Annotated in this window: 107 protein-coding genes, 1 riboswitch and 1 other annotated feature (1 of these 109 running past the window's edge); of the genes, 20 read left to right on the forward strand and 87 right to left on the reverse strand. The window is 58.5% G+C overall.

Features of this window, described 5'->3' with window-relative positions; translation table 11 throughout:
• Positions 1 to 4: 4 nt before the first annotated feature.
• The 4 genes from KDN35_RS04895 to polA are packed head-to-tail and all read right to left on the reverse strand — an operon-like array spanning position 5 to position 4,715.
• On the reverse strand, positions 5 to 568 hold the full coding sequence (locus KDN35_RS04895; protein WP_212132262.1) for a lytic transglycosylase domain-containing protein: 564 nt from the start codon (positions 566 to 568) through the stop codon (positions 5 to 7).
• Positions 565 to 1,167, reverse strand: a complete 603-nt coding sequence (gene coaE / locus KDN35_RS04900; RefSeq protein WP_171565720.1) for a dephospho-CoA kinase — start codon at positions 1,165 to 1,167, stop codon at positions 565 to 567. The genes KDN35_RS04895 and coaE overlap by 4 nt, the downstream gene beginning before the upstream one ends.
• Positions 1,164 to 2,024, reverse strand: coding sequence for a DNA-formamidopyrimidine glycosylase (mutM, locus tag KDN35_RS04905; protein WP_171565721.1), 861 nt, complete (start codon positions 2,022 to 2,024; stop codon positions 1,164 to 1,166). The genes coaE and mutM overlap by 4 nt, the downstream gene beginning before the upstream one ends.
• Positions 2,025 to 2,063: 39 nt before the next feature.
• Positions 2,064 to 4,715 (reverse strand): DNA polymerase I, encoded by a 2,652-nt coding sequence (polA, locus tag KDN35_RS04910; RefSeq protein ID WP_212132331.1) that lies wholly within the window; start codon positions 4,713 to 4,715, stop codon positions 2,064 to 2,066.
• Between the two features lie 153 nt (positions 4,716 to 4,868).
• On the opposite strand from polA, the gene KDN35_RS04915 reads away from it, so the two are divergent.
• Entirely contained in the window at positions 4,869 to 5,654 is a 786-nt protein-coding gene (locus KDN35_RS04915; protein ID WP_212132264.1) for a divergent polysaccharide deacetylase family protein, read from the forward strand.
• Here KDN35_RS04915 and KDN35_RS04920 read toward each other — a convergent pair.
• The gene (locus tag KDN35_RS04920) at positions 5,644 to 5,799 is read right to left on the reverse strand and encodes a hypothetical protein (protein WP_171565723.1); all 156 of its coding nucleotides are present in this window, start codon (positions 5,797 to 5,799) and stop codon (positions 5,644 to 5,646) included. The genes KDN35_RS04915 and KDN35_RS04920 overlap by 11 nt on opposite strands.
• Positions 5,800 to 5,898: 99 nt before the next feature.
• Here KDN35_RS04920 and KDN35_RS04925 point away from each other — a divergent pair, with 99 nt between their 5' ends.
• Positions 5,899 to 6,840: a DMT family transporter gene (locus KDN35_RS04925; protein WP_171565724.1), complete on the forward strand. Its 942-nt coding sequence runs from the start codon at positions 5,899 to 5,901 to the stop codon at positions 6,838 to 6,840.
• 134 nt (positions 6,841 to 6,974) lie between these two features.
• On the opposite strand, the gene KDN35_RS04930 is transcribed toward KDN35_RS04925, so the two are convergent.
• From KDN35_RS04930 to citZ, 12 genes are all read right to left on the reverse strand, one after another.
• Positions 6,975 to 8,552, reverse strand: coding sequence for a DHA2 family efflux MFS transporter permease subunit (locus KDN35_RS04930; RefSeq protein ID WP_212132266.1), 1,578 nt, complete (start codon positions 8,550 to 8,552; stop codon positions 6,975 to 6,977).
• Positions 8,553 to 8,566: 14 nt separating this feature from the next.
• Positions 8,567 to 9,784 carry an efflux RND transporter periplasmic adaptor subunit gene (locus KDN35_RS04935; protein WP_212132268.1) on the reverse strand — a complete coding sequence of 406 codons (1,218 nt, stop codon included), beginning with the start codon at positions 9,782 to 9,784 and terminating at the stop codon, positions 8,567 to 8,569.
• Positions 9,785 to 10,444 carry an HlyD family secretion protein gene (locus KDN35_RS04940; RefSeq protein WP_171565727.1) on the reverse strand — a complete coding sequence of 220 codons (660 nt, stop codon included), beginning with the start codon at positions 10,442 to 10,444 and terminating at the stop codon, positions 9,785 to 9,787.
• A gap of 9 nt (positions 10,445 to 10,453) precedes the next feature.
• Positions 10,454 to 10,879 (reverse strand): MarR family winged helix-turn-helix transcriptional regulator, encoded by a 426-nt coding sequence (locus KDN35_RS04945; protein WP_212132270.1) that lies wholly within the window; start codon positions 10,877 to 10,879, stop codon positions 10,454 to 10,456.
• A gap of 525 nt (positions 10,880 to 11,404) precedes the next feature.
• The gene (locus tag KDN35_RS04950; protein ID WP_171565729.1) at positions 11,405 to 12,328 is read right to left on the reverse strand and encodes a VanW family protein; all 924 of its coding nucleotides are present in this window, start codon (positions 12,326 to 12,328) and stop codon (positions 11,405 to 11,407) included.
• A gap of 72 nt (positions 12,329 to 12,400) precedes the next feature.
• The gene (locus KDN35_RS04955; RefSeq protein WP_212132272.1) at positions 12,401 to 13,492 is read right to left on the reverse strand and encodes a PRK06851 family protein; all 1,092 of its coding nucleotides are present in this window, start codon (positions 13,490 to 13,492) and stop codon (positions 12,401 to 12,403) included.
• Positions 13,493 to 13,642: 150 nt separating this feature from the next.
• Entirely contained in the window at positions 13,643 to 14,299 is a 657-nt protein-coding gene (phoU, locus tag KDN35_RS04960; protein ID WP_212132274.1) for a phosphate signaling complex protein PhoU, read from the reverse strand.
• A 145-nt stretch (positions 14,300 to 14,444) separates the two neighbouring features.
• A complete protein-coding gene (pnpS, locus tag KDN35_RS04965) occupies positions 14,445 to 16,214 on the reverse strand; it encodes a two-component system histidine kinase PnpS (protein ID WP_171565731.1) in 1,770 nt (589 codons plus the stop codon).
• A gap of 15 nt (positions 16,215 to 16,229) precedes the next feature.
• Complete coding sequence (locus KDN35_RS04970; protein WP_171565732.1) at positions 16,230 to 16,925, reverse strand: response regulator transcription factor; 696 nt, start codon at positions 16,923 to 16,925, stop codon at positions 16,230 to 16,232.
• Positions 16,926 to 17,183: 258 nt separating this feature from the next.
• The gene (gene mdh / locus KDN35_RS04975) at positions 17,184 to 18,122 is read right to left on the reverse strand and encodes a malate dehydrogenase (RefSeq protein WP_171565733.1); all 939 of its coding nucleotides are present in this window, start codon (positions 18,120 to 18,122) and stop codon (positions 17,184 to 17,186) included.
• Positions 18,123 to 18,193: 71 nt separating this feature from the next.
• Positions 18,194 to 19,477, reverse strand: coding sequence for an NADP-dependent isocitrate dehydrogenase (icd, locus tag KDN35_RS04980; protein WP_171565734.1), 1,284 nt, complete (start codon positions 19,475 to 19,477; stop codon positions 18,194 to 18,196).
• A 146-nt stretch (positions 19,478 to 19,623) separates the two neighbouring features.
• A complete protein-coding gene (citZ, locus tag KDN35_RS04985) occupies positions 19,624 to 20,736 on the reverse strand; it encodes a citrate synthase (protein WP_212132276.1) in 1,113 nt (370 codons plus the stop codon).
• A gap of 354 nt (positions 20,737 to 21,090) precedes the next feature.
• Here citZ and ytvI point away from each other — a divergent pair, with 354 nt between their 5' ends.
• Positions 21,091 to 22,215: a sporulation integral membrane protein YtvI gene (gene ytvI, locus KDN35_RS04990; protein ID WP_171565736.1), complete on the forward strand. Its 1,125-nt coding sequence runs from the start codon at positions 21,091 to 21,093 to the stop codon at positions 22,213 to 22,215.
• A 44-nt stretch (positions 22,216 to 22,259) separates the two neighbouring features.
• Here ytvI and KDN35_RS04995 read toward each other — a convergent pair whose 3' ends face one another.
• The 12 genes from KDN35_RS04995 to KDN35_RS19845 all read right to left on the reverse strand — a co-directional run bounded on the left by KDN35_RS04995 (position 22,260) and on the right by KDN35_RS19845 (position 37,002).
• On the reverse strand, positions 22,260 to 22,658 hold the full coding sequence (locus tag KDN35_RS04995) for an FxsA family protein (RefSeq protein WP_371808889.1): 399 nt from the start codon (positions 22,656 to 22,658) through the stop codon (positions 22,260 to 22,262).
• A gap of 1 nt (position 22,659) precedes the next feature.
• Positions 22,660 to 23,091 (reverse strand): acyl-CoA thioesterase, encoded by a 432-nt coding sequence (locus KDN35_RS05000; protein ID WP_171565737.1) that lies wholly within the window; start codon positions 23,089 to 23,091, stop codon positions 22,660 to 22,662.
• Positions 23,092 to 23,243: 152 nt separating this feature from the next.
• Positions 23,244 to 25,499, reverse strand: coding sequence for a ribonucleoside-triphosphate reductase, adenosylcobalamin-dependent (gene nrdJ / locus KDN35_RS05005; RefSeq protein ID WP_212132277.1), 2,256 nt, complete (start codon positions 25,497 to 25,499; stop codon positions 23,244 to 23,246).
• 368 nt (positions 25,500 to 25,867) lie between these two features.
• Complete coding sequence (pyk, locus tag KDN35_RS05010; protein ID WP_212132278.1) at positions 25,868 to 27,622, reverse strand: pyruvate kinase; 1,755 nt, start codon at positions 27,620 to 27,622, stop codon at positions 25,868 to 25,870.
• A 42-nt stretch (positions 27,623 to 27,664) separates the two neighbouring features.
• Positions 27,665 to 28,624, reverse strand: coding sequence for a 6-phosphofructokinase (gene pfkA / locus KDN35_RS05015; RefSeq protein ID WP_171565740.1), 960 nt, complete (start codon positions 28,622 to 28,624; stop codon positions 27,665 to 27,667).
• Between the two features lie 247 nt (positions 28,625 to 28,871).
• A complete protein-coding gene (gene accA / locus KDN35_RS05020; protein ID WP_212132279.1) occupies positions 28,872 to 29,828 on the reverse strand; it encodes an acetyl-CoA carboxylase carboxyl transferase subunit alpha in 957 nt (318 codons plus the stop codon).
• A gap of 2 nt (positions 29,829 to 29,830) precedes the next feature.
• Positions 29,831 to 30,739 (reverse strand): acetyl-CoA carboxylase, carboxyltransferase subunit beta, encoded by a 909-nt coding sequence (gene accD, locus KDN35_RS05025; protein ID WP_171565742.1) that lies wholly within the window; start codon positions 30,737 to 30,739, stop codon positions 29,831 to 29,833.
• A gap of 21 nt (positions 30,740 to 30,760) precedes the next feature.
• Positions 30,761 to 30,943, reverse strand: coding sequence for a glutamate decarboxylase (locus KDN35_RS05030; protein ID WP_171565743.1), 183 nt, complete (start codon positions 30,941 to 30,943; stop codon positions 30,761 to 30,763).
• Between the two features lie 104 nt (positions 30,944 to 31,047).
• Complete coding sequence (locus KDN35_RS05035) at positions 31,048 to 31,719, reverse strand: FadR/GntR family transcriptional regulator (RefSeq protein WP_171565744.1); 672 nt, start codon at positions 31,717 to 31,719, stop codon at positions 31,048 to 31,050.
• 96 nt (positions 31,720 to 31,815) lie between these two features.
• Positions 31,816 to 33,060, reverse strand: coding sequence for an NADP-dependent malic enzyme (gene ystJ, locus KDN35_RS05040; protein WP_171565745.1), 1,245 nt, complete (start codon positions 33,058 to 33,060; stop codon positions 31,816 to 31,818).
• Between the two features lie 157 nt (positions 33,061 to 33,217).
• The gene (locus KDN35_RS05045) at positions 33,218 to 36,646 is read right to left on the reverse strand and encodes a DNA polymerase III subunit alpha (protein WP_212132280.1); all 3,429 of its coding nucleotides are present in this window, start codon (positions 36,644 to 36,646) and stop codon (positions 33,218 to 33,220) included.
• Between the two features lie 275 nt (positions 36,647 to 36,921).
• Complete coding sequence (locus KDN35_RS19845; protein ID WP_256379878.1) at positions 36,922 to 37,002, reverse strand: putative holin-like toxin; 81 nt, start codon at positions 37,000 to 37,002, stop codon at positions 36,922 to 36,924.
• A 176-nt stretch (positions 37,003 to 37,178) separates the two neighbouring features.
• Here KDN35_RS19845 and KDN35_RS05050 point away from each other — a divergent pair, with 176 nt between their 5' ends.
• A complete protein-coding gene (locus KDN35_RS05050; protein ID WP_171565747.1) occupies positions 37,179 to 37,490 on the forward strand; it encodes a YtpI family protein in 312 nt (103 codons plus the stop codon).
• A gap of 183 nt (positions 37,491 to 37,673) precedes the next feature.
• Here the strand turns inward: KDN35_RS05050 and KDN35_RS05055 are convergent, their stop codons facing one another.
• The 3 genes from KDN35_RS05055 to KDN35_RS05065 all read right to left on the reverse strand — a co-directional run bounded on the left by KDN35_RS05055 (position 37,674) and on the right by KDN35_RS05065 (position 41,459).
• A complete protein-coding gene (locus tag KDN35_RS05055; protein ID WP_212132281.1) occupies positions 37,674 to 38,285 on the reverse strand; it encodes a DUF2087 domain-containing protein in 612 nt (203 codons plus the stop codon).
• 417 nt (positions 38,286 to 38,702) lie between these two features.
• The gene (locus KDN35_RS05060) at positions 38,703 to 40,013 is read right to left on the reverse strand and encodes a DRTGG domain-containing protein (RefSeq protein WP_171565749.1); all 1,311 of its coding nucleotides are present in this window, start codon (positions 40,011 to 40,013) and stop codon (positions 38,703 to 38,705) included.
• A 288-nt stretch (positions 40,014 to 40,301) separates the two neighbouring features.
• Positions 40,302 to 41,459, reverse strand: coding sequence for a DUF445 domain-containing protein (locus tag KDN35_RS05065; protein WP_212132282.1), 1,158 nt, complete (start codon positions 41,457 to 41,459; stop codon positions 40,302 to 40,304).
• 70 nt (positions 41,460 to 41,529) lie between these two features.
• On the opposite strand from KDN35_RS05065, the gene KDN35_RS05070 reads away from it, so the two are divergent.
• The 5 genes from KDN35_RS05070 (at position 41,530) to KDN35_RS05090 (ending at position 47,725) form a co-directional block, all read left to right on the forward strand.
• Positions 41,530 to 42,963, forward strand: coding sequence for a YheC/YheD family endospore coat-associated protein (locus tag KDN35_RS05070; protein ID WP_249178933.1), 1,434 nt, complete (start codon positions 41,530 to 41,532; stop codon positions 42,961 to 42,963).
• A gap of 6 nt (positions 42,964 to 42,969) precedes the next feature.
• Positions 42,970 to 44,049 carry a YheC/YheD family endospore coat-associated protein gene (locus tag KDN35_RS05075; RefSeq protein ID WP_212132283.1) on the forward strand — a complete coding sequence of 360 codons (1,080 nt, stop codon included), beginning with the start codon at positions 42,970 to 42,972 and terminating at the stop codon, positions 44,047 to 44,049.
• 14 nt (positions 44,050 to 44,063) lie between these two features.
• Complete coding sequence (locus KDN35_RS05080; RefSeq protein ID WP_171565753.1) at positions 44,064 to 45,440, forward strand: YheC/YheD family endospore coat-associated protein; 1,377 nt, start codon at positions 44,064 to 44,066, stop codon at positions 45,438 to 45,440.
• 40 nt (positions 45,441 to 45,480) lie between these two features.
• The gene (locus tag KDN35_RS05085) at positions 45,481 to 46,800 is read left to right on the forward strand and encodes a YheC/YheD family endospore coat-associated protein (protein WP_171565754.1); all 1,320 of its coding nucleotides are present in this window, start codon (positions 45,481 to 45,483) and stop codon (positions 46,798 to 46,800) included.
• A gap of 160 nt (positions 46,801 to 46,960) precedes the next feature.
• A complete protein-coding gene (locus tag KDN35_RS05090) occupies positions 46,961 to 47,725 on the forward strand; it encodes a hypothetical protein (protein WP_212132284.1) in 765 nt (254 codons plus the stop codon).
• 102 nt (positions 47,726 to 47,827) lie between these two features.
• Here KDN35_RS05090 and KDN35_RS05095 read toward each other — a convergent pair whose 3' ends face one another.
• The 4 genes from KDN35_RS05095 to KDN35_RS05110 form a co-directional block, all read right to left on the reverse strand.
• Positions 47,828 to 48,376: a hypothetical protein gene (locus KDN35_RS05095; RefSeq protein ID WP_212132332.1), complete on the reverse strand. Its 549-nt coding sequence runs from the start codon at positions 48,374 to 48,376 to the stop codon at positions 47,828 to 47,830.
• An 88-nt stretch (positions 48,377 to 48,464) separates the two neighbouring features.
• On the reverse strand, positions 48,465 to 49,028 hold the full coding sequence (locus tag KDN35_RS05100; RefSeq protein WP_171565756.1) for a peroxiredoxin: 564 nt from the start codon (positions 49,026 to 49,028) through the stop codon (positions 48,465 to 48,467).
• Positions 49,029 to 49,063: 35 nt separating this feature from the next.
• A complete protein-coding gene (locus KDN35_RS05105) occupies positions 49,064 to 49,312 on the reverse strand; it encodes a glutaredoxin family protein (RefSeq protein ID WP_171565757.1) in 249 nt (82 codons plus the stop codon).
• A gap of 31 nt (positions 49,313 to 49,343) precedes the next feature.
• Positions 49,344 to 50,267, reverse strand: coding sequence for an NAD(P)/FAD-dependent oxidoreductase (locus KDN35_RS05110; RefSeq protein ID WP_212132285.1), 924 nt, complete (start codon positions 50,265 to 50,267; stop codon positions 49,344 to 49,346).
• A 209-nt stretch (positions 50,268 to 50,476) separates the two neighbouring features.
• On the opposite strand from KDN35_RS05110, the gene KDN35_RS05115 reads away from it, so the two are divergent.
• Both KDN35_RS05115 and KDN35_RS05120 read left to right on the forward strand, forming a co-directional pair.
• The gene (locus tag KDN35_RS05115) at positions 50,477 to 50,665 is read left to right on the forward strand and encodes a helix-turn-helix transcriptional regulator (protein WP_171565759.1); all 189 of its coding nucleotides are present in this window, start codon (positions 50,477 to 50,479) and stop codon (positions 50,663 to 50,665) included.
• A 14-nt stretch (positions 50,666 to 50,679) separates the two neighbouring features.
• Complete coding sequence (locus KDN35_RS05120; protein ID WP_171565760.1) at positions 50,680 to 51,075, forward strand: hypothetical protein; 396 nt, start codon at positions 50,680 to 50,682, stop codon at positions 51,073 to 51,075.
• A 71-nt stretch (positions 51,076 to 51,146) separates the two neighbouring features.
• Here the strand turns inward: KDN35_RS05120 and KDN35_RS05125 are convergent, their stop codons facing one another.
• From KDN35_RS05125 to KDN35_RS05170, 10 genes are all read right to left on the reverse strand, one after another.
• Complete coding sequence (locus tag KDN35_RS05125) at positions 51,147 to 53,051, reverse strand: beta-N-acetylhexosaminidase (protein ID WP_212132286.1); 1,905 nt, start codon at positions 53,049 to 53,051, stop codon at positions 51,147 to 51,149.
• Positions 53,052 to 53,082: 31 nt separating this feature from the next.
• Positions 53,083 to 55,125, reverse strand: coding sequence for an alginate lyase family protein (locus tag KDN35_RS05130; RefSeq protein ID WP_212132287.1), 2,043 nt, complete (start codon positions 55,123 to 55,125; stop codon positions 53,083 to 53,085).
• Positions 55,126 to 55,182: 57 nt separating this feature from the next.
• On the reverse strand, positions 55,183 to 55,974 hold the full coding sequence (locus KDN35_RS05135; RefSeq protein ID WP_212132288.1) for a sugar phosphate isomerase/epimerase family protein: 792 nt from the start codon (positions 55,972 to 55,974) through the stop codon (positions 55,183 to 55,185).
• Positions 55,971 to 56,969 (reverse strand): Gfo/Idh/MocA family protein, encoded by a 999-nt coding sequence (locus KDN35_RS05140; protein ID WP_212132289.1) that lies wholly within the window; start codon positions 56,967 to 56,969, stop codon positions 55,971 to 55,973. The genes KDN35_RS05135 and KDN35_RS05140 overlap by 4 nt, the downstream gene beginning before the upstream one ends.
• A gap of 40 nt (positions 56,970 to 57,009) precedes the next feature.
• Positions 57,010 to 57,834, reverse strand: a complete 825-nt coding sequence (locus KDN35_RS05145; protein ID WP_171565765.1) for a carbohydrate ABC transporter permease — start codon at positions 57,832 to 57,834, stop codon at positions 57,010 to 57,012.
• Between the two features lie 31 nt (positions 57,835 to 57,865).
• Positions 57,866 to 58,786 (reverse strand): carbohydrate ABC transporter permease, encoded by a 921-nt coding sequence (locus tag KDN35_RS05150; RefSeq protein ID WP_171565766.1) that lies wholly within the window; start codon positions 58,784 to 58,786, stop codon positions 57,866 to 57,868.
• 12 nt (positions 58,787 to 58,798) lie between these two features.
• The gene (locus KDN35_RS05155; RefSeq protein ID WP_212132290.1) at positions 58,799 to 60,133 is read right to left on the reverse strand and encodes an ABC transporter substrate-binding protein; all 1,335 of its coding nucleotides are present in this window, start codon (positions 60,131 to 60,133) and stop codon (positions 58,799 to 58,801) included.
• 196 nt (positions 60,134 to 60,329) lie between these two features.
• Entirely contained in the window at positions 60,330 to 61,679 is a 1,350-nt protein-coding gene (locus KDN35_RS05160; protein ID WP_171565768.1) for a helix-turn-helix domain-containing protein, read from the reverse strand.
• Positions 61,680 to 61,711: 32 nt separating this feature from the next.
• The gene (locus tag KDN35_RS05165) at positions 61,712 to 62,773 is read right to left on the reverse strand and encodes a dihydrodipicolinate synthase family protein (RefSeq protein ID WP_212132291.1); all 1,062 of its coding nucleotides are present in this window, start codon (positions 62,771 to 62,773) and stop codon (positions 61,712 to 61,714) included.
• Position 62,774: 1 nt separating this feature from the next.
• Positions 62,775 to 63,791, reverse strand: coding sequence for an NAD-dependent epimerase/dehydratase family protein (locus tag KDN35_RS05170; RefSeq protein ID WP_212132292.1), 1,017 nt, complete (start codon positions 63,789 to 63,791; stop codon positions 62,775 to 62,777).
• A gap of 319 nt (positions 63,792 to 64,110) precedes the next feature.
• Here KDN35_RS05170 and nhaC point away from each other — a divergent pair, with 319 nt between their 5' ends.
• Positions 64,111 to 65,457, forward strand: a complete 1,347-nt coding sequence (nhaC, locus tag KDN35_RS05175; protein WP_212132293.1) for a Na+/H+ antiporter NhaC — start codon at positions 64,111 to 64,113, stop codon at positions 65,455 to 65,457.
• Positions 65,458 to 65,461: 4 nt separating this feature from the next.
• Here the strand turns inward: nhaC and KDN35_RS05180 are convergent, their stop codons facing one another.
• From KDN35_RS05180 to KDN35_RS05220, 9 genes are all read right to left on the reverse strand, one after another.
• Positions 65,462 to 66,673 carry a sensor domain-containing diguanylate cyclase gene (locus KDN35_RS05180; RefSeq protein ID WP_212132294.1) on the reverse strand — a complete coding sequence of 404 codons (1,212 nt, stop codon included), beginning with the start codon at positions 66,671 to 66,673 and terminating at the stop codon, positions 65,462 to 65,464.
• 64 nt (positions 66,674 to 66,737) lie between these two features.
• Complete coding sequence (locus KDN35_RS05185; RefSeq protein WP_171565773.1) at positions 66,738 to 67,064, reverse strand: DUF3870 domain-containing protein; 327 nt, start codon at positions 67,062 to 67,064, stop codon at positions 66,738 to 66,740.
• A gap of 266 nt (positions 67,065 to 67,330) precedes the next feature.
• Positions 67,331 to 68,239, reverse strand: coding sequence for an N-acetylmuramic acid 6-phosphate etherase (gene murQ, locus KDN35_RS05190; RefSeq protein ID WP_171565774.1), 909 nt, complete (start codon positions 68,237 to 68,239; stop codon positions 67,331 to 67,333).
• Positions 68,220 to 69,209 carry an N-acetylglucosamine kinase gene (locus KDN35_RS05195; RefSeq protein ID WP_212132295.1) on the reverse strand — a complete coding sequence of 330 codons (990 nt, stop codon included), beginning with the start codon at positions 69,207 to 69,209 and terminating at the stop codon, positions 68,220 to 68,222. The genes murQ and KDN35_RS05195 overlap by 20 nt, the downstream gene beginning before the upstream one ends.
• Positions 69,196 to 70,020, reverse strand: coding sequence for a carbohydrate ABC transporter permease (locus KDN35_RS05200; protein ID WP_171565776.1), 825 nt, complete (start codon positions 70,018 to 70,020; stop codon positions 69,196 to 69,198). Before KDN35_RS05200 ends, KDN35_RS05195 begins: the two co-directional genes overlap by 14 nt.
• A 25-nt stretch (positions 70,021 to 70,045) precedes the next feature.
• Entirely contained in the window at positions 70,046 to 70,987 is a 942-nt protein-coding gene (locus KDN35_RS05205) for a carbohydrate ABC transporter permease (protein WP_212132296.1), read from the reverse strand.
• Between the two features lie 76 nt (positions 70,988 to 71,063).
• Entirely contained in the window at positions 71,064 to 72,356 is a 1,293-nt protein-coding gene (locus KDN35_RS05210; protein ID WP_212132297.1) for an ABC transporter substrate-binding protein, read from the reverse strand.
• A gap of 36 nt (positions 72,357 to 72,392) precedes the next feature.
• A complete protein-coding gene (locus KDN35_RS05215) occupies positions 72,393 to 73,436 on the reverse strand; it encodes a serine hydrolase domain-containing protein (protein WP_212132298.1) in 1,044 nt (347 codons plus the stop codon).
• A gap of 14 nt (positions 73,437 to 73,450) precedes the next feature.
• Positions 73,451 to 74,302: a MurR/RpiR family transcriptional regulator gene (locus KDN35_RS05220; protein ID WP_171565780.1), complete on the reverse strand. Its 852-nt coding sequence runs from the start codon at positions 74,300 to 74,302 to the stop codon at positions 73,451 to 73,453.
• 998 nt (positions 74,303 to 75,300) lie between these two features.
• Between KDN35_RS05220 and KDN35_RS05225 the strand changes: the two genes are divergently transcribed.
• Entirely contained in the window at positions 75,301 to 76,593 is a 1,293-nt protein-coding gene (locus KDN35_RS05225; protein WP_212132299.1) for an amidohydrolase, read from the forward strand.
• 124 nt (positions 76,594 to 76,717) lie between these two features.
• On the opposite strand, the gene KDN35_RS05230 is transcribed toward KDN35_RS05225, so the two are convergent.
• The 7 genes from KDN35_RS05230 to KDN35_RS05260 all read right to left on the reverse strand — a co-directional run bounded on the left by KDN35_RS05230 (position 76,718) and on the right by KDN35_RS05260 (position 82,327).
• On the reverse strand, positions 76,718 to 76,918 hold the full coding sequence (locus KDN35_RS05230; RefSeq protein WP_171565782.1) for a type II toxin-antitoxin system antitoxin: 201 nt from the start codon (positions 76,916 to 76,918) through the stop codon (positions 76,718 to 76,720).
• 21 nt (positions 76,919 to 76,939) lie between these two features.
• Positions 76,940 to 77,782 carry an SPFH domain-containing protein gene (locus tag KDN35_RS05235; protein ID WP_171565783.1) on the reverse strand — a complete coding sequence of 281 codons (843 nt, stop codon included), beginning with the start codon at positions 77,780 to 77,782 and terminating at the stop codon, positions 76,940 to 76,942.
• A gap of 240 nt (positions 77,783 to 78,022) precedes the next feature.
• Entirely contained in the window at positions 78,023 to 78,715 is a 693-nt protein-coding gene (locus KDN35_RS05240) for a metal-dependent hydrolase (protein ID WP_171565784.1), read from the reverse strand.
• A gap of 79 nt (positions 78,716 to 78,794) precedes the next feature.
• Entirely contained in the window at positions 78,795 to 80,270 is a 1,476-nt protein-coding gene (locus KDN35_RS05245) for a sodium:solute symporter family protein (protein ID WP_171565785.1), read from the reverse strand.
• Positions 80,267 to 80,467: a DUF3311 domain-containing protein gene (locus KDN35_RS05250; protein ID WP_171565786.1), complete on the reverse strand. Its 201-nt coding sequence runs from the start codon at positions 80,465 to 80,467 to the stop codon at positions 80,267 to 80,269. Before KDN35_RS05250 ends, KDN35_RS05245 begins: the two co-directional genes overlap by 4 nt.
• A 140-nt stretch (positions 80,468 to 80,607) precedes the next feature.
• A complete protein-coding gene (locus tag KDN35_RS05255; protein WP_171565787.1) occupies positions 80,608 to 81,786 on the reverse strand; it encodes a M20 family metallopeptidase in 1,179 nt (392 codons plus the stop codon).
• Positions 81,787 to 82,033: 247 nt separating this feature from the next.
• Positions 82,034 to 82,327 carry a DUF3139 domain-containing protein gene (locus tag KDN35_RS05260; RefSeq protein WP_171565788.1) on the reverse strand — a complete coding sequence of 98 codons (294 nt, stop codon included), beginning with the start codon at positions 82,325 to 82,327 and terminating at the stop codon, positions 82,034 to 82,036.
• 145 nt (positions 82,328 to 82,472) lie between these two features.
• Positions 82,473 to 82,746, forward strand: a binding site (T-box leader).
• A gap of 69 nt (positions 82,747 to 82,815) precedes the next feature.
• Here KDN35_RS05260 and trpS point away from each other — a divergent pair.
• Together trpS and KDN35_RS05270 are read left to right on the forward strand one after the other, a co-directional pair.
• A complete protein-coding gene (gene trpS, locus KDN35_RS05265; RefSeq protein WP_171565789.1) occupies positions 82,816 to 83,802 on the forward strand; it encodes a tryptophan--tRNA ligase in 987 nt (328 codons plus the stop codon).
• Positions 83,803 to 84,026: 224 nt separating this feature from the next.
• Positions 84,027 to 85,718: a hypothetical protein gene (locus KDN35_RS05270; protein WP_171565790.1), complete on the forward strand. Its 1,692-nt coding sequence runs from the start codon at positions 84,027 to 84,029 to the stop codon at positions 85,716 to 85,718.
• A gap of 208 nt (positions 85,719 to 85,926) precedes the next feature.
• Here KDN35_RS05270 and KDN35_RS05275 read toward each other — a convergent pair whose 3' ends face one another.
• From KDN35_RS05275 to KDN35_RS05290, 4 genes are all read right to left on the reverse strand, one after another.
• On the reverse strand, positions 85,927 to 86,436 hold the full coding sequence (locus KDN35_RS05275) for a Gmad2 immunoglobulin-like domain-containing protein (protein WP_249178934.1): 510 nt from the start codon (positions 86,434 to 86,436) through the stop codon (positions 85,927 to 85,929).
• A gap of 146 nt (positions 86,437 to 86,582) precedes the next feature.
• Positions 86,583 to 87,398 carry a (2Fe-2S)-binding protein gene (locus KDN35_RS05280; protein WP_212132300.1) on the reverse strand — a complete coding sequence of 272 codons (816 nt, stop codon included), beginning with the start codon at positions 87,396 to 87,398 and terminating at the stop codon, positions 86,583 to 86,585.
• Positions 87,399 to 87,689: 291 nt separating this feature from the next.
• Positions 87,690 to 88,208, reverse strand: coding sequence for a ferritin-like domain-containing protein (locus KDN35_RS05285; protein WP_311837793.1), 519 nt, complete (start codon positions 88,206 to 88,208; stop codon positions 87,690 to 87,692).
• A 172-nt stretch (positions 88,209 to 88,380) separates the two neighbouring features.
• Positions 88,381 to 89,679: an NCS2 family permease gene (locus KDN35_RS05290; protein WP_212132301.1), complete on the reverse strand. Its 1,299-nt coding sequence runs from the start codon at positions 89,677 to 89,679 to the stop codon at positions 88,381 to 88,383.
• 142 nt (positions 89,680 to 89,821) lie between these two features.
• On the opposite strand from KDN35_RS05290, the gene KDN35_RS05295 reads away from it, so the two are divergent.
• Positions 89,822 to 90,706, forward strand: coding sequence for a LysR family transcriptional regulator (locus KDN35_RS05295; protein ID WP_171565794.1), 885 nt, complete (start codon positions 89,822 to 89,824; stop codon positions 90,704 to 90,706).
• A 96-nt stretch (positions 90,707 to 90,802) separates the two neighbouring features.
• On the opposite strand, the gene KDN35_RS05300 is transcribed toward KDN35_RS05295, so the two are convergent.
• The 3 genes from KDN35_RS05300 to KDN35_RS05310 form a co-directional block, all read right to left on the reverse strand.
• The gene (locus KDN35_RS05300; protein ID WP_212132302.1) at positions 90,803 to 92,131 is read right to left on the reverse strand and encodes a GntP family permease; all 1,329 of its coding nucleotides are present in this window, start codon (positions 92,129 to 92,131) and stop codon (positions 90,803 to 90,805) included.
• A gap of 15 nt (positions 92,132 to 92,146) precedes the next feature.
• Positions 92,147 to 93,703, reverse strand: a complete 1,557-nt coding sequence (gntK, locus tag KDN35_RS05305; RefSeq protein WP_171565796.1) for a gluconokinase — start codon at positions 93,701 to 93,703, stop codon at positions 92,147 to 92,149.
• A gap of 159 nt (positions 93,704 to 93,862) precedes the next feature.
• Positions 93,863 to 94,732 (reverse strand): MurR/RpiR family transcriptional regulator, encoded by an 870-nt coding sequence (locus KDN35_RS05310; RefSeq protein WP_249178935.1) that lies wholly within the window; start codon positions 94,730 to 94,732, stop codon positions 93,863 to 93,865.
• A gap of 210 nt (positions 94,733 to 94,942) precedes the next feature.
• Between KDN35_RS05310 and gnd the strand changes: the two genes are divergently transcribed.
• Positions 94,943 to 95,839 carry a phosphogluconate dehydrogenase (NAD(+)-dependent, decarboxylating) gene (gnd, locus tag KDN35_RS05315; protein WP_171565798.1) on the forward strand — a complete coding sequence of 299 codons (897 nt, stop codon included), beginning with the start codon at positions 94,943 to 94,945 and terminating at the stop codon, positions 95,837 to 95,839.
• Positions 95,840 to 95,998: 159 nt separating this feature from the next.
• On the opposite strand, the gene KDN35_RS05320 is transcribed toward gnd, so the two are convergent.
• The 6 genes from KDN35_RS05320 to KDN35_RS05345 form a co-directional block, all read right to left on the reverse strand.
• Positions 95,999 to 96,442 carry a 2-thiouracil desulfurase family protein gene (locus KDN35_RS05320; RefSeq protein ID WP_212132334.1) on the reverse strand — a complete coding sequence of 148 codons (444 nt, stop codon included), beginning with the start codon at positions 96,440 to 96,442 and terminating at the stop codon, positions 95,999 to 96,001.
• 103 nt (positions 96,443 to 96,545) lie between these two features.
• Positions 96,546 to 97,481: a type I pantothenate kinase gene (coaA, locus tag KDN35_RS05325; RefSeq protein ID WP_171565799.1), complete on the reverse strand. Its 936-nt coding sequence runs from the start codon at positions 97,479 to 97,481 to the stop codon at positions 96,546 to 96,548.
• Positions 97,482 to 97,697: 216 nt separating this feature from the next.
• A complete protein-coding gene (locus KDN35_RS05330) occupies positions 97,698 to 98,168 on the reverse strand; it encodes a Dps family protein (protein ID WP_212132303.1) in 471 nt (156 codons plus the stop codon).
• Between the two features lie 167 nt (positions 98,169 to 98,335).
• The gene (locus KDN35_RS05335; RefSeq protein ID WP_212132304.1) at positions 98,336 to 99,268 is read right to left on the reverse strand and encodes a S66 peptidase family protein; all 933 of its coding nucleotides are present in this window, start codon (positions 99,266 to 99,268) and stop codon (positions 98,336 to 98,338) included.
• Positions 99,269 to 99,343: 75 nt separating this feature from the next.
• Positions 99,344 to 100,030 (reverse strand): response regulator, encoded by a 687-nt coding sequence (locus tag KDN35_RS05340; RefSeq protein WP_212132305.1) that lies wholly within the window; start codon positions 100,028 to 100,030, stop codon positions 99,344 to 99,346.
• Positions 100,031 to 101,590, reverse strand: coding sequence for an ATP-binding protein (locus KDN35_RS05345; RefSeq protein WP_212132306.1), 1,560 nt, complete (start codon positions 101,588 to 101,590; stop codon positions 100,031 to 100,033).
• A 127-nt stretch (positions 101,591 to 101,717) separates the two neighbouring features.
• On the opposite strand from KDN35_RS05345, the gene KDN35_RS05350 reads away from it, so the two are divergent.
• Entirely contained in the window at positions 101,718 to 102,767 is a 1,050-nt protein-coding gene (locus tag KDN35_RS05350; protein WP_171565804.1) for a DctP family TRAP transporter solute-binding subunit, read from the forward strand.
• A 143-nt stretch (positions 102,768 to 102,910) separates the two neighbouring features.
• Here the strand turns inward: KDN35_RS05350 and KDN35_RS05355 are convergent, their stop codons facing one another.
• Both KDN35_RS05355 and KDN35_RS05360 read right to left on the reverse strand, forming a co-directional pair.
• A complete protein-coding gene (locus KDN35_RS05355) occupies positions 102,911 to 103,291 on the reverse strand; it encodes an ArsR/SmtB family transcription factor (RefSeq protein WP_212132307.1) in 381 nt (126 codons plus the stop codon).
• 1 nt (position 103,292) lies between these two features.
• The gene (locus KDN35_RS05360) at positions 103,293 to 103,718 is read right to left on the reverse strand and encodes an SRPBCC family protein (protein ID WP_212132308.1); all 426 of its coding nucleotides are present in this window, start codon (positions 103,716 to 103,718) and stop codon (positions 103,293 to 103,295) included.
• 394 nt (positions 103,719 to 104,112) lie between these two features.
• Between KDN35_RS05360 and KDN35_RS05365 the strand changes: the two genes are divergently transcribed.
• Positions 104,113 to 105,180 (forward strand): anthranilate phosphoribosyltransferase, encoded by a 1,068-nt coding sequence (locus KDN35_RS05365; protein WP_212132309.1) that lies wholly within the window; start codon positions 104,113 to 104,115, stop codon positions 105,178 to 105,180.
• A gap of 213 nt (positions 105,181 to 105,393) precedes the next feature.
• Entirely contained in the window at positions 105,394 to 106,650 is a 1,257-nt protein-coding gene (locus KDN35_RS05370) for a dicarboxylate/amino acid:cation symporter (RefSeq protein ID WP_171565808.1), read from the forward strand.
• A gap of 386 nt (positions 106,651 to 107,036) precedes the next feature.
• Here KDN35_RS05370 and lplA read toward each other — a convergent pair whose 3' ends face one another.
• The 10 genes from lplA to KDN35_RS05420 all read right to left on the reverse strand — a co-directional run.
• Positions 107,037 to 108,023 (reverse strand): lipoate--protein ligase, encoded by a 987-nt coding sequence (gene lplA / locus KDN35_RS05375; RefSeq protein WP_212132310.1) that lies wholly within the window; start codon positions 108,021 to 108,023, stop codon positions 107,037 to 107,039.
• A gap of 245 nt (positions 108,024 to 108,268) precedes the next feature.
• Positions 108,269 to 108,583 (reverse strand): DMT family transporter, encoded by a 315-nt coding sequence (locus tag KDN35_RS05380; RefSeq protein WP_212132311.1) that lies wholly within the window; start codon positions 108,581 to 108,583, stop codon positions 108,269 to 108,271.
• Positions 108,583 to 108,933, reverse strand: a complete 351-nt coding sequence (locus KDN35_RS05385) for a DMT family transporter (protein WP_326838911.1) — start codon at positions 108,931 to 108,933, stop codon at positions 108,583 to 108,585. Before KDN35_RS05385 ends, KDN35_RS05380 begins: the two co-directional genes overlap by 1 nt.
• Positions 108,934 to 109,004: 71 nt before the next feature.
• Positions 109,005 to 109,104: riboswitch (guanidine-I (ykkC/yxkD leader) on the reverse strand.
• Positions 109,105 to 109,145: 41 nt separating this feature from the next.
• Positions 109,146 to 110,021 carry an HpcH/HpaI aldolase/citrate lyase family protein gene (locus tag KDN35_RS05390; protein ID WP_212132312.1) on the reverse strand — a complete coding sequence of 292 codons (876 nt, stop codon included), beginning with the start codon at positions 110,019 to 110,021 and terminating at the stop codon, positions 109,146 to 109,148.
• Positions 110,018 to 110,590, reverse strand: coding sequence for a Fe-S-containing hydro-lyase (locus KDN35_RS05395; protein WP_171565812.1), 573 nt, complete (start codon positions 110,588 to 110,590; stop codon positions 110,018 to 110,020). Before KDN35_RS05395 ends, KDN35_RS05390 begins: the two co-directional genes overlap by 4 nt.
• A gap of 39 nt (positions 110,591 to 110,629) precedes the next feature.
• A complete protein-coding gene (locus KDN35_RS05400; RefSeq protein ID WP_171565813.1) occupies positions 110,630 to 111,472 on the reverse strand; it encodes a fumarate hydratase in 843 nt (280 codons plus the stop codon).
• The gene (gene sdhB, locus KDN35_RS05405; protein ID WP_171565814.1) at positions 111,469 to 112,212 is read right to left on the reverse strand and encodes a succinate dehydrogenase iron-sulfur subunit; all 744 of its coding nucleotides are present in this window, start codon (positions 112,210 to 112,212) and stop codon (positions 111,469 to 111,471) included. The genes KDN35_RS05400 and sdhB overlap by 4 nt, the downstream gene beginning before the upstream one ends.
• A gap of 16 nt (positions 112,213 to 112,228) precedes the next feature.
• Positions 112,229 to 114,025: a succinate dehydrogenase flavoprotein subunit gene (gene sdhA, locus KDN35_RS05410; protein WP_171565815.1), complete on the reverse strand. Its 1,797-nt coding sequence runs from the start codon at positions 114,023 to 114,025 to the stop codon at positions 112,229 to 112,231.
• 16 nt (positions 114,026 to 114,041) lie between these two features.
• The gene (locus KDN35_RS05415; protein ID WP_212132313.1) at positions 114,042 to 114,659 is read right to left on the reverse strand and encodes a succinate dehydrogenase cytochrome b558 subunit; all 618 of its coding nucleotides are present in this window, start codon (positions 114,657 to 114,659) and stop codon (positions 114,042 to 114,044) included.
• A protein-coding gene (locus KDN35_RS05420) for an MmgE/PrpD family protein (protein ID WP_171565817.1) crosses the window boundary here: on the reverse strand, positions 114,656 to 115,343 show its 3' portion. 665 nt of this gene lie beyond the right edge of the window; the window shows 688 of its 1,353 coding nt (coding positions 666-1,353); its start codon lies off the right edge, out of view; it ends in the stop codon at positions 114,656 to 114,658. The genes KDN35_RS05415 and KDN35_RS05420 overlap by 4 nt, the downstream gene beginning before the upstream one ends.

Consider the following 115,343-nt stretch of genomic DNA (forward strand, 5'->3'; position numbering starts at 1 on the left):
GGCTTTACTGCATTTCTTTGGAATAGATGTTGCGGTATCGGTCGTGGTAGTAGAGCACCCGCTGTACGTACAGGCGCGTTTCGCTGAACGGGATGTCTCCGAGCGTATCTCGCTCTCCGTTCCACTGCTCGCGCGTGAGCCATGCGTTTACCTTGCCGGGACCGGCGTTATAGGCGGCAATGGTTTTGACCACGTCGCCCTGAAACCTCTGCTGCAAGTAGGACAGGTACCAGGTCCCGATGTGGATATTCATCTTGGGATCGTACAGGTAATCCTTTTGCTTTGGCTGAAAGCCCGCCTGTTCCACAATCCATTTGGCCGTGTCGGGCATGATCTGCATCAGCCCGATCGCTCCCTTTTTCGAGACGTTGTCCGGCTTGAAGCCGCTCTCCGAACGGATGATGGCCAAAATCAGGAAGGGGTCTACCTGGTAGCGACGGGACGCCTCCAGAATCTCGTTTTGATACTTGATCGGATACATCCACTTCCAGACCAAGGGGGAGTTGATCAGCAAAAAGACGCCCATCAGCACGATCAGGACGCCTGCGGCTCGCCTGCCTCGCTTCATCCCGACAGCTCCGTCTTCAATTCTGCCAGCAGGCGCTCCACCTGCCGTTCCGTCTCTTCCCGCGTCCCGGTGTTGTCGATCAGAAAATCGGCGAGCTGTTTTTTCTGCTCAATGGGCCACTGCGCCCTCAGCCGCTTGTGCGCCTGTTCCTCATCCAGCTCGTCCCGCTCCAACATCCGCGCCAACTGTACAGAGGCCGGCGCGTACACCACGACAATTTTATCCACCAGATGCTGCAACTTGCTCTCAAACAACAAGGGAATATCCATAAACACGATGTCAGCGCCGTTCCGTTCCGCTGCTTCCGCCTCTTCCCGCATCACCCGGCGGACTTCCGGGTGGACGATGGCGTTCAGCTTCTGCCGCTCCGCTTCGTCGGAAAAGACGATTTCCCCCAGCTTCTTGCGGTTGATCTGGCCGTCAGCCAGCAGGATGTCCCTGCCGAAGTGACGAACGATCGCCTCGTAGGCAGGTTTGCCTTTCTCCACAACTTCGCGGGCGATCTGGTCAGCGTCAATGACAGGAATGCCGCGCTCCCGCAGCATGGCCGTCACCGTACTTTTTCCCGTGGCGATGCCTCCTGTCAACCCTAGAATCATGCCCGTTTTCCTCCTCGTCTGATGGGCTTGCCAACTTTTTGACAGGCGGGACAGATGTGCGTCCCCCTGCCGCCGACCACGAACCGGACGATCTCCGTTCCACAGCGGGTACACGGCTGCCCTTTGCGTCCGTATACCAACAGCGACTGCTGAAACATGCCCATCTCGCCCTGGCCGTTGACGTACGACTTGATCGAACTGCCGCCCTGTGCCACCGCCTCTTTCAGCGTGGTAACGATGCTTTCGTGCAGCTTGGCCACCTGTTTGGCGGTCAGGCTGCCTGCCGGCAGTTCCGGGTGGATGCCTGCCCGAAAGAGGGATTCGTCCACATAAATATTCCCCAACCCGACAATACATTCCTGATTCAACAGCAGCGGCTTGATCTTGGTCGTCCGCCCCTTGAGCAGACGGCCCAGCACGTCCGGCGTAAAGCTGTCCTCCAGCGGTTCGACGCCCAGTTTGGCCAGCGGCCCTTCACTCGTTTCCATCCCAATCGGAAACAGATCCATCGTCCCGAACTGGCGAACATCCCGGTAGCGCAGTTCGGTGCCGTCGGTAAAATGGAAAATCACGTGCGTGTGCTTCTCCACCGGGTCCTCAGCCTGGTACAGGCCGTAGCGCCCCTCCATGCGCAGATGGGAGACGAGCACGTCCTTGTCCAGAAAAAACTGGATGAACTTGGCCCGCCGCTTGATCTCACGAATGGTCTGGCCGGCCAGCTGCGCCTTGAACGCTTCCACGTCGTCCGGGCGGCGCACAATCCGCGGCAGCGTCACGCTGACGCGTTCGATCGTCTTGCCCAACACGAGGGTGCGCAGGGTGCGGACGACCGTTTCCACCTCTGGCAGTTCCGGCATGGGTCTCCTCCTCTCGTTTCTCTCTTGATGCTGTCCCGGTTACTTCGCGTCGTACCAGGTGCGTCCGTAATGCACGTCCACTTTCAGCGGCACGTCCAACTTGAGCGCGTTTTCCATCACGTCCGGCACCAGCTTCTGCATGACGGCCAATTCCGCTTCCGGCACTTCGAAGACCAGTTCGTCGTGCACCTGCAGAAGCATCCGGCTCTTCAGGCCTTTTTCACGGATGCTCTCTTGCATCCGGATCATCGCCAGTTTGATGATGTCGGCGGCCGTTCCCTGGATCGGGGTGTTCATGGCCGTCCGCTCCGCAAACGAGCGCAAATTGAAATTGCTGCTCTTGATGTCCGGCAGGTAGCGGCGTCGGTGCAGGAGCGTGGTGACGTAGCCGTCCTGCTTCGCTTGCTTCACGATCTCTTCCATGTACCGTTTCACGCCGGAAAAGACGGCGAAGTAGCGTTCGATGAAGTCCGCTGCTTCCTTGCGCGTGATGTTCAGGTTTTGCGACAAGCCGTAGTCGCTGATCCCGTAGACGATGCCGAAGTTGACCGCCTTGGCCTGACGGCGCATCAGCGGCGTGACCTCCGCCTCGCTCACCCCAAACACGTCCATCGCCGTCCGCGTGTGAATGTCCATCCCCTTGCGGAAGGCGTCAATCAGGTTTTCATCCCCGGAGATGTGGGCGAGAACGCGCAGTTCGATCTGCGAGTAGTCGGCAGCCAGCATGTACCAACCTGCTTCGGAAGGAATGAACGCCTCGCGGATTTTCCGGCCTTCCTCCAGGCGGATGGGAATGTTTTGCAGGTTGGGCTCGGTGCTGGACAGGCGGCCGGTCGCCGTGGTGGCCTGGTTGAACCGCGTGTGAATCTTGCCCGTCTTGGCGTGAATCTCCTTGGTCAGCCCCTCGATGTACGTGGAGCGCAACTTGCCCAACTGGCGGAAGTGGAGAATTTCCCCGATGATCGGATGGTACGGCGCCAGCTTTTCCAATACGTCGGCACTGGTGGACGGGCCGGTCTTCGTCTTCTTCAGCACCGGCAGATCCAGTTTGTCGTACAGGATCTCCCCCAACTGCTTTGGCGAATTGATGTTGAACGGCGTCCCGGCCAGCTCGTGAATCTTTGCCGTCAACGTCTCCAACTGGCTGTCCAGCTCTTCGCCCATCTCCAACAGCCGCTCGCGGTTGATTTTGACTCCCTGCTTTTCCATCGCGGCCAGGACCAGACTGAGCGGCGCTTCCAGATCGGTGAGCAGTTCGTTCAGCTTGTGCTGCGCCAGCTCATCCCGCAGTTTTGGCACGCTCTGCCAGATCGCAGCCGCTTTGCGCGCCACGTGTTCGCTGAGGACGCTCGTCTCCGGCACCTGCCGCTTGGCTCCTTTGCCAAACACCTCATCGTCCGGCAGCACGCCTACCTCGGCGTACTGGGCCGCGACACCGTCGAGGGTGGGATTGCTCTCCGTCGCATTCAGCAGGTAGGAGGCCAGGTAGACGTCAAAGCCGATGCCGGCTGCCTCCATGCCGTGCCAGGACAGTCCCACCGTGTCCCGCTTGCCGTCAAACACCCATTTTTCCTTGGTGTCGTCGGCCAGCCATTCGCGAAATGCCTGCCACTCCACGGCCACGTCGTACGGCACGTAGAACGAGATGCCGTCTGCGGCCAGACCGAAGCCGAGGATCGGCGCATGGTGGTAGTTGTCTCCGTCCATCTCCACGTACAGCGCCATGGGCGACGTCAGTTTTTCGGCATAGCTGTCTGTTCTGCCGCCCTCCACTACCTCGAAGGAAAACGGCGCGCGCTCTTGTCCCGACTGGCCCCCATCTTTCGGGGCGGCCGTCTTTACTTTGGACAGCAGCGACTTGAACTCCATTTTTTTGAAAAACTCGGTGACAGCCGCCGCATCGTAGCCGGAATACACCGTCTGTTCCACGTCCAGATCGACGGGGGCGTCCCGCATGATGGTCGCCAGCGCCTTGCTCATCCTGGCCTGCTCCACGTTTTCACGCAGGTTTTCCTGCAGCTTTTTGCCGGAGATCCGGTCGATGTTCTCCAGCACCGCTTCCACCGATCCGTATTCGCGCAAAAGCTTCAGCGCAGTCTTTTCCCCCACGCCGGGCACGCCCGGGATGTTGTCCGAGGCATCGCCCATCAGCCCCTTCAGGTCGATGATCTGAAGCGGCTGCAACCCGTACTTGTCCGCGATCTCCTTGGGCGTATACAGCTCCATCTCACTTACGCCCTTGCGCGTCAACGCTACGGATACATTGTCGGAGACCAGCTGGAGCATGTCCTTGTCCCCGGTAATCACCGTCGTCTTCCAGCCCGATTCGTCCGCCCGCCGGGTGAGCGTCCCGATGATGTCATCCGCTTCGTATCCTTCCAGTTCAAAGCGCCGGATGGAAAATGCGTCCAGCAGCTCGCGAATCAGCGGAAACTGCTCCGACAGCTCCGGCGGCGTCTTGGCCCTGCCGCCCTTGTATTCGGCAAACTCGCTGTGGCGAAACACGACTTTGCCCGCGTCAAACGCGACCAGCATGTGCGTCGGCTGCATCTCTTCCAGCACCTTGAGCAGCATGGTGGTGAAGCCAAGCACCGCGTTGGTATGCAGTCCCGCCGACGTGGACAGCAGCGGGAGCGCGTAAAACGCCCGGTTGGCGATGCTGTTCCCGTCAATCAACACAAAGTGGCTCAACTCGTACGACTCCTCTCGTTCCATCACTATTCCTTCAGTTTACCACAGGGGCACACCCCTGGCAAAACAAGTCTCCATCAGCGGCAGGGCCTGCGGGTAAGCATTCCTCTGCTTGAACAAACTAGGAAAAAACAGCGGAAAGAAGGCGATCACATGCGCAAACGAACCTGGGGGGCAGCCCTGCTCGCCGCTTGTCTGTTCTCCTGCACGGCAGGGGCGCACGCCCTCGCTCCCGGTGCTACCCCGGCGAAAACGGCCGCCAAGAAAGTGGCAGTAGTCATTGACGACTTGGGAAACAACATGGCGGGCACGGACGACATTCTCAACCTGCCCGTTCCCCTGACGGTCGCGGTGATGCCGTTTTTGCCCAGCACCAAACGGGACGCGGAGCTGGCCCATCGAAAGGGACACGACGTGTTTGTCCACCTGCCGATGGAGCCGGTAAACGGAAAGCGTTCCTGGCTGGGACCCGGAGCGATCACCACTGACCTGAGCGACGAGGAGATTCGCGACCGCGTCCGCAAGGCGATTGACGATGTTCCGCACGCGATCGGTTTGAACAACCACATGGGCTCCAAGGCAACAGCCGACGAGCGCGTCATGCGGGCGGTGCTGAGCGTGTGCAAGGAACGCGGCATGATCTACCTGGACAGCAAAACGACCCATCGCAGTGTCGCAGCCAAAATTGCCAAGGAGCTGGGCGTGCCGTTTTTGGAAAACGAACTGTTTCTGGACTCCGTCTACACCGTCTCGCACATTACCCGCCAAATGGAAACGCTGTGCCAGCGCATGAAAGACCGCCCCGTCAATATCGCCATCGGCCATGTCGGGCCGCCCGGCAAGAAAACGGCCTCTGTTCTGCGCCAGTACATTCCGCGCATACAACAGGAGGCGGCGATTGTCACCGTCTCTGGGCTGTTGAACAGCGTTACGCCTTAGCCGTTTCCAACCGGCTGATCTCGTCGCTTGCGGCTGTTGGCCTCCGCTCATCGCCTTGCACCTCGCCGGTGAGCGGACGGTCTTCATCGCTTCCGGCGTTCTCCCAGGAGTTTGTTGGAGCGGCCAGGCGATCGGCAGGCCCCACGCTTTGTTCGTGGCCTCCCAATGTCTAGCGATTGTGAATGTTTCGATAGACCTGTAAAATAGAGAGCATGCGATCTCCTTAGGACAAGAAGGTGTAGGCATGAACACTCCAAACGAAAAACCCTGGATACCGCCCTATCTCGCCCTCTTTTTCGGCGTGGCGGCCGTCTCCACCTCGGCCATCTTTGTCAAGCTGTCCAGTGCGCCGGCGCCTGTAATCGCCACGTACCGGCTGGTATTTTCCGTGCTGCTGACGCTGCCGCTGCTGTTCTGGAACCGCGGTGCCATCGGCGAAATGGTGCGGATGCCGAGAAGGCAGTGGCTGCTCTGTCTCCTGTCGGGGGCCTTTTTGGCCAGCCACTTCCTGCTCTGGTTTGAATCGCTCAACTTTACGTCCGTCGCCAGCTCTACCGTGCTGGTCACGTTGCAGCCGCTGTTTGCCTTCGTCGGCGGGTATTTCTTCTTTGGCGAGCGAATCCGCCCCCTGGCCCTGACGGGAGGGTTGCTGGCCATCGCCGGCAGCTTCGTCATCGGCTGGGGAGACTTTCGCGTCGGCGGCATGGCGCTGTGGGGAGACTTTCTGGCGCTGATGGGCGCCGCCACCGTCACCGGCTACTGGCTGGTTGGCCAGTACGTGCGGCAGCACCTGTCCTCGTTTTCCTACACACTCGTCGTCTACACGATCACCAGCGTGCTGCTGGTGGCGTACGATCTGGTGCTGGGGTACCCGCTGGCCGGTTACCGGGCCGAGGACTGGGGCTGGTTTTTCTGCCTCGCCTTGTTTCCGACGCTGCTCGGCCACTCGATTTTCAACTGGGTGATCAAATGGCTAAACACCACGACGATCTCCATGGGGATTTTGGGGGAACCGGTCGGAACGGCGATTCTGGCGTACCTCATCCTGGGGGAAGGGGTTACCCTTTCGCAATGGGTCGGCGGCCTGATCATTCTCACCGGCATCTACCTGTTCATCCGCTGCAATACAGCCAAAGGAGTGGAGTCTGATGAAGCAACCGCCGCATCGTCGGAAAAGCTTGCGTGAATTCGTGAGCGGTCTTGGCATCTGGGCCAAAATCGGCTGGACCATCCTGCTCGGCTACATCGTCGGCCGGATCATCTACTGGCTCAGCAAACTGTTCTAAAGTGCGTCGAAAATCCAGCAAAAACAGCAGCCGCTCAGGCTGCTGCTTTTTGCTGCTCTTGTGCCGCCTCTTTCTTGGGCGGCTTTTTGTGCATAAAGAAAATAAACGGGATGGACAAAAAGATTGGAATGGCCGACACGAGCAGGGCGTCGGCAATCCCCCGAACGACTGCCTCCTTGGCAATCATCCCGGCCAAAACGGATGCGGCTCCTCCCTGGGCGGTCGCGGCGTCCACCCCCGCCTGCATGAACAGCCCGGTCAGACCCTGGAGCGCCTCGCTCGCCGTGGTGGACGTCACAGACACGCTGTCCGAAATCGCCGCGGCGTGAAAGGACTGGCGCGAGCTCATGATCGTCGTCAGGATGGCAATGCCAAACGAGCTCATCACCTGCCGGATCACGTTGGACAGGGAGGATGCCTTCCCGACGCTGGCGCGGGGAATGGCGTTCATCCCCGCCGTGGACAGCGTCTGCATGCACAGCCCGATGCCGATCCCGCGAATCGTCAGCACCGTATTCAACCAACCGTGCGGCGTGTCGGCGGTCAAGGTGTGCAATTCATAAGTGGTCACCCCCATGACCAGCATGCCCACCAGGCCGACGGGACCGATCCCGTACTTGTCAAACAGCTTGCCGCTGATCGGCATCATCAACGCCATGGCAATCGACTGCGGCATCAGCAGAAGCCCGGAGTCCACCGCCGACATGCCCTGAATGTTTTGCAGAAAGATCGGCATCATGAATATCCCGCCCATCATCCCCATCATGACAAAACTGGAGCTGATGACGCTTAACGTAAACACAGGGATTTTCAGCAGGCTGAAGTCTAGCAGGGGAGACTCCCTGCCCGTCTCCACCCAAACGAACAGCACCAGGCTGCTAATTGCGACAAACAGCAAACTGACGATGAAAAATGAGTCCCATCCTTCCGACTGGCCCTTGCTCAGCGCGAGCAGCAGCGTCCCGAAGCCGATGATGGAAAGAATCGCTCCCGGAAAGTCAAACTTCAACTCCGGCTTTTTCGGCGTTTCCTTCAACAGGGCGCTGCTCATCACCACGGCGAACACGCCAAACGGAACGCCCAGCAGGAACAGGAACTGCCAGTTGAGGTATTCGACAATGTACCCGCCCAGCGTTGGCCCGACCGCCGGCGCCACCATCGCGGCGATGCCAAACAGCCCCAGAGCCAGTCCCATCTTCTCCCGCGGGACAATCATGTAGATCATCGACATTCCGATCGGCATAATCATCCCGCCGCTCAAACCCTGGATGACGCGGAAGGCGATCAGGCTGGTGTCGTTCCATGCCAGCGCGCAGAGGACGGACGAAGCTGTAAATGCGATCAGTGAGAGCAAAAAGATCCGCTTGTACCCGTATTTGTCGCCCAGCAGGCCGCTCATCGGGATCATGACGGCGTTGGCCAGCATGTAACCGGTCAACACCCATTGGATCGTGTCCGTCGTGGAGCCAAACACGTTTACCAGCGTAGGCAGGGCGACGTTGATCAAACTGTTGTTCAAAATGGCGACGAAGGTGCCCATGAGAATGGCCAAAAGCGAAATCCACATCTCGCTTCCGCTGTTCCCATGGCGCTGTGCCGCTGCTTCCGCCATGATTCTCCCTCCCGTCAGTTGACGATCACTTTGCTGCCCTCGGCCAAATCGTCACCAGGATTCAGTACGAGCTGGTCGCCAGCGGCTACCCCTTTGGTCACTGCAACCCAATCGCCCTTGATTTCCCCGACAGTCACCTCTACTTGATGCACGATGTCGCGGTCCACTTTGTACACGAATTGCTTGTTCTCCTTGGTCACGACGGCCGAGGAGGGGATTTTCACTTCGCTGTCGGACGCCTGGTTTGGCAGGTACACCTCCGCCAGCATCCCTGCCCGCAGCGCGCCATCCTTGTTGTCCAAACGCACCTTGATCGGGAAAGAGCTGCTGTTGGTATCGGAGATCGGGCTGACGAACTCCACCGTACCCTTGAGCGTACGATTGTCCACTTTCACGTCAACTGCCGAACCGACTTTCACCTGGTTGATCTGCTCCTGGGGCACGCTGGCCTCTACTTTGACCTGATCCATCTGGACCAGCACCAGCAGCGGAACGCCCGGCTGGGCCATCTCGCCGGGATCGATGCTGCGGCGAGCCACGATGCCGGAGATCGGGGCGACAATCTTGGTATTTTCATAAGTGCTTTTGGCCAGTTGCAAACCGGATTGCAGACGTTTCACTTCTGCCTCCAGCGCGGCCACGGAATTGGCTGTCGGTCCCGCCTTGGCCAAATCGTATTGAGCCTTGGCCTGATCGTACCCCGTCCGCGCTTTTTCCAGCTCCAGCGTCACCTTTTCCAGATCGGCCTGGGAGATCGCGCCGGAATCGTACAACGCCTTCATCCGATTGTAGCTGCTCTCGGCTACCTCCAGCGCCGCTTTTGCCTGCTCCACGCCGCTCTCCAGACGCTGCAGCTCCTGGCTGCGCGCGCCGGCCTGGGTGTCGTGCAGACGCGCCTGGGCGCTGGCGATGGCGGCTTCCGCCTGTCTGATTTGCTCCAGGTAATCGTTCGCTTCCAACGAGACGAGCACGTCGCCCTTCTTCACGACCGAGCCTTCCTTCACGTGCACCTGCTCCACTTTCCCTGCCAGTTTGGAGACCACCTGAATTTCTTCTGCCGGTGCGATCTTTCCGCTTGCGATCGAGCCGGCCTGATTCGATTCCAGCTTCCACACTTTCACGACCGGCTGGCTTTCTTCCGGCCCGGCTGTCGTTTCACTGCAACCTGCGGCGAGCAGCGAACAGGCCGCCACAATAATCCCCACTTGTTTCCATTTCTTTGTCTTCATCACTTACATCCCCTTTACGTGCACTTTGATTTCCGCATTCAGACCAGGGGTCAGTTGGATTCCGGCGGCATTGTCAATCGCCACCTTTATCGGAATCCGCTGCGTCACTTTGGTAAAGTTGCCGCTGGTGTTAACGGACGGCAGCAGCGCAAAGGTGGAGTTGGTGGCTTGGCCGATTTCGGACAGGTGACCGGTCAGCTGTTTGCCCGGGTAAGCGTCCAGCGTGATGTCCACTTTCTGCCCCAGCTTGAGGCGGCCAAGCTCCGTCTCTTCCACATTGGCGGAAATGTACAGGTTATTCTCGTCCACCACCATGGCTACTGCCTGACCGGGAGAGACAACCTCTCCTTCCTTTGCCAGCGTCTTGATCACCGTGCCGGTAATGGGTGCCCGCAGCACCGCGTTTTCCAACAGGTTGGTCGTCAGATTGGTCGTATCCTGCTGTCCGACGATCTGATCCGCCACGACGACATCCCCCTCGTGAACCTTCAGCGACGTCAGCTTGCCGGAAATCCGCGGCATCACGCGGTAAATGTCACCGGCGACGCGGGCGTCCTGTGTGGTGACGTAGTGGCTCCCCTGATACCAGTAGTAGTAACCGATGCCGCCCCCTCCTGCTACCATCAGGAGCAGGATGATGTACAAGACAAGTTTTCGCTTCATGGTTTCTCCTCAACTTTCTCTTTCCAGTTTTTCGATCAGCGTCTCGAGTACATGGACGATTTGATCCATCTCCTCATCGGAAATGTCTTTGAACAACTTGTTGAAATACTCTTCGGAAAAGATCGGGATCTGATCGACCTTTTCCTTCACCTTGCCCGTGCCGCGAATCCAGACTACCCGCCGGTCCTTTTTGTCGCGGACGCGTTCAACCATTTGTTCCCGCTCCAGCCGGTCGATAATGCCCGAGACCGTGCTGTAGGACAGGTCGACCGCCTTGCTGATCTGACCGATCGTCTTGGGCTCGCATTGGATTTGCTTGAGCACCATCAATTGCGGCACAGTCAATCCGAATTTCGCCAATTCTTTGGTCGCGATAGTAGTCAGCGTTTTGTTAAGCCGCTTTAACAGATCTCTCACCAAGATCGGCTTGCTCATCATGTGCCTCCTTTCGTTCAGAATTATTTCGTACCCGAAATTTTAAACACGAAATATATATTACGCCTTTTTCAAATCCTTGACAATACGTTTTTCGTGCGCACAGCACATCCGACAAGCCGCCTCGGGCGCAGCGGCCCAAACAAAAACAGCACCTCGCAACGGGTGCTGTCCGGACTGAAGCCAATCGTTGAAGTTCCGCGAGGAAACGCTCCTCCATCGTTTCCAGGCCGGAAGGCCTGCACATTGATCAACCGAAGGTGAGAAAAAGGACATGGCATGGAGTGATGGGCCAAGCGAGCTCCTTTGACGACCTGCCCAGCGGAAAAACGAAAGACGTGGGGGATACAGGGGGCACAAGTCTCACTTCCTCGAACTACCCAGATGTTTGCCCCCTGCCCGCGTCGCGTTTTGAAGCGGACGCTGCCAACTTCTCTGCTGGTCGTCAAGAGAGCGAGCGGGCCCGATCACCCATGCGCCACGGACTTTGTCTACACGCTGACAGCACCTCGCAACGGGTGCTGTCTAGTCCGGAAGCTGCGGATCTGCCGGCGTTTCTTCCGGCATGTGATTGCGCACACTGGGCACATGCCTGGGTTCGTATTCGATTTCCGGGAATGAATGGATGGTAACCGTGATCTGTCCGTTTCCGGAATAGGCGCGAATCAGGATGGGATACGCGTACTTGTTCTGAAACACAAAATCAGGCCCGTTCCAGCTCACTGTGGCGTCCCGCCCGGGCGGGACGTACGCGACGTGGCGGCTGTGGGAGTATCGCTGCAAAATGTGCATGCCGGCGCGATCGACAGCGTTGTACAGGGTAGACGATACCTGACAGATACCCCCGCCGATCCCCTCGGACAGTTCTCCCCTGACAATAATTGGCGCTTCCAGATACCCCTTTTGCCGAGTGCGTGGGCCAACCACCTTGTTAAAGGAAAAGATTTCTCCGGGCAGGACGACGTAATTGTTGATCGCCTTGGCAGCCAGCATGATGTTATGAGAACGGTTTTTGTTTCGGGGATTGTAATAGGTGGAGTAGCCTCCGATGAACTTTTGCCGCACCTGGTTCAGCAGTTCGCGGTCCACCTTGGGCATCACCTCGCGGATGGCGGGCGTGATGCTTTTCGAACCGCTTCCGTAAAAGTAGTCGTAGACCTGTTCGGTAAACGCTTTTTCATGCAGCGCCCGTCCCCGCTTCTCGGGAACGATCCTGCCTGCTCCGTCAATCGTGGCGTTCACCGGTGCCTGGTACACCTGTTCCGCCACGCTTTTGATAACCCTCTCCAGCTTTGCTTCGTCCACCAGGGGAACTCCTGAAAACGGCAGCGTATAGTCGGCGCGGTCGAGTATGGCAATCGTCTCTTCTCCCCATTCGACCCGCAAAAAATCAGTCGCATCCAGCGGATTGGCCATCAAGAGCAGTGCCAACACAACAGGGAAACCCATCCGGACTGCTCACCTCCTCCGCATAGTATGAGCAGCCGAACGGGTTTCATGCGCACGGGCGGCAGCCGAACGTCAGGCCAGCCGCGCGGTCAGTTCACGCACAATGGACTGATGAACAGCCTCCACTTTATCACGGTCGGCCCCCTGTCCGTAGATGTCAGCCAGGCGATGGCGGCATATCTGCGCTTCGGCCAGGCTGGCGGTTCCCTTTTTCATCGCGGCGGCGTAGCGCCCCCTGATCTCGGCAAGTTGGTCGGCAAACACCTCGTCAGTGCCCGGCTCGATGGCCCGGGCGTACATGTCGATCACTTCGTCACTGCTTCGGTCGGGGAAGTACTCATGCGGCGCCGTGCTGTCAAAAATGGCGATGCTTTTTTCGGGCAGGATCACCATGTCCAGGCTGTTCGGGTCCAGTCCGCAGTGGTACACTTCGGCGTCGAAACCGCGCCGCTTTGCTTCCGCCACCAGTTTGTTCAGCATCGTCGACTTGCCGGAACCGGGTCGCCCTTTGATAAAGTAGCGTTTGCCGATGTCGGCGGTCAGATTGGCGATGTGATCAACCGGTCCGGACGGTGTGGCTGCGCCCAGATACATGTGCCGGATGCGGGCGTTCTTTGGCAGGGTTTCCTCTCCAAAAAACAGCTCCGTCACTTCTTCTGCGACGCGGTTGGCTTTTTCCCGATTCAGGCGAGAGATGTAGATTTCCTCCCACTCGTCGTGGATGGCAAGCGCCTGGGCAAAGGCTTCGTACGCTTCCTGCGTCTTTTGGTACAGCGCTTCGAACCAGGTCGCAATCAGATTCCTGCGGGGAGCCAGGCGATTTGTGTCAATCACAGCCTGCAAGTTGACATAGGACTCAATCAGCCCCGGCGCCCTCGGCTGAAGCACACGCGGATAGCTCCCATCCACCACGGCGGCCCGCAGATCAGAAAAAATCACTCCGTCAAAGGCGCCGTTGACAAACGGGGAATGAATCCACTCCACGCTGCCGGCGCGGGGGGCAAGTTCGTCACCAATCTGTTTGATCAATGTTGAAGCCAGGCCTTCCACTCCGCCAGTCAGGACAAACAGGCAGTCCATCTCCGCCAGGACGGAATCAAAAAAACAACGGTATCCTCTGGCCGTATTGCCGCCCGCGAATATATGTCGCTCCTTTGTATTCATTGACAACCCCTCCTGGATGTTGTGTGTCATGTCGGATCGGTTTATCCTATGCGATCATGAACCGATAGGCTTCTGCCCACGGCAAGAAAATGTGCGCCTTGCAGCCGTAAAAAAACCGGACAGCCCGCGGACTGCCCGGTATGATGGGCGTTACTTGTTCAGATCGGTCATCTTGCCGGTGTTGAGGTAAAAGATCCACTCGCAGATGTTGGTGACGTGGTCGGCGATCCGCTCCAGGTACTGGGCCACAAACAGCAGGTGAGTGCCCTGGTTGATGGACTGCTTGTTGCTGCTCATCACGTCGATCAGATCGCGGAAAATCGTCGAAAACAGCTTGTCGACGGCGTCGTCGCGAAGGGCAACTTCTCTGGCCGCTTCCTTGTCGCGGGTGATGTAGGCGTTCAGGCAGTCTCGCACCATGGCCTTGACGTGGTCTGCCATCAGCGGAATGTCGATCAGCGGCTTGACGTACGGCTCCACCATCAGCCGGCGCGTCGTCCTGGCGATGGCAACAGCGTGGTCGCCCATCCGCTCCAAATCGGTCACCAGCTTCAGCATCGTGCCCAAACGGCGCAGGTCGCTGCCCACCGGCTGCTGCAGCGCGATCAGGCGAAAGCAGCCGATTTCGATCTGATGCTCCAGTTCGTTGATCATCGTGTCATGCTCAATAACCTGTTGGGCCAAATCCGCGTCCCGTTCGACCAGACTTTTGATCGCCTTGTGGATGGCTTCCTCCACCAGCGTGCCCATGGACATCAGGCTGCGGTGCAGGACATCCAGTTGTTCCTCAAATGCGTGCCGTGCCATACCTTCCCCTCCATTCTGTACACCCAATGCTACAAGGGGATTGTATACAGGGAGTGAAGAGATTGTTAGCGTAGTGTAAAGTTGTAAAATATCAGCAAACAGCATGGCGGCCAAAAGAAAAAGCGAGAGCCCTTCGACTCTCGCGTTACGTTGATCCTTCTGACGGCAGCGTCACCGTAAACGTGGTTCCCTTTCCTTCCACGCTTTCCACGCTGATCTGGCCATGCAGGTTTTCCACCAGGTGCTTGACGATGGCAAGCCCCAGGCCGGTGCCGCCGGAATCCCGGCTGCGCGCCTTGTCCACGCGATAAAACCGTTCAAAGATGCGCGGGATGTCCTGCTCCGGGATGCCGATGCCGGTGTCCTCCACCTGAATCTGCACCTGCGCCCCCAGCTGTTTGACGCGCAGCGTGATAGAGCCGCCTTCCGGAGTATAGGCCAAGGCGTTGGACATGAGGTTGAGCACGATCTGCTGCAGGCAGTCCTTGTCCGTCGTCAGCCAGACCGCCGGCTCCGGGTCCGGCAGGGTGAGCGACAACCGCTTGCGGTTCACCTGCTCCTGCACGATTGCGGCCGTCGAGGCGATCAGCTCCTGCACATGGACCGGGGTCATCTGCAGTTGGATGCGCTTCTGCTCGATCTTGGAGAGGTCGAGAACATCGCGGATCATGCGGTACAGCCGCTCACTTTCGTCGTAGATGATTTGCAGGAAATTGCGGCAGGTTTCCTTATCCTGCATCGCGCCATCCAGGAGCGTCTCGGTAAACCCCTTGATGGACGTGATCGGCGTCCTGAGCTCGTGCGAGACATTGGCGACAAATTCACTGCGCATCTTCTCCAGGCGGCGAATCTCGGTGATGTCGTGCAGGACGACAACCACACCTTTTGCCTCTCCCTTGAAGTTGATGTACGGCGCAAAGCTCACGTCCAGGATGCGTTCCTGCGGGTAGTAGATGTGCACCTCCTGGCGGAACTTTTCCCCCGTGTCCAGGCAGCGGTCGATGTACTGGCTAAGCCCAAAACTTTTGCTCGCCTCAATGTGCAGCCGGCCGACGAGATCGTGTCCGGACGTGCCGAGCAGCTTCTCAACGGCCGGATTGACCAGCATGATCCGCCGCTCTTCGGAGATGAAGATCACCCCGCTGGTCATGTTGGTAAGCACGCCGGTGAGGCGTTGCTGATTTTCGGAGATTTCGTACATCTGCTGTTCCAGGCTGGAGGCCATGAAGTTGATGGCACCCGCCAATTGGCCGATCTCGTCATTGGACTTGATCCGCACCCGGCTTTCGTAGTGGCGCTGGGTAATATTGCGGGCCACCCGGGTAATTTCCTCAATCGGGCGAATGATGCTGTAGGAGATGCGCGAGACGACAATCGCCCCGACTACCAGCGTCACCAGTAGTCCCGTAAGCAGGCTGTACCACATGTTGTGGACGGTGTCGGTGATGTCTTTCATCGACATGGAGGAACGGACGGCCCCGATGGTCTTGTCTCCCTCTTTGACAGGCACGGCCACGTACATCATGTCGTAGCCCATCGTTTCGCTGTAGCGGCGGGAAATGCCAATGTCCCCGTTCAGCGCCGCGACATATTCCGGCCGGTCGGCGTGATTTTCCATCTCCTCCTTATGTGTGCTGTTGTCATAGAGCACCCTCCCCGTCCGGTCGATAATCGTAAGGCGCACCTCTTCCGGGGCTACCTGGCTCACACGGTCAGCCAGCATCTTCACGTCGGAAAAGACCTCGGGAGAGCGAACTACCTGGGCCACCAGTTTGGACTCCCGGGAAAGCAGTTCATGCAGCGTCTGCAGGTAGGATTGCTCCAACACCTTCGCAAAATAGGTTCCCATCAGCACAAGGACCAGCGAGATGAGTCCGAGAATGGTCATGGTCAGTTTGATGCGAAAGCGCGTCAAGGAAATGGCCTCCCGTCATCCTTCCAGTTTGTAACCCAACCCGCGCACCGTTTTGATGTAGCGGGGATTTTTCGTGTCGTCCTCCAACTTCTCGCGCAGATGGCTGACATGGACGTCGACAATGCGCGAGTCCCCGATGAAATCGTAGTTCCAGACCGCGTTCAGCAGTTGATCGCGGGTCAGCACGCGGCCGGGATGGCTGGCCAGGTAGTGGAGCAGTTCAAACTCCTTGGGCGTCAACTCCACCTTGTCGTCCCGCCGGTACACCTCGAATTTTTCCGGATAGATGCGGATCTCGCCAAACTGCAGCATCACTTCGTCCAGCGCCGCCGCCGATTCGTTCCCCGTCTGGACGCGTCGCATGATCGCCTTGACGCGGGCGATCACTTCCCGCGGGCTGAACGGCTTGGTCAGGTAATCGTCCGCTCCCAGTTCCAGGCCGAGAATTTTGTCCAGTTCGTCGTCCTTGGCGGTCAGCATCAGAATCGGCGTGTTGTTCCGCTCCTGCCTAAGCGTCTTGCACACATCCATGCCGTCCATTTTCGGCAGCATCAAGTCCAGTATGATAAAATCGGGCTGTTCACTTCTGATCACGTCCAACGCCTGTTTGCCGTCGTACGCGGTCACTACCTGAAACCCCGCTTTTTCCAGATTAAACTGCAGCAGCTTCACAATCGACACTTCGTCGTCTACAACCAAAATTTTGGTCACAAGCCAGTACCCCCCAGGTTTTTGCGTCCTTCTCTCGCTAGCTAGCTTTACCAAAACAACGAAAAAACTCAATTTTAGTCTGCCAGATGCCCAAACAGCTTTACAAGTTAATTTTCAGTAAAGAATAACCGCCTGGAGTTTGTCTGCAAAAAATAACCTGAGCCCGGTACAATACCGAGCTCAGGCATCTTGAGGGCTTGTTTACCTTCTGTCACTTGACAGGGGAATACCGGTTTGCCGGACGTACTGCTCACTTAGTTAGTTGAGCACGTTCATCACGTTGCGAACCGATTGGACAGATTTGTCGAGCGCCGCTTTTTCTTCTGGCGTCAGATCCAGCTCGATCACTTTTTCCAGGCCGTTTCCGCCCAGCAGGGTCGGTACGCCCAGATAGAGGTCGCTGTATCCGTATTCGCCTTCCAGGTAGGCGATCGCCGGCAGAATGCGCTTCTTGTCTTTCAGGATCGCTTCCGCCATTTGCACCAGGGAAGCGGCCGGCGCATAGTAAGCGGAGCCATTACCCAGCAGATTGACGATCTCGCCGCCGCCTTTGCGGGTGCGTTCCACGATGGCATCCAGACGATCTTTCGGGATCAGTTTTTCCAACGGTATGCCGCCTGCGTAGGAGTAGCGCACCAGCGGCACCATGTCATCCCCGTGACCGCCCAGCACAAATCCGGTTACGTCTTCTACGGAGACGTTCAGTTCCATCGCCACGAAAGTGCGGAAACGGGCGGTGTCCAGCACTCCGGATTGGCCGATGACCCGCTCCTTCGGGAACCCGGACGTTTTGAAGAAGGTGTAGGTCATCGCGTCTACCGGGTTGGACAGCACGATCACGATGGAGTTGGGCGCATAGGTTTTCACCTGTTCAGCCACGGAGCGCATGATGCCCGCGTTGGTGTTCACCAGGTCGTCGCGGGACATGCCCGGTTTACGCGCAATGCCTGCAGTGATGATCACGAGGTCGGCATCTTTGATGTCAGCGTAGTTGGCCGTACCGGTGATGTTGGCGTCAAAGCCCAGCACCGGCGAGGATTCCATCATGTCCAGCGCTTTCCCCTTGGTCGGGTTTTCCAGTTGCGGAATGTCAACCAGCACGATGTCTCCCAGTTCTTTTTGCGCCAGGATGAATGCCGTGGTAGCACCGGTAAAGCCGCTGCCGATGACAGCGATTTTTTTGCGTTGGAATGCCATATTGGTTCGCCTCCAATTATTTTGAAGTGCAAAAGCCGGTGATCGTCTCGCTTACATCTCTGTTGGATTGATTACATGTTTTTGATCAGGGCATCGGCAAACTCGGAGCATTTCAGCTCAGTTGCGCCTTCCATCAGACGAGCGAAGTCGTAGGTTACGGTCTTCGCGGAGATGGTTTTTTCCATGGAGGAAATGATCAGGTCTGCCGCTTCGTTCCAGCCCAGGTGACGCAGCATCATTTCGCCGGACAGGATGACGGAAGACGGGTTTACCTTGTCCAGACCTGCGTATTTCGGAGCAGTACCGTGGGTTGCCTCAAATACGGCATGGCCGGTCAGGTAGTTGATGTTGGCGCCAGGTGCGATACCGATGCCGCCCACTTGCGCTGCCAGTGCGTCGGAGATGTAGTCGCCGTTCAGGTTGAGTGTAGCCACGACATCGTACTCAGCCGGACGGGTCAGGATTTGCTGCAGGAACGCGTCGGCAATCACGTCTTTTACGATGATTTTGCCTGCTGCTTCTGCTTCTTTTTGCGCCTTGTCAGCGTCGCCGCCTTCCGCTTTGATGCGGTCGTATTGTGCCCAGGTGAACACTTTGTCGCCAAATTCGCGCTCAGCCAGTTCGTAGCCCCAGTTTTTGAACGCGCCTTCGGTGAACTTCATGATGTTGCCTTTGTGCACCAGCGTGACGGATTTGCGCTTGTTGGCCAGCGCGTAGTTGATTGCCGCGCGCACCAGACGTTCGGTCCCCTCTTTGGAAACCGGCTTGATGCCGATACCGGAGGTTTCCGGGAAGCGGATTTTTTTCACGCCCATTTCCTTTTGCAGGAATTCGATAACCTTTTTCACTTCCGGGGTGCCTTCCGCCCACTCGACACCGGCATAGATATCCTCGGTGTTTTCGCGGAAAATGACCATATCAGTCAATTCAGGATGTTTCACCGGAGACGGAACGCCTTGGAAGTAGCGAACCGGACGCACGCACGCGTACAGGTCCAGCTCCTGGCGCAGTGCCACGTTGATGGAGCGGATGCCGCCGCCGACCGGCGTGGTGAGCGGACCCTTGATTGCGATCAGGTATTCGCGAACAGCAGTCAGGGTATCCTCCGGCAACCACTCGCCGAATTGGTTGAACGCTTTTTCTCCTGCATATACCTCAAACCAGGCGATTTTCTTTTCGCCTTTGTACGCCTTTTCCACGGCCGCATCCAGTACGCGGACAGCCGCTTTCCAGATGTCGGGACCGGTACCGTCACCTTCGATGAACGGGATGATCGGGTTGTTGGGAACCACCAGTTTTCCGTTGTCTACCGTGATTTTTTCACCGGCAGCAGGCTGCGACAGGGTTTTAAACACAAGAATCCCTCCAGTGTGAAAAAGTAGTGAAAGATATTTCCAGACGTAGGAGAACTACCACGCGACGTGGTAGTTCTCAAGCTTGCGCTCAGGAGTGTCGCACCGCTTTGGCGGCCGCCTCCTCCACGCTCGGAAAAGCAAAGGTCTTAGCGCTGGTCGATCGGCACGTAATGCCGGTTGACCGGTCCGGTGTAGTCAGCGCGCGGACGGATCAGGCGGTTGTTTTCATACTGCTCCATGATGTGCGCGGTCCAACCGGACATGCGGCTGATGGCAAAGATCGGCGTGAACAGGTCGCTTTCCAGTCCGAGCGAGGTGTAAACAGACGCGGAGTAGAAATCGACGTTCGGCTTCAGGCCTTTTTCGCCGGTTACCATTTCTTCGATTTTGACGGACATCTCGTAGAGGTCGGAACGGCCCACTTGTGCCGTCAGCTCTTTGGACATTTGTTTCAGCCACTTGGCACGCGGGTCGCCGTCCTTGTACACGCGGTGTCCGAAGCCCATGATCTTTTCCTTGTTGTCCAGTTTTTTGCGGATGTAGGATTCCACGTTGTCGATGGTGCCAATTTCCGCCAGCATGGCTGCCACCGCTTCGTTTGCGCCGCCGTGGAGCGGCCCTTTCAGCGTGCCGATGGCAGAGACGATGCCGGAGTAGATGTCAGTCAGAGTTGCGACAGTGACGCGCGCGGAGAACGTAGACGCGTTGAACTCGTGATCTGCGTGCAGAATCAGCGCAACGTCAAATGCCTTCACGGCCGTCTCCGACGGTTCTTCCCCCGTCAACATGTACAGGAAGTTTTTCGCGATGCTGTAAGACGGATTGGGGGCAACCGGCTCCAGTCCCTTGCGGATTCGCGCAAACGCTGCCACCAGGGTAGGAGTTTGTGCCACCAGTCGAATCGACTTGCGGTAGTTGGCCTCCGGAGACATGTCCTGCGCCTCTTGGTCGTAGAGCGCTAGCGAAGAGACAGCTGTGCGCAACGCCGCCATGGGGTGTACGCCTTTCGGATAAGTGCGGATGCTGTCGATGACTTCTTTCGGCACCGCAGCATTTTCACCCAACTGCTTTTTCAAAGCCTCCAGCTGATCGCGCTTCGGTAGGGCTCCATGCCAGAGCAGGTATACGACTTCTTCAAAGGTAGCGTTTTCAGCGAGTTCGTCGATGTTGATGCCTCCGTAGCTGAGCACACCGTCGACGATGGAACAGATCGAAGATTGAGCGGCAACAACGCCTTCCAGTCCACGAGTAGCTGTCATGTAACTCTCTCCTTTTCCACTCTAAGCTATTATGAAGTTGTCAGGATGAAGTAGGGGCGGTTCTTTTTACTACCCCCCTCCGCTGTGAATGAAGTGCTGAGGTTCATCATTCGCTTTCTCGTCGGGCCGAAAGAGGAGGAGAGACCGGATGGCCTTGCAACTGCATGGCAATAAAAAGAATCCAACCGTAATTCGACACAATTATAAAAGATTATAGCGATTTTGTGAATGAAAAAAGTACAACTTGCCCGGAAAGCGCAAGGTCCAGCCAAAACTTGTCAGCCCCGGAAAGCATGCTGCATAATAGGTACATGGAAGTTCGCCGTCCCCTTGGGGCCAGAAAGGAGAACGCGTTTGAATCGGGAAAACTGGGTGGAACGCCTCTTTCAACTGCTTCGATTAATCTGGGTCTGTCTGCTCGTGTACGCGGGCTTCAAGCTGACCCAATTTGCATTACCCTTACTTTACCCATTTCTCATCTCGTTAGTCATCGCGCTGATCATCCACCGACCGGTCACCTATCTGACGAAAAAGGCTCGGATCCCCCGTTGGCTGTCGGTGACCGTCGCGCTGCTTCTGCTGATGGTGCTTACCGCCGGCGTCGTCACCCTGGTCGTCACCGAGACGGTCGTCGAGATCGGGGAACTGGCCAGACAGCTGCCCGGGTTTGCCAACGAGCTGGGCACGTACCTGCAGCGGACGATCTCCCAAGACTTCCTGATGGGGTTGTACAACCAGGTGCAATGGTTCTACGAGCAGCTAGACCCCAGTTACAAGGAAAAGATCGACAGCACCGTGGGCAAAGGGATCACCTCGATCACCCAGGCCGGTCAGCACCTGATCGTGCAGTTCCTGGAAGGGCTGAAAAACCTGCTCCTCTCGCTGCCGAACCTGGCGACTGTGCTGGTGATTTCGATCTTGGGCGCCTTCTTCATTGCCAAGGACTTCTTCCTCTGGGAAGCGCGCTTCCGCCGCCTTATGCCAAAGGGCGTAAACAAACGGCTGAATCAGATTTTCAAAGACCTGAAAGCCGCGCTGTTCGGCTTTGGCAAGGCGCAGCTGACGCTGATTTCGCTCACCGCCGCGATCGTGATTGTCGGCCTGTTGATCCTGCGCGTCGAATACGCCATCACCATCGGGCTGATCACCGGTCTGGTGGATCTGCTTCCGTATCTGGGCACAGGGACGGTCTTTATCCCCTGGATTGTCTATCTCTTTTTCAAAGGCAACTACAGCCTGGTGATCGGCTTGTCGATCCTCTACGCGATTGTGTTGATTTTCCGTCAGATCATCGAACCCAAGGTGGTGGCGGAAAACGTCGGTCTCGACCCACTGCTGACGCTGGTCGCCCTGTTCGTGGGCCTGAAACTGTTCGGCTTTCTCGGGCTGATCATCGGTCCCGTCTCACTTGTGCTGATCAATGCACTGGTGAAGGCGGACGTCTTTTCCGACATCTGGCGATACATCAAGGGCACGTAAAAAGGAGGCGCCATTCCTCCTTTTTTTCGTGTCTTGGCGCCGATTTACCTGCGGAAAAGGATGTGCACGCGGCCGCTGGAGATGAGCGACCAGAGCCAGCGCTTCAAGAGATGGCGCACGATTAACCGCGTGTAGGGGATGAGAAACAACAGCCCGAACAGGTCGGTGAAAAAGCCCGGCGCCAACAGCAGCACTCCACCCGCGAGAATGAGCGCGCCGTCGATCAGCGCTTCCGTCGGCATCTGGCCGCGCGAGAGCTGGAGCTGCAGCAGCCGAAGCACCTGCATGCCCTGCCGTTTGGCCAGCCAGGCGCCAACCAGTCCGGTCAGGATCACCAGCGCCACCGTGTTCCAGCCGCCAATCACTTTGCCTACCGCGATCAGACCCCACAGCTCAATCGCCGGCACGACGACAAACAAGACCACAAGGATGCGAAACAGCATGCTACGCTCCTCCTTCGTACTGAGCCAGGAGCCAGGCATAGACGTCCGGTTCCGCACGGGAGAGACGAATCGGTTTCATCGTCGGCGTCGTGAAGGCGTGCATCGTTTTGCCGGACACCAGCAGCGTCTCGTCCGGGATGCGGTACACCTCGTAGGCAAATGTCAGCCGCACCGGCGTCAGCTCTTCGATCCGCGTGCGTATTTCCACCCAGTCATCGTACCGCGCCGGCAGCTTGTACCGAAGCGTCGCCTCCGCGACCGGCAGCAGCACCCCTTTTTCCTCCAACTCGCGATAGGTTAGCCCCGAGTGGCGAAGAAACTCCGTCCGCCCCACTTCAAACCAGGTCAGATAGTTGGCGTGATAGACCACGCCCATCTGATCCGTTTCGCCGTACCTCACCTGCAGTCGGTGAGTATGTACAACCGCACTCAATGCAACCGCCCCTTTCTCCTGTTATTGTACCACAGTCCTGCGATAAAACCTGCTTTCCGCCGCCTCCTTTCCCTTGCGGACGGACAAAAAAACCGGCGAAGAACGAAGCAGTTCGTTTCTTCTCCGGTTTTGGTTGCTGTAATACGGGGGCGTTAGCGGATCGGGCACGCGCCGCCTTCGCACGATTCCGCCGTCACCAGGTCGGAATCGCCGCCGTTCTCAAACTGCTGCAGGATGGCCGGGTCAAACGGCTTCATCGACGCTTTCAGCGCTTCGTACTCCTCTTTGGTGCAGGCTTCGTACGGAGCAAGCTGGTACGTGCCCCCGTCGAGCTGCAGGAACGACACACCGACGAAGTTGTCCCAGTTGGAGTAGACGATCTCTTCCACCTCGCCCCACTCTTCCGGCCGAACCGTAATCGTGTTGGAGGAGTTGTGCTCCGTATACTCTTTCTGGAAGCGGAAATAGGTCTCAAACTGCCGTCTGGCGCTGACCTGTTCCTTGGTCTCCTTGGCTCCGGAAGCCACCGGAAAGTCGATCACCAGCGTACGGGCGTTGGCCATGCGCTCCTCGTGGGTGTCGCCCGGCGTGCCCACTTCCGGATGGACTCTCCAGCCCAACGCCTGAACCGCTTTTGCCAGCGGATCTTCGGCGTTGATCCGAATGCGGCGGATGTAGTACGGCGAGTGGGACCAGTGCAGACCGCTGGATACACCGCCGGCCACCTGGGAGAGCGTGCCCTCCGGCTTCACCGTGGTCACCAACAGCGGCGCGTTGACGCGCAGCTCGTATGCGTAGCGATTTGCTTCCTCACGCGCAGCTTTACCGAGCAGACGAAGCAGTTCCACCTCCTGCTCCTCGGTGTATCCGAGCGAAGCGATGGCGTCCTTTACTCCGGTCAGCGACGTGCCGAGCAGACGGTCACGCTGCTGCACCCTGTCCCAGTGAGGCAGTTCCAGCGTCACCAGCGTCATGCGCAGTCCGGCGCGGGCCGATCTGCGCTGCGCGTCCAACAGGCCGTCCAGATCCAGGTATTTGGAGCCATCCGGTCTTTCCTTGACGAACTGCACCAGATTGACGGTGGTCAGGTTGCACACGCCGTAGGAGTCGAGCAGAATTTCCGCACACGGGTTGAGCCCCTCCGCGTTAGGACGGCGCCGGTTGGCCTCTTCCAGGTTGATGAAGCCCGGCTCGCCTTCCATCTGCATCATCGTAAAGACGAGGTGCAAAAATTCCCGGCTCGGCTGTTTCGTGAAGGCAATGGAGTTGTTGGACATGCGGCGATGATCCAGTCCAAAGCGGCCGTCTCCCACCTTTTGAATCGTGTCAAACCAGGACGGCTTCCGATCGCCCAACAGTTCGCCCACCATGCGGTGATGAGCGAGCTGCTCTTCTGTCCAAAATCCGTTGATGCCGTATTTGGCAAACAGGCACTCATAGTCGTCATGGTCAAACAGGAAGATCTCCGCCGTACGGCGTACGCCCCCCACCACGACGTTGGCTCCGATCAAGTTGCCGATGTCGAGAATGTGGATCGGACGCACCTTTCCGTAGCCCTTCTCGTCGCTTTCAATTGGCTCCAGATACGGATCGATTTTGTTTTTCAGCACCTTGTCGATGCCCTCAAACATTTCGCGAAGCGGTTCGTGGCCGCTGGCCGTACCGCCGAAGCGCTTCAGCCGCTCCCCTTTGGGGCGGACGCTGTTGTAGGAGATTTTCACAGTATGGATGTGCTCATATTCCTTTTTCGTCAGGATGTCCAGGTAGAGGCGCAGCGACTCGACCCAGCCTTCCTTGCTGTCACCGACGTAGATTTTGGCAAAGCCGTTTTCCAGCACTTTCAGTTCGGAGCGCTCCAGCCGCTGGTGTTTGGGCAGGGGCTTGTACTCCGAGGAAAGCAGGGTAACATTGGTGCGGATCGGCGAGAGTCCTGCCGCCATCTCCTTCGTGCACTTGAAGCCGACGCCTGTTCCCACCAACAGCAGGTAGAACAGGTCGCACAGATCCTCCCAGGATTTGATGTTCAGGAATGAACAGTTGAAATTGGCCAGCGGATACAAATCAGCTACGCCGTTTTCCGCTCCGCCCACCCAGAGGGTGCGGCCGGACAGGAACTGTCTGAGATTGAACATGTTGTCAAACAGTCCTTCCGCTTCCTTCTCCAGTTCCTGCAGATCAGGGGTCAGCCCAATCTTTTGCAGATGCTGATAGGCCAGCTTGATATTGTAATCCACCGAACGGCGACAGGTTTCTTTCCAAGTCTCCCGTCTGCCTTTTTCCGGAAGAAAACGGGAATACGTCCGATAATAAACGAATTGTCCCAGTGCATTCATGTGCGGCGGGAAATCGGGGTAACGGTCCAGAAATTCATCCCGCAAAAAACGGGTTCTCGTCTCTGTAGCCAACATGTCGGTTCCTCCTTCAATACTATCATCTCTAGTTAACCCCTTTTCCCGCAAAAACTCAATAGTTTTTTCTATATGTTGTGTGCAATATTTTTCGACAACACAATATGTAGTGTTTTTGTGAAAAAAGGGACTTGACAAGGCTGTTCGCCTGCCGGGAGAAAACACGCTCACGAAGTCCTCATTTTAGCAGATTTTTTGTCGTTTTTCAGCCCCCCTCCTGCACTTAGCGTGCCCGAAAAGAAAACCGCCCTGTCCACCGTGCAGTATGGACAGGGCAGAACGATAAGGCATATCGAAAAAGCGGCATGACAAAACGAGGGGGACGCGTTCCATCCCCCTCCCAGATTCAGGGTATTTATAGCAATTCTTTACAGCACCCGGGCATGTCCAGTGTAAATGTGGCCGCGTTCGGAGTCGACTGTGACGATTTGACCGTCTTTCAGCAGTTCCGTAGCACGCGTGACGCCGACGATGACCGGGACGTTGAGGTTAAGCCCGACAATGGCGGCGTGAGAGGTGAGTCCGCCCTCTTCGGTAATGACCGCGCCCGCCTTTTCAAATGCGCCGATCATGTCCGATTCCGTTCCAATCGTCACGAGGATGCTGCCTTCCCGCATCTTCTCCAGCGCTTCCTTCGCCGAGCGTGCAACCACGACCCGGCCGGTCACCACCTTGCGCCCGATGCCTTGTCCCTTCGCCACAATGTCGCCGATGACGTGAATTTTCATCAGGTTGGTGGTGCCTACTTCACGCACCGGCACGCCCGCCGTGATGACCACGAGATCACCGTGGCGGACATACCCCGCCTCCAGCGACTGCTGCACGGACAGCTCCAGCATTTCGTCAGTCGTATTGGCCATTGGTCCAAGCACCGGGTAGACCCCGTTGACGAGCGCGAGACGGCGCACCACTTCAGCGTGCGGCGTAACTGCGACGATCGGCGCTTTGGGACGGTACTTGGAGACCATGCGCGCGGTATGACCGCTCTCCGTCGCCGTGATGATGGCCGCCGCATCCAGGTCGAGCGCGGCGTTGGCCACGGCCTGGCTGATCGCGTCTGTAATGGTCACCTGCTTTTGCACAGCCTGGTTGTACAAAATCTCCCGGTAATTCAGTTCCTGCTCCGCTCTGAGCGCAATCCGGTTCATCGTCTCCACCGACTCTACCGGATATTTGCCGGCTGCCGTTTCGCCGGAGAGCATGATCGCGTCCGTGCCGTCAAAGATGGCGTTGGCCACGTCGCTTGCCTCCGCCCGGGTGGGGCGAGGATTGCGCTGCATCGAGTCGAGCATCTGCGTCGCGGTGATGACCGGTTTGCCTAATTCGTTGCACTTCTTGATCAGTTTTTTCTGCACCAGCGGCACTTCCTCCGCCGGAATTTCCACGCCCAGGTCGCCGCGGGCCACCATCAGTCCGTCGGAAACGGCGAGAATTTCGTCTACGTTGTCCACGCCTTCCTCGTTCTCAATCTTGGCGATGATGTCAATGTGAACGCCGTGGCGTTCCAGAATTTCGCGAATCTCCAGGATGTCGGCGGCCTTGCGCACAAACGAGGCAGCGATAAAATCGACGCCCTGCCGGATGCCGAATTCGATATCCTGTGCATCCTTTTCCGTAATCCCCGGCAGGTTGATCTTGACGCCCGGCACGTTGACGCCCTTTTTGCTTTTCAGCGTGCCGCCGTTCTTGATGCGGCAGATGATCTCATGCCCCTCTACCGCTTCCACGGTCAGACCGATCAGCCCGTCGTCGATCAGGATCGTGTCGCCCTTCTTCACGTCGCGCGGCAGATCGGCATAGGTGATCGAGATGCGTTCCGCCGTGCCGGGCACGTCCTCTGTGGTCAGCACGATCGTCTGGCCCTCCTGCAGTTCCACTGCATCCACGGCCAGCGTGCCGGTGCGGATTTCCGGTCCCTTGGTATCCAGCAGGATGGCCACCTGCTTGCCCGTCTCCCGGGCCGCCTGCCGGATGTTGGCGATCCGGGCGGCATGCTCCTCGTGGGAACCGTGGGAAAAGTTGAGCCGGGCCACGTTCATGCCGGCGTGGATCAGTTTTTTCAGAGTCTCGACCGACTCGCTCGCCGGTCCGATGGTACATACGATTTTCGCCTTACGCAGCACTGTGCGTCCCTCCTATGAAACAAGCTGTCAATATACGCCGTACTAAATGGACAGCGTGCGCGCCAACTGATAGATGGACAAGTCGAGCTGGTGCTTTTGCGCCAACGCATCCTTGAAATCGACGTCGACGATCTGGTTGTTGCGGATGCCGACCATTCGGTCCCGCTTTCCTTCCAACAGCAGGTCAACGGCCGCCGCCCCCATGCGGCTGGCCAGCATGCGGTCAAACGCAGTCGGCGAACCGCCCCGCTGGATGTGGCCGAGCACGGTCACCCTGGTTTCCCAGCCGGTCCGCTGCTTGATTTCCTCTGCGTAGGTGGCAGCGCTGCCGACGCCTTCCGCCACGATGATGATCGAGTGCTTCTTGCCGCGGCGGTTTCCAGCGTGCAGCCGTTCGATGATGTCGTTCATGTCATGGTCTGCTTCCGGAATGATAATTGATTCCGCACCTGCCGCCAGACCGGCCCACAGCGCCAAATCTCCGGCGTCGCGCCCCATTACTTCGATGATGTAGGTGCGCTCGTGCGAAGTGGCGGTGTCGCGGATTTTGTCGATCGCTTCCACAATCGTATTGAGCGCGGTGTCAAATCCGATGGTGAAATCGGTACACGGAATGTCGTTGTCGATGGTGCCGGGCACGCCGATGGTGGGAATGCCTTTCTCCGTCAGCTTCTGCGCCCCGCGGAAGGAACCGTCGCCACCGATCACGATCAAACCTTCGATGCCGTGCTCGTGCAGTTGGCGTACCGCCTTCTCCTGTCCTGCCTCTGTTTTAAACTCTTCACTGCGGGCCGAAAAGAGGATGGTTCCTCCCCGATGGATAATGTCCCCGACTGACCCCAGCGTCATCTCCTGGATATGGCCGCGCATCAGCCCTTCGTACCCGTGGTACACTCCGTACATCTGCACGCCGTGATAGGCGGCACGTCGAACGGCGGCGCGAATCGCCGCGTTCATCCCCGGAGAATCTCCGCCACTGGTCAATACTGCGATTTTCTGCATGGAAACCACCTCTCCTGTCCTAAACAAAGGCCCAACGACCCTTCTTATCGTCATTAGCATGTCTTGAAACAGAAACAGTATGTGCCAAAGAGCCTTTGATACATGCTGTATCAGTTCCGGATTTATATCTGTTACACTCATTGCGGAATATGTGCCATACTTTTTGAATGATCTGACAAATTCCGCGTCCGAATACGATTTTAGCAGATTTTTCGCGCAGAAAAAAGCAAAAAACGCCTCCTCTGGATCAGAAGGAGGCGTAGGCACCAATCTGTTTAAACTTCTCGTAGCGATCCTGTATCAGTTGTTCCGGACTCAACCGGTCGAGCTGTTCCAGTCCTTCCAGCAGCTTCGCCTTGACCCGGCTGGCCTGCTGGACCACATCGCGGTGTGCCCCACCAAACGGCTCCTCGATGATCCCGTCGATCACACTCAGCTCCAGCAGGTCGGGCGCGGTAATCTTCATCGTTTCCGCCGCACGCATCGCCAGGCTGGCGTCCTTCCAGAGAATGGCCGCCGCCCCTTCTGGCGAAATGACCGAGTAGGTGGAGTTTTCCAGCATGTAGACGCGGTTGCCGACGCCGATCGCCAAGGCGCCGCCGCTGCCGCCCTCGCCGATCACGACGCAGATGATCGGTACGCGGAAGCCGGCCATCTCCCGCAGGTTGCGGGCAATCGCTTCACTCTGGCCGCGCTCCTCAGCCGCTTTGCCGGGATATGCCCCCGAGGTGTTGATAAAGCAGATGATCGGGCGGCCGAATTTGTCCGCCTGCTGCATGATCCGCAGCGCCTTGCGGTAGCCTTCGGGATGGGCCATGCCAAAGTTTCGGCTGATGTTTTCCTTGGTGTCTTTTCCTTTCTGGTGGCCGACCACTGTGACCGGACGGCCGTCCAGTTTGGCAATGCCGCCGACAATCGCCAGATCGTCGCCAAAACAGCGGTCACCGTGCACTTCCAGAAAATCTGTGAAAATATGATGAATGTAGTCCAAAGTCGTGGGCCGCTCGGGGTGGCGGGCGATCTGCACGCGCTGCCAAGGCGTCAGATTGCCGTAAATCTGCTCGGCCAGGTCCTTGGCCTTTTTCTCCAAACGAACAACTTCATCGGAAAAATCAATTCCTTTTTCCTCGGTAAACCTGCGCAGTTCCTTGATCTTTTCCTGCAGTTCCACCAGCGGCTTCTCAAAGGGAAGTTCGCCTGCCATTTCTACACTCCCTCCCGAATCGTGTGCAGCTCGACGATTTTTGCCAGCGTGGTCCGCATGTCCTTGCGATGCACCACCATGTCGAGCTGTCCGTGCTTCAGCAGGAATTCCGCCGTCTGAAAATCTTTCGGCAACTCCTGGCGAACCGTCTGCTCAATCACGCGACGGCCGGCAAACCCGATCATTGCGCCCGGTTCGGCGATGTTGTAGTCGCCGAGCGAGGCGAAGCTGGCGGTCACCCCGCCGTATGTCGGGTTGGTGAGCACGGAGATGAACAACAGCCGCTCCCGGTCCAGCCGGGCCAGCGCCGCGCTCGTCTTGGCCATCTGCATCAGGCTGAGCACGCCCTCCTGCATCCGCGCACCGCCGGACGCGGAGAAAAGGAGAAACGGCAGTCGCCGCTCCACGGCCCGCTCGATCGCCCGGGTGATCTTCTCGCCGACGACCGAGCCCATGCTGGCCATCCGAAAGCGGGAGTCCATCACGCCGATGACGATGCGGTTGCCTCCCAGCACGCCCTCGCCGGTGATGACCGCCTCGTTGAGATTGGTGTTTTTCATGTCTTGTTCCAGCTTCTCCAGATAACCGGGAAAGCCGAGCGGATTGGCGGTGATCAGGTCTGCGTCGAACTCCTCGGTCAGCTTCCCGTCATCCAGGAGCGACTGGATCCGCTCGGGAGCGGACATGGGGAAATGGTACTGGCAGCCTTTGCAGACGCGCAAATTTTTCTCCAGGTCCTTGGAGTAGTGGATGCTCCCGCAGTGCGGGCATTTATTCATCAGTCCCTCGGGAACTTCCTTTTCCTTGGGTCCCGTCACAGTGGCGCCGTCCGCGCCGGCGGGAACGCGCGCAATCGTCTCCGCAGGGACAGTCGCGAACTTTCGCTTCTTCCCGAACAGGTCTTTAAGCACAGTTACACCTCACCTTTCTGGTCAGTGAAGGATCGTGCCGAGTATTTCCTGGACTTCGTGAACTTCGCTTTCGGGCACGAGAATTTCGTACTGCTTGGAAACCTTCGCCTCGCGTACCTTGACCAGGAATCCTTCATCTGTCAATCGTTGCTGTATCCGTTCCGCTATTTTTGCGCTAGGAGCGATGTAGATGACCGTCCACATGCTGGCAACCTCCTTCAGCGTCCAAAACAGGTCTGCCTCATCATATCACAGCGCCAGCGCTCGTCGCAAATCAGCAGAGGGAACGGACTAGGCGGGACGCACGACTAGAGCTTGCTGTTTTCCAGGTGCTCGCGCATTCTCTCCACCGCCAGTGCTTCGTCTCCCTCGCGAATGGCTTCCATGATCCGACGGTGCTCCGCCAGCGCGGTGCGGGCCCGACCTTCGCGTCCCAGCGATTCGCTGCGGACGCTGTCGCTGTACTCGACGAGCGGTGCCCAGATGCGATGCAGAATGGAGTTGCGGCTGGAGCGGCAGATCACGCGGTGAAACTGGTAGTCTTCCTCGGTGGGAACCTCGCCGCGCTCCACGCGCTCCTCCGCCGCCGCCAAGATCCGCTCCATCTCGTCAAAGTGCTTGTCTGTGGCACGCCGGCAGGCCAACCGCACCGCTTCCAGCTCCAGAATTCGGCGCATTTCGATCAGGTCTTTTTTCGTCTTGTAGTCCCGCAGGATAAAGTAGCCGAGAATGTCAATCAGGCGGTTGTGTCGGTAGTGCTTCAAAAAGGTGCCTTCTCCCCGGCGGGTTTCAATCAGTCCCAGCAGTTCCAGGGCTCGAAGCGCCTCCCGGACGGAAGAACGGCCCGCTCCCAGTTGTTCGGACAGCTCCCGTTCGGACGGCAGCTTGTCGCCGGGGCGCAGGTTTTTTTCCCGAACAATTTCATGGATCTGCAGCAGAATGCCTTCGTACACTTTTCGTTCTTGCGCAGAACCGAGCACTTTTCACCCTCCTCATTGACTGTCTACGGCGAAGCACCCTCCTGACCGCGCACACGGTTGGGAGGGTGTTCTTCGTTGTTTCCCGTACGGCCGGGATTACGCCTTTTGCAGCGAGATGGCGGCCAGTTTTGCCGTTCTTTCCTTGACCTCTTCGGGATCGACGGTAATGCGGGCCACGCCGCTTTCCATCGCCGCCTTCGCCACCGCCGCTGCCACGTGGGGAGCGACGCGCGGGTCGAACGGTGCCGGAATCACCTTGTCAGCAGACAGCTCTTCCGGCGAGATCAGATTGGCGATGGCGTAAACCGCCGCTCGTTTCATCTCTTCGTTGATGTTGGTGGCGCGGGTATCCAGCGCACCGCGGAAGATGCCCGGGAACGCCAGGACGTTGTTCACCTGGTTGGGGAAGTCGGAACGGCCCGTGCCCACCACGGCAGCACCCGCCGCTTTTGCTTCGTCCGGCATGATTTCCGGAACCGGGTTGGCCATCGCAAAAATGATCGGATCGCGGTTCATCGACCGGACCATCTCCTGGGTAACGGCACCGGCCACGGATACGCCGATGAACACGTCGGCGCCCTTCATCGCTTCAGCCAGATCCCCTTGCTTTTTGCTGCGGTTCGTAATTTTCGCCATTTCTTCCTTGACCGGGTTCATGCCAAAGGTACGGCCTTCGTACACGATCCCCTTGGTGTCGCACATGATCACGTCTTTGACGCCCATGGACAGGAGCAGTTTGATGATGGCGATGCCTGCCGCTCCCGCCCCGTTGGTGACCACGCGGACATCCTCCAGCTTTTTGTTCACCACGCGCAGAGCGTTGATCAGACCGGCGGCGGTCACGATAGCCGTACCGTGCTGGTCGTCGTGGAAAATCGGGATGTTGGTTTCCTTTTTCAGGCGCTCCTCAATCTCAAAGCACGCAGGCGCGGCGATGTCCTCCAGGTTGACGCCGCCAAACGTCGGCTCCAGCAGTTTCACCGTCTCCACGATCTTGTCGACGTCAGTGGTGTTCAGGCAGATCGGGAAGGCGTCGACGCCGGCAAACGACTTGAACAGAACGGCTTTGCCTTCCATGACCGGCATGGCCGCTTCCGGACCGATGTTGCCCAGTCCGAGCACGGCGGTACCGTCACTGACCACGGCCACCAGGTTGGCTTTCATCGTGTAGTCGTATACTTTGGACACGTCGTCAAAGATTTCCTTGCACGGCTCTGCCACACCCGGCGAATACGCCAGGCTCAGGTCGCGGGCATTGCGCACCGGCACCTTGGTAACCGCTTCCAGTTTCCCTCTGTGCTTCCGGTGAAGTTCCAGTGCATCCTCTCGCAAATTGGACACAAGTACCACTCCATTTCATGTCTATCTGGTATCGCTCTGATTCACTTATCTATATCGAACCTAAGTGGTCAGACCACTTTTTTGGGTATGTCCCCATTATAACAAAACCCATTCTCCTGTAAAGCCGCCGAAAACGGCGAAAAAGGGAGGACTTGGTTCATCCTCCCCAGTTTACTGGCAATTCTTTTTGAATTACGCTGTCACTTCCCACAATTTCTCGCGCTTGCTCCAAAAAGGCAGCATCCACCTCTACGCGAATCGCGTCCGGCAGGCGGATTGTCTGCTTTTTTCCTTCGTAGTACAGGACGACGGGAATCGTTCCTTTTTTTTCGACAAACAAGCGCTGCAGCCGGTGCAGTGTCGAATCGCGCTCCTGTTCCGGCGTAATTTTGACAAACAGCACGGGCTCTGTCGACGGCCTGGGCAGTGCTTCAACATCCCACATGCGGGAGACCAGCAGCTTCACCGCATCGTCCTGATGATCCACCCGCGCTTCCACGACGACGATCCGCTCCCGCTTCAGCAGGTCGATGTATTTGGCGTACACCTTTGGAAAGACGACCATCTCCACCTGGGCGGTTTTGTCCTCCAGCGTGACGAAGGCCATCGGTTCCCCTTTCTTGGTCTGAATCCGCCGCTCTTCGACGATCATGCCCACCACTTTTACCGTCTGGTCTCGGGCGCACTCCGCCAGCGCAGAGACGGCGTGCACCTCCGGCCGGTTGAGCAGGTGGGCGAACTGGTCCAGCGGATGTCCGGACAGGTAGACACCAAGCAGTTCCCGCTCTTCTTTCAACTGCTGGCTGCGCGAAAACGGTGGCACATCGGGGTACTCGGACGGCAGGCGCACAGGCTCTGCTCCGTCTTCGCCGGCAAACAGGTTGAGCTGGTCGGCGTCCCGCTCCTGCCGCCTGCCCGTCGCTTTGCCCATCGCCTCGTCCAGCAGCACCATGAGCTGGCTGCGGTGACCGGGCAGCGAATCCAGCGCGCCGCACAGAATCAGCGATTCGACCACCCGCCGGTTGACCAGCCTGCCGTCCACCCGGGCGCAGAAGTCAAACAGGTCGCGGTACGGACGTTTGGCCCGCTCCTGCACGATCGACTCGATGGCGCCGTAGCCGACGTTTTTGACCGCCGCCAGTCCGAAGCGGATCGCCTCCTTTTCCACGGTAAAAAAGGCCTGACTCTCGTTTACGTCCGGGGGCAGCACGGTCAGCCGCAGCCGCCGCGCCTCTTCAGTGTACTCGGCGATGCGCGTCTGGCTGCCGATGGAAAGCGACAGCAGCGCGGCCATGAAGGCGAGCGGGTAGTTGGCCTTCAGGTAGGCCATCTGGTAGGCGATGATCGCGTAGGCGACCGAGTGCGCCTTGTTGAAACCGTAGTCGGCGAAGCGGACGATCAGGTCGTAGATTTCGTTGCCGAGCCGCTCCCCGTAGCCCTGTCTGACGCAGCCGGCGACGAACTTCTCCCGCTGCTCGGCCAACAGTTCCCGTTTCTTCTTGCCCACCGCCCGCCGCAATATGTCCGCCTCGCCCAGGCTGAACCCGGCCAGCTTGGAAGAGATCTGCATGATCTGCTCCTGGTAGATCATGAAGCCGTGCGTTTCTTTCAGGATCGGCTCCAGATCGGGGTGGGCGTAGTGCACCTGGGTTTCGCCGTGCTTGGCCCGGATGTACTGCGGGATAATCTCCATCGGCCCCGGCCGGTAAAGGGCGAGCACGGCGACAATGTCGGCCAGGCTGGTCGGCTTCAGCTCGCGCAGCACGCTGCGGAACCCCGCCGATTCCAGTTGAAAGATCCCCGTCGTCTCGCCGCGGCTGAGCATCCGGAAGGTCTTGGCGTCGTCGGGGGGAATCCGCTCCAGGTCGAGGTCGATCCCCTGTTCTCGCAGATGGCGCAGCGTTTCCTGAATGATCGTCAGGTTGCGCAGGCCGAGAAAATCCATCTTTAACAGACCGATCTCTTCCAGCGCTTCCATCGGATACTGGGTCAAAGCCAAGCCTTCGCTGCCGGTCTGCAGCGGCACGTACTCGGTCAGCGGCTCCGGTGCGATCACTACGCCGGCCGCGTGCGTGGAAGCGTGGCGGGGCAGCCCCTCGACGCCCCTGGCCGCTTCGATCAACTGCTTCGCCTGGCCGTTCGTCTCGCACAGCTTGCCCAACTCTGGATTGAGCTGGAACGCCTTGTCGATGGTCATGCCGGGAGACTGCGGGATCATTTTGGCCACCCGGTCCACCAGGCCAAGCGACAGCCCCAGTGCCCGCCCCGCATCGCGGACAGCAGCCCGTGCCGCCATCGTGCCAAACGTGATGATCTGCGCCACCCGGTCATGACCGTACTTGTCGGCCACGTAACGGATCACCTCGTCCCGCCGCTCAACGGAAAAATCAATGTCGATGTCCGGCATCGTCACCCGCTCCGGGTTGAGAAACCGTTCAAACAGCAGGCTGAAGCGAAGCGGATCAACATTGGTGATCTTCAGCGCATAGGCCACCAGGCTGCCTGCCGCCGAACCGCGTCCCGGCCCGGTCGGAATGCCCTGCTCATGGGCGTGGCGCATGAAGTCCCAGACGATCAGAAAGTAATCGGTAAAACCGGTCCGCGTAATGATCGCCAGTTCGTGTTCCAACCGCTCGCGCACCTCGGGCGTGATCTCGCCGTAGCGCTCGCGGCAGCCTTGTTCGCACAGTTCGCGCAGGAAAGTTGTCGGTTCCTGTCCGGCAGGCAGGGGAAACCTGGGCAAAATGTGCTGGCCAAACGACAATTCCCACTGACAGCGTTCGGCGATGGCGGCCGTGTTGGACAGCGCTTGCGGCGCATAGGCAAACAGGCGGGCCATCTCGTCGCCGCTTTTCAGGTAGTACTCGTCGGTCTCGTAGCGGAATCGGTTCTCCTCGTCCACCGTCTTGCCCTCGCCAATTGCCAGCAAAATGTCATGCTGCCGGTGCTGTTCCCGGTAGACGTAGTGCACGTTGTTGGTGGCGACGAGCGGAATGCCCGTCTCCCGCCCCAGATGGAGCAGCCGCTGATTCAGCCTGCGCTCGATCTCCAACCCGTGATCCTGCAGTTCCAGGTAAAACCGGTCAGCGCCGAACACCTGCTGATACCAGAGCGCCGCCTGTCGGGCTCCCTCGCTGTCGCCGGCGAGCAGCAGCCGGGCCACCTCCCCCTCCCGGCAGGCGCTCAAAGCGATCAGCCCCTCGCTGTAGTGGGCCAGCGCCTCCTTGTTCAGCCGAGGGAGGATGAAGTGGCCCTCCGTGTTGGCCAGCGTTGCCAGCTTGAGCAGGTTGCGGTAGCCGCGATCGTTCTCCGCCAGCAGCACGAGATGGTACGGTGCGGGGGCATTGCGCACGCGATCCTGCAGGTTTCCTTCGATGACGTACGCCTCCATGCCGATAATCGGCTTGATGCCTACGTCCCGGCAGGCCTTGTAAAACGGCACGGCGCCGTACAGGTTGGCGTGATCGGTCATCGCCAGGGCCGGCATGCCCAGCTCCGCCGCCCGGCGCACCAGTTCCTCGATGCGGGCCGCGCCGTCGAGCAAACTGTATTCCGTGTGCACATGCAGATGGACAAAGGGGGTCATCGCGTTCCTTCCTCTCTTGTTCCGTCCCGTTGTCGTTTTCTTTCATTATACTTCATCCCGCCCCTGTCAGGGCAGGCGTGGGCTTTACAATCCCTTGCCGCATGGGTATAGTGAAGATAGGGATTCCCTTGCCAGCAACGGCCGTCGAACGGGAATCAAATGAAAGAGACCGAAGCGTTGCCGCGCTCCGGTCATCGCACAATAGACGTTGCCGCAAAGGGAACGGCCCGTTGGGAAGAGGAGTAGGTCGCGGAGCTGTCGGACTCACGCGCGGCCTACTTCTTTTTGTTCGTCAGGAGCATGACAACCAGGCTTCCAAACGCCAGCATCAGACTCAACGCTTGGTATACGGTCATCGCGTCACCCCCTTTCTTGCAGGGATGGAAGTGCCCCCTTTGCGAACTGATGTGCTATTGTACAAGAAAATTATACCACAAAACCATATGAGAACAAACATTCCCCTGTCCAGATTGCCCGCTTTCGCAAACTTTGGTAGGATAGTACCAGATCGCAGGAGAGGATGAATCCATGCATGTGGTTTGCGACCTATGTAACCGGAGTGCTGGCTTCCCTGGTGGCCAGCGTGTACTACAGCATTACCGCTCGTCAGCGTGGGATGCACCCGTTGGCGTCGCGCATGACCCTGGGCAAGATGAACATGTCGCTCGGCGTGTTGGTCACGCTGCTGGGACTCAATCAGTTGACGTTTGACCAGCTGGACGTGATCCGCGTCGTGATCGCCCTGGTGCTCCTGTTTGTCGGCGGTGTCAACCTGATTCTCGGCACACGCAACTTCCTCCGCTACCGCGCTGCGTGGCAGGCGGAACTGAAAAAAGGCTCGTAGCCGTCAGGGGCCGAGCCTGCCATGGGAACGTTTTTCCTCCGTTCCCATTCGTTTTTTCTGGCCAAAATCGCTGTTCCTGCGTATAATGAGCCTGTGTGACATTCTTGCTTCAGACAACCGAAGCGGCAGGTGCCGACGGTTGTCCTTTTTTTGTTTATGCTGCTTTTGCAGCCGCTCCGCTCTTCAGCGCAGGTCTTCCGCCTTGGCCCACATCTCCGGGGGATTCAACTCGTAGATGCCGTTCTCCCGGTACATATAGTGGTTCATCACAAATTCGCGCCGGATCGTGGCGTAATCGTCGTGGAAGCGGCGGATGTACTCGTTGATTTCCCGCTCCTCGTACTTTCGTCCCCGCTCCAGTCCCCGCACCATGTGTTCGAAGACGATCAGCTTTTTCTTTCGCTGCGTCGGGATGTGCTTCAGCCTGCCGTCCGCCGTGAAGAAATGGCGGATCACCTGCATTTTCTCCGCCGCCCACTTCTCGTCCGTTTCCTCCATCTCTGCCGCTCCTTCCGTTCCTTTCGCCTTGTCCAGCAGGGTCAGAAGCGCCTGCGATTTGCGCGTCAGATTGGTCTCGTGCAGGGTAAAGTAAATCGTGTTTTTTTCCCGCCGCTCATAGACGATCCCGGCCTCGCGCAGCTTTGCCATGTGGTGCGTGATGGTGGGCGGGGTGACGCCCAGCTTGCCGGCCAGCGCTTGGCCGTGCAGCGGACCGTTCGCCAGGAGCGCGACGATGCGCAGACGGGTCGGGTCTCCCAGCGCTTTGTAAAAGGTGACCAGCTTTTCCAGCTGCATGGAAACCCCCTCCTTCCGTTTCAATCGTGTATATCGTGTCCATTACATTAGATGATTGTCTAATCCTAAACATAAGCCGCTTTTTCTCCGCTGTCAATGCGGACCGCGAAACGTCCGGGCCGGTCAGCACGTATATACCAGTAAGAACTGGAAAGGTTCAATCGGCAAAGAAAGAAAAAAGGGAGGACAACCATGCGCGATCAATCCCCCTACCGAATCATTCTGTATATCGGTTATTTCCTGATTGGGATGCTCGGTTTTTTCGTTGCAGTCGGACTGCTCAACTTTTTTCTGTCTTCGTACAGATAACCTCACCAATTGACATTGTACAGGTCAGCAAGCCAAAAAGGCCGTCCGCGGCACTGCCGTCCGGACGACCTTTTTTGTGTGTAATTCCGTTTGCGTGATACCGATTGATTAGCGATCGATGATCTGCGCCGTTACCATCGCCTGTCCCACCTGCTGGTCGCCGTGGTACACGCAGACTTCCACCTTTCCGAAGCGGCGGCTGATGTCCATGAGGCGCGGCCGCACCTCGATCTGGCTCTCCATCTGCACCGGCTTCAAAAAGTAGACGGTGATGTTCTCCGGCACCATGTCCCCGCGCCGCTGCAGCCGCAGCAGGTTGCACGCCGCTTCCACCATGACGGTGGTCATGATGCCGCTGGCAATCGTCCCCAGGTGATTGGTCATCTGGGGTGTCACTTCCCCCTTGTAGACGAGCTGGTCTCCCTGCCGCTCCTCACGGAAGTGGGACATGATCAGGTTGGGGAACGTCTCGCTCATCTGCGGCTGCTTGGCCGTATACTGCAGCGCCTTCAGCACGTCGTTGCGGCTGAGCACGCCGACCAGTTTGCGGTAGTTGTCCACCACCGGCAGCAGTTCGATCCCCTCCCACACCATCAGATGCGCGGAGGAGGCCACGGAGACGCGCGGCGACGTGGTGATCGGATTTTTCGTCATCACCTTGTCGATCGTCGCTGTCTCCTCGTGGCCGATGATGTCTTTCGACGTGACGATCCCAATCAGCCGCATCTGCTCGTCGACGACGGGAAAACGGGTGTCCTGATACAATTCCGTATACTGGTGCCACTTGGCGACCGTGTCCGTCGGGAGCAGCACGGGCGTCTCCGCCAGCGGTTTGAGGATGTCTTCCACCATGACGATCTCTTTTTTGATCAGCCGATCGTAAATGGCCCGGTTGATCATGGAAGCGACGGTAAACGTGTCATAGCTGGACGAGATGATCGGCAAGGCCAGCTGGTCGGCCAACCGCTTTACCTCTTCACTGGTGTCAAAGCCGCCGGTAATCAGGACGGCCGCTCCCTGCTGCAGGGCGATTTTGTGCGCCTGATAGCGGTTCCCCACGATCAGCAGGCTGCCCGCGTCGATGTAGCGCATCATCGCCTCCAACTGCATGGCGCCGATGACGAACTTGTTCAATGTCTTGTGCAGCCCCTCGCGGCCGCCCACGACGTGACCGTCGACGATGTTGACCACTTCGGCGAACGTCAGCCGTTCAATGTTTTCCTTTTGCTTTTTCTCGATCCGCACCGTTCCGACGCGCTCGATCGTGCTGACGTAGCCCTGCGTTTCCGCTTCCTTGATCGCCCGGTAGGCGGTGCCTTCGCTTACATCCAGATCCTTGGCGATCTGGCGCACGGAGATCTTCGTACCGATCGGAAGACGGTCAATATATTGTAGAATTTGTTCGTGTTTGGTTGCCATCTGCTTGTACCCACCCTCCATCCTATGCTTCCACAGCGGTATCGTTGCCCCCGGCTCGCGCTGCAGCCGGGACCGGCCAACCCGGGATGTTCAGGTACTCTCCTGGGTTCACTATACCCGATGGCCGGGTAAAAAAAAAGAGTAGCTTTGCGGCTACTCCGGCAGAAAGTATATCATTAAGGGGGTTTTCATCGTGTCTTTATCTTACCCCGGGAATATTACAGAAAGATTACAACGGCTTTACAGTTTCGTTTCAGAGTACCATGGCCCAAAAAACAGGCCGCATCGCTATCTCCACAAGGCGGCCAACAGCCCCTGCACCAGTCCGATGACACCTCCCAGGATAAACCCGAGAATGGTGATCATGCGAAACTCCCGTCCGGAAATCCCCACGATCATCTCCTCGATCCGTTCGATCGGGAAGCCCTCCACCTGCCTGGTGACGATGTCGCGGACGGAGAGTTTGTGAAACAGCCGTTCCACATTGTGCTCCACTGTCTCCACCATCCAGCGCGCCAGCCGGGGAATCACCTGGTCCGCCACCGTCTGTCGCAGCGGGGAGAGCAGTTGGCAAAGCGGCTTGTCCAGAAGCCGGACGCCCTGCTCCTCCAGCTTGGCAAACAGGGCAGACGACCACGCTTCCACCTGCTGCGCTCCGATCCAGTCATACACGTCCCGCACGGTTTTGTCCAGCCATCTGTCTGCTTCCTGACGCAAAAAGCGGTTCAGCCGATTCACCAGTTCCGGATGGGCCAGCAGGTCGTCCAGGTAGGGAAGCAGTTTGCCGACGATTTTTTCCTCCGTCAGAAACATGCCGACCAAGCCGCCAAACATGCCTCCTCCGCCGAGCATTCCGCGCATCATCTGCTGCACCGTCTGCTGACCGTCGGGTGAGTGCAGATAGGCGCGAAAACGCTCCAGCAGGAGACGGCTGGCATCCTCCAGCGCCGTGTCGATCCGGGCCATGCCCTCTGCGGGGATCAGTTCGCGCAGCCGCTTCTGTTCATGATGATGAATCAGTTCGTTGACAAACGCCTGCCACCGTTGCTGAAGCGGACGGCGCACGCTCTCGCTTATCCCGCCGTCTTCGGCCAACAGCTCGGGAGCAGCAGCGTGCAGAAACTGGCGCAGGGTGCGGCCGTCCGCACACCATCTGTCGACCACGCCGGTCAGCCAGGTGTTCAACGTTTTCTCCATTCCGCTTTGAGCCAGCGCCCGTTTGATGCCCTCGGCGGTCAGCAGGTACTCTTCCACCAGCCGACCCATGTGGACGGCGATCTCATCCCGCCGGCGGGGAATCAATCCGGGTGTAAACGGCACCCGCCAGCCGCCGATCTGCCACGGTTTGTGCGGGCGAAACAGCATGCGGATCGCCAGCTCGTTTGTCATGCCGCCAATGGCGGAACCGACCGCCACGTTCATCAGCAACACTAACCACGCATTCATCTGGCCAAACGCCCTCTCTTCTCCTCAATGGAACCAAAGTATATGCCTGCTCATAAAATAGACTAACTTCATGTCTGATGGGAAGGGGATTGCCATGTCTTACGTTCCAACGGTTCTGCAATCGTACGATCCCAAGACGGACAACGATTTGTATCTGCCCCAAGCGTGTCTTCGCAAGTGGAAGCTGGACACGTCGACGCTTACTGTCCAGTTTGGCAGCAAGACTGCTTGCGCCCGCGTAACGGGCATGGAACGAAGCGGCCTCACCCTGATTCGCCCCTCACTGGCCCACACGCTGCATCTGCCTATGGGAGTTCCCCTGCTGGCACGTTATTACGCGAGCCAGCAGCGTCTTGTTTTTGGCCCCTATCTGGGCGTTCTGGTCTCCCGCTACAACCCCCAGTCCCCAGCCGCCCCGTTTGGTCCGTTCACCTCGTTCTTCGACGAGATAGCGGACGTCTGCCTCCGCCGCGGCGGAATCGTCTGTGTATTTCGCATGCAGGACGTCAACTGGAAACAACAGATCGTCCACGGCATGGTTCGCCACAACGAAAAGTGGCGGCAAACGGTGCTGCCGTTGCCTCAATGCATCTACAACCGGCTTTCCCGAAAGCGGGAGCAAAGCGAGGCCATGGGTGATTGGATCGAGCGGTGCAAGGAATTCAACATCCCGTTTTTCAATGAACAATTTCTCAATAAGTGGCACGTTCACACAGCGCTGGAAAACGAGCCGGCGGCTGCCGAACACCTGCCGCAGACGGTATGCTATTCCGGTCTGACGGATCTGAAACAGATGCTGGAGCAGCACAAAACCGTCTACGCCAAGCCGGCAAACGGCAGCATGGGCCGCGGCATCATCCGCCTGCGGCGCACCGCCGGCGGGTATCAGACAGCCCGGCTCGGCAGCGCGACCCGATCATTTTCCAGTATTTCCGGCCTGCATCGATACCTGCAGAACCGGACAAACGGAAAGCCGTACCTGCTGCAGCAGGGGCTGCCGTTGATCGGCATCCAGCAGCGCCCCGCCGACTTTCGCGTACTGGTGCAAAAAAACCGCAAAGGCGAATGGGCCGTCACGTCGATGGTCGCCCGTCTCGGCCAAAACAGCATCGTCTCCAACGTCTCCCGCGGCGGCGTGATGATCGGTGCCGCCCAGGCTCTGCGCGTCTGCGGCCCCTGGGCAACGGGTACACGTCCGACCGTCGCGACACTGCGAAGCGTTGCGCTGAAGCTCTCCCGGCTGCTGGAGCAGTCGCTCTCCGGCCGGTACGCGGAATTTGGCGTGGATCTCGGCGTCGACATTCGCGGCCGGGTCTGGCTCCTGGAAGTGAACAGCAAGCCCTCCAAAACGGCCAGCGCGATACCTGAGGCGGCCAGGGAAGACAGCTCTGTCCGGCGCGTACGTCCATCCGTTCTGCGCATGCTGGATTACGCCGCCTATTTGTGCGGGTTTCCCCGGACAGCCAAACGGAAACAAACCGGCAAGAAAATCAGACGAAGGTGACCCTCCATGACGGCAAAGCAAAAAAGCCTGGGCATTATGACCCGATGCCACGGCCCGCATTTTCAGGAAAAATCGTACTACAAAAAACTGACGCTGATCGGACGCAAGGCAGGCATTCACGTCTTTGTCTTTTCACCGCGCCAGGTTGATTTTGAGTCCCGTACCGTCGCCGGGTTCGAATATCGTAACGGCGCCTGGCGCAGCGGAATCTTTCCGCTGCCGGACGTCATCTACGACCGCTGTTTTGTCGGTCCGTCATACCGCCACTATAAACCATTCGTGAAGAAGTTGCAAAACGACCCGCAGATTACGTTTTTGGGCCACGGTCTCTCCGGCAAGTGGCAGGTGCACCAGATGTTGAGCAAGTCGCCGGAGTTGGCGGCGTGGATTCCTCCGACCGAGATACTGACCATTGCCGCGCTGCGGGAGATGCTGGTAACGTACGGTGCTGCCGTAATCAAACCGTCTGCCGGCACGCACGGTGCCGGCGTGGTGCGGATCGTTCCCACTCTCAACGGCTTCGAGATTGTCGGGCGGGATCGGAAAAACGAGCCGTTTTCCCGCACGATTCGCACAGCGCAAGGGCTGAAGAGCTTCATCGCCAGCTTTACCGCCGGGCGGACGTTTCTGGTCCAGCCGTATCTGTCGCTGCACGCACCGGACGGGACGCCTTTTGACGTGCGCGTTCTGGTGCAAAAGAACGGCCTCGGTACGTGGGAAATCACCGGAAAAGCCGTCCGGCTGGGCGACAAGCGCAGCATCACGTCCAATCTCCACGGCGGCGGCAAGGCTGTGCCGCTGGGTCCTTTTCTCGCCCAGCATTATCAGCCGGAAGTGCAAGCCCGCATCGAACAGGAAATCGACCGCCTGGCGACTGAGCTTCCTCCCTATCTCGAGAAGGTGCACGGCCGGCTGGTTGAGCTGGGGATTGACGTCGGCATCGACACGGCGGGCAACGTCTGGATCATCGAGGTAAACAGCAGACCGGGACGGACCGTGTTCCGCCTGATTGACGATCCAAAGGCCCGGCTCCGCTCCATCGCGCATCCGGTTCGCTACGCCCGCTATCTCATGAAAAGTATGTAGGAGGTACACAACGCATGGAATCGATCATAGTGCGGCTCCGCTTCCTGTCCTACCCGCATGTCTCCGGCATTATCCTGCCGTCCCACCTGTTCCAAAAGCTGCAGCTGCGTCCCCGCCAAAAGATCAAGGTCTCGCTGGGAAAACGGGAAGTGGTCACGACCGTCTTTCAGGACCGGCGAAATCCGGACAGCAGTATCGTCAAGGTCACGAGCCTGTTGAAAGCCGATCTGGGCATTCCGCACGGCGGGCTGATCCACATCAAATGGGAAGATGACACCCTGCGCATCGGCCCCTCCATCGGTATTGTCACCACTGGACTGCGCAGCAATTCCCGCCAGCCGATCGGAGCGCGCACCTCGTTTTTTTACAACCTGCTGCAGGCTCAAGAGGGGAAAGGCGTCTTTTACTTTATCTTCTCTCCGCACGACGTAAACTGGAACGATCACCGCGTGGACGCCTGGTTTTTGCGCCCGTCGAAGCGAGGCGGATACGTCTGGCGGAAAATGAACACCGCCCTGCCCGACGTCGTCTACGACCGCATTCCTTCCCGGATGATGGAGCGTCAGGAAGCGGTTCAGGAATTTAAATTCAGGCTGGCTCACTACGTAAATCTGCCGATGTTTAACCAGGGGTTTTTCGACAAATGGACCGTGCATCAAATCCTCTACCCCAATCCCGAAGTGAATGAACACATCCCGGAAACCTATTCCTCGCCGTCGCTGCAGACGCTCCGCACGCTTTTGCGGAAATACCCGCTCGTCTATCTGAAGCCGAAAAACGGCAGTCTGGGGTACGGGATCGTCAAGATCGTCCGCCATCCGGGCCGCGGCTTTGACGTCACCTACCACTCCGGCAGCAAAATCGTCAAGCGGCGCTTTGCCAAGCTCTCCTCGCTGTACCAGCACGTGTTTCGCACCCGCCGTGTCGGCTCCTATCTGGCTCAACAGGGCATCTCGCTCATGACGTTTGACGGCCGGCCGTTTGACTTCCGCGTCCACCTGCACAAGAACCAGCAAAACAAATGGGTCGTCTCCTGCATGGCAGCCAAAGTGGCCGGCTCCGGCAGTGTCACCACCCACGTCCGCACCGGCGGAACCGTCATTCCAGGCGATGAACTTCTGACATACCTGTTCGGCAGAAAGAAAGACCTGATGGTTGAACGCATCACCCGAGCCGCCATCCTCATCGCCACTGCGCTCGAACAGGCGAGAGGGACAGACATGGGAGAACTGGGGCTGGACATGGGGATTGACACCCACGGCCACGTCTGGATGTTTGAAGCCAATTCCAAGCCGGGGCGGTCCATCTTCAAACACGCCAGGTTGAAACAGGCGGACCAGGAATCCAGCCGCCTGCTTGTCGACTACAGTTGCTATCTGGCCAACTTTTAAGCAGCGAGGCGAACCACCGTACAGGAAGGAGGAAACACCCATGCTCCAACAGCGCTCCGGGTGGCTGACCATCCTCCCCAGCGGCCGATGGTTTTTGCACGTCCCGCGACAAGCGCTCACGCCGAACAACCCCCGGCAGTTGATTGCCCACCTGGGGCCGTTTGACTGCAAAAAACGGCTGCACCTGGGCAATCCAAAGCCGAAGCCGGGCCGCATCCGTACCCGCATCAACTGCAAGACCGTCGACAACACTTTGAAGATCGGACCGTTGATCGGCATTCTGACTGTCGGGGACGGACCGACCTTTCTCGGCAATCGTGACCATTTCAAGGACCTCTCCCTCTCCGGCAAAAAGTTGGGCGCGTTGGTCTACGTATTTACTCCACAGGGGATCAACTGGGAAAAGAAACACGTCCGCGGCTATCTGTACGACGATCAGCAAAATCAGTGGCTGGAAACCGTGCTGCCGTTTCCGCACGTCGTCTACAACCGCGTCCCGTCGCGCCAGGCGGAAAGACGCTCGGACGTGAAGCGAGCCCTGGATCAGATCGAGGACTTGCAGAACGTCACGCTTTTCAACCGCTGCTTTTTTGACAAGCACACGCTGTTTCGCATGCTCAGCAGCCACGCAGAGGTAGCCCCCTTTTTGCCGGAGACGAAGAAGCTGGATACGTTTGCCCATTTTCGGACCTTCTGCAACAAACACCGGTTTGTCTACCTGAAGCCCGTTCGGGGCAGGGCCGGTCAGGGCATCATGCGGGTGGAGCTAAACAAGAACGGCTGGTTCCTGCAGCGACTGCAGGAAAAACGCGCGATTTCCCGCCGCTTCTCCTCGCTGTACGCCGTCTGGAAACACGTCAAATTGCACATGCGGAAACAGGGGTACATCATGCAGCAGGGAATCCATCGGGCGCTGTATCTGGGAAAGCCGTTTGACGTGCGCGTCCTGGTGCAGAAAAACGGCAAGGGCGAGTGGTGTGTCACCGGAATCGGCATCCGTCGCGCCGGATCGCAAAACATCACCACCCATGTGCCGCGCGGCGGCTCGATTCACCCCCTGTCCACCGTGCTGAACGCCCTGTTCCAGGAAGATGCTGCGGCTGTTGAAACGAAGATCAAGGAGACCTCGCTGACCATCGCCCGCGCCCTGAACGAAGAGATCAAAGCCTTGGCGGAAATGTCGATGGATCTGGGACTGACCGCGGAAGGACAGCTTTGGTTTTTCGAGGCCAATGCCAAGCCGGAAAAGTTTGACGAACCGTCCATCCGCCGTTCCTCCCTGTCCAACCTGATCCGTTACGCACAATACGTCTCCCGCCTTCCCGGCGGCAAGGGAAAGGCGGCGGGATCGAGGAGCTAAATCGCCGGCTGATTGAGGCCGGCATGTTTTTTACCCATGTGCAATTGTAGGCATAGTACCGAGCATCCGTTTTCTTCCAAATGAGAATTCTCTTGAATTGACGTTGCGTGCATGAGCTTCTAATCCTTGGAAATGATAATGGCAGGAGGTGTAAACACACATGAATCACTTCACACAAAACCAACAATATCAGCAGTTTCCGTCCATCGGTGCCCCTGCCAGCGCCATGTTTCAACCTGGTTTTGCCGGGACCAACGTGCAGGAGGTGCGCCAACTGAACCAAGGCGGTTATTCCGCATCCCTGAGCGGCGGGTACGCGCAGCAAGCTCAACCTCAGCAGCCGATCAGCCATTCGTTCGGCAGCGCTCAAGCCATTTTCCAACCCGGTTTCGCCGGGACTAACGCACAGGAAGTCCGCCAGCAAAACCAAGGCGGCTATTCCGCATTCCTGGGCGGCGGGTACGCGCAGCAAGCTCAGCCGCAGCAGACGATCAGCCCGTCGTTTGGCGGCGGTGTGCAGGCCGTGTTTCAACCCGGCTTTGCCGGCACCAATGTACAGGAAGTGCGCCAACTGAACCAAGGCGGCTATTCCGCATCCCTGAGCAGCGGGTACGCGCAGCAGGCTCAGCCGCAGCAGTCGATCAGCCCGTCGTTTGGCGGCGCCCAAGCCATTTTCCAACCTGGCTTCGCCGGCACCAACGTGCAGGAAGTGCGCCAGCAAAACCAAGTTGGCTATTCCGCATCCCTGGGCGGCGGGTACATGCAGCAGGCTCAGCCGCAACAGTCGATCAGCCCGTCGTTTGGCGGCGCCCAAGCCATTTTCCAACCCGGCTTTGCCGGCACCAATGTGCAGGAAGTGCGCGCCCTCAATGCAGGCCAGCCCGCTCCGCAGCAAACTGGCTCCATCTTCCCGAGCAGTTTCTGATGTCGGCACAACCGGCTTACATGAAAAACGTGACCGTCCCAAAACGGGCGGTCACGTTTTTTCGTGTTGATTGCAAGCATGTCCTGCGCCGGGCAGATTGCCTCAGCCGGAGACGGTCGGCGCAGCGGAGGGTTGGGCTTCTCTTGCGGCCATGATCGCCGCATACAAGTCATGCAGGTCTTGCAGGCTCTGCTCGTCCACGGTAAATGTCACGTCTCCAAACGTGTATCCGTCCCTCTCGACGCACGCCAGACCAGGGCCGTCATGCTGCCACTGCACCTGGACGCAGGCCTCTGTCTCATCCAGCAGCTCCCGCACCTTTACGTGCTTTTCCAACGTATCGCGGAAGCGCTCCATTACCTCCGCCTGACGCTCGTCCTGCCGCGCCAGCCGATAGAGAGCCATCTCTATTTGCAGCCAGCAGGTGACGTAGAAGTGAAACTCCAGAAACAGCGTGGTCATCGCCTGCCGCAGTGCCGCGTCGCTGCCGCTCTCCCCTCTTTGCAGCCAGGCTGCCCTGACGTCAGCCTTTTTCTCCTGGATTAGATCGTAGTGGCTGACCGCTCCCCGGTAAAACTTGCGCACGATGTTGTACAGCATCTCCGGCGTGCGGGGCGGCAGCCCCCGGTAGCGATGTTTGACATCCCGCATCGTCACGTCGCCTCTTCCTGTGGTTTCTCGTGCTTTCATTGTACCGCAGAACCGGCGATCGTGCGCACCAAAAACCTCTGATTACAATTTACAATGTCTTCATGCCGGGCTTCCAGTTGGCCGGGCAGAGACCGCCCGCCTGCAGTGCCTGCAGCACGCGGAGCGTTTCGTCGACGCTGCGGCCGACATTCATGTCCGTCACGACCTGGTAGCGCAGCACACCTTCCGGGTCGATGATGAACAGACCGCGATGGGCCGCGCCGGTTTCTTCGTCAAGCACGCCGTAAGCCCGGGCCGTCTCCTTGGTAAAGTCGCTGGCCAGCGGGAACTTCACGGGCCCGATGCCGTTTTGGTCGCGCGGCGTTTGAATCCAGGCGCGGTGCGTATAGACGCTGTCCGTCGACACGCCCAACACTTCGCAATCCAGGTCGTGGAATTCGTCCAGGTGATCGCTGAACGCGGTCACTTCCGTCGGGCAGACAAAGGTAAAGTCAAACGGCCAGAAGAACAGAACGAGCCACTTTCCTTTGTAATCGGCCAGGGTGACGCGCTCTTCCAGCGTCTCCAGGTTTTTCGTCGTCAGCATGTTAAAATCGGGGGCCGGTTTGCCTACTTTCAGTTCCACTTGCGGTGCTGTCACGTTCGTTGTCATGATGATGTCTCTCCTCTCCGGGTATGGGTATTGGGTTACTGGGCCTGTTCTTCCAGGCTGGCCAGCGCTTTTTTGATGCGGTTCGGGTTAAATCCGAGAATCTGCTTGTCGCCGATCAGCGTCAGCGGCACGGACATCACGCCCAGACGTCCCAGCTCCTCGCGATACGCCTCGTTTTCGTCAATGTTGCGCTCTTCGTACGCGATGTTTTGCTCCTCCAGATAGGATTTCAACTGCTTGCAGAAGCCGCAGTTGGTGCTGGAATACACGATTGCTTGTGCCATGAAATGATCGCTCCTCTTCTCTTTGGAATGCTTATTTGTACTGTGGTACGATTTTGGACCGCTTGTTGATGTACTTGTCGGCAGCCATCGCCGCGATGGCGCCGTCAGCGGCTGCAACGACCGCCTGCTTGACCGGTGTTTTCCGCACTTCGCCGGCGCCAAACACACCCGGTACGGCAGACTGCATGTACTCGTCGAGAATCATGTACCCTTCTTCATCCAGCGGGACCTGATCCTCGAGAAAATCGGTGCCTGGTTTGCTGCCCGACAGGAAGATGAACACGCCGTCGACAGACAGCAGCTCCTCTGCGCCGTCCGGCCGCCGGATGCGGACGCCTTCCACCTTCTGTTCGCCGACGATCTCCAGCGGACGTGTGCGGAACATTACCTCCGTATTGGGCAGCTCCGGCATCTCGTCTACGCCCTGCAGGTCGCCGCGCGGGATGATGAAGGTGATCTTGCCGGCAAATTTGGTCAGCGCCATGGCTTCTTCCAGCGCCTCTTCCGTGTCGCCGATGACCGCGACGTGCTTCCCTTGGTAAAACGCGCCGTCGCAGGTGGCGCAGGTGCTGACACCTCTGCCCAACAGGCGTTCCTCGCCGGGCAGCATGCGGTTGCGTCCCTTGGAGCCGGTGGCGACAATCACCGCTTTGGCTTCAAACGTACCGTGCGCGGTGTAGATGCGTTTCACCTCGTCCTCCACATCCACGGCCGTAATCGTCGTCTGCAGGAACTCGGCGCCAAAGCTCTTGGCCTGCCGATTCATTTTGTCCAGCAGTTCTTTACCCGTCAGCTCGCCTTCCACGCCAGGGTAGTTGGCGATCTTATGGGTCAGGGCAAGTGCGCCGGTGCCGGGCGCTTTGTCGATCACCAGTGTCTTCAGGTTGCCCCTCGCCGTATAGATGGCTGCGGATGTGCCTGCCGGACCTGCGCCGATCACAATCACATCGTACATTCCAGCTCCCCCCTCTTTCCCAAATCAAATTAAAATAATTATCAACTAGGAACAGTTATCATTATACTTGATACAAAATGAAAGTCAATATCTATTTATAATTATTTTAAATAAAAACGCGTATGTAAAACATGTTTGACATTTTTCCATATGATTGGTACGCTGTATATGTAAAACATCTTTTACATTTCCCCAATGGAGAGACCGCCATGGAAAACAAGATCAAGCAGCTGCGCAAGCTGAATAACATCTCCCAGGAAGAACTGGCCAAGATGTGCGGCGTCTCCCGGCAGACCATCAACGCCATTGAAAACAACAAGTACGATCCCAGCCTCAAGTTGGCGTTTCAGCTTGCCCGCGCGCTTGGAGTGACAGTCGACGAATTGTTTCACGCGTAAGGAGGAGATGTAAGATGAAGATGACGACACGGATATGGGGTGCCGCAATAATCGGAACGGCCACTGTCATCATTGCGGGGTTTACCGCATATAAGTTGCTGATGGGCCAACCCGTCGGCTTCAATGAGTTGATGCCCACGGCTGTTCTGCTCGGTTCGTTTTTTACCGCAATCACCTGGGGATCGCCTGAAGAGGGCGACGGCCCAGCCCAGGATGAAGAACTGGGTCGGTATATCACGATGAAAAGCGCCAAAATTAGTTACTTTATCCTCATCGGCCTGCTGCTCGCTGCGCTCGCCGTGGAAAAATGGGCGTTCGACCGGGAAAACATGGCGCTGATTGTGGTCACCTGCTTCGCGATGATCGTTTTACCCTTTACGGAATGGATCGTGTCCAGGCAGTACCGCTGAAAGGAAATCTCCCCAACGCACACAAGCCCGAGCTGTCCCGCCCGGGCTTGTGTTTTTTCTCTCCTATAAACCTATAACACGTTGGCTGTGCAGATGTGCCGGTAGCGATTGCAGCGGCCCATCCCCTCCGCGTCCGCTCTCTTTCGGCCGTCAAAGAACAGTCGCTCCGCTTCCAGTTCCTCGATTCGTTCGATCGTTCCCTGCAGATAGTCCGTGACGCGCCGGATCGTTGTGTCAATCCGCGCAAGCAGTCCGCCGTAGCGGATATCCAGCACCTCCCAGCCAAACGGCTTGTAGATGCGATGCCACTGATCGCGATGCACCTGCCGCAGTTCATCGACGCGCCGGTGCAGTTCGGGCAGATCGCGGGTGCACAGCTGCTCCAGCTGATCCCGCCTGTTTTCCTCGTACGAGCGCTTCAGCCTGATGCCGATCTCGCTTTTCACGCTCAAGACTTCACACAGCCTGACCGGCACCTCAAATACGTGCCGCCACGCCTCGTTTTTCCGCGCCGCCTCTGCCAGCGCACCGGCCAGCCAGCGATAATGGGAAGCGACGTCCCGCCCCTCCACGTGCCGGTCAAACAGACCAAGCAAGACGTCCTGCCAGAGCAGGTACCGGCCGGGATTGTCCGGCTCCAGCGGCTGCCGCCACTCGGCACCGGGGGGCGTGTCAATCGAGCCGAGCAGCCTGAACGCATCGGGATCGGCGCCCGTGCAAAAGCGAAATCGCCTGTTCAGCTTGCCCTCGTCCAACTGCCGGGCGTAGCCGTGTTCGGCAAACAGCTGCAGGCCGAGCAGGCTGGAAAACAGGTGATTCTCCCCTCCGTCGTCCATCCAGATCGTGGCAAACACATCCCTGATCCCCTCCCGCTTGCACGCCTCAAGCGCTGCGTTGGTGGCGAGGAACGTTTTCTCGTAATGGGTCCCGATCCCGGAAAACGTCCAGATTCCCCCGGCAAAGACGGGCGGGGAGCCGAACTGCTTGTGCAGACGAATGTACTTCTCGTAAAAGGCCGGGTCGGTGTGGTAGTAGTCCCAGTAGACATACCTGACGTCCTGCGGCATGCCGGCGATCACGTCTTCAGGGATGACGGCGGCCTCATCGTAATAGTCACCTGTCTTTGACCCGATCCGGATGTACATGTCGCTCCAGATCATCGGCGTAAGCCCCAGTCTGCGCGTAATCGCCAGCACGCTGTTCAAGTGCTGCGTCATGATGTCAAACCGGGACCGGTACCCGTGCAGGTCTAGATACCTCCCTCTCCCCAGCCCGTGCGCTTCGTCCATCCCGATGTGAATGTTCTTGCTGCGAAACGGCCTGGAGGCTGCCGTGATCATCTCTTCGACAAATTGATAGGTTCGCTCGTCCCCCGCCAACAGCACGTCCGACGTGTCCCGCAGTCCGTCAGCCGCCTTCCACTTTAAAAACGTCTCCAGGTGAGCCAGGGTCTGGATGCACGGGATGACCTCTATGCCAAACTGATGGGCGTAATCGTCGATCTCCCGTAGTTCCCGGTGCGAGTACCGGCCGCGCATGTAGCCGAAGTAGGGTTGGCTGTCGACAGTGTACGTGTCTTCCGTGTACAGCATCAGCACATTCAGGCCCATGACTGCCATGTGCCGCAGCAGCGTTTTCACGCTGTCCACGGTCGGCACGGCATTGCGCGACGTGTCCACCATCACGCCATTCATGGCAAACTGGGGTTCCTCCCGTATCCGGACCGGCCTGGTTGGACCCTCCCGCAAAGCCTCTGCGAGCAGGCCAAGACCGCGGAAGAAGTGAATCGGCTGATCGTAGCGAATCTCGCCCCGTCCGTTTTCCCACGATACCGTCAAGTCACCCGGCGTGCGGATTGCGCGAACGGGTATGGCGTCCGGCGCGAGATACACGCCCAGCTGCCCGCCAAGCGCTTCCACACCCGCCGCCAACTCCGCCAGTTCTCCGTCCAGGCAAATGCCAAGCCGTGTGCTCATCCGTTTCTTTTCCTCCCCTTCGCATAAGCACTCACACCTTCACCACATACGCCTGCCCGCCCTGCCCCGCATCGCGGCGAATCAGTATTACCTCACCGCTCATGTGCGTTCCGGCGAATTGATAGCTGTCCGGTCCTTGATGAGAGAAGAGCGCCACCGCCGACCGCCCCTCCCGCCGGATCTCCAGCGCCGTTACCTGCTTTGCATCCAACAGGCGGTCCCGCGTATCCCTCACCTCCAGCTCCCGCACGAAAAGGCCGGCTTCCTCCCGCCCCAGATGGGTGGTCAGGACAGTTACAAAGGCGTGAAACCCGTGTGCCGCCTGCCGATAGACCAGCTTCTTCGCCGCCCGCTTCTGGTTGTAGTGGCGGGAAATCCAGCAGGGCTGCATCGTCCATTCGCCTTGGCCGAGCTGTATCAGGGTCAGATTGGCGCCCTCGGAAAAGGCGGTACGGGCCGTATTTGTCTCCCGATCGATCTGCAGCGGGACGTCCTCGGCAAAGTGAAAGTGCTGCGCGTATCCGTGAGCGCCTTCGGATCGGAAGGTATCCACCACGATCCAGCAGTCCGGCGGCACGTACAAAATCCGCCGCAACACCTGCACCGGCTGGCTGAGCGACAGGTACCCGTCGTGCCCCGCCTGCGCGTACGCATACGCCTCGTGAACGCGACAGTACCTGTCAACGGGCAGCGCCGTCCTGCCCCACAGCCACGAGTCGATGTAAGCGGACATCGGCAGGCCGTCCACGGTGACGACGTTGTGCTGAAACGCTTCCTTAAAATATTTGCGCTCGTCGTTTTCCATGTAGGTATAGCGGCCGGCATCGACGAGAAACTCGCGACCGTAGGCAGACAGCTCGATGTGCAGCAGATCGTCGTGACCGTGCGCTTTTCCCGTCAGGGCCATGTGTCCGGCGTCAAACAGCAGATAATGGGCGTCCGGCGACCACTCGCTGCGCATGGCGACATACCCCGCCTGTTCGAGATGAACCGAAACAAACGCAGGTGGTTCGGCCGGGAGCCGCTCGTACGCCTCCACCCCCTCGCGGCCAAAGTACCAGATGCCCTGATAGTCCAGCACGGGATAGGCCTGCGATTTCAAATCTCCCCGGGAAAACAACACGGCGCCCTGGCAGAGGATGTCGCGAATGTCGGTATCGTCGCTGTCGCTGGCCATCGGCTGGTGACCGTTTGGTTTCATGAGCGCGAGCGAAGCAGTGTACATGTTATGGAGCGTCCGCTTCAGCTCGTCGGGATACGCCACTCCGTTTTTCTCCGCCAACCAGACGCATTCAAACAGACACTGCAGCACTTCGTGGTGATACATCGGAGACTGTTCGTTGTGCATGCCGTCTTCAAACACCTGCAGGCGGACCATCGCGGACAGCCGCTCGATGGCCGCGCGCAGCCACGTCTGCGCCTCAGCCAGGTCAGGAAACAACAACCCGATTTGAAACAATCCGTTTGTTTCCAAAAATCCCCAGTTGCTCTGCCGATCGTGCGGCACGTAGGCGATGTGCAGATACATGCCGTGCAGCCGCAGCGCCTCCCAAAACAGCCGCTCTTCGTCCCTTCCCCATGCGGGAGAGCTGCGGACACAGTGATAGCCCTTGATCCAGTTGACGATCCGGATGCCGCTGTCCAGTTTGCGCCACGTATCCTTTACGTTGTAATAACGTTCCCGGCTGGCGTGCACCTCTTCTTCCGTCAGCGGGTTTTGCTCCAGCCAGTCCTTCATCAGCCGAACAAAGCCGGCCGCGTACTTTTCTTCGCCGGTCAGCCAGTACGCCTGCCCCAGTTCCGCCATGTACCGCGCCCGATTGAGCATGACTGTCCACTCAAAATCACCGTTGTGCCGGTACGTCCAATCGATGCGTCCGGGAAAGGTGACCGGCGTGTCGCAGCGCTCCATGTCCCAGCGGTGGGTAAAGATAAAGGTGTTTTCGCAGGCGAGGTCCGCCCGTTTCAACACCTCGTCCACCTCCTGCGGCCAATGGGATCGGCAGGCGGCAACCACATAGTCCCGGTCCTGCTCAGACCAAAAATACGCAGGCGTTGTCCTGTGTTCAGCCATGATTTCTCCTCCTCGCGAAGCGGGACGTCCTTTACGCGTGACTCGTCCCCGCTCCGTTCATTCTGTACGCGCGATCATCTTTACCTCTTCGAGCGATTGCCTGACGCACGACTCCGCCTGCTCGCCGAAGTATTCGAAGGAGACAAAGCCCCGGTAGCCGCGCCTGACCAGCTCAGCCAACAGCTTCCGATTGTCCACGTCCCCCGTAAAGACGGAGACGGGAACGCTGTCGGCCCACCGCTGCGGCTGCCAGCGGTAGTTTTTGAGATGGACGTGATCGATCCATCGGTACAGGCGATCCAGCGCGACCAACTGGTCCCGTCCGTCCACGTACAGGTTGAAGCCGTCAAAAATCAGGCGCAAGCGCGGATGATCGGCCGCAGCCAGCAGCGTTTCCACTCCCTCGATGCTGTCGGCGTAGGTGTTGTTGTGCAGCTCCACGGCCACGGTTACACCGTATTGCTCCCCTCGCTTCGCCGCCTGCTGCAGGGCGGCAATCATCCGCTCCCGCTCTTCTGCCGTCGACTGAGCAAACGGCTTCGTGCCGGCAAAGACGCGCACGGCCGGACAGCCCAGCGCGACCGCCTGCCGCATCGCTGCCTCCGTCTCCGCCAGACTCTCCGCTTCCCAGCCGGGAGAAAAATTGGCATACGTGCTGAGCATCGGCACGGCCATCCCCAAGCGGTGCAGCAGGTCGCGCACCTGCGTCAGCGTCCTGTTACGTCCTTTTTCTTCGGCCAGATGTCCCGTCCAGATTTCGAGCCCGTCCAATCCCAAGCGTCTGGCGACAGCGACTGCCTCTTCCAGCGAGTGTTCCTTCCATCCCGTCGTGCACATGCTCCATTTCACCGCGCTGACCTCCCCTGTGCGACTTCCACTTCCGCGCCGAGGTGATGCGAGCGATACATCGCCTCCACCACGCCGACGACACTTTTCCCATACGCCCCGGAGCACTCCGGTTCGGAGCCGGTGCGGATTGCCGCAAGCAGCGCCGCAAACTGCAGGGCGAACGGATCAGCTTCCTCTTCCACCTCGACGCGCCGGTACTCCCCGCCGTCGCTCATCCACAGCCCTTTGCCGCTGACCAGTTTCAGCATCCCGCCGGTAAAGATCAGCTCGGTTTCGTCTTTCGCCGCTCCCTTGTATCCGGACTGTGAAATCGTCGCCACCACGCCGCTGTCCGTCTCCAAATAGGCCAGGCCGCTCCCCTCGACGTCTCCCCTCGGGCCGAAGTGGCTGACAGATGCCTTCACCCGGACCACCCTGCTGTCCGTCAGCCACTGCAGCTTGTCGACGGAATGGACGCCCAGATTCATCAGTATGCCGCCGCCCGCCTTGGCCTTATCCAAAAACCAGGCAGGCCGCTCTTCACGGAAGTAGTGGAGGTGGCGCGTGTCGTTGACCATCACCAGTCGGCCCAGCGCCCCGGTTTTCATCAGCGCTTTGGCTTTGCGGTTCTCCGGCTTGAAGTGCTGGGTATGCCCCACCATCAGCGTCACGCGGTGCTGCTGCGCCGCCCGGATGATCGCATCGCACTCCGCTTCGTTCCTCGCCATGGGCTTTTCCAACAAGATGTGGCAGCCGTGCTCCGCAGCGAAGACGGCGGCCTCCCGGTGCAGGTGGTGCGGCAGGGCCACAACCGCGATATCAGGCTGTTCCCGTTCCACCATCTCCCTGTAGGACGTGTAGGGAGTGACGCCGAAGCGTCTGCCAACCGCCTGTGCCCGCCCGGCGTCGATGTCGGCGACCGCGACCGCCTTTAGCTCGCTGCTCGTTTTGATCGCCTCCAAATGGCTGTTGGCGATTTCGCCCGCCCCGATGACGACGACCCGGTACATGTCCATCACCCTTTCCGCTTGCCGCAGGGAGCTGTCCCGCGGCCGTTTACTTCAAACCGGAACTGCCTGCTCCGTGGACAAAGTACTTTTCTCCGATGAGAAAGACGATGAGAATGGGCAGGAGGCTCAACAGCGCGGCCGCCACCAGGTACTGTTCGTTCCCGAACCACTGCCCCTGCAGCGCCAGGATGCCGATCGGCAGCGTGTACTTTTCTTTGGACGTCAGGTACAGCACCGGCATCAGAATTTCGTTCCACTTGGTCATGAAGGTAAAGATGGCCAGCGTGGCGAGAGCCGGCTTGCACATGGGCAAAAATATCCGCCAGTAGATTTGGAACGGATTGCAGCCGTCCAGCTTGGCCGCGTCTTCATACGCCGTCGGGACGCTTAAAAACGCCTGCCGCATCAGGAAGATCCCGAACGGCTGCCCGAGCCACTCGATAATCCACAGCGGCATCAGGGTATCCAGCATCTTTAGCTCCTTGAAGATGATAAACTGCGGAATCATCGTCACAACGGCGGGAATCATCATCGTTCCCAGCACGATCAGAAACAGCGTGTTTTTGAAGGGAAAATCCAGTCGGGCAAACGCGTAGGCGATCATGGAGTTGGACAGAATGGCCCCGATGACAGACAGGATCGCGACGATCAGGCTGTTCAGCGTGTAGGTGCCAAAATCAGCCATGTTCCAGACTTCGGCGTAGTTGCTCCACTGCACGGGATCGGGCAGCCACGTGGACGGTACGGCCGTGTACTGCTGATACGTCTTCAGCGAGTTGAATACGGCGGTGACAAAGGGCACAAGCATCACGAGCGAACTGAACAGAATCACAGCGTAGCCGGCTGCTTTTTTCAATCGGAAGTAGTTCATGGAACGCCTCCTTTCACTCCGGGACCCATCCTTATTTCTCGTAATACACCCAGCGCTTTTGCAGTTTGACCTGGATCAGCGTAAGCACGAACAAAATGATGAACAGCACCCAGGCGATTGCCGAGGCATAGCCCATATGGAGGAAGGAAAAGCCTTCGCGATACAGGTACACCATCAGCAGCAGGCTGGCGTTGTTGGGGCCGCCGGCCGCCGTGGCGTCCACCGATCCGCCGGTCATCACGTAGATTTGCTCAAACGCCTGAAACGTGGAGATGGTGCTGAGGATGAGGACCAAAAAGGTCGTCCCGGAGATCATCGGCATGGTGATCTTGAAAAACTTTTTGACTGTTCCCGCTCCGTCGATGTCGGCCGCCTCGTACATCTCCTGCGGAACGTTTTGCAGACCCGCCAGAAAGATCACCATGATGTAGCCGACCCCCTTCCAGACAGCCACCAGCACCAGGATGGGGATGACCAGCAACTCGTCCTGCAGCCATTTCTGCGGCTCCAGCCCCAGCCGCATGAGCAGGGAGTTGGCCATGCCGAAACGCGGGTTGAAGATCGCGTCGGCCACGTAGTAGATCACCGTCCAGGAGGAGATGACCGGCAGAAAATGGGCCAGCCGGATCAGCTTCAACCCCCTCAGCTTCTGGTTCAGCGCGACCGCCAGCACCAGTGCCAGAAAGGTCTGGGCCGGCACGAACAAGACGGCGAAATAAACGGTGTTCCACAGCGCTTTCCAAAACACCGGGTCCTGCACCAGCTTCTCGTAATTGGCCAGACCCACCCACTTTGGCGGATTCAGGATGTCATAGTCCGAAAAACTGAAATAGAGCGAGGCGAGAAACGTCACCGCCACAAACACGACGAAGTGGACGATGTAAGGGGAGACCATTAAAAGTCCCCATCTCCCCTCGCTCTTCTTTAGGGCATTTTTCTTCACCGTTTCCATCTCGACGCGCCCTCACTTTTTGTAAAATGCGTCCAGCACCTGCTGCACTTCTTGATCCGCCTTGGCCATCGCTTCCTCTACCGACATCTCGCCCAAGAAGGCACGGTTCATGTTGTCGTTAAACTTGCTCAGCCACTCTTCCCACACCGCGTTGTCGTCCAGCCGGCCGGCGAAGGCGAAGCTGTCCAAAAACGCCTGCTTGTTTTGCGGCGGAGTGCCGGTATCGAGGAACAGCGGGGAGTTCGCCACCGATTTTTTCACCGGCACCGCTTCGCCCAGACGGGCCCATTCCTGCTGCACCTCGTCGTCCGTCACCCAGTACTTGATCCACTCCCAGGCAGCCTGTGCCTTCGCGTCGCTCGTCTTGCTGTTGATCACCCAGGAATTGGCGATGATCGGGGCAAACCGCTTGCCGTCCGGCCCTTTGGGCAGCAGGGTAACGTCGTAGTTCAGGCCCGCTTCGTTGGCCGCCAGCACCCTGGCGTAAATGCCGATCCGCATCGCTGCCTGCCTGCTGGGGAACGGGGCGACCGGGCTTTTAAAGCTTTTCAGATCGCTCGGATCGGTAAACAGGTTGCGCTTCATCCCGTCCACAATCCACTCCAGCGCCTGCTTGTTTTCCGGCGATTGGATGATCGATTTTTGCATCGTCTCGTCCAATACGCCGCCGCCGTAGGACTTGAGCACGCTCATCCAGCCCTCGGTGATGCTGAAAAAGGCCAGGCCGAATTGATTGACAGCCTTTCCGTCAAAGGCCGGGTCGCGGGCATTGCGTCCGCTGCTGTCAAGCGTAAGCACTTCAGCCGCTTGTTTCAGATCGTCCCAGGTCCAGTTTTCGTTCGGGTACGGCACTCCCGCTTTGTCAAACATCTCCTTGTTGTAAAACAGCACCGCGATCTGCAGCCCCTGCGGCACTCCCCAGTAGCGTCCGTCGGCGTCCTTGTTGAACTCCAGGCCGTAGTAGTCGTCCGTGTTCAAGTCCCTCATGACCCAGTCGGTCAGATCCCTGGCAGCCCCCCGCTCGGCAAACTTGGCCACGTAGACACCGTCGGAGAGCCAGACGTCAGGCGCGCTGCCGGCGGCAATCTGGGTGTCCAGCTTTTGAAAGAACTTGCCGTATGGCGCCGATTCTGTCGTCACTTCGATGTTGCGGTGCTTTTCCATGAATCGCTTCACCAGCTCCTGCATTTTTGCATCCGAGGAGCCGGACGAGTAGTAGCCGAGTTTTATGGACACCTTTTCGCCGGTCTCTCCAGAGGCGTCCTGGCTGCCCGAGCAGCCGCTGATGAGCAGCGTTCCGCTCAGGCCAACGGCTGCCAGCCATTTGATGATGCGGTGTTTACGCATGCGAATCCCCCCGTTTTTTTCCGTTACCAATCGGATGAGCCGGGTCTGCCGTCAGGACGGTGGACCGCTCATCCAGGTCCAAGCCCCATTCGGCAATAATATTGAAAACATTCAGATAAATGCTGCTGTACTTCAACTGTACGCAATCCCCAGATAATGGGTCAATGTCGAAAACCCGTCTGAAATTCCTTCCCGCTCACTCGGCCGAGGCCCGCTCATGCTCGCTGTGGTTGATCGGAGAGGCGGCAAAAGAGAGGCGGTACACCTGCCGCGGCCTGCCCCGCGACGTGATTTTTTCCACCCCGACGATCTCCACCAGCCCGGCGTCGAGCCACTGCAGCAAGATGCGGTGGGCGCTGCGTACGGTCACCCCGAGAATCGAGGCCAGCTCTTGCGCGGTGTACTCCGTTTTCCCCAGACGCGTCACCTGTGCCATCAGTTTGCTCATGTAGGCAGCGGTCATGCCCGCCTTTTCCGCCTTTTGCAGCAGGTCCTTGTCGGTGATGGACAGCCCGTACACCATCGGATGCGCCATTTCGACCGGTCCGATGACGCTCCTGTCTTCCAGCACGATGAAGCAGATGTCCCCTCCGAACTCTTTGGACTGGCGGAGCGCCAGCCGGGCGTGGGTTCCCGCTTCGTTGGCCGACTTGCCAAAGCCGACGCCAATACTGAGCGAAACGCCCAGGGCGGATTTCGCGTCCGTCAAGAGCGGAATGAATTTGTACCCTCTCGTCTCCCGTTCGAAAATTCCCCGGGTGGTGACAAACTGGTACTCTCCCCCGCCCAGGCTGGTCAAATAGCCGTCCAGGCAGCCCACGTAATCGAGAAACATCCGGTGAATCTCCAGTTTTCGCTTCTGCACGTCGTACTCGGACGAGCTCCGCTCTACCCACTGCGTGTAGCCGTCGATCTGAATCAGTCCAAAGACAATTTGCGACTCCTTGTTGCGCCGCTTCTCCGTGGACAGCAGCGCCCGCTCCAGGGATACGGTGATGTCCTGGATGGTGGGCGTCACCCACTCGTTGGGAATGCCAAGACTGGTCAGCGCGTCGGACACGGCCTTCACGCCGGTCAGCGCCCCGTCGCTTATCCCCTGCTCAAACGCTTCCCGGTGAAAGCGGATCATCTCCTCCACCTGATAGGAGCCCCCGCTGTAGTAGTGCATCTCGGCAAACGGCTCTCCCAGTTCGTTCAGCACTTTTTCCACCGCCTGCGGGGCAATCGTGTCAATGGAGAAGCAGCCCCTCTTCCTGTACGGATACAGGCGAAACAGCGCGCGGTACAGTCCCGTTCCCGTTAGCGGCACGTAGTGGACCGGGACGGTAAAGGACACGGATTCCTTGGCGATTTTGTACGGATAGTAGCCGGAAAACAGCAGCACCTCCACTTCGTCCATCAACTCTCGGGCAAAGACGGGCGCGTCCGTAATCTGATCGGAAGCGCGAAATACGGGGATGAAATTGGGAAACGATTTGATCGCCTCCCGGATGTTTTCCACAATCGCGACTGGTCCGATAACCCCGATCTTGATTTTGATCTGCATCGCCACGCCCTCCTCCCTGCGCCTGTTGGGACTTATGACAGCCACTCATCCAAATGTTTTTGGACAAACCAATCGTCATTCAGCTCCGGGTACTCCCGGTACACGCGGTCAATCTCCTCCATCTGGCCTTCCGACAGTTCTTCATCCGGCCGCAGGCACCATCGCCCCGCCAGCAGCCCCTGCCGCCGCAGCACTTCGTGGATGCCGGGGATGCACCCGGCAAAGTGATGTGCGGGGTCGAAAAAGGCGGCATTGGCGTCCGTAACGGCGATGCCGCGGACCAGCAGCTCTGCCGGAATCATCCCGCTCTCCCTCGCCCGCTTGATCTCGTCGAGCAGCCTCACAGCCGCATGCGTCCAGACCGCCCAGTGGCCGAGCAGCCCCCCGACGATCCGTTTTTCCACCGGCTTTCCGTCCACCCAAACCCGATAGATCGTCAGCAGATCGGCGACGATGTTGTCGTCGTTGCCCGTGTACAGGGCAATGTCGTCACGGCGGCTGGATTGGCAGACGGCCCGCACGACATCGAGCGTCTGGTACCGGTTGAACGGGGCGATCTTCACCGCCATGACGCCGGGAATCTCGGCAAACTCCCGCCAAAACGCGGCGCTCAGCACCCGTCCCCCGACTGCGGGCTGCAGGTAAAAGCCAAACACCGGGATTACTTTGGCGATCTCCTCGGTTCGCCGCAGCAGGTCCGCTTCACTCCAGTCGTGAAGCCCTCCCATGCTGACCAGCCCCAGATCGTAGCCCAGTTTGGCCGCCAATTCCGCTTCGTGCAGCGCCTGTGCGGTGGGGCCGCAAATGCCTGCTACCTTGATGAACGAGTCGGTTTTTCCCGCCCGCTCCACTTCCTCGGCAGCGAGACGCAGCACCGGTTCCAGCAGATTGATCTCCCGGTCCCTGATCTCAAACTGGGTCGTGTGGACTCCCACGGCCACTCCACCGGCTCCGGCAGCCAGATAGTATCGCGTCAGCCCGCGCTGCCGCCGTTCGTCCAGCTTGCGTGAGGCATCGAGCGCGAGCGGGTGGGCCGGAATCACCACCCCTTCGTACAGGTTTTTGGCGACAGCCGGACGAAGCCCTTGGACCACCTCAAAATTCCCCCTTTCGCTCCTGGAAGCGCGTCGCTTTGTTCAAAATCTCGCCGCCCGCTTCGATCCACTCCACCGTCCAGTCGATCATCTGCTGAAGCGAGACCCGCGGGTACCCGAACAGCCGATGGGCTTCAGACGCATTGCTCAGGAGGGCGGTATCCTGCTCCTCGTTCACGAAGATGGGATCGACCCCAAAGCGCTTGGCGAACTGTTCAGCCAGCCAGCGTACGGAAATCGTTTCCGGACCGGTTACGTTCAGGATGCGAGGAGGCGTGTCGCACAGGGCGAGCGAGCGGATCGCCATTTCGTTGGCGTCCCCCTGCCAGATGACGTTGACGTGCCCCATGCTCAAATCAATCGGCTGCCGCTCGCGGACGGCTGAGGCTACTTCCAGCAGGACCCCGTATCTCATGTCTATCGCATAATTGAGCCGAAAATGCAGCATGGGGATGTTGTAAACGGTTGAAAAATAGGAGAAAATCCGCTCCCGGCCCAGGCACGACTGCGCGTATTCGCCCACCGGCGCAACCGGCGTCTCCTCGGTGGCTCCTCCCCCTTTGACCGGCATGAGCGGATACACGTTCCCCGTCGAATAGGAGACGATCCGCGAGTGGCGAAACGCTTCCGCTACCCGGCCCGGCAGGTAGGCATTCATCGCCCAGGTATACGGCTCTCGGCCAGTCGTGCCAAACTTTTGGCCGGCCATGTAGATGACATTCTCCGCCTTGGGCAGCTGCTGAAGCTGTTGGTCGTCCAGCAAATCGGCCGATATCGTTTCAATCCCGGCTGCCTCCAGCTTGGATCGGAGCGTCCCGGAGGAAAAACGGGAAACGCCAATCACCCGCTGCTTCCCTCCTGCCGCCCTGATCGCGTTTTTCGCCAACATGGCCAAACTGGGTCCCATCTTGCCGCCGACGCCGAGGATGATCAGATCCCCGTCCAGTTGGGATACCGCTCGAACCAAATCGTCTGAAGGTTCTGTCATTTTCCGTTCCAATTCTTCCACTGTCTTCATGCGTTCACCCCGATTTACGTGTTCTTCCTGCGAATGTTCTACTACACAGCGCTGTAGGTTTATTGTAAGAAGGGGGACGTAGAACAGACAAGGACGAAAACGCGTCTGAAATTCGGGGTGGACAGCGGCAGGAAAATCCCTATGACGTAATTGCCCACTATTTTTTTACCATTCTGAATACGACAAAAATCATTGACGAATCAAGCAAATCAGGCTACAGTACCCCTATCTCACTTAAACGCACAAAAGCACAAAAGCCGTAAAGCCAAAAAGCGGAAACGTGCATACATTCCACTTTGTACAAGGAGTATGACTATTGATGAACAAATCGTTGTCGTTTGCGCAAAGCGCATCGGTGCTGGCTGCCGTCGTTGCCGTGCTGTTTCCCGCCATGTTCTGGGGAAAAGCCGAGCCGCACATGCCGCTGTTGGCCGCGACCGTGGCCTCCACGGTTCTGCTGCGCCTGTACGGCATCAGGTGGAGCCGTATGGAGGAAGGCCTGGTGAAAGGGGTGCAGTCAGCCGTCGCGCCGATGCTGCTTCTCGCGCTGATCGGCATCCTGATCGGGGTATGGATGATGAGCGGAACGATTCCGACCATCCTGTACTACGGGATCGCCATCATCCAGCCGCAGTATTTTGCGCTGAGCGCCCTGTTCCTGACGCTCGTCATCTCTACCGTAACCGCAAGCTCGTTCACCACGGTCAGCACGGTCGGCGTCGCGATGATGGGTGTCTCCACCGCCCTGGGGATGGACCCGCTCGTAACGGCAGGTGCCGTCATCTGCGGCGCTTGTTTTGGGGACAAAATGTCGCCATTGTCCGACACGACCAACATTGCCGCCGGAGTGACGGACGTGCCATTGACGACGCATATTCGCTTCATGACGCGGACGACCGTCCCCGCATTTGCCATTACCGTGCTGTTCTTTGCTCTGCAGGGACAGACAGCGCCTGTCGACCTGCAGGGAATTTACGCCATCCGGCAGGAACTGGAGCAGCACTTTACCATCTCGGCCCTGACCCTGCTGCCGGCGTTGGCTGTGCTCTTCTGCTCCGCCATGCGCATACCGATCATGCCGACGCTGGTTACGGGCATTGCCGGCGGGATCGCGGTCGCTGCGCTGCTGCAGGGCGTGACCTCGCCGGCCGAGTGGCTGAATGTGATGCAAAATGGGTTTCACGCCTCGTTTTCCAATGACATTGTCGCCTCGATCGTCAACCGCGGCGGCCTGATGTCGATGACCTGGTCGCTCTCTCTGATCCTGATCGCTCTCTCGCTGGGCGGTCTGCTGCACCACAGCGGCGTGTTTGATGGCCTGTTTCGCTCGCTGATGCAACGGATCAAGCGAGACAGCGGGCTGGTCGGGCTGGCCGGAACCTCCTCCATTCTGGTCAACGCGCTGACCGGTGAGCAGTACCTCTCCATCCTGCTGCCTGGCCAGATGTTTCGGGAGACCTTTGCCCGCAGGGGGATGGAGCTCAAGCGTCTCTCTCGCACCCTGGAGGACTGCGGCACGCTGGTCAATCCCCTCATTCCCTGGGGCGTGAGCGGCGCGTTTTTCACCAACATGCTGCACGTATCAACGGTTGAATACCTTCCGTACGCCCTGTTTTTGTGGCTGTCGCCGCTGTTTACCTTTATCTACGCCTGGTTCCGCCGCTAAAGCACTACGCCGAACCGTACACCGTGGTACAGTTTTTCCCGTTGTGCTTGGAGCGGTAGAGCGCTTCGTCTGCCGCCCGCTTCAACCCGTCTGCCGTGTCGGCGTGCTGGGGATAACATGCGATTCCCACGCTGACCGATACCGGAATGACCTGCTCTTCGCAAACCAGCGGGTGCAGGCGCAGGTACTCCCGGACAGCGCCCACTTTGGCCATCGCTTCGTCCAGCGTCGCCCGCGGGGACAGCAGCATGAACTCGTCTCCGGCGTAGCGGTAGACGCTGTCTTCCAGTGCGGCGCTCTGTTTTAACGCCTCGGCGATGCGCCGAATCAGCGCGTCGCCCAGGTGATGGCCGTACTGGTCGTTCACCGCTTTCAGATGGTCGGAGTCGAACATGATCAGCGCGACGGAGGGCGGCTGGCTCTCTAGAAGCTGCTCCAGATCGCGGTGAAAGGCGCGGTAGTTCAGAATGCCGCTCAGCTCGTCCCGGAACGACATCTGGTACATCCGATCGTACAGCCTGGCGTTTTCGATCGCGCTGGCCACCTGAAAGCCGATGATGGCGAGCAGCTCCTCGTGCTCCTTTTTGTAGGCAAATTCGCGGTACGACTGGGCGGAGATCACCCCTTTGATCTGGTTGTCCAGCATCAGCGGCACAAAAATGCAGGCATTGGTGTCGTTGTCGGGGTTGCCCCACCGCACGGACGCCCCTTCCGCCTCATCATCCGACGTCTGCAGATGGACGGTTTGCCGGGTGGCGAGCACTTTGGAAATCAAACCTTTTCCGTAGGGGAGGGTGATCGGACCGTAGTTCACCCCGCTGTCGATGCAAAGCGGAATGCGGATCTCGTTGTCCCCTTCATCGTAAAAGGCGATCAGGAAGGCGTCTGTGGGCATGACCCGGGAGACCAGTTCAAAGGCCTTCCACAGAATCTTTTCTTCCTCAAAGGTCTTGGCAAAGATGTGGCTGAGGTCGTGGATAATTTTTAAATGTTCTGACAACCACAGCAGATGTGTCACTTTTTCATGCAGGGTGACAATTCCCTCCAGCAGTTGTTTGTGACCGATGTATTCAGGCTCCGGGAGATCCCCGGCAAGTTGGCGGGAGAGCGCATCCACTTCCTCGCGGTCCACCTGTTCGATCCGGTGCAGCCACTGGCTGTACCGTTTCAGCAGGTGCAGCGTGTACTCTTCCCTGGTCGATGGTTCTTCACGCATGTACAACCCTCCAGCACCTTCGAGCGTTGATCCTGTTGGCGCTTCGCCGCCGACTGCGCTTTCCCTATCGCTTTCTCTCGTGATAACGGTCGACTGCGGCGCGAATCGCCTGCAGCACCGCTCCCTGACCAGGCGCCAGGAAACGTTCCTGCACCTCCTGCACAATCTCCGCCATCCCGTTCGCGACTGATTTTCCTCTCAACAGCGAGGCGAGAAAGTCGCTCGTTTTCTCCATGACAAACGTAAAGCTGGCATCGCAGATGACATCGTCTTCCACGTCGATGATCAGCACACATCCCACCATCGTGGACAATTCGTACAAGGTCGTCCCCTTGGGTATTTGGGCAAAGCCTGCCGTCAACACGGTCCGCCTGTCCGTCCAGTCCGCCATCCGATTCATCCTCCCTGCTCATTGTTGGAATAGAACCCTTCGTCCGATCCGCTCCCTTGTTTGACGGACGAGAAAACGGCTACCCCTTCAAGGCAATAGCCTGTGCCGAATTTTATTGTTATGTACAACCAATTTTACCCTATTCCATCTGTTGTTTCCATCCTCTGGTCGATGGGTCAGATACATATACCGACGCCTCCCCCACAACAAAGCAAGGCGCAGGCGATCCGTGTCACCGGACCGGCCTGCGCCGCTGTCTCGTGTGTCTATTTCTTCGCTTGATCAATGGCGTTCCGCACCTTGCCGCCTGCCTGGCGCAGCCGCTCCGCCGCTTCCGCCGCCGACAGGCCGGCGAGCTTCATCACGATCGCCACGCGGGCGTCTCCGCCGGCTTCGGCGATCAACTGCTCCGCTTCGGCGTAGCTGACGCCGGCTGCCTGCATGACAATGTGCTTGGCCCGCTCCCGCAGCTTGTGGTTGGTCGCCTGTACGTTGACCATCAGGTTGCCGTACACTTTGCCCAGGTGGACCATGCTGGCCGTCGTCAGCATGTTCAGCACCATCTTGGTGGCGCTCCCCGCCTTCAGCCGCGTCGATCCGGTCACCACTTCCGGGCCGACGACGATGTTGATCGAGACGTCCACGCCCTGGCTGATGTCGGGATCGGGATTGCAGGAGAGGGAGACGGTGGCCGCCCCCCGCGCCTTGGCTTCTTCCAGCGCGCCGATCACGTACGGCGTTCGACCGCTGGCGGCTATGCCCACCACTACGTCACCGGCTCGGACGCCGCACCGGCGGACGTCTTCTTTTCCCAACTCCGGCGAGTCTTCCGCCCCTTCGATCGCTTCCTTCAACGCTGCTTCCCCGCCGGCGATGATTCCCTGCACCATTTGCGGATCAGTGCCAAAGGTGGGCGGACACTCCGCAGCATCCAGCACCCCCAGCCGGCCGCTTGTGCCGGCGCCGAAGTAAAAGAGGCGCCCTCCTGCTTCCAGGGCGGCGGCGATCATGTCCACAGCCCGTGCCACCTCGGGCAGAACACACTGTACGGCGTGCGCCACCTTTTTGTCCTCTTCGTTCATCAGCGTCACGATTTCCAGGCTGGACATCTGATCCAGCGACTCGCTCGCCTGGTTGCGCATCTCCGTTGTGAGCTCAAACAAGTTCTCCCCCATTGGCTTCCCCCTCTGGATGGTATCGGCACAGATTTTTCCTGACTGCTGCATTGACTGACAGGCCTGCCCGCCTCAGCGCCTCGGCCAGACAACCGGTCACCGGCGGCGCATCCGGCAGGACCGCCTCAAACCGGGCCATCTGCATCACGGCGCGGCGCAGCATCGTATCAGATGCCAACAACCCGCCCGCCAGCACTACGGGCAGCCGCTCTCCAGCCTTGGCCCGACACGCCTCCGCCAGCTCCACGAGCGAAGCGGCTGCCTGCCGCACCAGCCGTCCGGCCACCTCGTCTCCTGCGGCAGCCGCCCGGTCCACCAGGATGGCCGCCCCGGCCAATTCCCTGCGCGGATTGGGCGATCCGTACAATCGAGCGATCAGTTGGTCGGGCGCCTCCACCCCGTAGTGCGACACCAGCATCCCGGTCAGCGCCGTCGGGTCGCCGCGGCCGTCAAACGCCCGGAGCACAGCCGCCACCGCCTGCCGGCCCAGGTCATAGCCGCTGCCCTCGTCGCCGACCAGATATCCCCAGCCTCCGACGCGATGCCGGCTCCCATCCGCCGTCAGCGCGTAGGCGATGGAACCGGTGCCGGCAATCAGCACGATGCCCGGTTCGCCCCAGGTGCCGGAGTAGAGTGCGGCCACGGCATCGTTGTCGATCTGCAGCCGCTCTCCCCACTCCGCTCGAAACGCGTTGGCAATCTGCGTCTGCACCTGCGGCCGGTCGGCACCGGCCAATCCGAAAAACAGCCCTTCCACCTCGTGTGCCGCCGCACCCGCCTGTTGGAAACAGTCGCGCAGCAACGCGCGCAGCGTCTCCTCCACCTCCGGCCAGGGGCGCGACAGCGGATTGCTTCCCTCTCCCATCGCCAGGGCGACGATCTGCCCGTCCGCACCGCAGACAGCCGCCGTAGTCTTGCTCCCGCCGCCGTCGATGCCGACAAACCAGCGCCGCTGTTCACTTGACCGCACCGGCTGTCAACCCCTCCATGAACTGCCTGGACGCCAGGAGAAACACGACGATCATCGGCAGGGCGGAGAGCGTCAGGCCGGCAAACAGCAGGCTCCAGTCCGTCTCGTACTCGCCGAACAGCACCATCATCCCCACCGGGATCGTCTTCAGCGTCTCTTCCTGGATGAAGATCAGCGGAAAAAAGAAATCGTTCCAGGCGCTGATAAAATTGATGATCACCACGGTCCCGAGCGCGGGCCGAATCAGCGGCAGCAGCACCCGCCACAGGATTTGAAAGTGGCTGCAGCCGTCGATTCGGGCGGCCTCCTCCAGTTCCACCGGCAGCGTGCGGAAAAAGCCGGTGAGGATGAACACGGAGATCGGGATGCCGCTCGCCGTGTATATCACAATCAGCGACCAGAGGGAGTTTAACAGCCCCAGCTTTTTCATCAGCATGAACAGCGGCACAATCCCCAGCTTGATCGGGATCATCAAGCCGATCAGAAAGAAGAAGTACAGCACCCCTGTCCAGCGGAACGAGAACCGGGCCAGATAATAGGCGGCCATTGCCGAAACGAGGGCGATCAGCACGACCGAGGCGACGCTGACAACGATGCTGTTCCAAAAAAAGTGGCCAAACGGCACTGCCTCCCACAGCTTGCGGTACGTCTCCAGGCTGAACGAGCGGGGCAGCGAGAGCGGATCAGAAAAAATCTCCACATTGGTTTTAAACGACGAGACGATCATCAGCACAATCGGGTACGTCGCCACCAGCGCAAACAGATAGGCGAACACATACTGCAGCGACCGGACGCCCACGCCAGTTTTCACAAGACTGCTCCTCCTTTCCGCTCCGTCAGTGCTGCACTTCCCGTTTCCGCATCAGGTAGAGAGAGAGGGCTGAGACGGATGCGACGATGAAAAAGATGACGATGGCTAGCGCCGAGCCCAGACCAATGGAGATGTCTCCGGCGCCTCCCGCCCCGCTGAACGCCAACCGGTAAAAGTAGACGGCCAGCGTGTCGGTGGAATAATACGGTTCGCCCATCGACCCCTGCATGGCGTACACCAGTTCAAACGCTTCGAACGCCTGGATGAAGGTAAAGATCGTCATGATCGTGATCGAAGGCATGCAGAGCGGAAGAATGATCTTCACCAGCATGCGAAGGCCGCTCGCCCCGTCCAAGCGGGCCGCCTCGATCAGCTCCTCGGGAATGGACTGCAGCCCGGCGAGGAAGATCAGCACCGCAAACCCGATGCCAAACCAGCAGTTGACGAGAATGATTGCCAACAAGGCGGTATCCGGGTCTCCCAGCCAGGGCCTGGCCCACTCCGAAAGGCCCAGCTTGTGCAACAAGGTATTGAGCGCCCCGTAGTTGGGATTGAGGATCAGCTTCCACAAAAAGCCGACCACGATGACGGACAAGAGTCGAGGGAGGAAATAGGCCACCTTGAGGAGACCGGCTCCCCTGAGCTTGCGGTAGATGAGAAAGGCGAGCACAAAGGCGATGCCGTTTTGCACAATCATCTCAACCACGAAGTAGATGACGTTGTGGCCAAACGCGTTCCAGAACATTTCCTGAAACGGCTCCACCCGAAACAGCGTGATGAAGTTTTTCAGGCCGACGTAGGCGCCTCTGGAGATGCCCTCCCACTCGTACAAGCTGTAGGTGAAGGCAGACACGATCGGGTAGACGACAAACAATGTGTAAATCACGAGAGCCGGAAGGGGAAACAGGTGGACGAGCCACCGCGCTTTTCCCTTTGAACGGGCAGCCCGTGTCTTTGCTATGCTCATGTTCACCCACCCCCTGATGAGGGCGGCGGAGCGGAAACAAGCACGCTCTCACCCCGCCGCCATTTTCCACAAATGTCTACTTCTTGAAAGCGGGGAACCATTTTTCCGCTGAATTCTGCACCTCTTGCGCCACCTGCTCCGGCGTCAATTTGCCGAGGTACATGCCCTGCAGGGCGTTCTCCAGCGTCTTTTTCGTCGACGGATTCCCTTCCGCAAAATGGACCACCATCAGATACGGCGTGGCGATGCTCTGCGACATCTCCGCCATCTTGTTCACCAGCGGGTCGTCGGTGCTCACTCCGGGCACGGCGCTGATCCGTTTGAACTCGCTTGCAAACAGCTCGCCGAATTTTTTCGTCGTCATAAACTCCAAAAACTTCAGCGCCTCCTGTTTGTGTTTGGACTTGGCGTTGACTGCGTACGAGCCGTCCACCCAGGTGGTCAAAACGTTGCTGCCGTCATCCGTCGGCATCGGGAAGAAATCGATCGGCAAATCCGGGTTCATCTTTTTCAACCCTTCCAGCTCAAAGCTGCCATTGATGAACATGGCCGCCTTTTCCGTGAAAAACATCGTGCGGATGTCGTTCAGTTCCAGGCCGACGAAATTTTCCGGGAAATAAGGGACCAGCTCCTGCATCCGCTGCAGCGATTTGACAAACTCAGGGCTGGTGAAGGTACTCTCCCCTTTCAGCAGCTTGTCAACAAACGCGTTGCCGTTGTAGGTTCCCGGTGCAATCACGCCGTGGCTGAGTGAGAGCAGCCATCCTTCCTTGGCGCCAAACGCGAATGGCACCACGCCATTTTCCTTCAGTGTTTTGGCTGTGGCGATCAGTTCGTCCCAGCTTTTCGGCTCCTTTAACCCGTACTGGTCGAAGATTTTTTTGTTGTAGTAAATCTGCGTCGAGTTGAGCGAGAGCGGGACGCCGTATATCTTGCCGTCTTTGCCTGTGGCAGCGGCCAGGACGTCCTGGGGAAACTCGCGTATGCCGGGCAGATTGTCAAGCGGCTCCAAATGGCCCGCCTCCGCCAGCGAGATGCCGGGCGCGTAGGGCCGAAGCTGCAGGATGTCGGGGCCGCTGTCACTCTGCAGGGCCGTGTTCAGGATCGTGTCGTACTCCGTGGCCTTGAGCGGCTTGAAGTCGATCTTGATGCCGGGGTTCTCTGCTTCAAATGCCTGGATGATCTTCTTGTACCCCTCCGTGTCCTCAACGCGCCAACTGTTCATGGTGAGCGTCACCTGCGCGGAGCCGCCCTGCCCTCCCTGCTCGCCCGACGGTTTGGTCGTCTCTGCTCCGCCGCTGCATCCGGCCAGGGCCATCGTGGCGGCCAGCACAACCGAAGCGGCTGTGTGCAAACAGAACCTCTTCATGCTCCAACTTCCCCCTTTTGTACACTTGACTGCAATTTATGTCAGGTCCGGCATGAGCCGGGCCGTGACGGCATCGTGCAGGATCGGCCGCAAGCGCCTGAGCGCGTGATCGCGGCCAAGATGGACGGCATTGGTGAGGAAAATGACGGCCCATCCGCGCTCCGGATCGATCCACATGCTGGTCCCGGTAAAGCCGGTGTGGCCGAAGCTGTTCCGGCTGAATCCACAGCCGCAGCTCAGCCCCTCACCGGCGCAGTTCACCTCCCAGCCCAGGCCCCTCGCTCCTCCCTTGCCCTCCGTGCGGCAGCGTACGGCCTGCTCCCTCCATTTGGGGGTGATCGGCGCCGGATCGCTGCCCAGCCACAACATGGCATAGCGGCACAGGTCGTCGGCGGTGGCAAACAAGCCGGCATGACCGGCTACTCCTCCCATCGCGTACGCTTTTTCGTCGTGCACCTCACCGGTGAGGAAGCCGTTGGTCAAGCGGCACCACTCTGTAGACGCAATATTGCGAAAAATCTTCCGATCCGGACGGAAGCAGGTGTGCCGCATGCCCAGCGGATCAAACAGGCGCCGCTTGACATAACGGTCCAGCGGCTCTCCGGTCAGCTTCTCCACGAGCAGCCCCAGCCAGATCATCCCCAGGTCGCTGTACACCACGCGTTCGCCGGGCGGATGCAGCAGCGGCAGCGCGTACAACGTCTCCGGCAGCGGAATGTGAGCGTCCCTGCGCCGTTTTTCCGTGTCGGCAGCCAATCCCGCCGTATGCGTCAGGAGCTGCTCGATGGTGATATCCCGCTTGTCGGCCGGACAGTCGGGAAAGAAGCAGCCTACGGGATCGTCCAGGGCGAGCCGCCTCTCCTGCAGCAGCAGCAGAACGGCAGGCAAGGTGGCTGTCACTTTCGTCAGCGAAGCGAGGTCGAACAGCGTATCCGGCGTCACCGGCTGTCCGTCCGGCAGACTGGTCCGGCCCACGTCACAGGCGAAGAGGAGGCCGCGCCTGTTGACGACACGCAAGGCGGCCCCTGGTATCAACCCCTGCTCCACCCATTCCTCCAGCAGCCGCTTGACGCTTTCCATCTTCGCTTCCTCCTCTACGACCGCTTGGTCCGGCTCACGGCCAGGCGCGTTTTTTCCAGCAGCGGGATCACTTCCTGATGCCTTCTGGAGACCATGGCGATAAACACAATGTCGATCACGTTCAACTGGGCGATCCGGGAGGCCATGGCGCCGCTGCGGATACTCTTTTCGACCGAACTGGTGAACAGTCGGATGTCGGCCAGCTCGGCGACGGGAGACAGCCCAAATTTGGTCAGGGTGATGATGGTCGCCCCCTGCTGTTTCGCCTCCGTCAGCGACTGAATGATGTCTTCCGTCTGTCCCGAGTAGGAGATGCCGATTGCCACGTCCCGCTCCGTCAGGTTGACGGCCGACGTGAGCTGGGCGTGAAAGTCGGAATACGCTTCGCACCAGAGGTTGATCCGGGAAAACTTTTGCTTGATGTCCTCCGCGATCACGGCAGAAGCGCCTACTCCGTACACGTCGATCTTGCGGGCCCGGGACAGCGCTTCGGCCGCCCGCTCCACCTCTTCGGCTGATAGGACGGAAAGCGTGTCCTTGATCGACTGGATGTTGTTCCAACTGATCGCCTGCATGATCGAGTCCACGCTGCCCTCCATCATGATTTCCTGGTAGCTGTCCGACTCCGACTGCTTGTTCAGATCCCCGGCGATTCTCAGCTTTAATTCCTGGTATCCCTTCATGTTCAGCGTCCGCGCCAGGCGAATGATCGTCGCTTCCGAAACGCCGCTCAACTCCGCCAGCTTCTGGACCGACAGCTTTACCACCTCATGCGGATGGGCGAGAATAAAATCGGCCACTTTTCGTTCGGACGGCTTCAATTCTTCCAACATTGCTTGCAGACTGACAAGACCTCCGCTCAGCATCCCGACACCACTTCCTACCAAAACTTCCCTTTTATTTTATGTAATTTTATTTCTAAAGTCAATCGCTGTTTATTAAACAATATTACAACAACGGCAAAAAAATGTCCGTTGGAAAGGGGCAACACTCGAAGACGTTGTCGCTTTGGACTTCCTAAAAAACTTGATGAAGGCATGCGTCTACATCCAAAAGGGGATAAGCAGGCTGACCTATATTATGACAAAGGGGAAAAGCATTTGTTTGGAATGGATGAAACTACTGCACATGCGAGCAGGTTTACTTTTTTGTTATATCATTTGTAATATATAGGTGGAAATTTACATAATGAGGAAGATAGAAAAAACACTAAGGGAGGTATTAATGTGGAATTTTATTACTTAGGAATACTGATGATCCTATTCGTTCTTGCCATATACAATTTCTTAGAAGCTATTAAATGGATTGTCGAGAAAAATGAGAAGGAATTTAATAAACGAAGAATAGTTTCTATAGTAAGTTTCGTTATTTTTATGATTATCTATATTCTTTCATTCAAATTAAAATAAACCTGAAACTATCGCTAAAAAACAAAAATCATGGTTGTCGAGAAATTCTCGACAACCTGTTACAAATGAAATCGGTCATATAAGCTAATAGTATAAAAAATATGTTCAGCATAAACGTAAATATAGCCCGTGATGCCGTGAATCTACCGTTCCTCAAGTCCCCTATGCGTTGCATCATTTCCAACCTGCCTCAAATGAAGCTTTTCTATCACCCCAGCACTGAAATGCCTATCTCGCGAATCCGCATCAGTCATGTTTGTAAAACATCGGGAAATCATTCCATGTATTGCATTTTTAGCAGGGTACATAGAACATAGACAATCCTCCATGAAAATTTTCGGGACAATAACAAAAGGGATATCATACGATGAGTTTTCTCCGCCTCTTGACCTTTCCGCAACGGCAACCCTTACGCTCAAAGCGACACCATCATCATTACGTGGAGGGGAGTCCAGATGAAGACGACACTGCTCAAAGGCTGCACGATTCTGACGATGCGGGAGGGAGAGCAACCGTTTGCGGGGGACATCCTGATCGAGGGCGAGCGGATCGCCGGCGTCGCCCCTGTCATCGACCGTGAGGCAGACGAGGTGATTGACGCCAGGGGAATGGCGGCGATGCCCGGCCTGATCAACGCCCACAACCACGCCGCCATGTGCCTGATGCGCGGCTTTTCCGACGACCTGAAGCTGATGGACTGGCTGGAGAAAAAGATGCTGCCCGCTGAAGCGCGGATGACGGAAGAGGACATCTACTGGGGCACGCTGCTCGCCGCAGCGGAGATGATCCGCTCCGGCACGACCGCGTTTGCCGACATGTATGTCTGCATGGACGCGGTGGGACAGGCGGTGCTGGACAGCGGGATGCGGGCCTCGCTCACCCGGGGTCTGGTCTTTCTCCAGGATGACGGAGGCAAGCGGATGCAGGAAGGGATCGACCTGGTGGAAAAGTGGTCTGGTGCTGGCGATGGACGCATCACCACGATGTTTGGCCCGCACGCCCCCTATACCTGCCCGCCCGAACCGCTGCGGGAGGTGATCGCACTGGCTCGGGAGCGGCGCGTGCCCATCCACATCCACCTGGCCGAAACGATCGAGGAGACGGTCAAGCTCCGCGACAAGTACGGACAGACCCCGACCGAATACCTGTACCAGCTCGGCCTGTTCGACCACCATCATGTCCTCTTGGCCCACGCCGTCCACCTGACGCGCCGAGACATCGGCTACCTGCGCGGCATGCGCGGCGGCGTCGCCCACAATCCCGTCAGCAACCTAAAGCTGGGCTGCGGAATTGCGCCGGTGACCGATCTGCTGGCGCAAGGCATCACCGTCGGCCTTGGTACGGACGGCGCCGGCAGCGCCACCACGCTGGACATGTTTGCGGAGATCAAAGCCGCCACCTGGCTGCAGAAGCTGGATTACGGCGACCCGACCCGGCTGCCGGCCGAACAGGTGCTGCGCATGGCGACGATCGAAAGCGCCAAACTGCTGGGCATCGACCACGAGGTAGGGACTCTGGAAACGGGCAAAAAGGCAGACCTCATTCTGATCGACCTCGACAAGCCTCACCTGCAGCCTGTCCACAACATCGCCTCGCTGATCGCCTACGGCGCCCAGGGCGGAGACGTCGACACCGTATTCGTCAACGGCCGCATGATGATGCGGCGGCGTGAACTCCTTACCCTCTCCTGGGAAGAGATCAAAAAACAGGCGGCCAAGCGGGCGGCGAGACTGGTCCAGGGGTTGTGACGAAACGCACGGACGCAAAAACACAAGCCGTGTCCCCCATTGGGAGCACGGCTTGTGTTTCGTATGTGCCACACACTTCTTGGCGGATACAGGTACGCCCGCCGTGATCGCGTGGCAGGAAGCATCAGTCATGTTCCTGGTCGTTCTCATCCGGATGTTTCTGTTCCTTGCCGCCAGAAGAGAGGCGGCCGGCGCGTCTGGCGGACTCACGAAGCAGAAATTCAATATGGGCATTGACGCTGCGGAATTCATCGGCCGCCCACCGTTCCAGCACCTCGTACAGATGCATGTCAATTCGCAAGGGAAACTGCTTCTTTTTGGCCATATCCCTGTACCAGCATCTGCTCTAGTAGATCGTGCCCGTATTGATGACCGGATGAGCTTCCCGTTCGGATACAATGGCTACCATCAGATTGTTGACCATGGCTGCCTTTCGTTCTTCGTCCAGGTCGATCACGCCGTCTTCCTTGAGCTTGTTGACGGCCATTTGAACCATGCCGACAGCCCCTTCCACGATCTTCTGCCGAGCGGCAATGATCGCGGCTGCCTGCTGTCGCTGCAGCATCGCTCCCGCAATCTCCGTCGCATAGGCCAGATGGGTCAGGCGCGCCTCCAACACCTCAACACCGGCTACTTGCAGCCGCTGCTGCAGTTCGCGGGCCAGTTCCGCCGCGACCTCATCCGCATTGCCGCGCAGTGAGCTGGCATTGATGTCTTCAAACGTATCGTAGGGATAGCTGCTGGCAATGTGTCGGAGTGCCGTTTCGCTTTGGATTTCCACAAATGTCTCGTAATTGTCTACGTCAAACAAGGCTTTGGCGGAATCAACCACGCGAAACACGACGACGGCCGCAATCTCGATCGGATTTCCTTCCACATCGTTGACCTTCAGCTTAGAGCTGTTGAAGTTGCGAACGCGCAGCGACACCTTTTTACGAATCGTAAACGGCGTTCCCCACCAAAAGCCGCTCCGGCGCACGCTGCCCAAGTATTGGCCAAAGAAGATGAGCACCTTTGCTTCATTGGGCTGTACGATGAAGAACCCCGAGATACCCACAGCGACAAGCAGCAGAAAGAGGACGCCGATCAGACTGCCCTCGCTGAGGAAGTACAGTCCCAATGCAAAAAGAACGACTTCCAGCAGCAAACCGATAAACCCATTCAGCGCCCACGTCTGTTTTTCCGTCATTTCCGCACGCTCCTTTTTATAATGATTTTAAAGTGATATCATAAGTATATCATTTAGATATGAGAGATGTAAAGCAGCACATGTCATGAAAATAACGCCACATATGCCGCTGCGCCTGCTATTGGTACAAACAAAAAAGCCGCCCTCCCGGTTTGAAAGGGAGGAACGGCTGTGTCTGCCTGTTTGACTGGACGTGCTTCACATTCGTTCGCACTGCCCGCTTTTGTCTGCACAAAGCGTTTACAATTGGATGCTTTCTCCCGGCTTCAGCGCCTGTCCATCGATCCGTTTTTCCTTCAGCCGGGCGATGAACGCCTCTCCGTCCTGCTGGATCGGCGGGAACGTATTGTAGTGAATGGGCACGACGAACTTGGCCTTGAGCCACTCGGCGGCCGTTTCCGCGTCTTCCGGTCCCATCGTGAAGACATCCCCGATCGGCAGGAAGGCAACGTCGATGTCGTGGCGCTCCCCAAGCAGCTTCATGTCGCCGAACAGGCCGGTATCTCCGGCGTGGTACACGGTCTTGCCGCCGATGTTCACGATGAACCCGCCGGGCATGCCCAGGTAGACGATCCGCTGCTCCTCGTCGTAGACCATGCCTGAGCTGTGGAACGCCTGGGTCATTTTTACGCGGCCAAACGGGAACGCTGCCGACCCGCCCAGATTGAGCGCCATCGTCTTCGCGCCCTGCCAGGCCAGGTAGTTGGCCAGTTCAAAAGTGGCGATAATCGTCGCATCGTTCTGCTTGGCCAGCTCCACGGCGTCGAGGATGTGATCCTGGTGGCCGTGCGTCAGCAGGATGTACTGCACGCGAATGTCGGACAGCGCGGTCGTCGCCAGCGGATTGCCGGAGATGAACGGGTCCACGATGATCGAATGTTCCCCACTCGTCAACTGTACGCAGGAGTGGCCGTGATACCGGATATCCAACATGTGATCTCCCTACCTTCCCTCAACAATGATCTTGCTTTCCCTCTGATGATAGAAGGGAATGAAAGCCATGTCAAATCGCTTACGCGGCATGCGCGTTTTTGTCGCCGATCGCGCTCCTGCTTCGCATCACCAGGCTGACTGCCACCATCACCACGACGTTGACGATCAGCGCGACGATGCCGACGTTCAGATCCTGAATCGCCTGCGGCAAAAAGGGAAACAGGCTGCCGACCGTGGTCTCGCTCAGCGTAATGGCAGCCACCGTGGCCACCCCGGCGATAATGCCGGCCGCTGCCCCGTGTTTGGTCACCACATTGCGCTTCATCAGACTGAACAAGAGAGCGGGAAACAGCTGCGTCACCAGGCTGTACCCCATCAAGAGCAGCGCGACAATTGCACTGCCGCCTTCAAACGTAAAGTAGAGGGAGATGAGCGCCACCACCGGCACCAGGTACTTGGCCAGCTTGGAAATCTGCGCGTCGCTCGCCTGCGGGGCGAACACCTTGTACACGTTTTTCGCCAGCAGCGTGGAGGCGGCCATCAGGATCATCGACCCTGGCACGATGGCGGTCAGCAGGCCCGCTGCCCCGATCACGCCGACAAACCACGGGTCAAACGTCTGGATGGACAGGCGCAGGAGCGACAGGTCGCCGTCCGCCCCCTTCAGACCGGGCACCTGCAGAATGGCGGCAAACCCTACAAAAAACACAAACAGCAGCACCAGCGAGTAGAGCGGCATGATGATCGCATTTTTTCGGAACACCCGCTCGTTTTCCGCCGAGTAGGAGGAACCGAACGTGTGCGGCCACATGTAGAAGCCCAGCACGGTCAGAAGCACCGTGGAGATAAACCAGGAGGGGCTCATGCCGCTCTCCGGCAGGGCGAGAAATCCGGGCATCGCCGCTTCCACCGCTTCAAACATCGGCTGAATGCCGCCGTAGTAGTGGAATGGCAGATAGAGACCGAGAAAGACGACGACAAACAGAATCATGATGTCCTTGAGCATCGCTGTCCAGGCGGAGCCGTGAATGCCCGAGACCATGACGTACAAGGTGACGGCGATGGTCCCGATCCAGATGGCCGCCTGACGGGAGATACTGCCGTACGACGCTTCCGACACGATGATCCCCAGGCCCTGGAGCTGCAGCACCAGATAGGGAATCATCGCCGCCACGCCGACGAGCGAGACCAGGATGCCCAGATACGGGCTGTTGTACTTGCTGACGAAAAAGTCCGACTGGGAGACCAGCTTGTGCTCCTTGGCATAGCGCCAGATGGCGGGGAGCAGCCAGTAGGAGAGAACGTAGGCCAGCGCGCCGTACGCGATGATGTAGAACGTCGGGCCGCCCTTGCTGTAGGCCCAGCCGCTGCCGCCGAGGAATGTAAACGTGGTGTAGATTTCCCCCGCCATCAGGAGAAAGACCAAAATGGTGCCGAAGCCGCGCCCCCCCACTGTCCACTGCTCCAGATTCATGTCCTTGCCTTTGCGCGCCCGGATGCCGAGGTAGAGAGAAAGCGCCAGAAAGGCGAAAATGACCAGCAGCGCGGCGTTCATTTTGCATCCTCCTCCCTGTTCGCCGGGTCCAGTTTGTACACGACTGCCATGATCACCGATGTGAGCACGACCCACATGACGACCCAAAAGAGGAGAAACGGCAGACCGAACACGTATGGGGTGACGCGGTTAACCAGCGGGATGCAGGCGAGAATGCCGATAAACGGCAGCAACGCCAATACATGAATCACCTTCATGGGACCCTTACCTCTCCCTTCCGTTTCTGTTCGAACCTGTGCGATTCAGACTGTGTCAATCTGCGCATGGGTGTTCCCGCCAAGAGGTGCTGCCGCCGCCTGGCGGAGCGGCGGACAAGCAAGCCATCCCCAGGGAACGGTCACATCACGATTTTGCGGGCAGCGTTGACAAACAACTTCACGCCCACCTGCAGCGCATCCTCGTCCACGGTAAAGCGCGGATGGTGATGCGGGTAGATAATGCCTTTCTCCTTGTTGCCGGCACCCACGTAGAAGAAGCAGCCCGGCGCTTTTTGCTGGAAGGCGGAGAAATCCTCGCCGCCCATGTTTGGCTTGATATGCTCCACCCATTGGGGACCCAGCGTCTCCACCACCACTTCCTCCATCAGCCTGGTCACGTCGGCGTCGTTGATGACCGGACGGTAGCCAAACTCGTACTTGAACTCGTACGAGGCGCCGTGCGCTTCCGTAATCCCTTTAACCACCCGCTCCATCAGGGCCGGGACAGACTCGCGCAGTTTCTGGTCGAAGCTGCGCACTGTACCGCAGATGCTGACCGATCCCGGAATTACGTTGTGCATGGTGCCGCCGACAAACTGGGTGACGGAAACGACCAGGTTGTCCAGCGGATCGGTATTGCGGGAGACGATGTGCTGCAGGTTGGTCACCACCTGTGCGGCAATCGCGATGCTGTCGACGGTCTGGTGGGGCAGAGCAGCGTGGCCCCCTTTACCCAGGACCGTGATCCAGAACGTGTCCGGTGCAGCCATCATCGGCCCGGGACAAATGCCGACTTTGCCATACTCCAGCGGCGACCACAAGTGCGTGCCGATCACTACGTCGACGCCGTCCATCACGCCCGCCTGCACCATTTCTTCCGCTCCGCCGGGGTACAGTTCTTCTGCGTGCTGGAACAGAAAACGCACCTCGCCTTTGATCCGGTCTTTCATCCCCGACAAAATCTTGGCTGTCCCAAGCAGCATCGCCGTGTGGCCGTCGTGTCCGCAGGCGTGCATGACGCCCGGATTTTTCGAGGCAAAATCAAACGTGTTTTCTTCGGTAATCGGCAGGGCATCCATGTCCGCCCGCATCGCCAGGACCCGCCCCGGCTGGGAGCCGATCAGCCGTGCCATGACGCTGGTCTTCGTCGGACGATGCACCTCCAGGTTGCCAAACGACAGGAGTGTATCGTATACGAATTGGGCCGTCTGTTCCTCGTGGAAAGACAGCTCCGGATACTGGTGCAGATAGCGCCTCCACGCGATCACCTGCTCCTTGATTTGTTCCACCGCGTCGTTTAACGTCGCTGTTGTCGTCATCATTCATGCCTCCTTGTGATGTGCGCCCCCCTTGCAGACGGCTTGCGCTGGTCAAGGGAGCTCACATTCCGTATTTTTCAATAATTATGTCAATTCACTCGGTGACAGTACGGTTCGGTACAGCGCGTTGGCGCCGTATCCGCATTCCTCTTTGCTGGTATACAGCTGCATGCAGTCGTGGTGTCAGGGCGAGGCCGTCTAGAACCATTGAGCGAAGATGGGATAGTACCAGCCAGCGCCTGGGGACTTATTTGTGTTTGTATTTATATCCTCTGTGTTTAAACGATGGCTGTAAAGGGATTATTTTCCCGTTTCTTTCCGTGTAATAGTATCTTACATCAGGTTCATCTGCAAAAACCACCTCTGCACCGAAGACCGGAAGCTTCCCGAATACGCCATCGATGCGAACGATCAGCTTCTCATCAATATTTCTCTCGGTAATGAGATAGTGGCGTACCTTTTTCTCCAAACTTACCAACGTTCCTTTTACATATATAAATGGAGAAGACAAGAGGAACAGGCCGAGCAATGCGAAAATCACCGTTTTTTGTTCATTTCGTCAGCCCCCAAGAGCAATTCCCGGCCAACCGAACCGAACCAACCCAACCGCCCTTTTCGTCGATCCAAAAGGGATCTCCCTTGATTTTTTGCCGGGCAATCGGTAAAATGTTAGCTCAAAGAGGAAGTACATGGCGATGAGGAAGAAGAGTAGGCATCACAGGAGACTGAAGAGAGCTGATGGCTGGTGCGAATCAGCGTCAACTGGATGTTGAATGGGCTTCCGAGCTCCGGACCGAACCCGCCCGGCGGCAGTAGGCTTCGGCGTGAACGTCCGCACGTTACAACGGACACCGTATCACTGGTACGGAACAAAGCGATTTCAACCACGAGCACGCACATATATGGCACGGTCGTGGATTGAAATAAGAAGGGTGGCACCGCGGTTCATCCGTCCCTGTTATGGGCGGATGGACCTTTTTTATTGATCTTCAACTTCATCGTCACATTTGGAAAGGAGCGAATCCAATAATGAAAACCATCTTTTCCGGCATCCAGCCCAGCGGCATCCTCACCCTGGGCAACTACCTGGGCGCGATGAAGCACTTCGTCCCGCTGCAGGATGAATTCAACTGCTACTTTTGTATCGTCGACCAGCACGCCATCACCGTTCCGCAGGACCCGGCCGCGCTCCGCGAAAACATTCGCCGCCTGGCCGCCCTCTACCTGGCTGTCGGCCTTGACCCTGAGAAAGTGACCCTGTTTATCCAATCGGAGGTACCGGCCCACGCCAAGCTCGGCTGGATCATGCTCTGCACCTCCTACGTGGGCGAACTGGAGCGAATGACCCAATACAAGGACAAATCCCAAGGGCGCGGCGAGTCCATCCCGGCGGGCCTCCTGGCCTATCCGCCGCTGATGGCGGCCGACATTCTCCTGTACGGCACGCATTACGTCCCGGTCGGTGAGGACCAGAAACAACACCTGGAACTGACCCGCGACCTGGCCATCCGCTTCAACAAACGCTACGGCGAGATCTTCACCATCCCGGAAATCCGCGTGGCGGAAGTGGGCGCGCGAATCATGTCGCTGCAGGACGGGACCAAGAAAATGAGCAAATCCGATCCCAACCAGGGCGCGTACATTTCCATGCTTGACGAGCCGGACACAATCGCGAAAAAAATCAAGCGGGCGCAGACCGATTCCGACAACGCCGTCCGCTACGACAAGCAGAACAAGCCGGCCATCTCCAACTTGCTGACCATCTACTCGCTCTGCTCCGGCAAATCTCTGGAGGAGCTGGAAGAGATGTACGCCGGCAAAGGCTACGGCGTCTTTAAAACCGATCTGGCCGAGGTGGTCATCGAGACGCTGAGACCGATCCAGGATCGCTACCACCAGCTGATCGACTCGCCGGAACTGGACGCCATTCTCTCTGCCGGCGCCGAAAAGGCGAACCGCGTTGCCAACCAGATGCTGCACAAAGTGGAAAAGGCCATGGGCATGGCCCGGTTGTAAACAAATTGGATGCGGGGAACACTCCCCTGCCAAAAGGCTGTCTTTCGGGACAGCCTGTTTTTTTATGTTCGTTTTTTCATACCCGAAAGTAGGCTAATGTTCACTTGTAGCTGCTTTTTCCCTTGTAATAAGATGGGAAAAGTGTAAATCCCCCCCGAGCGATAGCAGTTCTTTCGCTTGACAAGTGGCCTGTACGCACCAACTACTCAACGGAGGATCTTGCCATGCAACCAGCTCGTTTTCTCTACCTGTTACTCTGTCTGGCTGCCGGTTTTCTGGTCGGCTTTTCGTCGCCCGACAAGGGGAAAAAAGCAACCTGGATCTGGCAGGCAGAGCTGATCGACACCCAACGCCAAAAAATTCTTGACTTTGCCAAAAACCAAGGGATCAATCTGATCTATCTGCGCATCGACAGGGACAAGCCCTTTGACTACTACCGTCCGTTCATCCGGGAGGCTCAGTTGGCCGGTATCGACGTGCACGCCTTGGGCGGACATCCGCGCTGGGCGCTTACTGTCGACCGGGAGCGAATGCTCGGCCTCGTGGACTGGGTAAAACGATACAACCGCACAGTGGACCAGGTGGAACGCATCCGGGGGGTGCACCTGGACATCGAGCCGTACCTGCTTGACGAGTGGTACGACGATCAACCCGCCGTACTGAAACAATGGATGGGAAACATCGAAGCGTTTGTGACCGCAGCCCGAGAGGAGAACGGTCTGGAAGTGGGCACCGACATGGCCGCCTGGTTCGATCAATTTCCGGTGCCGGGAACAGCCGATATGCCGTTCAGCACATGGATGATCGACACATTTGACCACGTCACCCTGATGGCGTACCGCAACAAGGTGGACGGCTCCAATGGCATCGAAGCGATCGTCAAGAACGAGATGGAGGCGGCGGACGCCCTCGGCAAACAGGTGATCATTGCCGTCAACACAAAAGAGATGCCGCATGAGCCGCACACGACGTTTTTTGGGGTGGGCGCGGAAGAGATGGACGCTCAGCTCGCCGAAGTGACATCGCGGCTGGGCAGACATTCGTCTTTCACCGGCGTCGCGGTTCACGATTACCGCTACTGGCGAAACATGATCAAGCATACGGACTCGACGACGAAGCCGCTGCTCGGCACGTACATATGGCACGCCGAGCACGCGATTACCGAAGGGGACGAGATTCTCGCCTTTTCCAAAGAGCAGGGAATCAATTTGCTGTACGTGCGGCTGGACCTGGAGCAGCCCTACGAGGCGTACGCCGATTTTGTGGAAAAGGCAACGGAAGCTGGAATCGAGGTGCACGCGATGGGCGGACACCCGATCTGGGCCCTGGAGCAGTACCGGGAGCGGATGCTGAAGTTGGTCCGCTACGTGAAAGGCTACAATCAAAATGTCGCTCCCAATCAGAAGTTCCGCGGCATCCATCTGGACATTGAGCCCTACGTCATGCCCGTCTGGCGGGAGGACAGAGACGAGGTGCTGCGGCAGTGGATGAGCAATCTCGACGCGTTCGTGGAAGAGACGAAACGGGATTCCAACTTGGAGACAAGCTGCGACCTGGCCGTCTGGCTGGATCAGTTTGACGTCCCGGACGACCCCGGAACCCCTTTCAGCAAATGGGTAATCGCCCGGCTGGACCATGTGACGCTGATGGCTTTTCGCGACTACGCCGAAGGACCGGGTGGCATCGCCGCCGTGTCCAAGGATGAATTGAGATTTGCCGACGAGTTGAACAAGAAGCTGATCATCGCCGTGGAAATGAAGGAAAGCGGAGAAGGAGAACACATCACGTTCCACGAGGAAGGGAAAGCGGAAATGATGCGTCAGCTCGAAAAACTGCCCAATCTCTTGGCAGAGCACCCGTCGTACAAGGGGAATGCCGTCCACGCATACGAATACTGGAAGACAGCCAAGGACTAAGCGGCTGTCCGCTAACACAGTCACCCCCACCGGAGCTTCCCGGTGGGGGTGACGTTTCTGGCATCCGAAAGGCCCGTATTGCTGTGAACGGGGCTTTGCATCGACCTGCTGACACGAGGATGACGGAAACGTGTTCTCCTCGAAACCGGCCACTTGGTCTGCACACTGAGACCCGTGCGGTGCGCACGTGTCATCTGCCACATAGACATCAGGGCAATGGAATGGGAAGTTCCATCACTCTGCTGCCGTCTTTTGCACTTTCTTCAAACAAAATCAGCGTGAGCGACGTATTGGGATTCTCCTTCTTCACGGAAAGCGTAAAGTGAAACTCTCCCCACTCCGGCGCCCCGGCGGACGCCTGAGTCACCCCCGCCGCCAGTTCATTGTGACCGTCCTCGACGACGTAGTGAACGACGCCCTCAAATACACGCGCTTTTCCTTTTACTTCATACGTATGTTCGTTTGTCGTTTTCACCGTTACGCCTTGAAACCGGTCATTTTCGTATTGTGTTTGTCCGTCATCCGGCTGTGCAGGAACGGCATCGTTTGGCTGGTCGGACGGAGCCGTGGCGGGCGGTTGATCCGATGGTGCCGTAATGGGCTCCCTGCCGGGTTGGGCCTGGTCGTTCGGCTTCTCTTTCGACGCCGTGCAGCCAAGGAGCAGCCCGACCAGCAGGCAGAGCACAAGCAACGCGCGCATGGTATCCCCTCGATTCATGGTGGGCTGTTTACATTTTCTTTATAAGGTTAGACGGCGTCCGCAGCGCATCGTTTCAGGAAAAAATACCCGTTTTGCACCCGCAAGGAAAAGACGGCCGATGCAGTGGCGACTCTTTCGCGGATGACAGCCGTCTGTCAATGGCGTTAGGCCTTCGTCTGAGCCGCCTCCGCTCTCATGCTGGCTCTCATCTCCGCCCGCTTTGCTTCTTTCAGACGCGGACAGGTGTAGCAGTAACGGCCACCCTCCGTGCGGTAGTAGAGACAGCAGGCGCTTTTTATGCTGACGTGCCGCTCGGAATCGCACAGGTCTTCGATCAGCCGCAGCTTCACCCCCAACGGATTTTTCGCTTGGCCGAACACCTGCGGGTCAAGCTGCTCGGTCAAAAAACGGAAGTCGTCAGCGATCCGGCGGCGCAACAGCTCATGCTCCGCCGCCTTGAGCCATTCGTTCCGTTCGTAATGATATCGGGCCGGAAGCTGTCCCCATAATTGGCCGACATGCACCCCGGATGCAGCAGCAACAGCCTCCAAAAGCGGCCTGAGCGTGTTTCCATACACATCTTGAAGCACACTGCTGCGCCACTCTGTTCTCGCTGCCTCATCGGCCGGCCCGTCTTCCTCCGCCCAGCGGTTGAGCATGAACGAGAACCGGTAATAGCCGTCCTGGTTGTACAACTGCACGCTAAGGTTGTTCAGCGACAGGTCAAACGTCTTGTTCCAGACGGACATCGCGTACTGGACGGCCAGGGCCGGTCCGCTCAGCCACCCGCTGAAAAAGGTGGCGGCAGGAGCCAGATCCGCTGCTTTGAGCAGTCGGGCGTACACACTGATCAGGCTGGACATTTGTGCTGTTTCCAACAGTTCGGACGCGGGGCCGGACCAGACAGCATTGTCCATCTCGCGTCTGCTGACAAAAAAGTGCCGTTCCAGTTTGTCACAGTCACTTTGCTGCATGCTCATCATCTCCGGTTCAGGCATATTTTCTGCTCAATAATTGATAGTGATAATTGTTATCATATTCATGGGTATTGTACTACATGCTGCTGGGCCCTACAACAGTCGAATATGCACGATGGGCAGACGCACTTTGACCGATGCTATTCGGAAAAACCGGTCTTGCTGTGCGGCGAGTACGTCGTGCCATCACCGGAAGCAAAAAAACCGCTCCGTTTTCGGGCGGTTTTGCTTGCTATTTCGCATCAGTATGGATTGTCAGCCGCTCCCAACCAACAGAGGCGGCCATCGGCTGTGTCACCTGTTTCTGGCGTACAGCCAGTTGTAATAGCTGGCATGCTTCAGCTCATCGGTCATGATTTCAAACACGGTATCCCGATACTGCAGCAGCATGTATTTATAGATCGTGCGGTAACGTTCGAACGTTTTCAATTCGCCAAACAGGGCCTGCTCAATCCCGTCCAGATAGCTCACCGGAGGCTGCAGCGCCTCGATCTCATAGTGTGCCGCAGGACGCTGTCCGGTCAACTGGCCGTAGATCTGGAGAAACAGCCGGCGGTGTCTCCGCTCGTCATCGCGGATGCCGGCAATCACCTGTTTTTCCTGCTCGGTCGGTGCTTGCTCGATCAGAAAGTCGTATAACAGCTCATCCCGCCGCTCTCCCGCAATGCCTTCCTGCAACATCCGGAGGACGACCTTCATCCGCTCATCGTACCCCTCCAGCGCGGCGAGCCGCACGGGCAAGTAAGAAGTGTACTGAAAAGGTCCATACCAGTATCCGCTCATCTCGATCTGGTCTCCTTTGTCGTGATTCACCTACAAGATATGCGCCCGCCTGGCAAGAGGAGCATGGAAATTGCCGAACACGGCAAAAGCAGGTTGTCACGACGAACAGCCGCCCCGCGCACAGCTGGCGAAAGACGGCTGTCGACGAAAAGAGACGTGCGGATTGGCCTGTCACACGATTCGCCGCGGCTGGCGGATTGCACTACGCTACAAAGGGCAGCACCATGTTCAGCAGGAACAGCCCAGCGATCACGTAGAGCAGCGCCGGCACCTCCCGGCGTTTGCCAAGGGCGAGCTTCAGCAGCGGATAGGCGACGAAGCCAAAGGCGATCCCGTCCACGATGCTGTAGGACAGCGGAATCAGGGCGATGATCAGGAAGGATGGAAAACCTTCCGTGAAATCACGCAGGTTGATGTTCTGCACGTGTTGCAGCATCAGCCCGCCGATGATGATCAACACCGGCGCAATCGCGCTGTCGGGAATCAGCTTGACCAGCGGCAGGAACACCAGCGTCAGCAGGAAGAGCACGCCGGTGACCAGCGAGGTAAGGCCGGTTCTCCCTCCGGCGGCAATACTGGCGGCCGATTCCACCGAAGCCACCGTGGGGCTGGTGCCCAGCATGCCGCTCAGGGCGGTGGACACGGCAGTCGCCTGCAGGGAGCGTTGAAACTTCTGCGGCTGGCCCAGCATGCCGGTATGGCCGTGCAGCAGGCCGATATTTTCAAAGACGATCACCATCGCCATCGAAAACACAGCGGCCCAGAACGTCAGCGTCCACACCCCGGAGAAGGACAAGCCGGCGAACACCCGGCCGTATTCGTGCAGCGACAAGGAGGCCAGTCCGCCTGTTTCCGGCTGTACCAACCCCGCCAGCATCCCCATCACCGTCCCGGCAGCAATCCCAATCAGAAAGTTTCCCGGCACGTTTCGGATGAACAAAACCAGCGTCAGGACAAGTGTCGCCAGCGTGACGATCACCTGCGGGCTGGCCAAATTGCCCAAGGCGACAAACGTGGAGGGATTGGTGACGATCAAGCCCCCTTTCTGCAGCCCGATAAAGGTGAGAAACAAGCCGATCCCCACCGTGATCGCCTCTTTGAGAGAGACGGGGATCGCCTCCGACAGCAGAGTCGCCGCCCGTGTGAAAGCGATGATGGAAAACAGGAGCCCGGCGAGGAAGACGGCGGCCAGCGCCTGCTGCCAGGGCAGTCCCATCGTCTGGCACAGCGTATAGGTAAACAGCGCGTTGATGCCCATTCCCGGCACCAGAATCATCGGTGCGTTGGCCCAGAACGCCATCAGCAGCGAACCGGCAAACGCAGTCAGCACCGTCGCCAGGATACCGGCTTCCAGAGGAATCCCGGCGTCCTGCAAGATCGAAGCGTTGACGGCGACGATATAGACGATTGTGACAAAGCCGATGCATCCGGCCGTGATTTCCCGTTGGACGGTCGTGTCAAAAGCACGCAAACGAAAGATGTGATCCAACCATGTACGCATTTTACATGTCCCTTCTTTTTTTCGCTTGCTTCTCATGTTTTGTTGCCGAGACATATGCTATCATAGCTCGTATGATATGAAAAATATTGATTCAATCTCATATCCATATGAAAACAATATGGAAGAAACGGAGGCTTGCGCGGTGGACATTCGTCAGTTGCGCTATTTTATCGCCATTGCCGAAGAAGGGCAGATTACCGGGGCCGCCAAGCGATTGCGCATGGCCCAGCCGCCCCTCAGCCAGCAGTTGAAGCAAATGGAAGAAGAACTGGGCGTCGCGCTGGTGGAACGTGTGGGAAAACGAATCGAGCTGACGGAGGCGGGCGTCACACTCTACCGGCAGGCGCTCAACATCGTGCACCAGATGGAGGAAGCGATCGCAGAGGTACAGGAAACCGGGGCCGGCATCCGCGGCACGCTGTCAATCGGCGTAAGCGCTCTCTCCTCCTACGGGCTGCCGGAACAAATCCGCCGGTTTCAGCAGCAGTATCCGCTGATCATCTACAAGGTGTGGAAAGGAGATACGCAGTTGCTGAGCCAGTGGCTGGAGCGGCGGACGATCGAAGTCGCCATCGTCCGCCTGCCTCATTCGCTGTCCGGCTGCACCACCATCCCGCTGGACGAGGAGCCGTTCGTGCTGATCGTTCCCGACTCCTCCCCGCTGGCCGGCACCGGCCGGATCCACATGCGGGACATCGCCGATCATCCGCTGATCATGCCCAGCGCGCCGGGGCTGGGTATCTACGAGATGCTGGTCCGGGAGTTTTCCCGACTGGGCGTAAATCCACACGTCATCTGTGAATGTCCTGACATCTCGCTGATCGTCAGCATGGTGAGAGCCGGAGTGGCAGCGTCGATCGTGCCCCGCTCCGCCTGGGAGACCCAGGCCAGCGATACGCTTGACTGTCTGGAGATTACCGGCACCTCCATTTCCTCCTCCGCTGCCGTCGTCTGGCAGACCGGCCGCCATCTGTCCAAGGCAGCCCGCCGATTCATCCGGATGTTTGCCCCCACAGCCGACGTGTAGGCCGCGTCATGCACAGACCACAAAAAAACATCCCCCACGCGCAGTGGGGGATGGCGCACGGTGCTTCCTGTTTCCAGAATAGCACCGCCTGATATCTCAGATAATCAGGGACAAGCCCATAATAAGGATGATGGCCGTGACAGACAGGATGGTTTCCATGACTGTCCAGGACTTCAACGTATCCTGAACGCTCATGTTGAAGTATTCCTTGATCAGCCAGAAACCGGAATCGTTTACGTGAGACAGGATGAGCGATCCCGCGCCGGTGGCCAGCACCAGCAGCTCCGGACTGACTCCGGGCATTTGCTGCGCAATCGGGGCGACAATGCCCGCAGCGGTCATCATGGACACCGTCGCCGAACCGGTGGCAACGCGGATCAGCGCCGCGATCAGCCATCCGAGGAAGATCGGGGAGATGGCCGACGCCGTGGCCAGATCGGCAATGTAATCGCCCACTCCGCTGTTGAGCAGCACTTTGTTGAACGCGCCGCCTGCCCCGATCACCAGCAGAATGGTGGCCGTCGGTGCCAGGCAGTCGTTGGTGAACTTCAGTATGTCATCCTTGTTAAATCCGCGGGCAAAGCCCAGCGTCCAGAACGAGATCACGGTTGCAATCAGCAGGGACGTGATCGGGTTGCCGATGAAGTCAGCCCACACGCGCACCGCGTGTTCCTTCGGCAGCGTAACGTCTGCGATGGTCGCCCCCAGCATCAGGATGACCGGAAGCAAAATCGTAAAAACGGTAATGCCAAACCCGGGAAGTTCGCGGTCCTGCTTCGGTTCCGCCAACTGTGCCGCCAGCTCCGAGGAGATGCTGGTCTTGATCCGTTTGCTGATCCAGCTTCCGTAGAGAGGCCCGGCGACGATCGCCGACGGGAGGCCAACCAGAATGGAGTACACAATCGTTTTGCCCACGTCCGCTTGAAAAATATCGACGGCCGCCATCGCCGCCGGATGGGGCGGAACAATCCCGTGCACGATGGACAGCCCGGCAATCAGCGGGATGCCAATCTTCAGCAGGGACATGCCCGTTTGACGGGCGATGGTGAAGACAAGCGGAATCAGCAGCACAAAGCCTACCTGGAAGAAAACAGGAATCCCAACGATGAACGCCACGAACATCATCGCCCAGTGGACGTTCTTTTCGCCAAACAGGTTGATCAGCGTACGGGCGATCCGCTCTGCACCGCCGGACTCCGCCATCATTTTCCCCAGCATGGTTCCCAGTGCGAGTACGATAGCGATAAATCCAAGCGTGCCGCCCATCCCTTCCTTGATGGAATCGACGATTTTGTCGAGCGGCATCCCCGAAGCGATCCCGACAAAGCCGGAAACGATCAACAGGGTAATGAACGGGTTTACCTTGAATCGAGTGATCAGAATAAGCAGGATGAGAATAGCCAGCAAGGTGATGACCAACGGCATCATGACCCCTCCTTTTTATCGAGTGTTAAGCGATGCTCTCGACCGTTGTTGAAAGTCGGCGATGAGCTTGTATTCCTCAAGCAGGTTGAGATAAACCCGCTCGTAAATGTAAAACAACTCCAGATAGGTGCCGGAGCGCTCCAGATCCGGCTCGTGGCGGTGAACAATGCGCAGCAGATCGTTTACCTCGGACAGGTCGCGGATGGCACCGACAGCATGCATCGCCAGCACGGCCGCCCCCAGACTGGAACTTTCATGGGTTCCCGGAATCAATACCTCATACCCAAACATGTCCGCCATGATTTGCCGCCACTCCTTGGAGCGGGCAAAGCCGCCGGACGCGCGAATCTCCCGCGCACCTCCGGCCAAGTCGCGAAGGGCAATCCCCACGCTGTACACGCTGAACAAAATCCCTTCCAGCACGGCGCGGATAAAGTGCTGCCGCTTGTGGTGCAGGCCGATGCCGAAAAACGACCCGCGCGCCTGCGGATTCCACCAGGGCGCCCGCTCCCCGGACAAAAACGGCAGGAACAGCAGGCCTTCCGCTCCGGCCGGTACGTCCTTGGCCGCCTGAATCATCACGTCGTACGGATCGACGCCCAATTCCTTGGCCTTTTCCACTTCGGGCCAGCTAAACTCATCGCGGAACCAGCGCAGCATCAATCCCCCGTTGTTGGTCGGACCGCCGATTACCCAGTGCTTGTCCGTCAAGACGTAACAAAACGTTCGTCCCTTCTGATCTGTAATCGGCTCCGGCACAACGGTCCGCACAGCGCCGCTCGTGCCGATGGTGATCGCCACCTGACCCGGCTCGATCGCGCCGACGCCCAGGTTGGCCAGCACCCCGTCACTTGCCCCTACCACAAACGGCGTATCGGGATCGATGCCGATTTCGTCCGCGTAGCGCTTGTCCAGGCCGCGCAGCACGTGTGTGGTCGGAACAGGCTCGCTCAACTGCTGCGCAGAGATGCCGGCGACATGCAGCGCCTCCTCGTCCCAGTCAAGCCGCTTCAGATTGAACAGCCCCGTGGCCGACGCGATGGAATAATCGACCACGTATTGGCCAAAGAGCCGATAAATCACGTACTCCTTGATCGAGAGAAACTTGGCCGCCTTGCGGAACGTATCGGGGTCCTTCTCCCTCATCCAGATCAGTTTGGTCAGCGGAGACATCGGATGGATCGGCGTCCCGGTGGCCAGGTATATCCGGTGACCGGTGCCGTCCTGTTTCAAGCGCTCTGTCTGCTCCACACTGCGGTTGTCCGCCCAGATGATGACATTGGTCAGCGGATTGCCGCTGTCGTCTACGGCGATCAGGCTGTGCATGGCCGTGCTGAACCCGATGCCGGCGATGTCCGACTGTTTTGCCCCGGCCTGGGCAATCGCCTGGCGGAGTGCCTGAATGACCGCGTTAAAAATCGCGTCCGGCTCCTGTTCCGCCCAAGAAGGCTGCGGAACGAGCAGGGGATAATCGACATTCCCCGTTCCCTTGATCGAACCGGAGCGTGTGAACACAATCGCCTTTGTGCTGGTGGTGCCGATGTCCAGTCCGATAAAATACGTCTCGTTCATTATCGTCTCACCCTTCATGTGTATCCGCTTTCAAGATGTCAAGGTGATTATATCGAAATTTTTTTCTTTTGTTAATACATGAGAAAAAAATTTGTTTCAAAAAGTGCTCGTGATGTGCTCCGCAACCAGTATTATTTCCAATAAAAAAAACGCCCGCGGTCAAAGGCGTTTTAAGGAAATGGCTTCCCGTATATGCTGGATGTTCTCGATCGTTTGCGCTTCCCGGCGAAGCGAGACCGCCACGTACAACAGGTCGATCAGGAAAAGCTGGGCCAGGCGGGCGGAGAGCGCTTCCGTGCGGAACAACGTTTCCCGCGAAGTTGTATACAGACAGCAGTCCGCCAGTTTTACCAACGGCGATTTTCCGTAACTGGTGATGCCGATCGTTTTCGCTCCCGCGTCCTTGGCCACGTGCAGCGCTTTCAAAATGTCCTTGTTCGAACCGGAGTGGGAAATCCCCACCGCCACATCCCCTTCCCGCAGGAGGGAAGCCGACATCACCTGGTAGTGTGCATCGGAGTGATGAATACAGGGAATCCCGGTGCGCATGAACTTGTGATAGGCGTCCTGGGCGATGGCAGCCGATCCGCCAGATCCGTAGAATTCAATGCGTTTGGCACCCGCCAGCCAGTCAATAATAGTGGACAGTACGTCGCGGTTGAGTATGTGCAGCGTATCGCGCAGCGTCTCCATGTTTGCGGCAAAAATGTTGCCGGCAATCGACAGCACGTCTTCATCGTCCAGGTTGATTTCCTGGTAAATCACCTGCTTGGGGTTGGTTACTTCGCTAGCCAGCGCAATCTTGAACGCCTGGAATCCGCGAAAGCCCAATCGCCGGCAGAGGCGAAAAACAGTCGCATCAGCGCATTCGCACAGCTCGGACAACTCGGTAATGGACAAATGGACAATGTCGCTCGCATGCTCCAGGATGTAGCGGGCCACCTGCTGTTCTTTGCTGCTGAGCTGCGAATAAACGGCACGCAGTTTGGCGAGCACGCTTTCAGAAACACGCGGTGTGGAATCAGGCAACGACATGCACCTCCCAATCGTGCCTTTCTGGTTCACTAACATTCTCGTTCACATTATAGGCAATGTCCGGGTCGAAGTCATTTTGAAAAAAATTTTCTTCATTTATGATGAAACGTGAATATTTTTGTCATATAATACAGCTAGGTTAGATTCTGCAAGTTTGACAACCTGGACACCTGGAGAACCTGGATAAGGAGTGTTTCGATCACAATGCAATTAGCGATGATTGGATTAGGCAAAATGGGATACAATCTCACCCTGAACTTGCTCTCGCACGGGCATGAGGTCGTCGCCTATGACGTCGACCCCGCACCTGCCGCTGAACTGAGCAAGCACGGAGCGATTCCGGCCGCTTCGGTCGAAGAGGCGGTCGCGAAACTGTCTGCGCCGCGTGTCGTGTGGCTGATGGTGCCCGCAGGAGACATCGTGGACAAGCTGATTGACCAACTGTCCGGCCTGCTGTCCCCCGGCGACATCGTGATTGACGGCGGAAATTCCAACTACAAGCAGTCGGTTGAGCGTTATCACAAGCTTAAGCAAAAGGACATCCACTTCCTCGACGTCGGCACAAGCGGCGGCATGGAAGGGGCGCGGCACGGCGCCTGCATGATGATCGGCGGGGACAAGGAGGCGTTTGCCCATATCGAACCGATGGTAAAGGATATCACTGTTGAAAACGGCTACCTGTACGCAGGGGAAGCAGGCAGCGGACACTTCCTGAAAATGGTGCACAACGGCATCGAGTACGGCATGATGCAGGCGATCGGCGAAGGCTTTGAGGTGCTGGAGAAGAGCGGCTACACGTTTGACTACGCCGAAGTGGCGCGCGTCTGGGCAAACGGCTCCGTCATCCGCGGCTGGCTGATGGATCTGACCGAGCGGGCCTTCCGCAAAGACGCGAAGCTGGACAGCATTCGCGGCGTCATGCACTCCTCCGGCGAAGGCAAATGGACGCTGGAGACGGCACTGGACCTGCAAGTGGCAACGCCAGTGATCGCGATGTCCCTCTTGATGCGCTACCGCTCGCTGGAGGAAGACACCTTCCACGGCAAAGTGGTGGCTGCCCTGCGAAACGAATTTGGCGGACACGCCGTAGAAACGAAATAGAAAACAGCCAGGCCCGAGGTAGCACCTCGGGCCTGTTTGCATGGTTTCGCCGGCTGGCCTTATGTTCTCTTTTCCCCGCCCTTTTTTTCGTTCGCGCATTGGGCGGCTTGATCAGGTCAGCCAGCGCATCAGGGAGAGAACGCTCGCCGTTTTTTCCGTTTATTTCTTCTGCTCCGATTGGACCGCGATGCCGTTGCGGATCAGCAGCGCGGCCGTCACGCCCACTCCGGCCTTTTTATTGCCGGAGAACGTCCCGTCATAGACAAACGAACTGCCGCAGGAGGGACTGTTTTCCTTCAGCACGGCGGACGTGGCCCCCACCGCCTGCGCCAGCTTGAGCGCCTGCCTGGCCCCGGCGAGAAACGCGTCCGTCACGTCGCGGCCGTTCCGGTCGATTACCCGGGCCTTCCCGTCCAGGACGTCAAAACCGTCGCCGCCGACGATCTCCGCCGGCGTGCGCGGCGTCGGCAGACCGCCCATCTGCTCGGGACAGACGGGAATGGCCTTGCCTTCCTTGAACAGCGTCTCGGTTTCCGCGTCCAGACAGGCGCGCTGGTCATATCGGCACTGACAGCCAATCAGACAGGCACTGACGATTTTCACTGTCACCAGTTCCTTTCCTCATTTCGGTACCAGGGACCAGGGTTGTCCACACCGCAAACATCCTCCAGCCGGATCGGCCTTTTGCGATTGGGGATTCACCGGATTACAGCCGGCGCAGCTTGACGCTCTGGACCATGTGATCCGCCCCTTTTTCCAAGATCAGTCGGGCGCGTCCCCGCGTCGGCAGGATGTTTTTCCGCAGGTTGATGCCGTTGATCTCCATCCAGATGCTCGTGGCCACCTCTGTCGCCTCTTCGTCGGTCAGGCTGGCATAGCGGCGGAAGTAAGAGGCCGGGTTGGAGAAGGCCGTCTCGCGCAGCAGCTTGAACCGCTCCACGTACCACTTCATGATGTCCTCTTCACGCGCGTCGACGTAAATGGAGAAGTCGAAAAAGTCGGAGACGAAGACTTCCGTGACGCGGCGCTGTTTTTCGTCGATCGGCGTCTGCAGGACATTTAGCCCCTCCACGATCAAGATATCCGGTTCGCGGACCACTTGCCACTCGCCGGGCACGATGTCGTACACCAGATGGGAGTAGACAGGGGCAGCCACTTCCGGCACGCCGGACTTGACGTCGGACAGAAACGACACCAGCCGCTTCGTGTTGTAGCTTTCCGGAAACCCTTTGCGCTTCATCAGGCCGCGCTCTTCGAGGACGCGGTTGGGGTAGAGAAAACCGTCCGTGGTCACCAGGTCCACTTTGGGATGATTGGGCCAACGGGATAAAAGCGTTTGCAAAATGCGGGCGGTTGTGCTCTTGCCGACTGCGACGCTGCCGGCGATGCCGATGATAAACGGAACCTTTTTGTCCTGATTGCCGAGGAATGTATGCGTTGCATGATACAGTTCCTGGGTGGCCCCCACATACAGGTTCAACAGCCGGGAGAGCGGCAGGTAGATGTCCGCCACTTCCGACAGGGAGAGCTTTTCGTTCAACCCCTGCAGACAGGCCAATTCTTCGTCTGATATGGTAAGCGGCGTGGAAGCCCGCAGTCCTCTCCACTGCTCGCGACTGAATGTGATGTAAGGAGATGCCATGGGAACCGTACATCCTTTCTCGTTCTTGTCCATTAGATGTTCCACAATAGTGTACCACCTGCGGCCGCTTTTTGGGAACACGTGAGGTGCGTCTCTCGGCAAGAAAGGTGCATACCATTCCTGGCCTGCACGATCAGCATGGAGAACATGGGCGTCACCATTTGTTTGGCGAAAAAAATCCCCCCTTTGGCCTTATCGCAGCCCAGGGGGGATTTTTCACGGCCGCCTGCCGAGAAACGCCTGCAGCATCCAGACGTGTTTTTGCAGGCTGGTGCTGATCTCAAGGAACATGTCGCTGGTCGCCTGGTCATTTGCCTGTTCGGCGATGGACATTCCCTCCTCCAACTCGCGGATGAGCTGCCGGAAGTCGGCGACTACCGCCTGAACCATTTGTTCCGCAGTCTCCCCTCCCGCCGCTTCGCGCAGGGTCGACTGCTCCAGACAGGCTTTCATCGTCGAGACCGGCTGTCCGCCGATTGCCAGCAGCCGTTCCGCCAGTTCATCCACGTAGCCGGCCGCCTCGTTGTACAGTTCCTCAAACTTTTCGTGGAGCGTGTAAAAGTGGGGTCCTGTCACATACCAGTGGTAGTGGTGCAATTTTATGTACAGGACGCTCCAGTTGGCAACCTGTTTGTTCAACACATCTGTCAGGGAAGGGCTTTTCACTCCTGTCACAGCAGTGCTCATTCGGCGTCACTTCATCCTTTCCTCGCATGAAGATGCTACAGAACGATGTTAGTATTACGCTGGGAACTGCTGTTTATTCCGCCGGTGATGCTGCGGCCTGACGCCGCCAACATCTCCCCGTCCCTGACAGCAATCCGGCCTTCCGCAAGTACGCCTGATTGGCCCCTTTACCGGACGACCGCCTCTTCGACGATCAGCCGGCAGCCTGTCGCGTCAAGATACGCCTGCACGCCAAACGGCAGGGCGGCGTTGTTTTCGCCGTGGCCCGCCTGCAGGTTCCAGATCATCGGCTTTTGATACGGCGCGATCATGTTGGAAATGACGTCGAGGACGGTGAAGCTGTCCTGTTTTTTCGACGTGCAGTTGTTCCACGTGCCGAGGATGATCCCGGCGCACTCCGCAAACGTGCCGGCCAGCGCCAACTGGGTCAGCATGCGGTCCACCCGGTACGGCTCCTCGTCCACATCCTCCAGGAAGAGCAGCTTGCCTTTTGCATCCACCTGGTAGGGCGTGCCCGCCAGCGCCGCCACCAGCGAGAGATTGCCGCCGACGATCTCGCCGCACGCTTCTCCTTCCACCAGGCAGACGATCTCCTCCCCCGGCGGGTTGACGATCTCGCCCAGCGGCTCGGTGCTGGTCATGGCGCGCAGCAGACATTCCCGCGTATACGCGTTGGTCCCGCTGAGCAGTCCGGGCGATGCGTTGGGACCGTGCAGGGTCGCCAATCCCGCCTCCTGCCGGAGCGCCGTGTGCAGCGCGGTGATGTCGCTGTACCCGATGAACAGTTTCGGGTTTTGCGCAATCATGTCGTAATCGAGAAGATGCAGGATTTGCGGCGAACCGTAGCCACCGCGCAAAGCCATCACGGCGTCGACGTCGGGATCGGCAAACATCTCGTTCAGTTCGGCTGCCCGTTGTTCGGGCGTTCCCGCCAGATAGCCGCCATAGCTGTCATAGCAGGTTCTTCCCAGTACTACCTTGAATCCCAACGCTTCCAGCTCAGCTTTGGCCTTGTGTACGCTGTCGATTGTTTTCGGAGGACTTGCCGGGGCGATGATCCCGATCGTATCCCCTGGTTTCAGTGCGTGTCCCTTGTTCATCCGGAATTCTCCTCACTGATTGATACTTTTGGTCCGCCCTGCCGTACCCCTGACCGCCATTTTTTGAAAAGTGCGTCACACCAGCACGTACCGGTTGGTCGGCCGGCCGACGCCGCCGTATGCCACGTCCCGTTTCACCCGTCCGCTCTTTTCCAGGTATTCAAGGTAGCGGCGCGCCGTCACGCGGGCGATACCGACCCGCTCTGCCACCTCTTCCGCCGACAGCGGCTGCTTTTCCTGGCGCAGATGGCGGACAATCTGCTCCAGCGTGTGCATGTGCAGCCCTTTCGGCAGCGTCTCCAGCTCCCGGGGGCTTTTCGCGGCGGAGCGGAACAACAGCTGGTCCACCTCCGCCTGGGAGACGGTGCCCTCCTGCTCCAACTGCTGGCGAAACGCCCGGTAGTTTTCCAACGCCTGCTGAATGCGCTCAAACTTGAACGGCTTGATGATGTAATCCATCACGCCGTTGCGGAGCATCGCCTGGATCGTCGGTTTGTCCTTGGCCGCCGTTATCACGATCACGTCCACCGCCTGATTGGCTGTGCGCAGTTTCTGCAAGGTGCGCACGCCGTCCAGCACAGGCATGAAAATGTCCATGATCACCAGGTCAGGCTTCAATTGTTCCACCAAGGCGAGTCCTTCCGCTCCGTTGGAGGCCGCGCCGACCACGCGGAAAGACGGCACCCGTTCGATAAACTGCCTGTTCACTTCCTGCACCATCGGGTCGTCCTCGATGACGACCACGCGAAATGGGTCGCCCATCTACGCTTCCGCCTCCTTCATCGGAAAGGTAATCAAAAAGCTCGTGCCTTCGCCTGGCTGCGACTGGCAGCTCAGTTCGCCCCGCCCCTTCGCCACCAACTGCTGCACCAGGTAGAGGCCCAGGCCGCGGTTCTTCCCCGCCTTGGTGGAGAAGCCGCGCTCCAGCATCCGCCGCCGTGTCTCGTCATCCATGCCGATGCCGTTGTCTTCCACCAGGATGGAGCAGATGTCATCATCCTGTTCGATGCTGACGTAGACTTCCTTGTCGTGTTTGTCCGTCTGCTCCAGAGCGTCAAACGCGTTTTCGATGAGATTGCCGAGGATCAGTACGAAATTGTGGTGATCCATGTACGGCGGGAAGCGCTCCAGATTGCTGCGCCGGTCGATGACGAGGCGAATGCCCAGTTCCTTGCCCCTGCTCACCTTGCCCAAAAGCAGGCCGGAAACGCTTTCATCCGTGATTTTGGCCGAGAGAAATGCAGTCAGCTCTTCCTGCTGTTCGCTGATTTCAAACAGGTACTGCAGCGCCTTCTCTTTCTGATTCAACTGCAAAAGTCCTGCGATTGTGTGCAGCTTGTTCATGTACTCGTGGTTTTGCACGCGGAGCGCGTCGACGAATGCCTTTACGCCGGTCAGCTCTTCCGCCATCCGCGCCACTTCGGTCCGGTCCTGGAAAATGGCCAGCGCTCCGACGACTTTCCCGTCGGTCCTGATCAGAAAGCGGTTGGACCAGATCAGCGCCCCTCCGACGTGCAGTTCGTGGTCGTAAAAGTTTTGCTGCTTCTCCAGCACTTCCGGCAGCGCGGTATCGGGAATCACCTCGCGGATCGGTCTGCCCAGCACGTCGTCTTCGATGTTGAAAATCTGTTTGGCCTTGTCGTTGACGATCGTGATCCGCTCCTGCGTGTCGATCGCGATCACGCCCTCGCGCATGGCGTGAAACGTGGCGGTGCGCTCCACCAGCATGCGGGCCAGTTCTTCCGGCTCCAGGTTGAGCATCTGCCGTTTCATGTGACGGGCGAGCCGGTACGAACCCCAGATGCCAAACAGCAGGGAGAGAAAAAACGTGATCGCGATGTTTTCCCGCTGGTCGTAGAGGATCTGCGGGATGCTCGGCAGCAGATGGCCCACCATGACCACGCCCACCTGCTGGTGATCGGTGTTCATGATCGGCACGTAGGCCCGCAGCGCCGTTCCCAGCTCCCCCCGCACCTTGCGGATGTAGGTGTGCTCGGCAAACGCCTCCTCCGCGTCTTTGCCGAGAAAGACGGTGCCGATGCGCTCGTCCAGCGGATCGGAATAGCGGACCCTGTTCATGTCCATGACCACCACGTACGTCACGTCGTTGACGATGCGAATCCGCCGTGCGGTCGGAGCGATGGTCCGCCAGCCGTCCGGTTCCCGGATGCTTTTCTGGATGAGCGGGATTTCCGCCACTGTCCGCGCCGTGGTCATCAGCCGCTGTCCCAACTCCGCCTCGGTCAGGCGAATGATGCTGCCCACGATGATGATGCCGCCGATCAAGAGGGAAAAAAGCACGATGCCGACTGACAGCAGCATGATTTTCCACTTAATTTTCAGACGCTTGAACAGGAGTGTTCTTCCTTTCCGGTAGGTTTGCCTGCTACCATATATTTTGGTACAGTACGTGAAGCAAATCAACCGATGGTAAAGCAGGTGTCGGCCCGTGAGATCAATCGCAAGCATTGTCGCGTTCGTCCTGTTGGGCCTGCTCAGCGCCGTGATTATCGGCTTTCGCAGCGACCTGCCGTTTGCATCGCTGGGATACGACGAGGAGCAGGAAGGGCTGAGCGAGCGCATTATCATCAAGTTCAGCCATGTGGTAGCGGAAAATACGCCGAAGGGTCTGGCCGTGGATCGTTTTTCCCAACTGGTCAAGGATAAGTCCAATGGCCGGGTGGAAGTGCAGGTATTTCCCAACGGTATCCTCCACTCCGACCAGACGGAGATGGATGCGCTGCGGCGCGGCGACATCCAGATGATTGCTCCCGCCTTTTCCAATCTGGCCAACCGGATTCCGGCGTGGTCGGTGCTGGACCTGCCCTACGTGTTTCGCGATCAGCAGGATGTTGAGCAGGCCTTTCACGGGAAGATCGGCGGGATGCTGTTTGAGACGCTGGAGCCGCTGAACATGAAGGGACTGGCCTTTTGGAGCAACGGCTTCAAGCAGATGACCAGCAACAAACCGATTCGCACGCCGCAGGACTTCGCCGGCCAGCGCTTCCGGATCATTCAAAGCCCCGTGCTGGAAGCGCAGTTTCGCACGCTGGGGGCGACAGCCCAGGGGGCTCCGTTCAATGACGTCTACCGCAAGCTGGCGAACAACGAGGTGGACGGCCAGGAAAACACCATCTCCAACATCTACAGCAAGCGTCTCTACCAGGTGCAGAAATACATGACGGTCAGCAACCACGGCTATCTGGGATATGCCGTGATCATCAACAAATCGTTCTGGGAGAAGCTTCCCCCCGACGTACAGCGCGTGCTGACCGAGGCGTTGGAGGAGGCGACGGCCTACAGCGACCAAATCGCCGTCTCCATGAACGAGCAGCAGTGGAAGCAGTTGACCAAAGAGAGCAGCATGGAAATCCACGTGCTGACACCACAGGAGCAGGCCGTCTGGAGGGAGGCGCTGCAGCCGGTGTACAAATCATTTGCCCCGATGATCGGTTCGGCGTTAATGGACGAGATCAGCAAACTGCACAGGCAGCAGTAAACACGTGCGTTCCCTCTCCCTGGCCCCGAGGAAATGCGTCTTCCCCAACAAAAAAGACAGGCCAAAACGGGGAAAGCACCGTCTTGGACTGTCTTCATGCACTCTCTTCACAGCGTCAGGCCAGGCGGCAGCTGGCTGCGCGGTTATTCCTGTTTCGTCGGCTGGACCGCTGTTCGCGGGGCGACAGGCTCGACGCCGTCCGTTTCGCCGGACTCCACGTAGTGTTTGAGCATCGCCAGCTTGTTCTCCCAAAACCGCTCGTAATACGCAAGCCACTGCTTCACTGCGAGCAGCGGTTCCGGATCAAGCCGGTAGCGCGTCTCCCTGCCGACTTTCCTCCCTTTGACCAGGCCGGCTTCGGCCAAAATGCGCAGGTGTTTGGAAACGGCCGTCCGGCTCATCGGAAAGTGTCCGCTGATCACGGTGACCGGCAATTCCTGATCCCCCAGCAATTTCAGCAGCTGGCGGCGCGTGGGATCGGCAATTGCCTGAAAGACGTCATGTCTGGACGGCGCCGCAGCCATGTCAGCCCTCGACATACTTACCCAGTTTTTGGATAATGCCGGTCCAGCCCTGATTCATGCGGTCGCGCACGATCGTGTGCGGTTCGCCGAATTCCGTGACAGTATCGGGATTCCAGCCGGAGTGGATCAGCGTAAACTCCGTTTTCCCGCCGAGGTCTATCAGTTCAAACGTAATGATCCAGTCTTTCCCCCAGTGAAACGACAGACGGTTGGGAGGGTCCACTTCCGTCACCTTGCAGGGGGACATGCCGAACGGACCGGCATTTATGTGAAACTCGTGACCGACCACTGGTTGAAAGTCGTTTGGCATGAACCATGCGGCGAGACCTTCCGCCGTGGCAACGGCTTCCCACACTTTCTGGATCGGTGCATGGAACACCTGGGTGTGTCGAATGTCCGGAATGGTTTGCGGGGTTTTGTTCTCCATCGTCGTACCTCCTGATATGTGTGCTTCCCTTTTTCCTGGGGCAAACCCGAGCGGAACTCTTGTACGCAATACGAAACCAAATGGTTTCCTTTTTTGATTTTATGACACCTTTTGGTTTCATGTCAATCATAGGACCGAGATGGCTCCGATTGGTTGTTTCGCCCCGTTCACTTATATCTTGCTCGTTCCCCCGCTTTTACAGTCCCCGATTCGACAGCGCAGCGGCCCGGAGTTCAGTAGAGCAAAAGAGACGCTCTGCAGCGACCAGTCCACCTAGTTGTACGACTTCTCAAAAATCATAGTATTCCTGTATACTTAATCGTATATATGTTGGACGCGGCCCGATTGTTAATGGTCGGTGAATGACGCAATTTTGAGAGAGGTGACAGCCACGATGTATGAACTGTTAAAAGAAGTGGGACGCGGCAAACGCGGCGCAAAAGACCTGACGTACGAACAGGCAACGATAGCGGCAGAGATGTTTCTCAACGGCAGCGCGACACCCGCACAGATGGGCGCGTTTCTGATGGCGGAGCGGATCAAATCGGAGTCGCTGGACGAATTGGCGGCGTTTGTGGAGGTGTTACGCCGGACCATGTCGCCCGTCTCGTTTCCGGACAGTCTCGATTGCGCCGGTCCCTACGACGGGCGGGGAAAATCGTTTATGGCCACGCTGCCTGCCGCCTTTGTACTGGCTGCTTGCGGGCAGCGGGTCACTCTGCACGGCAGTCCATCGCTGCCGCCCAAGTGGGGCATCACGCTGACGGACGTGTTAAAGACCGCAGGCGTATCCGTGGATGCCGCCGACAGGCAGGCGCTTTTGTCGGCTGCCGAGCGCAGCGGCGTCCTGATTGTCCCCACGGAAACGTGGTGTCCCGCGCTGCACAAGCTGCGCCCCCTGCGGCTGGAGCTCGGCGTCCGCACCCTGTTCAACACGGTGGAAAAGCTGCTGCGGCCAGCCGACTCTCCGTCCATGGCCATCGGCATCTTCCACGGCACGGTATTTGAAAAAGTGGCGGAACTGCTGCTCCGTCTCGGAGTGGAACGGGGAATCGTCGTGCAGGGCATGGAAGGCTCCGAAGACGTGTCCGCCGCCAAACCGAGCCGCGCCTTGATCGTGGAAAACGGCAGCTGTCGTCCCTTCGTCGTCGATCCGGCCTCGCTCGGCTTGCAGGCGGAAGCGCCGGATACCGACTGGACGCCGGAGCTGCAGCGGCAGACGGCGGAAGCGGTGCTGAACGGAACAGCCGAACCTGCCTACCGCAACATGGTGCTCCTAAACAGCGCCCTGCGGCTGTGGATCACCGGGCGCGTCCCGACCTTGGATGAAGGTGTGGCCGCGGCCCGCCAGGCGCTAGATTCCCGAGAGGCTTGGGACCGGTACAGACAGTGGCTGGATGCAGCCGCACCATCCGCAGCACCCGCCGCTTCCGCTCGCGATGCAGGCCATATCGGCACCTGATGTCGAAAAAATTCCCCGCACCCATACAGCCCTTGGCTTGCCGGATTGGCGGGCCAAGGGCATTTTTCTTGTCTCCGCTCCCCGCATGCTCTGTGACCAAAAAGACCAAAACAACCAATATGACCGTATCATTTCCAATATTCCAGCAATTCTTTAGAATGCAAGTACAGAGAATGTAAAGCGCTTTCATTGTGCGTAAAAGGGAGGGGACTTATGCGTATTTTTAAAAACCTGACCGTGCAGGTCGTGATCGCCATTATCCTCGGTATTCTCGTCGGCCAGTTTGCGCCCAAGTTCGGGGCTGAACTGAAAGTGTTGGCAGACGTATTCGTCAAGTTGATCAAAATGGTCATCCCGCCGATCGTCTTCTTCACCGTCGTCAACGGCATCGCCGGCATGGGCGACATGAAGAAGGTGGGAAAAATCGGCGGCAAGGCGCTGATTTATTTTGAAATCGTTACCACAATCGCGCTGGCCATCGGCCTGGTCGTGGTCAACATCATCAAGCCGGGCGTCGGCTTTGACAAGACCGGCCTTAGCGGCGCTGACATCTCCAAGTACACGAAAGCGGCTGAGGAGACCAGTCACGGCTTTATCGACTTCCTCGTCGGAATCATTCCGGACAACGTGGTCAACGCCATGGCCAAAGGCGAACTGCTGCCCATCCTGTTCTTCGCCGTCCTGTTCGGCCTGTCGCTCGCAGCCATGGGCTCCGCCGCCCAACCGGTGATCAACCTGTTTGACAAGCTGGCGCACGGATTCTTCGGCGTCGTCAACATGATCATGAGAGTCTCCCCGCTCGCGGCATTCGGAGCGATGGCCTACACCATCGGCACCTTTGGCCTCGACTCCCTGAAACGACTGGGCCTCTTGATGGGGTCGGTCTACATCACGATGTTTTTGTTCATCGTCGTGGTGCTGGGGCTGATTGCCCGCTTCTTCAACTTTAACATTTTCTCGTTTATCAAATACATTCGCGAAGAAATCCTGCTGGTGTTGGGCACTTCGTCGTCCGAATCGGCGCTGCCCCGCATGATGGAGCGTCTGGAAAAATACGGCTGTTCCAAATCGGTTGTCGGTCTGGTCGTGCCCACCGGATATTCGTTCAACCTGGACGGCACGTCCATTTACCTCTCCATGGCCGCTCTGTTCATCGCGCAGGCATACGGCGTCGACCTGTCCGTCTGGCAGCAGCTGACCCTGCTCGGCATTTTGATGCTCACGTCCAAAGGGGCAGCCGGCGTCACCGGCTCCGGTTTCATCACCCTGGCGGCAACGCTGGCCGCGTTCCCGATGATCCCGGTCGAGGGCATCGCGCTCCTGCTCGGTGTCGACCGCTTTATGTCGGAAGCCCGTGCCATCACCAACCTGATCGGCAACGGCGTGGCTGCGGTGGTCATCGCCAAGCACGAGAACGAGTTTCATCCGCCTGCCCTGTCGGACGAAAAATCGCCGGCCATTTCGGCATAACGGGCGCCACTGCGTTCAATCAGCACTGAAACCTCCCGTTTTCGGGAGGTTTCAGACTGAAGACAAACGGTTCATTGAGTTAGCGTCCACAAAAAATGATTTCCAGGCCGAAAGGCGTGCCTATTCATCAACCAAAGCGAAAAGACAATGGGCATCGCATGGCGGGATGGGCCAAGCGAGCTCCTTTGACGACCGACTCAGTGAAAAAACGAAGACGCGGGAATCAACAGGGGACACAAGTCTCACTTCCTCGAAATACCCAGATGTTTGTCCCCTGCCCGCGTCTCGTTTTGGAGCCGACTTCATCCGCTTCTGTGCTGGGCGTCAAGCGAGCGAGCGGGCCCGATCTCTCATGCGCTGCGGACGAGTGGTCAAAGGCGTATTCGTCAGAACAGCAGCGACAGCAGTTCCTCACGCGACCATTTTCCGAAAAACGGCTCGATGTCGATGCCAGCAAGCACATCCGCCACCGCTTGCTTGTCGTATGGCACGCCGCGAAGCACGGCCTCGATTTCCGACACGTCCCTCATTCCGAAGAAGTCCCCGTAGATTTTGGCTTCCTTGATGCGCCCCTTCTCGATCTCCAACCGCACCTCCACCGTCCCGATGTCAAACCGGCGGGACTGCCGGAAGTTGCTTTTCGGCGATTTTCCGTAATTCCACTCCCAGCTCTGGTAGCAGGAACGGGACAGCTCGTGGATGTTCGCCCAATCCTCGTCGGTGAGCGGATATTCCTCCACCGGTTTGCCGTCGAAGATAAAGACGAGCAGCTCCTTCTTGAACTCTTCGATCGTCATCGGGCTGGGCAGAAATTCCGAAATGTTGGCGACCCGGCTGCGAATCGACTTGATCCCTTTTGACTGGATTTTTAGGGGATTCACGTTCAGCGCGGAGACGACACGCTCCAGGTCGGAGTCAAACAGCAGCGTGCCGTGGCTGAACATGCGTCCTTTGGCGGCGTACTGGGCGTTGCCGGAAATTTTCCGCTCGCCCACCTGGATGTCGTTGCGGCCCGTCAGCTCCGCGTCGACGCCCATCTGGCGCAGAGCGCGAACGACCGGATCGGTAAACTTGCGGAAGTTGTGAAAGGACTCCCCGTCGTCATTGGTAATAAAACTGAAGTTGAGGTTGCCGAGGTCGTGATAGACGGCGCCGCCTCCCGACAGCCGGCGCACCACGTGAATCCCGTGTTCGTTGACGTAGTCGGCATTGATCTCTTCGATCGTATTCTGGTTTTTCCCAATGATGATGGACGGTTCGTTGATGTAAAACAACAGGTAATCTTCATCGGCAGGCAGGTGCTTTAAGGCGTATTCCTCGATTGCCAGGTTGATGCGGGGATCGGTGATTCCTCGATTGTCGATGAATTTCATGTGCGTTCCTCCTTTGCGGACTGATGACTGTCAGCTTGTCCGAGCAACAGTATGACAAACGTCCACTTGCCGCACAACACATCCCCCCAGCCCCCTTTTGGTTGTGGGTTGTCGTGCTGGCGGCATCAATCTGGTGGTGGACGTCGCAGTTACAGCGATGACGGCAGCCATAATGCAGGCACCCGGTGTGTCGGACGCCATTATCACCGGCGCCATGTTGAATGTCAACAGACAGATGGGGGCGGTCAGGAGATCAGCTTCAATCCGACCGCAGCGGCAAGGATGACGCCAATACACAGCACCCGACGCCAATCGGCAGACTCGCCGTACAGGACCATGCCCAAAATGGCGCCGCCTGCCGTGCCGATGCCGGTCCAGACCGCATAGGCCGTCCCCATCGGCAGGGTTTTCATCGCGAGGGAAAGGAACAAAAAGCTGGCTCCGAAACTGGCGAGCAGCAGGATCAGCGTCAGCCAGGTCCGATCGAGGTTCCATTTGTTGATCATCGCGACACCCGTCATCTCGAAAATGCCAGCGGCGATTAGACAGAACCAGGCCATTATGTCTCCCCTCCTTTCACGTTCTCTGCCGGTTTCTCATGGGTCACCAGCTTCAATCCGACGACGCCCCCCAGCAGCAGCATGATCAGGAGCACTTTCAACCACTGAAACGGCTCGCCGAAAAAGACGATGTCGGCCAATACCGTGCCGGCCGTGCCCATGCCGACAAAGACGGCGTATACGGTGCCCACCGGCAGCGTCTGACCAGCCCTGATCATCAGGAAAAAGCTGACGCCAATGGCCGCTGCCGTTCCCAGCCACGTCCAAAGATCGTACGCGTGTTTCAACCCGATCACCCACAGCACTTCAAACACAGCCGCAATGAACACCATGGCCCATTCTCTGTTCACGTCTCTCTCCTCCTATCCTCTCGTTTTTTCCAGCGCAGCAAAAAACCCGGGGGTATCGCCAGCACAACGATATCTCCCGGGCTTTTATCCCTCCGTGTCACAGCCAATGCGGCTGTGTGTTTTCTCTCGGACCAGGCCAGCCAACGCTGCGGAACCCTAGAAAACAAGTGCTATTCCATTTGGTCGTACTGTATCACATCGGGGCCGCGGGGTCAAGTGCGGAGGTGCTGGAGCGCTTCCGCCTGCCGGAGGATCCGCTTGGCCCGCTCCGCCACGGGGTAGTCGACCAGTTTTCCGTTGACAGAAATGGCGGCGCTGCCGGAAGCGAGCGCTTCGTCAAAGGCGGCGGCGACCGCTTTCGCCTCCGCTATTTCCTCCGCCGTCGGGGAAAACGCGTCATGGACAATCGGGATCTGGTCGGGATGGATCACCAGCTTGCCCTGAAAACCGAGCTGTCTCGCAAGGCGGGCATCATTTTGCAGTCCCTCCGCATCTTTGACGTCCACGAAAACGGCGTCAATCGGCGGTTCGATGCCGGCTGCCCGGGAGATCACCACCAACTGGGAGCGGGCAAACAAAAGTTCCGTTCCTTCCCGCGTCAGCCGGGCGCCGATATCGAGGGCAAAGTCGACCGAACCGAACGCCAGCCGCTTCACCCTGGCGCTAGCCGAGGCGATGTCATAGGCGTGGTAGAGACCAGACGCCGTTTCAATCAGGGGGACGATCTCCATCGAGCCGCACGGCAGATTCCCGTGATTCTCCAGCTGCGTCAGGTGGGCTTCCACAGCCAGAATCTGCTGACGGTTTGCCGCTTTTGGCAAAACGATTCCCGTCAGTCCGTGCCCGATCATGCCGTATAGGTCGTCCAGGTAAAACGGCGTGGTCGGGTCATTCACCCGCACGTATTGGGGACGGCTGCCGTTTTCTTGTACCGCCTGGCGCACCATGTCCCGTGCGCTCGCTTTTTCCTGAAGCGGCACGGCGTCTTCCAAATCGTAAATGATCACGTCAGCCGCCAGCTCCCTCACCTTTTCCAGCCGCCGCCGGTTGTTGCCCGGCACAAACATCCACGAACGAACCAGCGTCATCTTCCGCCCCCTCCCCACTCTTCCCGGTACTGTTCCACGCCCTGCCGGTACAGGTCATTGCCGTACATATCGTTGATCACCACGGCCGGAAACTGCTCGATCACCAGCTTGCGCACCGCTTCCGGGCCGAGGTCTTCGTAGGCCACCAGCTCCTGCACCTTGATTGCTTTCGCCAGCAGCGCGCCCGCGCCGCCTACCGCCGCAAAGTAAACCGCCTTGTGTTTCGCCATCGCCTCTTTTACTTCCTGATTGCGATAGCCTTTGCCGATCATCCCTTTTAACCCCAGCGCGAGCAGCCTGGGCGCGTATTTGTCCATGCGGCCGCTCGTCGTCGGGCCGGCCGAGCCGACCACCTGCCCCGGTTTGGCCGGAGTTGGACCGACGTAGTAGATCACCTGCCCGCTGACGTCAAACGGGAGCGGCTCTCCGCGATCCAACGCTTCGATCATGCGCTTGTGGGCGGCGTCCCGCGCCGCGTAGACCACGCCGCTGATCAGCACCCGGTCGCCCGCTCGCAGGCTGGCCACCGCCTCATCCGTCAACGGGGCGGTAATGTGTTTGACTGCCATCGTGTTGCTCCTCCTCCCGGTTGGCTATCTTGCTCCGTTTCACAGTACGGCTTCCTTGTGCCGGCTGGCGTGGCAGTTGATGTTGACGGCAACGGGCAGGGAGGCGATGTGACAGGGGTAAATCTCGATCTTGACGTCCAGTACCGTCGTCCGGCCGCCCATTCCCTGCGGGCCGATTCCCAGTTTGTTGCACATCTCCACCAGTTCCTCCTCCAGTACGGCGATTTCCGGCCGGGGGCTGCGCTCGCCGATGGGCCGAAACAGAGACTTCTTCGCCAGGTAGGCCGCCTTTTCAAATGTTCCGCCGATGCCCACGCCGACGACCATCGGCGGGCAGGCGTTGGGACCCGCGTTCCGCGCCGTCTCCAGTACAAACGCTTTGACCCCCTCCACCCCATCGGACGGCTTCAGCATTTTGAGCGCGCTCATGTTTTCGCTGCCGCCGCCCTTGGCGGAGAAGTGGATGGTCAGTTTGTCGCCCGGCACCAGTTCCACGTGCGTGACGGCGGGAGCGTTGTCTCCTGTATTGACCCGTTCCAGCGGGTGACCGACGATGGAACTGCGCAGATACCCCTCTCTGTATCCCTTGCGCACCCCGTCGTTGATCGCGTCGTACAGGCTGCCGCCGACGATCCGGCAGTCCTGCCCCACTTCCACGAGAAAGACGGCAACGCCGGTATCCTGGCACATCGGCACCCGTTCCCGGGCGGCGATCTGTGCGTTTTCCATCAACTGTGACAGCACGTCCCGGCCTGTCTCCGACACTTCCGAACGAAGCGCCTGCCGGAACGCCTGGACGACATCCGCGCCGAGGTCGTAGTTGGCCCGCTGGCACATGTCAGCCACTGCCTCCACAATGGCGTCATACTTGATTTCTCTCATGAGAAAAACCACCTCTTCCAGGCATGCCGGTTGGCATCCCGATTTACTTCAGCCAGGGCCGTGGTCAGCGGAATCCCTTTGGGGCAGACCTGGACGCAGTTTTGCGATTGGCCGCAGTTGGCGATCCCCCCGTCGCTGATCGCTGCGTCCAGGCGCTGTTCCTTCATCATCGCCCCGGTGGGATGGGCGTTGAAATAGCGGATCTGCGCCATCGCCTGCGGCCCGAGATAGGGGGAGCGGTCGTTGACGTTCGGACAAGCCTCCAGACAGCAGCCGCAGGTCATGCAGGTGGCATACGCGTACAGCTCCTGCTGTTGCTCCTGCGAGACACGCGGTCCCGGGCCCAGGGCGTGGGTGCCGTCGATTGCGATCCAGCCCTTGATGCTCTGCAGCGCGTCAAACATTCGCTTGCGGTTCACCGCCAGGTCTTTTTCGACGGGAAACGTGGCCATCGGCTCCAGGCAGATCGGCTGTTCCAGCTTGTCGACCAAAGCGGAGCACGCCTGCCTGACCCTGCCGTTGATCACCATGCTGCACGCTCCACACACCTCTTCCAGACAGTTGGACTCCCAGACGACGGCCCTCACTTGTCGGCCCGCCGCATTCACCGGGTTCTTTTGAATCTCCATCAACGCGGCGATCACGTTCATGTTCGGCCGGTACGGGACGACAAACTCCTCCCAGTACGGTTCGCCGTCCGGCTGGTCCTGCCGCTTTACCTTCATCTGCACCGTGTTCATCCCGGCACCCTCCTCTCTAAGCCTGTTGACGGGCGGCCGCGGAGCCCCGGTCGGATGCCCGGTCCGCCGCTTCCTTCACGATGTCATAGCGCCGGGGGCGCGGCTGGATGTAGGCGAGATCGACCGGTTCGTAGCGGAAAAGCGGCCCCTCCGGCGTGTAAATGGCGAGCGTTGTCTTCAGCCAGTTGGCGTCGTCGCGCTCGGGAAACTCCGGCTTGTAATGAGCGCCCCTGCTCTCGTTGCGGTGGAGCGCTCCCAGCGTGATCACCCGGGCCAACTGCAGCATGTTCCACAACTGGCGGACAAACGTCACCGTCCGGTTGTACCAGTCGGAGGTATCGTCCACGCCGATCTTCTGCCAGCGCTCCAGCAGCTCCTGCAGCTTCTCGTCCGTTTTTTGCAGGCGGTCGTTGTAGCGGACCACGGTTACGTTGTCCACCATCCAGTCGCTCATCTCCACATAGAGCTGGTACGGGTTCTCGTAGCCGTCCATCCGGCAGATGCGCTCCATGTACGCTTCCTGCCGCCTGCGCTCGGCGGCGAACAGGTTGGGCGACAGGTCCTGGGCCGACTTCTTCAGGCCGCGGACGTACTCGACCGCTTTCGGCCCCGCCACCATCCCGCCGTAGATCGCCGACACCAGCGAATTGGCCCCCAGCCGGTTGGCGCCGTGGTATTGAAATTCGCACTCGCCGCAGGCGAACAGGCCGGGGATGTTGGTCATCTGGTTGTAATCCACCCACAGACCGCCCATGGAGTAGTGCATCGCGGGGAAAATCTTCATCGGCACCTTGCGCGGATCGTCGCCGACAAACTTCTCGTAGATGCTGAGAATGCCGCCCAGCTTCTGCTCCAACTGCCGCTTCGGCAGGTGGGACACGTCGAGGTAGACCATGTTCTCTCCGTTGATGCCCAGTTTCAGGTCGACGCAGACGTGGAAAATCTCCCGCGTGGCGATGTCCCGCGGCACCAGGTTGCCGTATGCCGGGTACTTTTCCTCCAGAAAGTACCACGGCTTGCCGTCCTTGTAGACCCAGATGCGCCCTCCCTCCCCGCGCGCCGATTCCGACATCAGCCGCAGCTTGTCGTCGCCGGGGATGGCGGTCGGATGAATCTGGATGAACTCGCCGTTGGCGTAATGCACCCCCTGCTGGTAGGCGATGCTGTGGGCACTGCCGGTGTTGATCAGCGAGTTGGTGCTCTTCCGGAAAATCATCCCGATGCCGCCGGTCGCCAGGATTACCGCATCGGCGGGGAACTCCTTGATCTCCATCGACTTGAGATCCTGAGCGACGATGCCTCGACAGACCCCTTCGTCATCGAGGATGAGGGAAAGCATTTCCCAATATTCAAACTTTTCCACCCGCCCTTCCGATTCGAAGCGGCGCACCTGCTCATCCAGGGCGTAGAGAATCTGCTGGCCGGTGGTGGCGCCGGCAAAGGCGGTGCGGGAATACTTGGCCCCGCCGAGCCGGCGGAAGTCGATCAGCCCTTCCGGCGTGCGGTTGAATGGCACACCCATCCGGTCCAAGAGGTAGATGATCTCCGGTGCCGCCTCGCACATCGCTTTAACCGGCGGCTGATGGGCCAAAAAGTCTCCCCCGTAAATCGTGTCGTCAAAGTGTTCCCAGGCGGAGTCGCCTTCCCCTTTCGTATTCACCGCGCCGTTGATGCCCCCCTGCGCGCAGACGGAGTGGGAGCGGCGGACCGGCACGACAGAAAAGAGCTTGACCGTTCCTCCCGCTTCCGCAATCTTGATCACGCTCATCAGGCCGGCCAGTCCGCCGCCGACGACGATGATGCTTTCGTTCATGACACATCCTCCCTTCTTACCAAAATGCGATCAGCGCCCCCACCCCGACGCCGCACAGGCCGGCGAACAAGAGCGTACGCAGGACCGAGGAAATCCGCTGCCCCCGCGGGCCGACGGTGATTCCCCAGGTAATCAAACCGGTCCACAATCCGTTGGAAAAGTGAAACGTGGTGGCGACCACACCCAGCACGTAAAAGGCAAAAATGAACGGGTTTTGCAGATGGGCCTGGACAGCCTCGTAGTTGACGGGCGCATCAAACAGCAGGCTGGAGAGGCGAAACGCCCAAATGTGGTAGAGCACAAACACCAGCGTGATCCCCCCGCTCACCCGCTGCGCGACGAACAGCCAGTTCTGCCGGTAGGCATAGCGGTACGGATTGACTTTCGCCATCATCCCGATGTAGATGCCGTACACCGCGTGATACAAGAGCGGCAGCGCGATGAACAGCACCTCGACGACCGGCAGAAAGGGGATGCCCGACAACGTCTGGACATGCCGGTCGTACGCCTCCTGTCCCATCAAGGCGATGGCGTTGGAGTAGAGGTGTTCCAGCAAAAACAGGCCGAGCGGCACAAGTCCGGTCAGGGAGTGCAGCCGGGCGAGAAAGAAGCGGCGGGTGGACAGTTCGTTCACGACACGCGGCTCCTTTCGTCCCAAAATCGGCCGACGTCCGCGATCGTTTCCAGGTGCAGGATCGTCTCCAGGTAGCTTCGCCTTGTGTCCTCGGGCAAATGGGCGGCCAGGTCGTGGAACTTATCCGTCAATTCCGCAGCCGTCACCGGGTTTTCCGGGTCCCCCTTCGGGTAATCAGCCACGAGGCGCAGCACTTCTCCCGCCACTGTCTCCGCTTCCATGCTGGATCCCCACCGCTCCGGATAAGCGGCATCCACGTCGGGGTCAAGCGTCAGCTCCACCCGCTCCATCAGTAAGCGGACTGCCGGATCGTGCAGCGTCTCCCCGCTGAAGTCGGCCAGTCCCGCCCTGCCCTTGACGAGGGCGAGCGCGACGCAGAACTGCAGGCTGAACTTGGCCGCGTACACGGTCTGCGGGTCGGGATTGTCGGTGATCGCCAGCACCGACCGATAGCCGCCCACCCGGATTCGGCGCAACTCCTCCGTACGGATGCCGGACTGTTGACGCAGCTTGAGGGCGAGATCGACGGCGGGATGGGTGTGGCGGCAGGAAGCGTGAATCTTGAATGAATTTTCTGTAATTTTGAAATGCTCCCCCAGCCGGTCGGTAATCCGCGACTCGTCAACGGTTTCCGCCATCGCCCGGAAAAAGCCGCGCTCCCCTTCGAGGATGCGGGAGGGGCCG

Source organism: Brevibacillus sp. NL20B1, from assembly GCF_018195675.1.
GTDB classification, from domain to species: domain Bacteria; phylum Bacillota; class Bacilli; order Brevibacillales; family Brevibacillaceae; genus Brevibacillus; species Brevibacillus aydinogluensis.

Excerpts from the sequence above, each read along its gene's own strand:
- KDN35_RS04895 (WP_212132262.1), bottom strand. The coding sequence starts at position 568 with ATGAAGCGAGGCAGGCGAGCCGCAGGCGTCCTGATCGTGCTGATGGGC.
- coaE (WP_171565720.1), bottom strand. The coding sequence starts at position 1,167 with ATGATTCTAGGGTTGACAGGAGGCATCGCCACGGGAAAAAGTACGGTG.
- mutM (WP_171565721.1), bottom strand. The coding sequence starts at position 2,024 with ATGCCGGAACTGCCAGAGGTGGAAACGGTCGTCCGCACCCTGCGCACC.
- KDN35_RS04915 (WP_212132264.1), top strand. The coding sequence starts at position 4,869 with ATGCGCAAACGAACCTGGGGGGCAGCCCTGCTCGCCGCTTGTCTGTTC.
- KDN35_RS04925 (WP_171565724.1), top strand. The coding sequence starts at position 5,899 with ATGAACACTCCAAACGAAAAACCCTGGATACCGCCCTATCTCGCCCTC.
- KDN35_RS04930 (WP_212132266.1), bottom strand. The coding sequence starts at position 8,552 with ATGGCGGAAGCAGCGGCACAGCGCCATGGGAACAGCGGAAGCGAGATG.
- KDN35_RS04940 (WP_171565727.1), bottom strand. The coding sequence starts at position 10,444 with ATGAAGCGAAAACTTGTCTTGTACATCATCCTGCTCCTGATGGTAGCA.
- KDN35_RS04945 (WP_212132270.1), bottom strand. The coding sequence starts at position 10,879 with ATGAGCAAGCCGATCTTGGTGAGAGATCTGTTAAAGCGGCTTAACAAA.
- KDN35_RS04950 (WP_171565729.1), bottom strand. The coding sequence starts at position 12,328 with ATGGGTTTCCCTGTTGTGTTGGCACTGCTCTTGATGGCCAATCCGCTG.
- KDN35_RS04955 (WP_212132272.1), bottom strand. The coding sequence starts at position 13,492 with ATGAATACAAAGGAGCGACATATATTCGCGGGCGGCAATACGGCCAGA.
- phoU (WP_212132274.1), bottom strand. The coding sequence starts at position 14,299 with ATGGCACGGCACGCATTTGAGGAACAACTGGATGTCCTGCACCGCAGC.
- mdh (WP_171565733.1), bottom strand. The coding sequence starts at position 18,122 with ATGGCATTCCAACGCAAAAAAATCGCTGTCATCGGCAGCGGCTTTACC.
- citZ (WP_212132276.1), bottom strand. The coding sequence starts at position 20,736 with ATGACAGCTACTCGTGGACTGGAAGGCGTTGTTGCCGCTCAATCTTCG.
- KDN35_RS04995 (WP_371808889.1), bottom strand. The coding sequence starts at position 22,658 with ATGCTGTTTCGCATCCTTGTGGTCTTGTTTGTCGTCGTGCCGGCGATT.
- nrdJ (WP_212132277.1), bottom strand. The coding sequence starts at position 25,499 with ATGTTGGCTACAGAGACGAGAACCCGTTTTTTGCGGGATGAATTTCTG.
- pfkA (WP_171565740.1), bottom strand. The coding sequence starts at position 28,624 with ATGCAGAAAATCGCAGTATTGACCAGTGGCGGAGATTCTCCGGGGATG.
- accA (WP_212132279.1), bottom strand. The coding sequence starts at position 29,828 with ATGGCAGGCGAACTTCCCTTTGAGAAGCCGCTGGTGGAACTGCAGGAA.
- KDN35_RS05030 (WP_171565743.1), bottom strand. The coding sequence starts at position 30,943 with ATGTGGACGGTCATCTACATCGCTCCTAGCGCAAAAATAGCGGAACGG.
- KDN35_RS05045 (WP_212132280.1), bottom strand. The coding sequence starts at position 36,646 with ATGACCCCCTTTGTCCATCTGCATGTGCACACGGAATACAGTTTGCTC.
- KDN35_RS19845 (WP_256379878.1), bottom strand. The coding sequence starts at position 37,002 with ATGACCGTATACCAAGCGTTGAGTCTGATGCTGGCGTTTGGAAGCCTG.
- KDN35_RS05050 (WP_171565747.1), top strand. The coding sequence starts at position 37,179 with ATGTGGTTTGCGACCTATGTAACCGGAGTGCTGGCTTCCCTGGTGGCC.
- KDN35_RS05055 (WP_212132281.1), bottom strand. The coding sequence starts at position 38,285 with ATGCAGCTGGAAAAGCTGGTCACCTTTTACAAAGCGCTGGGAGACCCG.
- KDN35_RS05060 (WP_171565749.1), bottom strand. The coding sequence starts at position 40,013 with ATGGCAACCAAACACGAACAAATTCTACAATATATTGACCGTCTTCCG.
- KDN35_RS05065 (WP_212132282.1), bottom strand. The coding sequence starts at position 41,459 with ATGAATGCGTGGTTAGTGTTGCTGATGAACGTGGCGGTCGGTTCCGCC.
- KDN35_RS05070 (WP_249178933.1), top strand. The coding sequence starts at position 41,530 with ATGTCTGATGGGAAGGGGATTGCCATGTCTTACGTTCCAACGGTTCTG.
- KDN35_RS05075 (WP_212132283.1), top strand. The coding sequence starts at position 42,970 with ATGACGGCAAAGCAAAAAAGCCTGGGCATTATGACCCGATGCCACGGC.
- KDN35_RS05080 (WP_171565753.1), top strand. The coding sequence starts at position 44,064 with ATGGAATCGATCATAGTGCGGCTCCGCTTCCTGTCCTACCCGCATGTC.
- KDN35_RS05085 (WP_171565754.1), top strand. The coding sequence starts at position 45,481 with ATGCTCCAACAGCGCTCCGGGTGGCTGACCATCCTCCCCAGCGGCCGA.
- KDN35_RS05090 (WP_212132284.1), top strand. The coding sequence starts at position 46,961 with ATGAATCACTTCACACAAAACCAACAATATCAGCAGTTTCCGTCCATC.
- KDN35_RS05095 (WP_212132332.1), bottom strand. The coding sequence starts at position 48,376 with ATGCGGGATGTCAAACATCGCTACCGGGGGCTGCCGCCCCGCACGCCG.
- KDN35_RS05100 (WP_171565756.1), bottom strand. The coding sequence starts at position 49,028 with ATGACAACGAACGTGACAGCACCGCAAGTGGAACTGAAAGTAGGCAAA.
- KDN35_RS05105 (WP_171565757.1), bottom strand. The coding sequence starts at position 49,312 with ATGGCACAAGCAATCGTGTATTCCAGCACCAACTGCGGCTTCTGCAAG.
- KDN35_RS05110 (WP_212132285.1), bottom strand. The coding sequence starts at position 50,267 with ATGTACGATGTGATTGTGATCGGCGCAGGTCCGGCAGGCACATCCGCA.
- KDN35_RS05115 (WP_171565759.1), top strand. The coding sequence starts at position 50,477 with ATGGAAAACAAGATCAAGCAGCTGCGCAAGCTGAATAACATCTCCCAG.
- KDN35_RS05120 (WP_171565760.1), top strand. The coding sequence starts at position 50,680 with ATGAAGATGACGACACGGATATGGGGTGCCGCAATAATCGGAACGGCC.
- KDN35_RS05125 (WP_212132286.1), bottom strand. The coding sequence starts at position 53,051 with ATGAGCACACGGCTTGGCATTTGCCTGGACGGAGAACTGGCGGAGTTG.
- KDN35_RS05130 (WP_212132287.1), bottom strand. The coding sequence starts at position 55,125 with ATGGCTGAACACAGGACAACGCCTGCGTATTTTTGGTCTGAGCAGGAC.
- KDN35_RS05140 (WP_212132289.1), bottom strand. The coding sequence starts at position 56,969 with ATGGACATGTACCGGGTCGTCGTCATCGGGGCGGGCGAAATCGCCAAC.
- KDN35_RS05145 (WP_171565765.1), bottom strand. The coding sequence starts at position 57,834 with ATGAACTACTTCCGATTGAAAAAAGCAGCCGGCTACGCTGTGATTCTG.
- KDN35_RS05150 (WP_171565766.1), bottom strand. The coding sequence starts at position 58,786 with ATGGAAACGGTGAAGAAAAATGCCCTAAAGAAGAGCGAGGGGAGATGG.
- KDN35_RS05155 (WP_212132290.1), bottom strand. The coding sequence starts at position 60,133 with ATGCGTAAACACCGCATCATCAAATGGCTGGCAGCCGTTGGCCTGAGC.
- KDN35_RS05160 (WP_171565768.1), bottom strand. The coding sequence starts at position 61,679 with ATGCAGATCAAAATCAAGATCGGGGTTATCGGACCAGTCGCGATTGTG.
- KDN35_RS05170 (WP_212132292.1), bottom strand. The coding sequence starts at position 63,791 with ATGAAGACAGTGGAAGAATTGGAACGGAAAATGACAGAACCTTCAGAC.
- nhaC (WP_212132293.1), top strand. The coding sequence starts at position 64,111 with ATGAACAAATCGTTGTCGTTTGCGCAAAGCGCATCGGTGCTGGCTGCC.
- KDN35_RS05180 (WP_212132294.1), bottom strand. The coding sequence starts at position 66,673 with ATGCGTGAAGAACCATCGACCAGGGAAGAGTACACGCTGCACCTGCTG.
- KDN35_RS05185 (WP_171565773.1), bottom strand. The coding sequence starts at position 67,064 with ATGGCGGACTGGACGGACAGGCGGACCGTGTTGACGGCAGGCTTTGCC.
- murQ (WP_171565774.1), bottom strand. The coding sequence starts at position 68,239 with ATGGGGGAGAACTTGTTTGAGCTCACAACGGAGATGCGCAACCAGGCG.
- KDN35_RS05205 (WP_212132296.1), bottom strand. The coding sequence starts at position 70,987 with ATGAGCATAGCAAAGACACGGGCTGCCCGTTCAAAGGGAAAAGCGCGG.
- KDN35_RS05210 (WP_212132297.1), bottom strand. The coding sequence starts at position 72,356 with ATGAAGAGGTTCTGTTTGCACACAGCCGCTTCGGTTGTGCTGGCCGCC.
- KDN35_RS05215 (WP_212132298.1), bottom strand. The coding sequence starts at position 73,436 with ATGGAAAGCGTCAAGCGGCTGCTGGAGGAATGGGTGGAGCAGGGGTTG.
- KDN35_RS05220 (WP_171565780.1), bottom strand. The coding sequence starts at position 74,302 with ATGCTGAGCGGAGGTCTTGTCAGTCTGCAAGCAATGTTGGAAGAATTG.
- KDN35_RS05225 (WP_212132299.1), top strand. The coding sequence starts at position 75,301 with ATGAAGACGACACTGCTCAAAGGCTGCACGATTCTGACGATGCGGGAG.
- KDN35_RS05230 (WP_171565782.1), bottom strand. The coding sequence starts at position 76,918 with ATGGCCAAAAAGAAGCAGTTTCCCTTGCGAATTGACATGCATCTGTAC.
- KDN35_RS05235 (WP_171565783.1), bottom strand. The coding sequence starts at position 77,782 with ATGACGGAAAAACAGACGTGGGCGCTGAATGGGTTTATCGGTTTGCTG.
- KDN35_RS05240 (WP_171565784.1), bottom strand. The coding sequence starts at position 78,715 with ATGTTGGATATCCGGTATCACGGCCACTCCTGCGTACAGTTGACGAGT.
- KDN35_RS05245 (WP_171565785.1), bottom strand. The coding sequence starts at position 80,270 with ATGAACGCCGCGCTGCTGGTCATTTTCGCCTTTCTGGCGCTTTCTCTC.
- KDN35_RS05250 (WP_171565786.1), bottom strand. The coding sequence starts at position 80,467 with ATGAAGGTGATTCATGTATTGGCGTTGCTGCCGTTTATCGGCATTCTC.
- KDN35_RS05255 (WP_171565787.1), bottom strand. The coding sequence starts at position 81,786 with ATGACGACAACAGCGACGTTAAACGACGCGGTGGAACAAATCAAGGAG.
- trpS (WP_171565789.1), top strand. The coding sequence starts at position 82,816 with ATGAAAACCATCTTTTCCGGCATCCAGCCCAGCGGCATCCTCACCCTG.
- KDN35_RS05270 (WP_171565790.1), top strand. The coding sequence starts at position 84,027 with ATGCAACCAGCTCGTTTTCTCTACCTGTTACTCTGTCTGGCTGCCGGT.
- KDN35_RS05275 (WP_249178934.1), bottom strand. The coding sequence starts at position 86,436 with ATGAATCGAGGGGATACCATGCGCGCGTTGCTTGTGCTCTGCCTGCTG.
- KDN35_RS05280 (WP_212132300.1), bottom strand. The coding sequence starts at position 87,398 with ATGAGCATGCAGCAAAGTGACTGTGACAAACTGGAACGGCACTTTTTT.
- KDN35_RS05290 (WP_212132301.1), bottom strand. The coding sequence starts at position 89,679 with ATGCGTACATGGTTGGATCACATCTTTCGTTTGCGTGCTTTTGACACG.
- KDN35_RS05300 (WP_212132302.1), bottom strand. The coding sequence starts at position 92,131 with ATGCCGTTGGTCATCACCTTGCTGGCTATTCTCATCCTGCTTATTCTG.
- gntK (WP_171565796.1), bottom strand. The coding sequence starts at position 93,703 with ATGAACGAGACGTATTTTATCGGACTGGACATCGGCACCACCAGCACA.
- gnd (WP_171565798.1), top strand. The coding sequence starts at position 94,943 with ATGCAATTAGCGATGATTGGATTAGGCAAAATGGGATACAATCTCACC.
- coaA (WP_171565799.1), bottom strand. The coding sequence starts at position 97,481 with ATGGCATCTCCTTACATCACATTCAGTCGCGAGCAGTGGAGAGGACTG.
- KDN35_RS05330 (WP_212132303.1), bottom strand. The coding sequence starts at position 98,168 with ATGAGCACTGCTGTGACAGGAGTGAAAAGCCCTTCCCTGACAGATGTG.
- KDN35_RS05335 (WP_212132304.1), bottom strand. The coding sequence starts at position 99,268 with ATGAACAAGGGACACGCACTGAAACCAGGGGATACGATCGGGATCATC.
- KDN35_RS05340 (WP_212132305.1), bottom strand. The coding sequence starts at position 100,030 with ATGGGCGACCCATTTCGCGTGGTCGTCATCGAGGACGACCCGATGGTG.
- KDN35_RS05345 (WP_212132306.1), bottom strand. The coding sequence starts at position 101,590 with ATGCTGCTGTCAGTCGGCATCGTGCTTTTTTCCCTCTTGATCGGCGGC.
- KDN35_RS05355 (WP_212132307.1), bottom strand. The coding sequence starts at position 103,291 with ATGGCTGCGGCGCCGTCCAGACATGACGTCTTTCAGGCAATTGCCGAT.
- KDN35_RS05360 (WP_212132308.1), bottom strand. The coding sequence starts at position 103,718 with ATGGAGAACAAAACCCCGCAAACCATTCCGGACATTCGACACACCCAG.
- KDN35_RS05365 (WP_212132309.1), top strand. The coding sequence starts at position 104,113 with ATGTATGAACTGTTAAAAGAAGTGGGACGCGGCAAACGCGGCGCAAAA.
- KDN35_RS05370 (WP_171565808.1), top strand. The coding sequence starts at position 105,394 with ATGCGTATTTTTAAAAACCTGACCGTGCAGGTCGTGATCGCCATTATC.
- lplA (WP_212132310.1), bottom strand. The coding sequence starts at position 108,023 with ATGAAATTCATCGACAATCGAGGAATCACCGATCCCCGCATCAACCTG.
- KDN35_RS05380 (WP_212132311.1), bottom strand. The coding sequence starts at position 108,583 with ATGGCCTGGTTCTGTCTAATCGCCGCTGGCATTTTCGAGATGACGGGT.
- KDN35_RS05390 (WP_212132312.1), bottom strand. The coding sequence starts at position 110,021 with ATGACGCTGGTTCGTTCGTGGATGTTTGTGCCGGGCAACAACCGGCGG.
- KDN35_RS05395 (WP_171565812.1), bottom strand. The coding sequence starts at position 110,590 with ATGGCAGTCAAACACATTACCGCCCCGTTGACGGATGAGGCGGTGGCC.
- KDN35_RS05400 (WP_171565813.1), bottom strand. The coding sequence starts at position 111,472 with ATGAGAGAAATCAAGTATGACGCCATTGTGGAGGCAGTGGCTGACATG.
- sdhB (WP_171565814.1), bottom strand. The coding sequence starts at position 112,212 with ATGAACACGGTGCAGATGAAGGTAAAGCGGCAGGACCAGCCGGACGGC.
- sdhA (WP_171565815.1), bottom strand. The coding sequence starts at position 114,025 with ATGAACGAAAGCATCATCGTCGTCGGCGGCGGACTGGCCGGCCTGATG.